Annotated in this window: 100 protein-coding genes (2 of these 100 cut by a window edge); 55 read left to right on the forward strand and 45 right to left on the reverse strand. The window is 69.7% G+C overall.

The genetic code is table 11. The annotated features are described in order from the left end of the window. From E3U25_RS20685 to E3U25_RS20745, 13 genes are all read right to left on the reverse strand, one after another. Positions 1-1035, reverse strand: partial view of a substrate-binding domain-containing protein gene (locus tag E3U25_RS20685; RefSeq protein ID WP_116223181.1) — the 5' portion only. It extends 15 nt beyond the left edge of the window; only the first 1035 of its 1050 coding nucleotides appear in the window; it begins with the start codon at positions 1033-1035; its stop codon lies beyond the left edge, outside the window. Between the two features lie 327 nt (positions 1036-1362). After that, positions 1363-1650: an I78 family peptidase inhibitor gene (locus tag E3U25_RS20690; protein WP_083539021.1), complete on the reverse strand. Its 288-nt coding sequence runs from the start codon at positions 1648-1650 to the stop codon at positions 1363-1365. 2 nt (positions 1651-1652) lie between these two features. Continuing rightward, positions 1653-1991 carry a hypothetical protein gene (locus E3U25_RS20695; RefSeq protein ID WP_024842717.1) on the reverse strand — a complete coding sequence of 113 codons (339 nt, stop codon included), beginning with the start codon at positions 1989-1991 and terminating at the stop codon, positions 1653-1655. 120 nt (positions 1992-2111) lie between these two features. Then, positions 2112-2756 (reverse strand): TetR/AcrR family transcriptional regulator, encoded by a 645-nt coding sequence (locus tag E3U25_RS20700; protein WP_036751594.1) that lies wholly within the window; start codon positions 2754-2756, stop codon positions 2112-2114. A gap of 550 nt (positions 2757-3306) precedes the next feature. Then, positions 3307-3693, reverse strand: a complete 387-nt coding sequence (locus E3U25_RS20705; RefSeq protein WP_116223180.1) for a hypothetical protein — start codon at positions 3691-3693, stop codon at positions 3307-3309. Beyond that, positions 3690-4796 carry a flagellar type III secretion system protein FlhB gene (flhB, locus tag E3U25_RS20710; RefSeq protein ID WP_116223179.1) on the reverse strand — a complete coding sequence of 369 codons (1107 nt, stop codon included), beginning with the start codon at positions 4794-4796 and terminating at the stop codon, positions 3690-3692. The genes E3U25_RS20705 and flhB overlap by 4 nt, the downstream gene beginning before the upstream one ends. Further along, a complete protein-coding gene (locus E3U25_RS20715; RefSeq protein ID WP_116223178.1) occupies positions 4793-5551 on the reverse strand; it encodes a flagellar biosynthetic protein FliR in 759 nt (252 codons plus the stop codon). Before E3U25_RS20715 ends, flhB begins: the two co-directional genes overlap by 4 nt. Next, positions 5548-7629, reverse strand: a complete 2082-nt coding sequence (locus tag E3U25_RS20720) for a flagellar biosynthesis protein FlhA (RefSeq protein WP_116223177.1) — start codon at positions 7627-7629, stop codon at positions 5548-5550. Before E3U25_RS20720 ends, E3U25_RS20715 begins: the two co-directional genes overlap by 4 nt. After that, complete coding sequence (locus E3U25_RS20725) at positions 7626-7907, reverse strand: hypothetical protein (RefSeq protein ID WP_116223176.1); 282 nt, start codon at positions 7905-7907, stop codon at positions 7626-7628. The genes E3U25_RS20720 and E3U25_RS20725 overlap by 4 nt, the downstream gene beginning before the upstream one ends. After that, positions 7904-8770: a flagellar motor stator protein MotA gene (gene motA / locus E3U25_RS20730; protein ID WP_116223175.1), complete on the reverse strand. Its 867-nt coding sequence runs from the start codon at positions 8768-8770 to the stop codon at positions 7904-7906. Before motA ends, E3U25_RS20725 begins: the two co-directional genes overlap by 4 nt. 8 nt (positions 8771-8778) lie before the next feature. Further along, entirely contained in the window at positions 8779-9321 is a 543-nt protein-coding gene (locus tag E3U25_RS20735; RefSeq protein WP_116223174.1) for a MotE family protein, read from the reverse strand. Then, positions 9314-9661, reverse strand: a complete 348-nt coding sequence (locus E3U25_RS20740; RefSeq protein ID WP_036751577.1) for a hypothetical protein — start codon at positions 9659-9661, stop codon at positions 9314-9316. Before E3U25_RS20740 ends, E3U25_RS20735 begins: the two co-directional genes overlap by 8 nt. Next, positions 9658-10140: a flagellar basal body-associated FliL family protein gene (locus E3U25_RS20745; protein ID WP_036751574.1), complete on the reverse strand. Its 483-nt coding sequence runs from the start codon at positions 10138-10140 to the stop codon at positions 9658-9660. Before E3U25_RS20745 ends, E3U25_RS20740 begins: the two co-directional genes overlap by 4 nt. Positions 10141-10254: 114 nt before the next feature. On the opposite strand from E3U25_RS20745, the gene fliF reads away from it, so the two are divergent. The 7 genes from fliF to E3U25_RS20780 all read left to right on the forward strand — a co-directional run bounded on the left by fliF (position 10255) and on the right by E3U25_RS20780 (position 18745). Next, on the forward strand, positions 10255-11823 hold the full coding sequence (fliF, locus tag E3U25_RS20750) for a flagellar basal-body MS-ring/collar protein FliF (protein ID WP_116223173.1): 1569 nt from the start codon (positions 10255-10257) through the stop codon (positions 11821-11823). Further along, positions 11820-12380, forward strand: a complete 561-nt coding sequence (locus E3U25_RS20755; protein ID WP_116223172.1) for a hypothetical protein — start codon at positions 11820-11822, stop codon at positions 12378-12380. The genes fliF and E3U25_RS20755 overlap by 4 nt, the downstream gene beginning before the upstream one ends. A gap of 2 nt (positions 12381-12382) precedes the next feature. Next, positions 12383-12640 (forward strand): FliM/FliN family flagellar motor switch protein, encoded by a 258-nt coding sequence (locus E3U25_RS20760; RefSeq protein WP_072461405.1) that lies wholly within the window; start codon positions 12383-12385, stop codon positions 12638-12640. Then, complete coding sequence (fliP, locus tag E3U25_RS20765; protein ID WP_116223171.1) at positions 12637-13365, forward strand: flagellar type III secretion system pore protein FliP; 729 nt, start codon at positions 12637-12639, stop codon at positions 13363-13365. Before E3U25_RS20760 ends, fliP begins: the two co-directional genes overlap by 4 nt. Before the next feature lie 135 nt (positions 13366-13500). After that, positions 13501-14556, forward strand: a complete 1056-nt coding sequence (locus E3U25_RS20770; protein WP_116223170.1) for an efflux RND transporter periplasmic adaptor subunit — start codon at positions 13501-13503, stop codon at positions 14554-14556. After that, positions 14556-15653, forward strand: coding sequence for an efflux RND transporter periplasmic adaptor subunit (locus E3U25_RS20775; RefSeq protein WP_244295376.1), 1098 nt, complete (start codon positions 14556-14558; stop codon positions 15651-15653). Before E3U25_RS20770 ends, E3U25_RS20775 begins: the two co-directional genes overlap by 1 nt. Further along, positions 15650-18745, forward strand: coding sequence for an efflux RND transporter permease subunit (locus E3U25_RS20780; protein WP_116223168.1), 3096 nt, complete (start codon positions 15650-15652; stop codon positions 18743-18745). Before E3U25_RS20775 ends, E3U25_RS20780 begins: the two co-directional genes overlap by 4 nt. A gap of 487 nt (positions 18746-19232) precedes the next feature. On the opposite strand, the gene recQ is transcribed toward E3U25_RS20780, so the two are convergent. Then, the gene (recQ, locus tag E3U25_RS20785) at positions 19233-21266 is read right to left on the reverse strand and encodes a DNA helicase RecQ (protein ID WP_116223167.1); all 2034 of its coding nucleotides are present in this window, start codon (positions 21264-21266) and stop codon (positions 19233-19235) included. Next, complete coding sequence (locus E3U25_RS20790; RefSeq protein WP_036751557.1) at positions 21266-21559, reverse strand: YggT family protein; 294 nt, start codon at positions 21557-21559, stop codon at positions 21266-21268. Before E3U25_RS20790 ends, recQ begins: the two co-directional genes overlap by 1 nt. Before the next feature lie 142 nt (positions 21560-21701). On the opposite strand from E3U25_RS20790, the gene E3U25_RS20795 reads away from it, so the two are divergent. The 6 genes from E3U25_RS20795 (at position 21702) to E3U25_RS20820 (ending at position 27354) form a co-directional block, all read left to right on the forward strand. Then, positions 21702-22274, forward strand: coding sequence for an acyl-CoA thioesterase (locus E3U25_RS20795; RefSeq protein WP_116223166.1), 573 nt, complete (start codon positions 21702-21704; stop codon positions 22272-22274). A 69-nt stretch (positions 22275-22343) separates the two neighbouring features. Next, positions 22344-23702 carry an MFS transporter gene (locus tag E3U25_RS20800; RefSeq protein ID WP_072461398.1) on the forward strand — a complete coding sequence of 453 codons (1359 nt, stop codon included), beginning with the start codon at positions 22344-22346 and terminating at the stop codon, positions 23700-23702. Next, positions 23699-24571: a penicillin-insensitive murein endopeptidase gene (gene mepA, locus E3U25_RS20805; protein WP_116223165.1), complete on the forward strand. Its 873-nt coding sequence runs from the start codon at positions 23699-23701 to the stop codon at positions 24569-24571. The genes E3U25_RS20800 and mepA overlap by 4 nt, the downstream gene beginning before the upstream one ends. Beyond that, positions 24544-25512 (forward strand): esterase-like activity of phytase family protein, encoded by a 969-nt coding sequence (locus tag E3U25_RS20810; RefSeq protein WP_036751549.1) that lies wholly within the window; start codon positions 24544-24546, stop codon positions 25510-25512. The genes mepA and E3U25_RS20810 overlap by 28 nt, the downstream gene beginning before the upstream one ends. Next, positions 25509-26642: a serine hydrolase domain-containing protein gene (locus tag E3U25_RS20815; protein ID WP_116223164.1), complete on the forward strand. Its 1134-nt coding sequence runs from the start codon at positions 25509-25511 to the stop codon at positions 26640-26642. Before E3U25_RS20810 ends, E3U25_RS20815 begins: the two co-directional genes overlap by 4 nt. A gap of 97 nt (positions 26643-26739) precedes the next feature. Continuing rightward, the gene (locus E3U25_RS20820; protein ID WP_036751545.1) at positions 26740-27354 is read left to right on the forward strand and encodes a queuosine precursor transporter; all 615 of its coding nucleotides are present in this window, start codon (positions 26740-26742) and stop codon (positions 27352-27354) included. 401 nt (positions 27355-27755) lie between these two features. Here E3U25_RS20820 and E3U25_RS20825 read toward each other — a convergent pair whose 3' ends face one another. After that, complete coding sequence (locus E3U25_RS20825) at positions 27756-28937, reverse strand: acetyl-CoA C-acyltransferase family protein (RefSeq protein WP_116223163.1); 1182 nt, start codon at positions 28935-28937, stop codon at positions 27756-27758. A 106-nt stretch (positions 28938-29043) separates the two neighbouring features. On the opposite strand from E3U25_RS20825, the gene E3U25_RS20830 reads away from it, so the two are divergent. From E3U25_RS20830 to E3U25_RS20850, 5 genes are all read left to right on the forward strand, one after another. Beyond that, entirely contained in the window at positions 29044-29400 is a 357-nt protein-coding gene (locus tag E3U25_RS20830) for a winged helix-turn-helix domain-containing protein (protein ID WP_036751642.1), read from the forward strand. Positions 29401-29466: 66 nt separating this feature from the next. Further along, positions 29467-30207 (forward strand): molybdate ABC transporter substrate-binding protein, encoded by a 741-nt coding sequence (modA, locus tag E3U25_RS20835; RefSeq protein ID WP_116223162.1) that lies wholly within the window; start codon positions 29467-29469, stop codon positions 30205-30207. After that, positions 30204-30920 (forward strand): molybdate ABC transporter permease subunit, encoded by a 717-nt coding sequence (gene modB, locus E3U25_RS20840; protein WP_036751541.1) that lies wholly within the window; start codon positions 30204-30206, stop codon positions 30918-30920. The genes modA and modB overlap by 4 nt, the downstream gene beginning before the upstream one ends. After that, positions 30920-31975 (forward strand): molybdenum ABC transporter ATP-binding protein, encoded by a 1056-nt coding sequence (gene modC, locus E3U25_RS20845; protein ID WP_116223295.1) that lies wholly within the window; start codon positions 30920-30922, stop codon positions 31973-31975. The genes modB and modC overlap by 1 nt, the downstream gene beginning before the upstream one ends. Positions 31976-32049: 74 nt before the next feature. Further along, the gene (locus E3U25_RS20850; RefSeq protein ID WP_116223161.1) at positions 32050-32628 is read left to right on the forward strand and encodes a transglycosylase SLT domain-containing protein; all 579 of its coding nucleotides are present in this window, start codon (positions 32050-32052) and stop codon (positions 32626-32628) included. A 14-nt stretch (positions 32629-32642) separates the two neighbouring features. On the opposite strand, the gene E3U25_RS20855 is transcribed toward E3U25_RS20850, so the two are convergent. Together E3U25_RS20855 and E3U25_RS20860 are read right to left on the reverse strand one after the other, a co-directional pair. Further along, on the reverse strand, positions 32643-33239 hold the full coding sequence (locus E3U25_RS20855; protein ID WP_036751537.1) for a LolA family protein: 597 nt from the start codon (positions 33237-33239) through the stop codon (positions 32643-32645). Between the two features lie 89 nt (positions 33240-33328). Next, complete coding sequence (locus tag E3U25_RS20860; protein ID WP_370362657.1) at positions 33329-34552, reverse strand: UbiH/UbiF/VisC/COQ6 family ubiquinone biosynthesis hydroxylase; 1224 nt, start codon at positions 34550-34552, stop codon at positions 33329-33331. Between the two features lie 132 nt (positions 34553-34684). On the opposite strand from E3U25_RS20860, the gene E3U25_RS20865 reads away from it, so the two are divergent. The 3 genes from E3U25_RS20865 (at position 34685) to E3U25_RS20875 (ending at position 40038) form a co-directional block, all read left to right on the forward strand. Further along, complete coding sequence (locus E3U25_RS20865) at positions 34685-36010, forward strand: amidase (RefSeq protein WP_116223159.1); 1326 nt, start codon at positions 34685-34687, stop codon at positions 36008-36010. Between the two features lie 128 nt (positions 36011-36138). Continuing rightward, positions 36139-37332, forward strand: coding sequence for an aminotransferase class I/II-fold pyridoxal phosphate-dependent enzyme (locus E3U25_RS20870; protein ID WP_116223158.1), 1194 nt, complete (start codon positions 36139-36141; stop codon positions 37330-37332). Positions 37333-37335: 3 nt separating this feature from the next. Beyond that, positions 37336-40038, forward strand: coding sequence for a DNA translocase FtsK (locus tag E3U25_RS20875; RefSeq protein WP_116223157.1), 2703 nt, complete (start codon positions 37336-37338; stop codon positions 40036-40038). 66 nt (positions 40039-40104) lie between these two features. Here E3U25_RS20875 and E3U25_RS20880 read toward each other — a convergent pair whose 3' ends face one another. The 7 genes from E3U25_RS20880 to E3U25_RS20910 form a co-directional block, all read right to left on the reverse strand. After that, a complete protein-coding gene (locus tag E3U25_RS20880) occupies positions 40105-40983 on the reverse strand; it encodes an alpha/beta hydrolase (protein ID WP_116223156.1) in 879 nt (292 codons plus the stop codon). A gap of 106 nt (positions 40984-41089) precedes the next feature. After that, complete coding sequence (locus E3U25_RS20885) at positions 41090-42172, reverse strand: HlyD family secretion protein (RefSeq protein ID WP_036751524.1); 1083 nt, start codon at positions 42170-42172, stop codon at positions 41090-41092. Continuing rightward, positions 42169-43842: an efflux MFS transporter permease gene (locus E3U25_RS20890; RefSeq protein WP_036751522.1), complete on the reverse strand. Its 1674-nt coding sequence runs from the start codon at positions 43840-43842 to the stop codon at positions 42169-42171. The genes E3U25_RS20885 and E3U25_RS20890 overlap by 4 nt, the downstream gene beginning before the upstream one ends. Beyond that, on the reverse strand, positions 43839-44270 hold the full coding sequence (locus E3U25_RS20895) for a MarR family winged helix-turn-helix transcriptional regulator (protein ID WP_036751520.1): 432 nt from the start codon (positions 44268-44270) through the stop codon (positions 43839-43841). The genes E3U25_RS20890 and E3U25_RS20895 overlap by 4 nt, the downstream gene beginning before the upstream one ends. A gap of 118 nt (positions 44271-44388) precedes the next feature. Beyond that, positions 44389-48894, reverse strand: coding sequence for a translocation/assembly module TamB domain-containing protein (locus E3U25_RS20900; protein WP_116223155.1), 4506 nt, complete (start codon positions 48892-48894; stop codon positions 44389-44391). After that, the gene (locus E3U25_RS20905; protein ID WP_036751640.1) at positions 48894-50795 is read right to left on the reverse strand and encodes an autotransporter assembly complex protein TamA; all 1902 of its coding nucleotides are present in this window, start codon (positions 50793-50795) and stop codon (positions 48894-48896) included. The genes E3U25_RS20900 and E3U25_RS20905 overlap by 1 nt, the downstream gene beginning before the upstream one ends. 91 nt (positions 50796-50886) lie before the next feature. Continuing rightward, positions 50887-51810, reverse strand: a complete 924-nt coding sequence (locus tag E3U25_RS20910; protein WP_116223154.1) for a glucokinase — start codon at positions 51808-51810, stop codon at positions 50887-50889. Between the two features lie 187 nt (positions 51811-51997). Here E3U25_RS20910 and ahcY point away from each other — a divergent pair, with 187 nt between their 5' ends. The 3 genes from ahcY (at position 51998) to E3U25_RS20925 (ending at position 54303) form a co-directional block, all read left to right on the forward strand. Continuing rightward, positions 51998-53389, forward strand: a complete 1392-nt coding sequence (gene ahcY, locus E3U25_RS20915; RefSeq protein WP_036751514.1) for an adenosylhomocysteinase — start codon at positions 51998-52000, stop codon at positions 53387-53389. A 58-nt stretch (positions 53390-53447) separates the two neighbouring features. Continuing rightward, positions 53448-53882, forward strand: a complete 435-nt coding sequence (locus tag E3U25_RS20920) for an HIT family protein (RefSeq protein WP_114536250.1) — start codon at positions 53448-53450, stop codon at positions 53880-53882. A gap of 79 nt (positions 53883-53961) precedes the next feature. After that, on the forward strand, positions 53962-54303 hold the full coding sequence (locus E3U25_RS20925; RefSeq protein ID WP_116223153.1) for a DUF2853 family protein: 342 nt from the start codon (positions 53962-53964) through the stop codon (positions 54301-54303). Positions 54304-54363: 60 nt separating this feature from the next. Here E3U25_RS20925 and E3U25_RS20930 read toward each other — a convergent pair whose 3' ends face one another. After that, entirely contained in the window at positions 54364-54981 is a 618-nt protein-coding gene (locus tag E3U25_RS20930) for an enoyl-CoA hydratase/isomerase family protein (protein WP_166435618.1), read from the reverse strand. Positions 54982-55067: 86 nt separating this feature from the next. Between E3U25_RS20930 and E3U25_RS20935 the strand changes: the two genes are divergently transcribed. The 4 genes from E3U25_RS20935 (at position 55068) to ferA (ending at position 59500) form a co-directional block, all read left to right on the forward strand. Further along, positions 55068-56636, forward strand: coding sequence for a DUF2125 domain-containing protein (locus E3U25_RS20935; RefSeq protein WP_116223151.1), 1569 nt, complete (start codon positions 55068-55070; stop codon positions 56634-56636). 97 nt (positions 56637-56733) lie between these two features. Continuing rightward, positions 56734-58086, forward strand: coding sequence for a TldD/PmbA family protein (locus tag E3U25_RS20940; RefSeq protein ID WP_116223150.1), 1353 nt, complete (start codon positions 56734-56736; stop codon positions 58084-58086). Then, the gene (locus E3U25_RS20945) at positions 58073-58894 is read left to right on the forward strand and encodes a 3'(2'),5'-bisphosphate nucleotidase CysQ (RefSeq protein WP_116223149.1); all 822 of its coding nucleotides are present in this window, start codon (positions 58073-58075) and stop codon (positions 58892-58894) included. The genes E3U25_RS20940 and E3U25_RS20945 overlap by 14 nt, the downstream gene beginning before the upstream one ends. Positions 58895-58951: 57 nt before the next feature. Next, positions 58952-59500, forward strand: coding sequence for a flavin reductase FerA (gene ferA, locus E3U25_RS20950; RefSeq protein WP_036751503.1), 549 nt, complete (start codon positions 58952-58954; stop codon positions 59498-59500). A gap of 89 nt (positions 59501-59589) precedes the next feature. Here the strand turns inward: ferA and E3U25_RS20955 are convergent, their stop codons facing one another. From E3U25_RS20955 to E3U25_RS20970, 4 genes are read right to left on the reverse strand one after another with little or no spacing between them, the layout of a single operon-like run. Then, positions 59590-60240, reverse strand: coding sequence for a PqiC family protein (locus E3U25_RS20955; RefSeq protein ID WP_036751501.1), 651 nt, complete (start codon positions 60238-60240; stop codon positions 59590-59592). A gap of 1 nt (position 60241) precedes the next feature. After that, the gene (locus tag E3U25_RS20960; RefSeq protein WP_116223148.1) at positions 60242-62308 is read right to left on the reverse strand and encodes a PqiB family protein; all 2067 of its coding nucleotides are present in this window, start codon (positions 62306-62308) and stop codon (positions 60242-60244) included. Continuing rightward, the gene (locus E3U25_RS20965; RefSeq protein WP_036751499.1) at positions 62305-62964 is read right to left on the reverse strand and encodes a paraquat-inducible protein A; all 660 of its coding nucleotides are present in this window, start codon (positions 62962-62964) and stop codon (positions 62305-62307) included. The genes E3U25_RS20960 and E3U25_RS20965 overlap by 4 nt, the downstream gene beginning before the upstream one ends. Further along, entirely contained in the window at positions 62961-63641 is a 681-nt protein-coding gene (locus tag E3U25_RS20970) for a paraquat-inducible protein A (RefSeq protein WP_036751497.1), read from the reverse strand. The genes E3U25_RS20965 and E3U25_RS20970 overlap by 4 nt, the downstream gene beginning before the upstream one ends. Before the next feature lie 211 nt (positions 63642-63852). On the opposite strand from E3U25_RS20970, the gene E3U25_RS20975 reads away from it, so the two are divergent. From E3U25_RS20975 to E3U25_RS20995, 5 genes are all read left to right on the forward strand, one after another. Beyond that, positions 63853-64653, forward strand: a complete 801-nt coding sequence (locus tag E3U25_RS20975; RefSeq protein WP_036751495.1) for a flagellar motor protein MotB — start codon at positions 63853-63855, stop codon at positions 64651-64653. Positions 64654-64739: 86 nt separating this feature from the next. Then, a complete protein-coding gene (locus tag E3U25_RS20980) occupies positions 64740-66080 on the forward strand; it encodes a flagellar hook protein FlgE (RefSeq protein WP_116223147.1) in 1341 nt (446 codons plus the stop codon). Between the two features lie 53 nt (positions 66081-66133). Further along, positions 66134-67591 (forward strand): flagellar hook-associated protein FlgK, encoded by a 1458-nt coding sequence (flgK, locus tag E3U25_RS20985; RefSeq protein ID WP_116223146.1) that lies wholly within the window; start codon positions 66134-66136, stop codon positions 67589-67591. After that, positions 67588-68607 carry a flagellin gene (locus tag E3U25_RS20990; protein ID WP_116223145.1) on the forward strand — a complete coding sequence of 340 codons (1020 nt, stop codon included), beginning with the start codon at positions 67588-67590 and terminating at the stop codon, positions 68605-68607. The genes flgK and E3U25_RS20990 overlap by 4 nt, the downstream gene beginning before the upstream one ends. After that, complete coding sequence (locus E3U25_RS20995) at positions 68604-69704, forward strand: flagellar basal body P-ring protein FlgI (RefSeq protein ID WP_114536260.1); 1101 nt, start codon at positions 68604-68606, stop codon at positions 69702-69704. Before E3U25_RS20990 ends, E3U25_RS20995 begins: the two co-directional genes overlap by 4 nt. A gap of 98 nt (positions 69705-69802) precedes the next feature. On the opposite strand, the gene E3U25_RS21000 is transcribed toward E3U25_RS20995, so the two are convergent. Then, positions 69803-70453 (reverse strand): carbonic anhydrase, encoded by a 651-nt coding sequence (locus E3U25_RS21000; protein ID WP_036751485.1) that lies wholly within the window; start codon positions 70451-70453, stop codon positions 69803-69805. A 145-nt stretch (positions 70454-70598) separates the two neighbouring features. Between E3U25_RS21000 and E3U25_RS21005 the strand changes: the two genes are divergently transcribed. The 5 genes from E3U25_RS21005 to E3U25_RS21025 all read left to right on the forward strand — a co-directional run bounded on the left by E3U25_RS21005 (position 70599) and on the right by E3U25_RS21025 (position 75628). Continuing rightward, the gene (locus tag E3U25_RS21005) at positions 70599-70976 is read left to right on the forward strand and encodes a hypothetical protein (RefSeq protein ID WP_166435617.1); all 378 of its coding nucleotides are present in this window, start codon (positions 70599-70601) and stop codon (positions 70974-70976) included. 72 nt (positions 70977-71048) lie between these two features. Beyond that, a complete protein-coding gene (locus E3U25_RS21010; RefSeq protein WP_114536262.1) occupies positions 71049-72446 on the forward strand; it encodes a leucyl aminopeptidase family protein in 1398 nt (465 codons plus the stop codon). Then, positions 72443-73294, forward strand: a complete 852-nt coding sequence (locus tag E3U25_RS21015) for a C40 family peptidase (RefSeq protein WP_116223143.1) — start codon at positions 72443-72445, stop codon at positions 73292-73294. Before E3U25_RS21010 ends, E3U25_RS21015 begins: the two co-directional genes overlap by 4 nt. Before the next feature lie 23 nt (positions 73295-73317). Continuing rightward, positions 73318-74373 (forward strand): saccharopine dehydrogenase, encoded by a 1056-nt coding sequence (locus E3U25_RS21020; protein ID WP_116223294.1) that lies wholly within the window; start codon positions 73318-73320, stop codon positions 74371-74373. A 67-nt stretch (positions 74374-74440) separates the two neighbouring features. Beyond that, positions 74441-75628 carry a PQQ-dependent sugar dehydrogenase gene (locus E3U25_RS21025; protein ID WP_116223142.1) on the forward strand — a complete coding sequence of 396 codons (1188 nt, stop codon included), beginning with the start codon at positions 74441-74443 and terminating at the stop codon, positions 75626-75628. Between the two features lie 200 nt (positions 75629-75828). On the opposite strand, the gene E3U25_RS21030 is transcribed toward E3U25_RS21025, so the two are convergent. The 9 genes from E3U25_RS21030 to E3U25_RS21070 form a co-directional block, all read right to left on the reverse strand. Beyond that, the gene (locus E3U25_RS21030; protein WP_116223141.1) at positions 75829-76200 is read right to left on the reverse strand and encodes a DUF3775 domain-containing protein; all 372 of its coding nucleotides are present in this window, start codon (positions 76198-76200) and stop codon (positions 75829-75831) included. Between the two features lie 234 nt (positions 76201-76434). Next, the gene (gene mutL / locus E3U25_RS21035; protein WP_116223140.1) at positions 76435-78252 is read right to left on the reverse strand and encodes a DNA mismatch repair endonuclease MutL; all 1818 of its coding nucleotides are present in this window, start codon (positions 78250-78252) and stop codon (positions 76435-76437) included. Between the two features lie 43 nt (positions 78253-78295). Beyond that, a complete protein-coding gene (locus E3U25_RS21040) occupies positions 78296-79609 on the reverse strand; it encodes a M16 family metallopeptidase (RefSeq protein ID WP_116223139.1) in 1314 nt (437 codons plus the stop codon). After that, positions 79606-80988 (reverse strand): M16 family metallopeptidase, encoded by a 1383-nt coding sequence (locus E3U25_RS21045; protein ID WP_116223138.1) that lies wholly within the window; start codon positions 80986-80988, stop codon positions 79606-79608. Before E3U25_RS21045 ends, E3U25_RS21040 begins: the two co-directional genes overlap by 4 nt. A 95-nt stretch (positions 80989-81083) precedes the next feature. After that, positions 81084-81656, reverse strand: a complete 573-nt coding sequence (locus E3U25_RS21050) for a DUF3035 domain-containing protein (protein WP_036751466.1) — start codon at positions 81654-81656, stop codon at positions 81084-81086. A gap of 31 nt (positions 81657-81687) precedes the next feature. After that, the gene (lspA, locus tag E3U25_RS21055) at positions 81688-82380 is read right to left on the reverse strand and encodes a signal peptidase II (RefSeq protein ID WP_072461359.1); all 693 of its coding nucleotides are present in this window, start codon (positions 82378-82380) and stop codon (positions 81688-81690) included. Next, positions 82380-83969, reverse strand: coding sequence for a bifunctional phosphoribosylaminoimidazolecarboxamide formyltransferase/IMP cyclohydrolase (purH, locus tag E3U25_RS21060; protein WP_116223137.1), 1590 nt, complete (start codon positions 83967-83969; stop codon positions 82380-82382). Before purH ends, lspA begins: the two co-directional genes overlap by 1 nt. A gap of 40 nt (positions 83970-84009) precedes the next feature. After that, the gene (locus E3U25_RS21065; protein WP_072461356.1) at positions 84010-85659 is read right to left on the reverse strand and encodes a heparinase II/III family protein; all 1650 of its coding nucleotides are present in this window, start codon (positions 85657-85659) and stop codon (positions 84010-84012) included. 30 nt (positions 85660-85689) lie between these two features. Next, positions 85690-86961, reverse strand: a complete 1272-nt coding sequence (locus tag E3U25_RS21070) for an RsmB/NOP family class I SAM-dependent RNA methyltransferase (RefSeq protein ID WP_116223136.1) — start codon at positions 86959-86961, stop codon at positions 85690-85692. Between the two features lie 54 nt (positions 86962-87015). Between E3U25_RS21070 and E3U25_RS21075 the strand changes: the two genes are divergently transcribed. From E3U25_RS21075 to E3U25_RS21100, 6 genes are all read left to right on the forward strand, one after another. Then, a complete protein-coding gene (locus E3U25_RS21075; protein ID WP_036751458.1) occupies positions 87016-87189 on the forward strand; it encodes a DUF1674 domain-containing protein in 174 nt (57 codons plus the stop codon). Between the two features lie 158 nt (positions 87190-87347). Beyond that, entirely contained in the window at positions 87348-88517 is a 1170-nt protein-coding gene (locus E3U25_RS21080; RefSeq protein WP_036751456.1) for an efflux RND transporter periplasmic adaptor subunit, read from the forward strand. A gap of 3 nt (positions 88518-88520) precedes the next feature. After that, positions 88521-91619 carry an efflux RND transporter permease subunit gene (locus tag E3U25_RS21085; RefSeq protein WP_072461353.1) on the forward strand — a complete coding sequence of 1033 codons (3099 nt, stop codon included), beginning with the start codon at positions 88521-88523 and terminating at the stop codon, positions 91617-91619. Next, positions 91616-92659: a selenide, water dikinase SelD gene (gene selD, locus E3U25_RS21090; protein ID WP_116223135.1), complete on the forward strand. Its 1044-nt coding sequence runs from the start codon at positions 91616-91618 to the stop codon at positions 92657-92659. Before E3U25_RS21085 ends, selD begins: the two co-directional genes overlap by 4 nt. Positions 92660-92754: 95 nt before the next feature. After that, positions 92755-93114, forward strand: coding sequence for a hypothetical protein (locus tag E3U25_RS21095; RefSeq protein WP_116223134.1), 360 nt, complete (start codon positions 92755-92757; stop codon positions 93112-93114). A 63-nt stretch (positions 93115-93177) separates the two neighbouring features. Further along, positions 93178-93597, forward strand: a complete 420-nt coding sequence (locus E3U25_RS21100; protein WP_036761026.1) for a PaaI family thioesterase — start codon at positions 93178-93180, stop codon at positions 93595-93597. A 1-nt stretch (position 93598) separates the two neighbouring features. On the opposite strand, the gene E3U25_RS21105 is transcribed toward E3U25_RS21100, so the two are convergent. Continuing rightward, complete coding sequence (locus E3U25_RS21105) at positions 93599-94294, reverse strand: fumarylacetoacetate hydrolase family protein (RefSeq protein WP_116223133.1); 696 nt, start codon at positions 94292-94294, stop codon at positions 93599-93601. A gap of 113 nt (positions 94295-94407) precedes the next feature. Here E3U25_RS21105 and E3U25_RS21110 point away from each other — a divergent pair, with 113 nt between their 5' ends. From E3U25_RS21110 to E3U25_RS21120, 3 genes are read left to right on the forward strand one after another with little or no spacing between them, the layout of a single operon-like run. Next, a complete protein-coding gene (locus tag E3U25_RS21110) occupies positions 94408-95061 on the forward strand; it encodes a protein-L-isoaspartate O-methyltransferase family protein (protein WP_072461349.1) in 654 nt (217 codons plus the stop codon). A gap of 22 nt (positions 95062-95083) precedes the next feature. After that, complete coding sequence (locus E3U25_RS21115; RefSeq protein ID WP_116223132.1) at positions 95084-96481, forward strand: TolC family outer membrane protein; 1398 nt, start codon at positions 95084-95086, stop codon at positions 96479-96481. A 30-nt stretch (positions 96482-96511) separates the two neighbouring features. Continuing rightward, positions 96512-97252 carry a hypothetical protein gene (locus E3U25_RS21120; RefSeq protein ID WP_116223131.1) on the forward strand — a complete coding sequence of 247 codons (741 nt, stop codon included), beginning with the start codon at positions 96512-96514 and terminating at the stop codon, positions 97250-97252. A 282-nt stretch (positions 97253-97534) separates the two neighbouring features. On the opposite strand, the gene E3U25_RS21125 is transcribed toward E3U25_RS21120, so the two are convergent. After that, positions 97535-98320 (reverse strand): DeoR/GlpR family DNA-binding transcription regulator, encoded by a 786-nt coding sequence (locus tag E3U25_RS21125; RefSeq protein WP_072461456.1) that lies wholly within the window; start codon positions 98318-98320, stop codon positions 97535-97537. Between the two features lie 186 nt (positions 98321-98506). On the opposite strand from E3U25_RS21125, the gene glpK reads away from it, so the two are divergent. The 5 genes from glpK (at position 98507) to purU (ending at position 106265) form a co-directional block, all read left to right on the forward strand. Next, positions 98507-99991 carry a glycerol kinase GlpK gene (gene glpK / locus E3U25_RS21130; RefSeq protein WP_116223130.1) on the forward strand — a complete coding sequence of 495 codons (1485 nt, stop codon included), beginning with the start codon at positions 98507-98509 and terminating at the stop codon, positions 99989-99991. Beyond that, positions 99988-101142 (forward strand): iron-containing alcohol dehydrogenase, encoded by a 1155-nt coding sequence (locus E3U25_RS21135; protein WP_116223129.1) that lies wholly within the window; start codon positions 99988-99990, stop codon positions 101140-101142. Before glpK ends, E3U25_RS21135 begins: the two co-directional genes overlap by 4 nt. A 188-nt stretch (positions 101143-101330) precedes the next feature. Further along, positions 101331-104111 carry a patatin-like protein gene (locus E3U25_RS21140; RefSeq protein WP_116223128.1) on the forward strand — a complete coding sequence of 927 codons (2781 nt, stop codon included), beginning with the start codon at positions 101331-101333 and terminating at the stop codon, positions 104109-104111. Between the two features lie 231 nt (positions 104112-104342). Beyond that, entirely contained in the window at positions 104343-105248 is a 906-nt protein-coding gene (gene folD / locus E3U25_RS21145) for a bifunctional methylenetetrahydrofolate dehydrogenase/methenyltetrahydrofolate cyclohydrolase FolD (protein ID WP_116223127.1), read from the forward strand. A 132-nt stretch (positions 105249-105380) separates the two neighbouring features. Further along, complete coding sequence (purU, locus tag E3U25_RS21150; protein WP_116220436.1) at positions 105381-106265, forward strand: formyltetrahydrofolate deformylase; 885 nt, start codon at positions 105381-105383, stop codon at positions 106263-106265. A gap of 101 nt (positions 106266-106366) precedes the next feature. Here purU and E3U25_RS21155 read toward each other — a convergent pair whose 3' ends face one another. From E3U25_RS21155 to E3U25_RS21165, 3 genes are all read right to left on the reverse strand, one after another. Next, positions 106367-108034 (reverse strand): SulP family inorganic anion transporter, encoded by a 1668-nt coding sequence (locus E3U25_RS21155; protein ID WP_114535928.1) that lies wholly within the window; start codon positions 108032-108034, stop codon positions 106367-106369. A 66-nt stretch (positions 108035-108100) separates the two neighbouring features. Then, complete coding sequence (locus E3U25_RS21160) at positions 108101-108358, reverse strand: helix-turn-helix domain-containing protein (protein WP_116223125.1); 258 nt, start codon at positions 108356-108358, stop codon at positions 108101-108103. A 141-nt stretch (positions 108359-108499) separates the two neighbouring features. Next, complete coding sequence (locus tag E3U25_RS21165; protein WP_244295374.1) at positions 108500-110515, reverse strand: TonB-dependent receptor domain-containing protein; 2016 nt, start codon at positions 110513-110515, stop codon at positions 108500-108502. A 239-nt stretch (positions 110516-110754) separates the two neighbouring features. Here E3U25_RS21165 and E3U25_RS21170 point away from each other — a divergent pair, with 239 nt between their 5' ends. The 3 genes in view from E3U25_RS21170 to E3U25_RS21180 are tightly spaced (at most 10 nt apart) and all read left to right on the forward strand, a layout consistent with a single transcriptional unit that may run on beyond the window. Further along, positions 110755-111369: a ribonuclease D gene (locus E3U25_RS21170; protein WP_116223124.1), complete on the forward strand. Its 615-nt coding sequence runs from the start codon at positions 110755-110757 to the stop codon at positions 111367-111369. Positions 111370-111379: 10 nt separating this feature from the next. Next, positions 111380-112327, forward strand: a complete 948-nt coding sequence (locus E3U25_RS21175; protein WP_072463854.1) for a KpsF/GutQ family sugar-phosphate isomerase — start codon at positions 111380-111382, stop codon at positions 112325-112327. Between the two features lie 2 nt (positions 112328-112329). Continuing rightward, positions 112330-112357 carry the beginning of a hypothetical protein gene (locus tag E3U25_RS21180; protein ID WP_036758211.1) on the forward strand. The gene runs 554 nt beyond the window's last position, so 28 of the gene's 582 nt are visible here — the first part of the coding sequence; the start codon lies at positions 112330-112332; its stop codon lies off the right edge, out of view.

Genomic DNA, 112357 nt, shown 5'->3' on the forward strand with positions numbered 1-112357 from the left:
GTCGAATGGCTCCGGCGCCGGGCCGGTCGAGTTGCGGATGATCAGCTCATGCGGGCCCACGCGCTGCAATTCCTTCAGCGGCCGGCCCTCGAGCAGGCCGGCCAGGCAATCGGCCAGCGGCTCCCAGCTGTCGCGCAGCGGTGCCTTGGTCACGCTGAGCGCCGGGAAGAAGGCCGAGGCCCGCAGCGCCGGCAGGTGGTCGTCATGCGCCATGACCGAGACATCGCCGGGTATCCCCAGCCCCAGCGCCTCGAGCGCCTTGTAGACGCCCTTGGCGATATGGACATGGCTGCAGATGATCGCGGTCGGGGGCCGGTCGCCCTGGCGGAACATCTCGACGGTCGAGACCAGCCCCAGCGCCTCGGTCATCTCGCCGTGCCGGGTCAGCGCCGGGTCGAAGGCGATGCCGGCCTGCTCCAGCGCCCGGCGATAGCCGCGCAGCCGGGCCGAGGCGAAGCTCAGCCCCGGCCGGCCGTTGATCAGCGCGATGCGGCGATGGCCAAGCCCGGTCAGGTGGCTGGCCATCTGGTGCAGGATGCCTTCGTTCTCGATGTCGAAATAGGCGTGGTCGGGCGCCGGGCCGATGCGGCCATGCACCACGAAGGGGATGTCGTTGTCGCGCAGGAAGGCCGCGCGCGGGTCGTCGTCCGAGGGGCTGAACAGCACGAAACCGTCCAGAACCCCGTTGCCGATCAGGCGCTTGTAGACCTCGATGACCGGCTCTTGCGGGCGGGTGACATGCAGCACGAATTGCATGCCGCGCCCCGAGAATTGCGCCGAAAGCCCGGCGACGCCCTCCATGAACAGCCCGTCCTCGGCCAGGTTGGTCGATTGCGGCACCACCAGCGCCACCATGCCCGAACGCCCGGTCACCAGCTTGCGCGCCGAGATATTGGCCTGATAGTTCAGCGACCGCGCCACGGCCTTGACCCGTTTGCGCGTCGTCTCGTTCACATCGGAATGGTCGTTCAGCGCCCGGCTGGTCTGCGTGATCGACAGCCCGGCGGCCCGCGCGACATCCTTCAGCGTGGCCAATTCTCAGCTCCTCCTTGGGCCGCCTGCTTGCCCCGGAAATGTCTAGAGCATCCGCCCCGACCGGTCCATAGCCGCGATCCTGGCATGGCGCGCGGCAAGGCAAGGCCCTCGCCGGATCGGCCGCGCCTTGGGTCCAGCCCGGCGCGGCGCAGCCGGGCTGGCCGGCCCCATATCGTAGCGCATATCGCGAAAGGCGCGGCCCGGCGGAACCGGCCGCCAGGAATGCGGCGTTCTTCCGACCCAAAGGCCCCTGGGGCCTAGGACTTCGTCATGCCGCAAGCGCGTCGCATGGGGGCGCGGCGGTTCCGCCCGCCGCAGCCATGCGTGTCAATAACAGCCGATCTTGGCGATCCGGCCGTTCTCGCCGATCTCGAAATTCATCCGGTCGGCGCGGTAATCCATCGTCACCGCATCGCGCGGGCCGATGATGCGGGTGCCGGCGGGCAGGATCATCCTGTCCAGCACCGCGCGCGGCTGGCCGACCAGGCCCCGGAACGGCGCCGCGTTGCAGCTGTCGGCCTGCGGCGCCGGCGGCTGCGCCGGGGGCGGGGCCTCGGCACAGGCTGCCAGCGCGCAAAGCGGCACCAGCAGCAGGAAACGCCCGATCCTCCGCATCGTCAGCCGCAATCGATATTGTAGATATTGCCTGCCGCATCCAGCCGGAAGACGATGCGCAGCGGATCGTATTCCTGCGGCTCGATGCCGCGATATTCGACGACGCGATAATCGCGGGTCACGCCCAGGGTCGGGATGATGCTGCCGGGCTGGCCCAGGGCCGAGACATAGTTCTTGGCATGGCAGGCGTCGGGTTCGCGCGATTCCAGCCCGCTGACACCGGCCACCGGCACGGGCGGCAGCGGCGCGACGGCCGGAACCGGCTCGGGCGCCGGCGCATAGGCCGGGGCGCAGGCGGCCAGGGGGGCAAGGGCAAGAAGCGCGATCAGGGCTCGGGTCATCGGGCAATCATCCAGTAAGGGAATTTCTGGCGCGGCAGCATAAGGGCGCGGCGTCGGAATGAGAAGCGGCGCCTTGACGATTGCGGCGCGGCGTTGCCGCGAAACCGCGGGTGCGGCGGCCTATTCGGCCGCCTCGGCCAGTGCGTTCCGGCCGTTGCCGTAGCAGGACAGGAACATGGCCACCGCGCTGCGGTTCACCTTGCGCAGAAGCTCCTTGTCCACCGATTGCGGTCCCAGGAACAGGGCGCGGTCGTGGATCGTGACCCCGGCCAGCTCGATAAGCTGGTCGGCGGCCAGTTCCAGGTCGGGAATGCGCAATTCGCCGCGTTCGATGCAGCGCTCCAGATAGCCGATCAGCTGCTGGCGCAGCAGCGCCGGCCCCGACTCGTAATATTCCTGCGCGAGCGAGGGGAAGCGCTCGGCCTCGCCCACGCTGACCCGGAAGATCCGCAGCCCGAATTCCGAGATCATATGCGCCGAGATGATCTGGACGATGAAGGGCAGCACCTGCTCGACCGGCAGCTCGACCTCGATCAGGGCGCTGGCATCGGCCGCCTCGCGGGCAAGCTCGTTGCGGAAAACCTCCATGAACATGACGCGCTTGTCGGGAAAATAGCTGTAGAGCGTCGCCTTGGACACTGCTGCCTCGCGGGCGATGTCATCGACACTCGCCCCCTCGAAGCCGTCGCGCAGAAAAATGGTCCGGGCGCCCTCCAGCACCTGCAAGAATTTGCGACCACGCGTTACCGGAAGAGCCTTAGGCATCCGCTAGAACCCCCTCATTACTCCTTAACCTGCCCTGCGTGTCCCGCAGAACGGAACTCAGACACCGTAACGCCGACGCAAATCGAGCCTTCCCGTTCCATAAGGGCAAACCGGATTCGTTGCAAAGGTTCTGCGCGGTGAAGTACAATATGTCTAAAAGTTGTTTCCTGATTGGCCCAGCATCTCCGTTGGATCAATAGCGAATCGTCTTTGCCGGGGCGGCCTTGTGACGCGGATGGCAAAAACCTGAAGAAGCGGCGCATTTTGCCGACCCGCATCGCCCCGCGCCGGCCGGATGGGAAGGCCGCGGGCGCGAAAAAAATTCGCAGGCGCCACGCCCGCTTGGCATGATTCGCCTGCGCGGGGCTCCTGGATCGGCCACGGTCGCCGCCCCGGCCAGGCCGGCCGTCGGGCAGGGCAGGACGCCTGACCGGCCGGGAATGGGCCGACCGGCGCGCGCTTGCCTGCGGCGGTGCCGGCCTGTCGGTCCGGGCAGGCATCTGCCCTCCAGCTTGCCGGGCTAGCGGCGTTTTGTCGCAGGCCCGCGCCGTCATCCGCCGCCCCGCCGCGCCCTGTCGCGCCGCGCCTGCGCAACCAGATCCTTACGCAGCGCCTGCACGGCCTCGCCGCGGCCGAATTCGCGCGCGGCCGCCTGCCGGGCCAGCTCATAGCCGGGCAGGATCCGGGCCAGTTCTTCCTCGGCGGCCAGCAGCGCCCGGCTGCGTTCCCCGGCCAGCGCGTTGGTCAGCCGCGCCTCGGCCACGGAAAACGGCTGGTCCGCGCGATAGATCGCCTGAAGCTCGGTCTCCAGCTGGCCGATCCGATGGCGCGTCGCCTCGACATGGGCGCGAAAGGCGGCCAGGCGGCGCATCTCCATATCCGCCTTGAGCCGGGCGATCCGTTCCAGCCCGGCCAGCGCGTCGCGGTCCTGTCTCATGCTTCCTCCCTGCGGCGGGGGGCGCCGCCCCAGCCCTCGCGTGCCTTCTTGCGCATGGCCTCGGCAAAGCGGATCGCGGCGGCGACCGGGGCGAAATGCTCGGGCCTGATCTCGTGCCCGATCTCGACCGTGGCATGCAGCGCGCGGGCGCAGGGCGGATCCGACCAGATCGGCACCTGGTGTTCCTGCGCGCGCTCGCGGATGCGGCGGGCGACCTCGTCCACCCCTTTCGCCAGGCAGACCGGCGCCCGGCCGCTGCCGCGCTTCCATTCCAGCGCCACGGCGAAATGCGTCGGGTTGACGATGATCACATCGGCCTTTTCGACATCGGCCAGCATGGTGCTGAGCACGATGTCCACGCCCTTTTGCCGCCGCGCGGCCTTCAGGTGGGGGTCGCCCTCGTTCTCCTTGTGCTCGTCCTGCATCTCCTGGCGGGACATGCGGTGCCGCTTGAGGTATTCCCGGCGCTTCCAGATCAGGTCGATGACGGCGAAGACCGCGCCGATCCCCAGCGCCAGCAGCACCGCCCGGCGCAGGATCAGGCCCAGCCCCTCGACCCATTGCAGATCCTGCATGGCGCCCGAGGCCATCAGCCAGGACAGGAGCGAGGCGTAAAGGAACCAGCCGCCCACCCCGACCAGCAGCGCCTTTCCCAGCGAGATGGCAAAGGCGACCAGCCCGCTCTTGCCGAATTTCTGCGCGGCGTTCTTGACCGGGTTGATGCGCTTGAAATCGGGCAGCAGCTTCTTGGGCGTCAGCACGACCGAGTGCTGCGCCACCATGCCCAGCAGGATCGGCAAGGCGATGATCGCCACGCCGGCCAGGGTCGCCAGCCCCGCCTGTCCCGCAAGGGCGCGGGCCAGGTCGGTGACGGCGCGGCCCTCGCCGTCGGGCCAGGGCTCGCCGCCAAGCGCGCGCGCGGCCATGCCGATCCATGCCGGCGCGGCCCAGGCGCTGGCAAACAGCGCCGCGAACCAGAAGCCCAGATACATCAGCGCCGATTGCAGTTCGGCCGAGCGGGGGACGTCGCCTTCCTGCCGCGCCTTGCGCAGCTTGCTTTCCGAGGCGTCGAATTGCTTGTCGTCGCTGCTTTCCTGGCTCATCGCAGCAGCGTTCCCATCTTGCCGAGGACCGCATCGGCCCAGACCGACAGGATCGAGGGCGCCAGCACGACCAGCGCCAGCAAGGCCAGCAGGATCGCGCCGGGGGCGACGATGAAGACGACCGGCAGCGTGGGCATGACCTTGCTGATCATGCCCGACAGCACCTGGAACAGGAACCCGCCCAGGATGAAGGGCGCCGCCAGCAGCATGGCCAGGACGAAGCCCTGCCCGACAAGCGCGACGGCGCTGGACAGCACCTCGGAGACCTGCGGCCAGTCGCCCAAGGGCCGCAGCACCAGGCTTTCGCGCAACAGGTCGAAGGCGAGGATCGGAAAGCCCAGGGCCATCAGCAGGGCGAGGCCCGCCAGGTGCATCAGGTTGCCGATCGGATGCGGGGAATATTCGTTGGCGGCGCCGATCAGCTGCGACAGCGATGCGGTCGCGGCCATGGCCGTCGCCGCGATGTCCAGCGCCACCGCGAAGAGCCGCACCAGCCCGCCCAGCACCAGCCCGGTCAGGATCTCGGCCCCGGCCAGGGCGGCCAGGTGCAGCAGGCTGCCGATGTCCCCAAGGGACTGCGCGCCTTCCGCCAGCAGGGGCGTGACCGCCATGGCCAGCGCGGCGCGCACCCGCACCGGCAGGGCGCGTTCGGAAAAGACCGGCAGCATCGCGAAACAGGCCTGCACCCGGCAATAGGTCAGCATCAGCGTGGCCAGCATGGCCGCCAGGCGCGGATCGGCCAGGAATTGCGTCATGGCGCCACCGTGCCGCGCAGCCGGATCTGCGCGGCGGGGTCGATCTCGTCCAGCCCCAGCACCGGCGTCGCGATCCCGGCCGAGGACAGCATCATCCGCACCAGGCGCCTGCGGTGATCGGGCACCGCAAGCACCACCTCCAGTCCGGGGGACAGGCCGGCCAGGGTGGCCTGGACGGCCTCGGCCAGGCGTTTCTGGATCTGCGGGACGGCACTGGCCCCGGCCCTGGCGCCTTCGGCCTCGCCGCGGGCGATCTCGGCCTCCCATTGCGGATGCAGCTGCAGCAACCCCAGATAGCCGTCCTGATCCAGGAACTGTTCGGTGATCTGGCCGCGCAGGCGCTTGCGCACCTGTTCATAGACGGCCTCGGGCGAGGCGGCATTGCGCGATTCGTGAACCGCGTCGGTGATGAGAACCAGGTTGCGGATCGAGATGCGTTCCTCCAGCAGGCCGCGCAGCACGGCCAGCAGCATCTCGGGCGACACCTTGTCGGGCACCATGCTGTCGAAGAAGCGCTGGTTGACCTGGGCGCGATGCTCGTCCGAAATGCCGCACAGCTCGCGGATCATGCGCTGCATCGAGGACAGGGTCAGAAGCGCGGGCAGGTTGGTCTTGACCACCTCCATCAGATGCGTGGACAGAACCTCCATCGGGGTGACGACGGTGGCGCCGGCGATCGCCGCCTCGTCCTGCCATTCCGGGGCGATCCAGCGCGCGGCGCTGTCGTAGACGGGCTCGCGCACGCTTTCGCCCGCAAGCCCCTCGAGCGTGGATTCCGCACCCAAGGCCAGCACGCCCTGCGGCCGCAGGACGCCCTTGCCCCGCACCACGCCGTGCAGCCGGATGACATATTCGCCGTCCTGGAAGCCGGTGCCGTCGGTGATGCGGACATCGGGCAGGATCAGCCCGTAGGCGCGGGCGATATGCAGCCGCAGGTTGGTGATGCGCTGGCCCAGCCCGCGCGCCGGGTCCAGCGCGCTGACGATCAGCCCCGCACCGATCTCGACGCAGATCTCGTCGGTGTCCAGCACGTCGCCGATGCGGGTCGGTGCGGGCGCTGCGTTCCGGGGCTCGTCCGGCGCGGCCCTGGGGGCCGCCCTGTCCTGGCGGGCGCGGATGAACCAGGCCGTCGTGCCCAGCACCGCCGCCAGGCCGAAGAACACCAGCGTCGGCATGCCGGGCACCATGCCGATGACCAGCATCCCGACCGCGCTGATGAAGGGCACCTGCCAGTTGCTGAGGAATTGCTGCGACAGAAGGTCCGCCGTCGTCTCGGTCGCGCCGCCGCGCGACAGCAGCAGCGCCGCCGCCATCGAGGTGATCAGCGCCGGGATCTGGCTGACCAGCCCGTCGCCGATGGTCAGCTTGGAATAGGTGCTCATCGCCTCGCCCAGGGGCATGCCGTGCAAAAGCACGCCCGCGGCCAAGCCGACGAACAGGTTGATCAGCGTGATGACCAGGCCGGCGATGGCGTCGCCCTTGACGAATTTCGACGCGCCGTCGAGCGAGCCGAAGAAGCTGATCTCGCGCTGTTCGCGGGCGCGGCGGCGCTTGGCCTCGTCATGGTCGATGGCGCCCGAGTTCAGGTCGCCGTCGATGGCCAGCTGCTTGCCGGGCAGCGAATCCAGCGCGAAGCGGGCCGAGACCTCGGCCATGCGCCCCGACCCCTTGGTGATGACCATGAAGTTCACCACCGTGATCACGGCAAACACCGTCAGCCCGACCAGGAGCGAGCCGCCGGCGACGAATTCCGCAAAGGCCTGGATGACATGGCCCGCCGCGGCGGTGCCGTTCTGGCCATCGGTCAGGATCAGCCGCGTCGACGAGATGTTCAGCGACAGCCGGATCAGCAGCGAGACCAGCAGCAGGACCGGGAAAGCCTGGAAATCGGTGGGCTTTTCCACCAGCGAGGCCATCACCAGGATCAGCGTCGCGCTGGCGATGGACAGTGCGATCCCCAGGTCCAGCAGCCGCGCCGGCATGGGGATGACCATGGACAGCACGATCAGCAGCAGAACCCCGGTGATGATCAGCGGCCGCGCCGCCCAGCCGGTTGCGGATGTCTCGGCAAGGCTCATTCCTGGGCTCCCTGGGGGCTGGGGGGTCTGGCGGGTTCAAGCAGGCGCTCGATGCTCCAGGCCGGGCCGGCCAGCATGCCCGAGCGCCTGAGAAAGATCAGGACTTCGATCCGGTCCGCGGGCGAAAGCCGCATCAGCCTGTCGCCCATGTCGGCCGGCAGCGGCTCGCCGTAAAGCAGCCGGTCGGTCGCCTCGCGGATCAGGCCGTCGCGGGTCGGCGCCCCGTCCGGGCCGGGTCCGGCGGCAAGCGCCGCGGACAGGATCAGCACCGTGATCACGATGCCCTCTTCAGCTCGCGCAGCGCGTTCTCGACATCGCCGAACGAGGGGCGGACATGTTCGGGCGCGGATTGCCGGCCCACCTCGACGCAAAGGTTGGTCGCATGCTGGTGCAGCCCGGCGATCAGCACCGACTTGATCACGTCGTAGAAGGCCTGGTCCTGCCTAGTCACCGCCCCAAGCCGCTGGGCGAAGGGCGCGACGAGCCCATAGGCCAGGAACACGCCCAAGAAGGTGCCGACCAGGGCGCCGCCGATCATCTTGCCCAGCACCTCGGGCGGCTGGTCGATCGAGCTCATGGTCTTGATCACGCCCAGCACGGCGGCGACGATTCCCAGCGCCGGCAGGGCGTCGGCCATGTTCTGCAGCGCATGCGGCGCATGCATGGCTTCCTCGTTCATCAGCCCGATGCGCTGCGAAAGCATCTCCTCGACCTGATAGGGGTCGTCGTAGTTCAGGCTGGCCGAGCGCAGGGTGTCGGCGATCAGCGTCACCACATGCTCGTCGGCCAGGATCCGCGGATAGGCCTGGAAGATCGGCGAGGAGCCGGGGTTCTCGATATGCTCTTCCAGCTCGACCGGGCTGGCGCGGGCGATCCGCAGCAGCTGGAACAGCAGGCACAGCACGTCCTGCACGTCGGATTCGTGCCAGCGCGGCCCCTTGAGCGAGCGGCCGATGCCGCCCAGCGCCTGCTTGATCACCACCGTCTCGTTGGACAGCAGGAACGAGCCGATCGCCGCCCCGCCGATCATCATCATCTCGAAGGGCAGCGAATGCAGGATGACCCCCAGCTTTCCGCCGGCCAGGAGGTAGCCGCCGAAGACCATCGCGAAGGTCACGACAATGCCGATCATGCCGAACATCTGTTCACCTACTTCCCGGGGGCCCGAAGGGCGCCCATGTATGAGGTCAGGACCGCAGCATGGCCCGGCTCGACCGAGGCCATGATCCGTGCGCCGGTTTCCGGCTGGACGCGGGCAAGGATCTGCGCGGCGAAATCCGGCGGCAGGTTCGACAGGACCATGGCCGCCTGTTCCGGCTTCATCTGGTCGTAGACCGCGATCAGCCGTGCGATGTCCTCGGTCTGCGCCTGGCTTTGGCCCCGGTTGTTCTGGGCGATATGCTGCTTGAGCTTGCGCAGTTCGATAAGCCGCTCGGTCAGCCGCCTTTCGGCCGAGGCGATCTCGGCCTTGCGACGCTCGATGTCCTGCATGTAGCGGTCGATGCGCAAGGCGCGTTCGCGCAGCGTCTCGGCCAGGGCCACCGCTTCGGGGACATCGGTGCAGCCGGCCATCAGCTCGGACGGCACGGCATGGGCCGACAGGCGCGACAGCCCGTCCATCAGCATCGCCGCCTGGCCGGCCGCGGCCAGGATCATCACGCCGCCCAGGATCGACAGGACCGGCTTACGCATCGGCCACCGCCCCCTCGCGCCGCCGGCGGCGTTGCAGCCGGTTCGGCCGCTGCGGGCCGGGCTCGGCGAATTTCTGCTGGAGCATCCAGAAGGCGCGTTCCTGCTTGGCGCGCTCGATCTCGTCGGCAAGGGCCTGGGTGGCGGCGGTGGCCTCGGCCTTGGCCAGCAGGATGGATTTCTCCAGCCGGCCGATCTCGCTGGTCATGACGGCGATGGCGCCGCCCAGGCCGGTCTCCAGGTCGTTCAGCTTGCGCAGCCGGCGGGCCAGCATGAAGCAGAATCCCGACAGCCCGATGGTGAAGGTGATCAGAACGACCTGTAAAAGCTGCGCAATCGTCATTGGATCCTGAACTCCGTGATGAGGACATCGGTGAACGCCTCCTTGCCCAGGACGAAGACGGCACGCGTCGCCAGCTCGTCGCGGACGATGTCCAATATTCCGCGCTTTTCGAAAGCCGCGGGGTCTATGTCGGTGAGAAAGCCGTTGAAGCTGTCCAGCAGGCGCGGGATCAGGTGCTCGACCTCGGCGCGGCGGTTCTGGTCGGTCTCGATCTTGACCGTCATCACCAGGGTCCGCGCCCGCGGCCCGGCCAGCGTCAGCACGATCTGGGGAATGTCGACGAAAGCCACGGCCGGCGCGGCCACGGGCTGCACCTTTTCCTGCCTGGGCGCCAGAAGCGACATGGGCGACCAGAAGCCAAGCCAGGTCGAGGCGAAGCCCGCCCCGCCCAGGACAAGGGCCAGCCCCAGCGGCAGCAGGATGCGCTTAATCCCCCCGCCGGTTTTTTCTTCCGCGTTGATGTCGGCGACATCGGTCATGGTGATTCTCCGTCCGTCCGGGGACTGGATATCACCAGCGGGCTAACCAATTCTTAATCGCCCCCGTGCCATGAAGGTCGCGACAAGGATCACGGCGATTCGAAGGGGACGGTTTTGCTGAAGCTGCAGGACTACTGGCGCGAAAGAAGCGCAAGACAAAGGGCCGTGCTGGCGGCTGCCTTCCTGTTCACCTTTGCCGCCATTGCCGGGCTTTCCTGGCTGGCCAGCCGGCCCGGCATGGCGCTGCTGTATTCGGGGCTGGATTCGCAGCAATCCGGCGCCGTCATGACCGCGGTCGAGAAATCCGGCGTTCCCTATCAGATCCGGGGCGATTCGATCTGGGTCGCGGAAAGCCGGCGCGACGAATTGCGCATGATGCTGGCCGGCGAGGGGCTGCCCTCGGCCGGGGGCAAGGGCTATGAAATCCTGGACGGCATGTCGGGCTTCGGCACCACCTCGCAGATGTTCGACGCCGCCTATTGGCGCGCCAAGGAGGGCGAGCTGGCCCGCACCATCCTGGCCCTGCCGAACGTCAAGGCGGCGCGCGTGCACCTGGCGGTCCCGCAGGGCCGCGGCTATCGGCGCGAAGCCGAGGCGACCGCCTCGGTCACGCTGACGACCGACGGCACGCCGATCAACCGCAGCCAGGCCAAGGCGCTGAAGTTCCTGGTTTCCTCGGGCGTGCCGGGCATGTCGGCGGACCGGGTGGCGGTGATCGACGGCGAACGCGGCGTCATTTCCTCGGGCGAGGATTTCGCCGGCGAGGATCGCGAGGCCGAGATGAAGCGCAATGTCGAGCGCATCCTGGCCGCGCATGTCGGCCATGGCAACGCCATCGTCGAGCTGCACCTGGACGTGGTCAACGAATCCGAACTGCTGACCGAGCAGCGCTTCGACCCGCAGGAACGCGCCCTGATCTCGCAGGAAAGCGAGGAAAGCGCCGACGAAAGCAGCAATGCGCAGCAGGGCGCGGTCACGGCTGCCTCGAACCTGCCCGAGGGCCAGGAGAATGCCGGCGACCAAAGCCGCTCGTCGCGGTCGGAAACCCGCCAGCGCTCGAATTTCGAGGTCAGCAAGGTCACGCGCGAGGTGACGCGCCAGCCCGGCGCCACGCGGCGCCTGACCGTCGCCGTGCTGGTGAACGGCGTCGCCCGGACCGAGGCCAATGGCGAAACCGCATTGGTGCCGCGCGAAGAGGCCGAGCTTCAGGCGATTCGCGAACTCGTCGCCTCGGCCGTGGGCTTCGACGAGGGGCGGGGCGACGCGATCACCGTGAAATCGCTGGCCTTCGCCTCGCTGTCCGAGGCGGGCACCCTGGCCAGCACCGGCGGTTTCCTGTCCAGGCTGGACCTGAACGGGCTGATCCGCCTCGCGCTGGTCGGCTTTTTCGCGCTGGCGCTGGCGGCCTTCCTGCTGCGCCCGCTGCTTCGCTCGAGGCCCGCGGGCAATCCGGCGCCGGCCCTGCTGGACCGCTCGGAGCCGCCGGCGGCGCTGGCGGCCGCCAGGGCCGAGGGCGACCCCCTGCCGGCCCAGGCCAGCATCGTCCCCGAGATCGACTTCACGCCCATGGGGGCAGAGGATGGCGATCCGGTCGGGCGGCTCAAGGAACTGATGAAATCGCGCAAGGACGAAAGCCTGCAGATCCTGTCGGGCTGGATCGAGAAACGTGAGGATGCGCTATGAGACCTGCCGCGCTTCGGCTTGATTCGTTTTCCTCGGGCGCTGCGGATGCCGGGCAGCTGGCCGCCGCGATCGAGCGCGAGGAAGCCTTTCAATGCGGCTATGAAAAGGGCCTGGCCGAGGGACGAGAGGCCAGCCTGGATGCGCTGACCCAGGCGCTGGCCGAGTTTCGCCGCGACATGCAGATCGGCCAGGAAAAAGAGGCCGCGTTGCGCGCCGATCTCCGCAAGGCGCTGGCGCCGGTGCTGCACGCGCTGGTGGACCTGCTTGGCCCGCGCTCGCAAAGGGAGCGTCTGCGGCTTGCCCTGGCCGAGGAGGTGGCGCGCATCGTCGAGCATGCGCCGGACCGCGCGCTGGTGGTCCGTTGCCCGCAAGACCTGCACCCGGACCTGGCCGATTGCCTGGCCCGCGCGCAATTTCCCCAGGTTCGGATCGAGAACCTGCCGCCGGGCCGGGAGATGGTCGAGCTGGTTGCCGGTCAGGGCACGATCCTCTTTGACCCTGCCGCGGCCGGGGCCGAGCTGAAGGCCATCATCGACGACATCAAGACCGAGGACTGATCATGGACGATCTTGCCAGCCTTATCGCCACCGACCAGATCCAGGTGGAAATCACCATCCGGCTGGGCGGCACGCAACTGACCGTCGCCGAGCTATCGCGCCTGCGGCCGGACGACGTGCTGACCCTGGACCAGGACATGTCGGACGGCGTCGAGATCTGCGTCGGCGACAAGGTCATCGCGCGGGGGGAACTGGTCTCGGGCGATGAAACCGGCAACCGGCTTTGCGTCCGCATCCTTGGCCCGGCCAGCGCATCGTGATCCGGCTTGCCCTTGTCCTTGTTGCTGCGTTGCTGCCGCCGCAAGTTGCGGCGGCGCAGGATCTGCCGCTGATCGACGCGGCGGGCCTCGATGCGGTGGTCGGCGGCATCGGCCGGCATTCGATCACCCTTCTGGCGGTGATGACGGCGCTGTCGCTGGCGCCGGGGATCGCCATCATGGTGACCTGCTTTCCCTTTATCGTGACCGTGCTGTCGATCCTGCGCCAGTCGCTGGGATTGCAGCAATCGCCGCCGAACATGCTGATCGTCAGCCTGGCCATGTTCCTGACCTGGTTCGTGATGAGCCCGGTGCTGACCGAGGCCTGGGAGGTTGCGGGCGCCCCCCTGCGCGATGGCGCGATCAGCGTCGAACAGGCGTTCCAGCGCGGCATCGTGCCCTTCCGCGGCTTCATGGAGCATCGCACCGACCCCGAGATGCTGGCCACCCTGGCCGAGATCGCCCCCGATCCCCAGGCATCGCCCGACCGGCTGTCGGTGCTGATCCCCGCCTTCATGCTGAGCGAGATCCAGCGGGCGTTCGAGATCGGCTTCCTGGTCGCGCTGCCCTTTCTCATCATCGACCTTGTGGTTTCGGCCGTGCTGATGTCGATGGGCATGATGATGGTGCCGCCCGTCGTGGTGGCCCTGCCCTTCAAGCTGGCCTTCTTTGTCGTCGTGGACGGCTGGGGCATGATTGCGGCCGCGCTGGTGCGCAGCTATCAATAACAAACCGTTCGCCGGACGTTCCGGGCCAGCCTGGGGCCGGCGCATCCGCAAGGTCATGTCGTTCCGATATTTTCAGGAGCAGCGAATTTGAACATCCGACCGGAAACGGACAGCAGGCCAGGTGGGGGCAGGGCGATGCCCCGCCTGCTTGCGCTGATCCTGGCGCTTTTCGCGGCGGCGCCGGCCATGGCCCAGGCCCCCCTGCGGGTCGAGTTCGTGCAGGTCGAGAAGGCCGAACTGACCTTTGACGCCGCCCTGACCGGAACCGTCCATGCCAAGGACAGCGTCGATGTCGGCTTCCGGCTGGGCGGCCGCGTGATCGAGGTGCTGGTGCGCGAAGGCGATCGCGTCACCCAAGGCCAGCCGCTGGCCCGGACCGATCCGGTGCAGCAGGAACAGGCGTTGCGCGTGGCGCAGGCGGCGGTCGCCTCGGCCGAGGCGGCTGAGGCCCAGGCCCGCCAGGCGCTGCAGCGCGCCGATGCGATGCTGAAGCGCGGCGTCGGCACGCGCGCCGCGCTTGACGCGGCAAGCCAGGCCCTGTCGGCGGCCAGCGGCGGGCTCGCGCAGGCGCGCTCCGCCCTGGGCCAGGCGCAGCGCGCGCTGGAGGATACGGTGATCCGCGCCCCCGGCGACGCCATCGTCACCGCGCGCCGGGCCGAGCCGGGACAGATCGTCGGGGCGGCGCAGGCGGTGATCTCGCTGGCTTCGGCCACCGGGCGCGAGGCGGTGTTCCAAAGCCCGGACACGCCGCTGCTGCGCGGTGCGATCGGCGCGCCGGTGACGCTGACTGGGATCGATTTTCCCGACCTGCACATGACCGCGCAGGTGACGGAGATCGCGCCGCTGGTCGATCCCGCCACCGGCTCGGTCACGGTGCGGGCCGAGATCGAGAACGCCCCGCCGACCGCCAGCCTGCTGGGCGCGGCGGTGCGGGGCGCGGTGCATTTCCCCGCAGGCAGCGGCATCGCCGTGCCCTGGACGGCGCTGACCTCGGTGGAGGGCGAGCCGGCGGTCTGGCTGGTGGGGGATGACAATCGCGTCTCTCTGGCGCCGGCTCGGATCGAGCGTTTCGCCAACGGCACGGTGATCCTGGGCGCCGGGGTGGAACCGGGGCAGACCGTGGTCGGGGCCGGGTCGCAGATGCTGTATCCCGGCCGCGTGGTCGCGGATGCAGCGGTAGAGGGGGAATGATGCGCAAGGCCCTTATGTCCGCGCTGTTGGTCCTGGTCGCGCTTGCCGGCGTCGCGGCCGCTTTCTCGTGGCCCTGGCAGAAATCCGGCGAGGTGACCGCCCCGGCCCCGCGCCCGGTGGCCAGCATCCTGGTCAGCGACGCCCAGGCGGCCGGCCATTCCATCCCCGGCGTGATCGCCGCGCGGATCGAGGTCGCCCTGGGCTTCCAGACCCTTGGCCGCGTGACCGCGCGCAATGTCGATGTCGGCGATGTCGTCCGCCAGGGCGACGTACTGGCCACGCTCAATCCCGACGACCTGCAGGGCGATGTCCGCGCCGCCCAGGCCGCGGTCGAGGCGGCGCAGGTGGAACTGCGCACCGCCCAGGCCACGGCCGAACGCACGCGGTCGCTGGCCAGCCGCAACGTCGCCTCGACCGCGCAGCTGGAACAGGCCGAACGCGCGCTGGCCGCGGCGCAGGCCGCCGAGCAGCAGGCGCAATCCGAACTGATCCAGGCCCGCGACGCCGAGGGCTTCGCCGAGATGCGCGCCCCTTTCGCCGGGGTGATCAGCGCGGTTTTCGTGAATGCCGGAGCCGTGGTCAGCGCCGGCGAGCCGGTGCTGCGGCTGTCCACCCAGGACGGCATCGAAGCGGTGATCGACCTGCCGGACATCGTGCTGTCGCGCGTGGGACAGGGCGATCCCTATGAGGTCTGGACGGAAAACGACCCCGGACGCATCGTGCCGGCGACGGTCTCGCAGATCGAGCCGGTGGCGGATGCCGCGACCCGGACCCGACGCATCCACCTGGCGCTTGGCGAGGATGCCGATTTCCGCCTGGGCGCGCTGGTGCGGGCCCGTCCCGCCGGCGCCGCCGCCGCGCGGCTGGTCCTGCCCCAGGCCGCCATCCTTGAACGCGACGGCGCCCAGCATGTCTGGGTGGTCAGCCGCGACGGCGACCAGGGCACCGTCGCTCTGCGCCGGATCGAGACCCTGGGGCCGCCGATCGGCGGGCGCGTCACCGTCGCCTCGGGCCTGGCCCAAGGCGAGGAGGTGGTGATCCGCGGCATCCATTCCCTGGCCGAGGGCCAATCCGTGGGACAAGGCGTGACACCATGACCAGAGGCGGCTTCAACCTGTCCGACTGGGCGCTGCATCACCGTTCGCTGGTGTGGTTCCTGCTGATCGTCTCGATGGTGGCGGGCACGCTCGGTTATCTGCGCCTGGGCCGCGAGGAGGATCCGAACTTCACCATCAAGATCATGGTGATCAGCGCCTCGCTGCCCGGCGCGACCATCGAGGACACGCTGGAACAGGTCACCACCCGGATCGAGACCAAGCTCGAGGAACTCGACGAGCTGAAGTTCACCCGCTCGGTCACCATGCCGGGGCAGTCGGTGGTCTACCTGGAGCTGGACCCGACGATCCGCGGCCCGCAGGTGCCCGAGGTCTGGAAGCGCGTGCGCAGCATGATGTCGGACATCCGCCCGGAATTTCCGCAGGAGTTCCAGGGATTCCAGTTCAACGACGATTTCGGCGACGTCTTCGGCAATATCTATGCCTTCACCTCGGACGGCTTTACCCAGCGCGAGCTGCGCGACCGGGTCGAGGACATCCGCAAGCAGGTCCAGGCCCTGCCCATGGCGGGTAAGACCCTGCTGCTGGGCGTGCGCAAGGAACGGATCTTCCTGGAGTTTTCCTCGGCCCGGCTGGCGGCGATGGGGCTGAACCACAACCAGGTGGTGCAGACGCTGGCGCTGCAAAACGCCATCTCGCCCTCGGGCATCGTGCAGGCCGGCCCCGAGCAGGTGCTGGTGCGCGTCGGCGGCCAGTTCGACGACGCGGCCGCGATCGCGGCGGTGAACCTGCGGGTCGGCGACCGCTTCTTCAACATCGGCGACGTGGCCACTGTGCAGCGCGGCTACGAAGACCCGCCGAGCGCGCTGTTTCGCTATAACGGCAAGGAGGCGGTCGGCCTTCAGATCGGCATGCGCGAGGGCGGCAATATCCTGGAATTCGGCGAGCAGGTCGATGCGCTGATGGCCGAGGTGGCCCGCGGCCTGCCCATCGGCATCGAGATGGCCAAGTTCGCCGACCAGCCGCATGTGGTGAACGAGGCCGTGGGCCATTTCGTCCAGGCCCTGGCCGAGGCGGTGGCCATCGTGCTGCTGGTCAGCTTCGTCAGCCTGGGCCTGCGCGCCGGGCTGGTGGTGACGCTGACCATTCCCCTGGTGCTGGCGATCACCTTCATCGTGCTGGACATCTATGGCATCACGCTGCAGCGCATCTCGCTTGGCGCGCTGATCATCGCGCTGGGGCTTCTGGTCGACGACGCGATGATCGCCATCGAGACGATGATCTCGCGGCTCGAGGTGGGCGACAGCCTGGAACGCGCCGCCAGCCATGCCTGGAGCTCCATCGCCTTCCCGATGCTGACCGGCACGCTGGTCACGGTGGCGGGCTTCATCCCCATCGGGCTGAACAGCTCGGCGGCGGGCGAGTTCACCTTTTCGCTGTTCGTGGTGATCGCCGTCTCGCTGATCGTCAGCTGGATCGTCGCGGTGCTGTTCGCGCCGCTGCTGGGCGTCACCATGCTGCCCGCGACCATGGCGCATAAGTCCGAGCGGCCGACCTGGCTGCGCCGGCAGTTCCACGGCCTGCTCCTGTGGGGCATGCGCCACCAATGGCTGACCATCGCCATCACGCTGGCCGTGTTCGCGGTTTCGGTCGTGGGCATGCGCTTCGTCGAGCAGCAGTTCTTTCCGACCTCGGACCGGACCGAGATCATCGTGGACGTGACCGAGCGCGCCAATGCCTCGATCGCCAAGACCGACGCCGATATGGCCCGGATCGAGGCGATGCTGGCCGAGGAACCGGACGCGCAGTTCTGGACCACCTATGTCGGCCGGGGCGCGCCGCGCTTCATCCTGTCGATGGACGTGCCCACGCCCGGTCCCTACATGGGCCAGATCGTGATCCAGACCCCGGACCTGGCGGCGCGCGACCGGCTCAAGGCGCGGCTGGCCGAATTCGCCGGGCGCGAACTGGTCGGCACCGACATCTATGTCAAGAACCTCGAGATCGGGCCGCCGGTGGGCAAGCCGGTGCAATACCGCGTCTCGTCGCCCGACCCGGAACAGGCGCGCGACGCGGCGCGCGAACTGGCCGCGGTGCTGGCGACCGAGCCGCGGCTGCGCGACATCGCGCTGGACTGGAACGAACCCGCCCGCGTGGTGCGGCTGCAGGTGAACCAGGACCAGGCCCGCCGGCTGGGCCTGACCAACGAGGACATCTCGGGCGCGCTTTCGGGCACCTTCAACGGCCGGACGATCACCCAGCTGCGCGACGGCATCTTCCTGATCGACGTCGTGGCCCGCGGCTCGCAGGCGGATCGCGAATCGCTGGAATCGATCCAGAACCTGCAACTGGCGACGCCGACCGGGATGCCGATCCCGCTCGCCTCGCTGGCCAAGCTGGAATACGATACCGAGCAGCCGCTGATCATGCAGCGCGACGGATTGCCGACGGTGACGGTCAAGGCCGCCATCGCCAGCAAGGACCAGCCCGCCACGCTGGTCGAGGCGCTGGCCGAAAAGGTCGCACGCTTCCAGGCCGGCCTGCCGCCCGGCGTCAAGGTCGTCGTCGGCGGCACGGTCGAGACCTCGGCCGAAAGCCAGCAGCCCATCGCCGCGGTGGTGCCGATCATGCTGCTGATCATGGCGACGCTGGTCATGGTGCAGATGCAGGGCTTCCGGCTGTCGCTGATCGTCTTTGCCGCGGCTCCGCTGGGGCTGATCGGCGTGGTCGCGGCACTGTTGCCCTTTGGCGTGCCGATGGGCTTCGTCGCCATCCTGGGCATCCTGGCGCTGATCGGCATCCTGATCCGCAACTCGGTCATCCTGGTGCATGAGATCCAGGAGCTGATCGCCAAGGGGCACGCGAAATGGGACGCGGTCTTCGAGGCATCGGACAGCCGCGCCCGCCCGATCCTGCTGACGGCGGCGGCGGCCAGCCTGGCGCTGATCCCGATCTCGCGGCAGGTGTTCTGGGGGCCGATGGCCTTCGCGATGATGGGCGGCATCATCGCCGGCACGCTGGTCACGCTGATCTTCGTCCCGGCGCTTTACTGTGCCGTCTTCCGGGTCCGACCGCCCGAGGGCGACCCGATGCCCGACCCCGAGGACCGCGCCCGCGCCGCCGCGCAAGAATAAGGCGCGGTGCGGGCGGGAAGGGTTCCGCTGGCGCGATGCGGATTGTCGTCCCCGGCGGTGCCTGGACGTGAGGCCGGCGACAGCAGCCCATCTTCGCCCTGTGGTGTAGGGCGGGCGGATGCGCGGATGCCGCGCCGGGGCCGGATTGCGGAGGCCGGGTCAGAACCCGGCCGCGACGTGTGCCGCCGGGAAGGACGGTCGCCCATCGCCCGGATGTCGCGACAATGTCCCTGCCGGAATCCACCGGGCCAAGAGAAGCGGGAAGAGGTTCCCGCAGCCATGGCGGGATCCTGGCTTTGACCCTGCGACAACGGAACGTGGCTGCCGCTGCCCGCCTTGCTGTGCCGCCACGAAGGCCATCCGGCCGACGGGCCGAAGATCACGACCGCGGCGAAACCGCCTGGGCATTCGCGCCAACGGGAACGACTCCGCCCGGTCCTCGCCTTCGGCAGGCGGCGCCTAGTGGCTGACAAGACATCGGCCCCGCTCAGCCCTCGGGGTCGGCGGCGATCTCGGCGGCGAAGGCGGTGCCGAACCGCTCGAGCCGCGCCTCGTCCAGATAGCGCGACAGCTCGCGCGGCCGGTCCTCGGCGATGCGGCGCAGGGCGGAGTTGCTGACGGAGAGCGGCTTTTCGGTGCCGTCCTCGCCGCGCGCCAGCCGGGACTGCGCCTCGGCCAGCCGGTCGAACAGGTCGCCCGAGGCACGGCCAGCCAGCGCCCGGCGCGCGGGATGCATCGGCGCGACCTCGCCGGCGATGACGCGCAGGAATTCCTCGCCATAGCTTTCCAGCTTTTTCGCGCCGACGCCGTTCACCCGCGCCATCTCGTCCAGCGTCCGGGGCCGGGTCTGCGCCATCTCGATCAGCGTGCGGTCGGGGAAGATGACATAGGCCGGCACCCGCGCCGCCTCGGCCAGCGCGCGGCGCTTGGCCTTGAGCGCGGACAGCAGCGGCGCGTCCTCTTCGTCGACCGAGGCGCGGACCACCACGGCGGGGCGCGCGCGGGCCATGGCGTCGCGGCGCAGGGTGATGCGCGTCTCGCCGCGCAGCACGGGATGGGCGGCGGCGGTGATGGCAAGGCCGCCATGGCGCTCCGGGTCGGGGCGGATCAGGTCGTGGCCCAGCATCTGCCGGATCACCGCCTGCCATTGCGGCTTGGCCATGTCGCGCCCGACGCCAAAGGTCGGCAGCCGGTCATGGCCCCGGCTGCGGATGCGGTCGGTTATGGTGCCGGTCAGCACGTCGATGACATGGCCCGCGCCATAGGTCTGGCCGGTGCGCAGGATGGCCGACAGCACCTTCTGCGCCGCCTCGGTGGCGTCGAAGCATTCGGGCGGGTTGTCGCATATGTCGCAATTGCCGCAGGGCCCGGCCTCTTCGCCGAAATAGCGCAGCAGGGCGACGCGGCGGCAGCCCGTCGCCTCGGCCAGGCCCAAGAGCGCGTTCAGCCGGGCGTGGTCGGCGGCCTTGCGTTCGGGCGGGGCCAGCCCCTCGTCGATCTGGCCGCGGCGCAGGCGGATGTCGTCGGGACCGTAAAGCGTCAGCGTCTCGGCCGGGGCGCCGTCGCGGCCGCCGCGGCCGATTTCCTGGTAATAGGCCTCGATCGACTTCGGCAGGTCGGCATGGGCGACCCAGCGGATGTCGGGCTTGTCGATGCCCATGCCGAAGGCCACGGTCGCCACCACGATCAGCCCGTCCTCGCGCTGGAAGCGCATCTCGACCTCGCGGCGCTGGTCGGGCTCCATGCCGCCGTGATAGGCGACGGCGGCAAGGCCGGCCTCGTTCAGCGCGCCGGCCAGCGTCTCGGTCTTGGCGCGGGTGCCGCAATAGACGATGCCCGACTGGCCGCGGCGGGCGGCGGCGAAATCCAGGATCTGCCGGCGCGGCCCGTCCTTGGGCTGGAAGGCCAGGTGGATGTTCGGCCGGTCGAAGCCGCGCAGGAAGATCTGCGGCTGCGCGCCGTCGAACAGGCGCTTGACGATCTCGTCGCGCGTTTCCGCATCTGCGGTGGCGGTGAAGGCGGCCAGCGGCACGGACAGCGCCCGGCGCAACTCGCCCACGCGCAGGTAGTCGGGGCGGAAGTCATGGCCCCACTGGCTGACGCAATGCGCCTCGTCCACGGCGATGGCCTGCACGCCCGCGCGGCGCAGCATCGGGATGGTCGCGCCCGAGGCCAGCCGCTCGGGCGCCATGTAGAGCAGCCGCAGCTCGCGCGCGTTCAGCGCGCGCAGAACCTCGCTGTTTTCCTCGTCCGAATTGCCGCTGGTCAGGGCGGCGGCGGCGACGCCCGCCTCGGTCAGCGCCCGCACCTGGTCGCGCATCAGGGCGATCAGCGGCGAGATCACCACCGTCAGCCCGTCCCGCATCAGCGCCGGCAGCTGGTAGCACAGCGACTTGCCCCCGCCGGTCGGCATGATCGCCAGCACGTCGCGGCCCGCGGCCACGGCATCGACGATCTCTTCCTGCCCCGGCCGGAAGGCATCGAAGCCGAAGACCTGCCGCAGAAGGGGCGCGGCCGACATCAGAAGCCGTAGAACCAGGCCGCGTTATTGGCAAGCGCGCGCTGCAGGATGATGATGCCGATGAAGACCACCAGCGGCGCCAGGTCCAGCCCGCCGGTATTGGGCAGGATCGAGCGGACGGGGCCGTAGATCGGCTCCAGCAGGCGGTTGAGCCCGCTCCAGATCTGCCAGATCAGCGGCTGGCGCAGGTTCAGCACCTGGAAGTTGATCAGCCATGACATGATGATATGGGCGATCATCACGAACCAGACCACGTCGAGTATCAGCATCAAGGCTTCGTAGAGCGTGCCCATTCCATCCCCTTCCGGCTGTTCCCCGGACAGGTAAGGCAGGCATCCGCATTGCGCAAGCAGCAAGCATCGCCGCCGCAGCGTTCCGATTGACGCGCCGCCGGTCCAAGGCTAGCCCCGCAGCCGTCCCAAAGGGAGGCCGCCCATGTATCCCATGCTCCGCTTTGCCAAGGAGATGCTCAAGTTCCGCAGCAGTCCCCGGATCGGGGTGTTGGAGGCGCATGTCTCGACCCATCGCTGCTGGCCCTGGGATCTGGACCCCTGGATCGAGCTGAACAACGGCCGCACCCTGACGCTTTACGACCTGGGGCGCCTGCCGATGGCGGTCAGGACCGGGATCATCGACACCCTGCGGCAGAACCGCTGGGGCATCACCGTCGCCGGCAATACCGTGCGCTATCGCCGCCGGATCAGGGCCTTCGACCGCTTCACCATGGTCTCGCGCACGCTGGGCTGGGACGCGCGCTTCCTTTACATGGAGCAAAGCATGTGGCGGCGGGGCGAGTGCTGCAACCACATGCTGCTGCGCGGGGCGATCACCTCGGACCAGGGCATCGTCGCCCCGGCGCGGCTGATGCAGGCGGCCGGGCGCGACCCGGAAAGCCCGGAACTGCCGGGCTGGGTGCAGGCCTGGATCGCGGCGGATGCCGGGCGGCCCTGGCCGCCGGTGCTGCCGCCCATCCTGCCGGACGAGCGCAATCCAGACTTGCCAGCCTGAACCGGCTGGGGCCTTATGCGCGCGGGCTGCGGGACGGGCGGCAGCACCGGCGGGCAAGAGGGGCGCGGCATGGAACGCAAACGCATCTGGGGCTGGTGGTTCTTCGACTGGGCCAGCCAGCCCTTTGCGACGCTGCTGCTGACCTTCATCTTCCCGGTCTATTACGCCGAGGTCGCCCGCCAGCACTATGCCGCGCAGGGCATGACCCCCGAGGCGGCGGGGGCGGCGGCGCAGTCGCTCTGGGGCTACGGGCTGAGCATTTGCGGCGTCATCATCGCGCTCCTGGCGCCGGTGCTGGGCGCCATCGCCGACACCAGCGGGCGCCGGCTGGTCTGGGTCTGGATCTTTTCCGCCTTCTACATGGCGGGCTCCTGGGGGTTGTGGTTCCTGATGCCGGACCAGCCGAACCTGCACCTGGCCATCGTCTGCTTCGGCATCGGGCTGATCGGCATGGAGTTCGCCACCATCTTCACCAATGCCCTGCTGCCGGGGCTGGCGCCGCATGGCGAGATCGGCCGCATCTCGGGCTCGGGCTTCGCCTTCGGCTACCTGGGGGGCGTGATCGCGCTGGCGATGGTGCTGCTGCTTTTGGCCGAGAATGCGCAGACCGGGCGCACCATGCTGGGCATCGCGCCGGTCCTGGGGCTTGATCCGGCGCTGCGCGAGGGCACGCGGGCTGTGGGGCCCTTTACCGCGCTGTGGTATCTGGTCTTCATGATCCCCTTTGCGCTTTGGGTGCCCGAGACGCGGGGGCCGCGCCGCCCGCTGCGGCTGGGCGCGTCCATGGCAGAGTTGGGCCGGCTGCTGGCCAGCCTGCGGCACCGGCATTCGCTGGCGGCCTGGCTGGTGTCGTCCATGTTCTCGCGCGATGCGCTGAACGCGCTTTACGCCTTCGGCGGGGTCTATGCCGGCACGGTGCTGGGCTGGCCGGTGTTCCTGGCCGGGGTCTTCGGCGTGGTCAGCGCCATCTCGGCCGCCGTCATCAGCTGGATCGGCGGCCGCGCCGACCGGCGCTGGGGGCCCAAGCCGGTGATCGTCGCCTGCACGCTGGTCCTGATCGCGGTCTGCATCCTGATCACCGGCATGAGCCGCCAGCAGATCCTGGGCCTGCCGCTGGCCGAGGGCTCGCGCCTGCCCGATGTGCTGTTCTTCCTTTGCGGTGCGCTGATCGGCGGCGCGGGTGGCGCGCTGCAATCGGCCAGCCGCACCATGATGGTGCGCCACACCACGCCCCAGCGCGCCACCGAGGCCTTCGGCCTTTACGCGCTGTCGGGCAAGGCGACGGCTTTCCTGGCACCCTTGCTGATCGCCACGATGACGGATGTGACCGGAAGCCAACGGCTCGGCATCTCTCCGCTCATCGTGATGTTCCTTCTGGCGCTGGTTCTGCTAGGTTGGGTCAAAGCAAAAGGAGAGGCCGCGCAGTGATCCGCAAATTCCTGACCGCCGCCGTGCTGGCGCTGACCGGGCTTGGCCTGGTCCAGCCCGCCGGGGCCGACCCGCTGGCCCGCAACGTCTTCGGCGCCGTCCCCGGCCCGACCGGGGGCGCCCCGGTCTCGATCGGGTTCTATTCCAAGGGCTGCGTCTCGGGCGCCATGCAATTGCCGGAATCCGGCCCGACCTGGCAGGCCATGCGCCTGTCCCGGAACCGCAACTGGGGCCATCCCGAACTGGTCAGCTTCCTGATCGGCCTGTCGCAGGCCGCGCGTCAGGTCGGCTGGCAGGGGCTTTACATCGGCGACATGGGCCAGCCGCGCGGCGGGCCGATGACCTCGGGCCATGCCAGCCACCAGTCGGGGCTTGATGCCGACATCTGGATGCTGCCGCCGCAAAGCCTGCGCCTCAGCGCCGCGCAGCGCGAGAAGATCTCGTCGCAATCGGTGGTGAACAAGGCCGGCACCGCGCCCTCGGGCCTGTGGAGCGGCGGTCACATGGCGATCATGCGCGCCGCCGCCCGCGACCCGCGGGTCGAGCGCATCTTCGTCGATCCGGTCGCCAAGCTGGCGATGTGCCAGTCCGAGACCGGCGACCGCAGCTATCTGCGCAAGATCCGGCCGCTGGGTGGCCACGACTATCATTTCCACGTCCGCCTGGCCTGCCCGGCGGGCTCGGTCTGCCAGCAGCAGGACGTGCCGCCGCCCGGCGACGGCTGCGCCGAGGCCGCGGAATGGATCAAGAACCGCATCGACCCCAGCCGGATCAAGCCGGTGCCGCCCGATCCGAACTATCGCCATCCCCGCAGCTTCCGGCTAAGCGAGATGCCCCGTCAATGCCAGGTCGTCGCCACCGCCCGCTAAGGCGCGGCGGCACGGCCGGCGGCGCGGCAGGGCGGCCCCGCCGCCTGCCGGGCCTTGCGCTGGCGCTGCTGCTTGTCTCGGCCTCATCGGCCTGCGCGGCCGATCCCTCGCCTCCGCCCATGCCGAAGGTGGAATATGTCGCGACCTATGTCTGGCGGATGGAGGACGAGACATTCGGCGGCTTCTCGGGCATCGAGATCAGCGCCGACGGCAGCCGCTTCACCGCGTTGTCCGACCGCGCCACCATCCGCTGGGGCAGCGTCCAGCGCGATGCGCAGGGCCGCATCCGCGGGCTGGAGCTGGCCGGCCGCGCCCATCTGCGCGACAGCGCCGGCAAGCCGCTGAAACCCGGCTGGCAGGGCGACAGCGAGGGGCTGGCCATCGCCCCCGACGGCACGATCTGGATCAGCTTCGAGGGGCTGACCCGCGTCGCCCGCCACGACACGCCCGACAGCCCGGCCAAGCCCCTGCCCCGGCCGCCCGAGTTCAAGGCGATGCAGCGCAACTCCTCGCTGGAGGCGCTGGCGATCCTGCCCGACGGCACGCTGCTGACCCTGCCCGAGCGGTCGGGGGCGCTGACCCGGCCCTTTCCGGTCTGGCGCTGGCGGGAGGGCAAGTGGGACCAGCCCTTCGCGATCCCGCGCTCGGGCGACTGGCTGGCGGTCGGCGCCGACATCGGCCCGGACGGACGCTTCTACCTGCTGGAGCGCGACTTCAAGGGCCTCCTGGGCTTCCGCACCCGCGTCAGGCGCTTCGACCTGTCGGAAAGCGGCGTCTCGAACGAACGGGTGCTGCTGGAATCGCGGCCGCTGCAATATGACAACCTCGAGGGGATCTCGGTCTGGCATGACGGGCAGGGCATCCGCATCACCATGATCTCGGACGATAATTTCGGCTGGCTGCAACGCACCGAACTGGTCGAGTACCGGGTGGCGGAATGAGCCTTTCCGCCAGCATCGCCGCGCTGGACCGCGCCGTCGACAGCGCGCTGGCCGAGCGGCGAATCGTCGGCTGCGTGGTCCTGTTGGCCCAGGGCGGCCGGCTGGTCCATGCCCGCGCCGCCGGCCTGGCCGACCGCGAGGCCGGCCGGCCCATGCGGCAGGCGACCTGGCTGCGCTATGCCTCGGTCTCGAAGCCCTTCACCACCGTCGCGGCGCTGCGGCTGATGCAGGCGGGCCGGCTGTCGCCCGAGGACCGGGTGACGCGCTGGCTGCCGGATTTCGCCCCCGCCCTGCCCGACGGAACCCGCCCCGCGATTACCGTGGACCAGCTGATGTCGCATCTGGCGGGGCTGGACTACGGCTTCAACCAGCCGCCGGACGGCCCCTATGCCTGCGCCGGGGTCTCGGACGGGATCGGCGACAGCGGCATCTCGCTGGCCGAGAACCTGCGCCGCATCGCCTCGGTGCCGCTGGACCGGCCGCCGGGCACGCGCTGGCGCTATTCGCTGGCGACCGATGTGTTGGGCGCGGTGATCGAGGCCGCGGTCGACATGCCGCTGCCCGAGGCCATGGCCCGGCTGGTGACGGACCCCCTGGGCATCGAGGCCGGCTTCCAGGCCCCGGACGCCGTGGACTTGGCCGCGAACTACGCCGATGCCCGCCCCGAGCCGCAACGGATGTGCGGCCCGACCCGTGTCCGCAATCCGCTGCAACCCGAGCAAAGCTATGCCTACCTGCCCGAGCGCATCCGCGACCCCTCGGCCTATCCCTCGGGCGGCGGCGGCATGGCAGGGACGGCCGAGGCGGCGCTGGCGCTGCTGGAAACCCTGTGCGACGGCCCTTTCCTGGCCGAGAACCTGCGCGCCGAGGCCCGGCGCAACCGCATCCGCCAGCGCCATCCGCTGCGCGGTGCCGGATGGGGCCATGCCTGGGCGGGCGCGGTCGTCACCGACGCGGATGCGGCCGGCATCGGCTTGCCGCAGGGCAGCCTCGGCTGGGGCGGCATCTACGGCCACAGCTGGATCGTCGATCCCGCGCGCGGCCGCAGCCTGGTCGCGCTGACCAATACCGCGGTCGAGGGGATGAACGGCGCCTTTGCGGTGGAAATCGCCGCCGCGGCCGCGCTATAGACCAGCAAGCCCGTTGACAGAAGGGCCCGGCGGGCTTATGCGGCCTTGCCCCGACGGGGCCGAGTCTCCGCGACCTTGCCAAAACGGAAAACCAGACATGTCCCGTATCCTTCCCGGCGTCATCGCCATGGCCGCCGTCGTGGTGGCCTCGAACATCCTGGTCCAGCATCTGCTGGGCTCCTGGCTGACCTGGGGGGCGTTGACCTATCCGGTCGCCTTCCTCGTGACCGACATCATGAACCGGGTCTATGGCCCGGCCGCCGCGCGCAAGGTGGTCTATGCCGGCTTCGTGACCGGCGTGCTGTGCTCGGTCGTGGCCGCGGGGCTGGACAAGACCACGCTGCGCATCGCCATAGCCTCGGGCGCGGCCTTCCTTTCGGCGCAGCTGATGGACATCTCGGTCTTCAACCAGTTGCGAAAATACAACTGGTGGCTACCACCCCTGGCGGCCAGCGTCGCCGGTTCGATCCTCGACACTGCCGTTTTCTTCAGCATCGCCTTTGCCTCGCAGCTGACGCCGATCTTCCCGGCGGACGATGTTTCCTGGGCAAATGAACTGGTTCCGCTGCTGGGCCAGGGGCCCGTCCAGCCGCTGTGGGTTTCGCTGGCAGTGGCCGATTGCGGGGTGAAGCTTGCGCAGGCAGTCCTGGCGCTCGTGCCCTTCCGCATCGTCGTCGGAAATTTGATCCAGCGCCGCGCGCAAATTCATTGACTGTTAAAGGTTCTGTGGCAGGCTGGACCCCATAAGGCAACTTATTGAAAGGAGGTGGTCCAGTGTCGAGAGTGATATTGGAGAGAGGTGTCGGGACAGTCAGGGGGGCCGTGGCCTGAGGGCAGCCCCAAGGGTCGTAAACCCTGGCTGGGACGGTGGGCACCAACCCTAACCGGACCATCTCCGTGGATCTCGCGGGCCGTTCTCCAGGGGGGCGGCCCGTTCCATTTTCCGCTGCTTCGGCATTCGCGCATGCAGGGCATGCTTGGCGAAGCGTGAAAGGCAGTTCGGGTATTTATGGAACGAAGAAGCCGGGCCTGCGCTTCTTCGTTCCCCAAATACTCATGCGACAGTGCAGCCGAAGACCCGGCCCAGCTGAGGGCCGGGTCGTCAACGCAGGCTCAGAGACGTTCGATGGCCAGCGCGATGCCCTGGCCGCCGCCGATGCACATGGTGATCAGCCCCTTGCTGCCGCCGGTGCGCATCAGTTCATACATCGCCTTCACGGTGATGATGGCGCCGGTCGCGCCGACCGGGTGGCCCAGGGCGATGGCGCCGCCGTTCGGGTTCACCCTGGCGGGGTCGAGGCCGAGGCCCTTGTTCACCGCCAGCGCCTGGGCGGCAAAGGCCTCGTTCGATTCGATCACGTCGAAATCGCCGGCCTTCAGGCCGGTGCGCTTCAGCAGCGCCTCGACGGCCGGGACCGGGCCGATGCCCATGACCTCGGGGCGCACGCCGGCCACGGCATGGCCGAGGATGCGGAACAGCGGCTTGGCGCCCACCGCTTGCGCCGCTTCGGCCCGCGCCAGCACCAGCGCCCCCGCGCCGTCGTTGATGCCCGAGGCATTGCCGGCCGTTACCGTGCCGTCCTTCTGGAACACCGCCTTCAGCCCGGCCAGTTTCTCCAGGTCGGTCGCCTTCGGATGCTCGTCGGTGTCGAAGGCGACCACGCCCTTGCGGGTCTTGATCTCGATGGGGACGATCTGCTCCCTGAAGCGGCCCTCGGCGATGGCGGCGGCGGCGCGTTTCTGGCTTTCCAGCGCGAATTCGTCCTGCGCCTGGCGCGAGATGTCATGTTCGCGCGCGACGTTTTCCGCCGTCACCCCCATATGGCCGGTGCCCATCGGGCAGGTCAGCGCGCCGACCATCATGTCCAGCATCTGCACGTCGCCCATCTTGGCGCCGAAGCGCGCGGCGGGCACGGCATAGGGCGCGCGGCTCATCGATTCCGCGCCGCCCGCCACGGCGAAATCGGCGTCGCCCAGCATCAGCGCCTGCGTGGCCGAGACGATGGCCTGCGCCCCCGAGCCGCAGAGCCGGTTCACGTTCATCGCCGGCGTGCTGTCGGGCACCCCGGCCTCCAGCATCGCCACGCGCGACAGGTACATGTCGCGCGGCTCGGTGTTCAGCACATGGCCGAAGACCACGGTGCCGATGCGCTCGGGGCCGATGCCGGCGCGCTCGATCGCGGCGCGGGTCGCGGTCGCGGCCAGCTGGATCGGCGGCACGCCGGCCAGGCTGCCGCCGAAGGTGCCGATGGCGGTGCGCGCCCCGGACAGGATGACGATTTCATTGTCGGACATGATTCCCCCCGATTGCCGTTGGCATGATGTTACTGCTAGAGCCGCGATAGCACATCGAAAAGACCCGCCCCCTTGCGACCTTGCGGAAAGACGGCAGAATATGGCCATGACCCAGGATCCCCGCATCAGCCTGCGCCTGCATTTCGAATCCGGCCTGACCTTTGGCCGCGGCAAGGCCGACCTGCTGCAGGCCATCGACGACGAGGGCTCGATCTCGGCCGCCGGGCGGCGCATGGGGATGAGCTATCGCCGCGCCTGGTCGCTGGTCGAAGAGATGAATGCGCATTTTGCCGCACCCCTGGTGGACAGCAGCCGGGGCGGCGCCCATGGCGGCGGCGCCCAGCTGACCGAGCGCGGCCGGCAGGTGCTGGCCGACTACCGCGCGCTGGAGGTGCTGCTGCGTGACCAGGGCGCCGCAGAACTGGGGCGGCTGCGTGCGGGGCAGCGATCTGCTTCGGCGTAAATAACGGTTGCCAGCACGGGCAATGGCTGGTTATGTCCATCCAGACACAACGAATGGACCCGCCCGATGCGCCTGTCTTTCCTTGCCGCCGCCCTGATCGCGCTTGCGCCTGCCGCCCAGGCCGACGAGATCACCATCTTCGCTGCCGCCAGCCTCAAGGACGCGCTGGACGAGATCGCCGCCACCTGGCAGGAAAGCCATGGCGATACGGTGGTGATCTCCTATGCCGGCAGCTCGCAGCTTGCCAAGCAGATCCAGGAGGGCGCGCCGGCGGACCTGTTCATCTCGGCCTCGAGTTCGTGGATGGATGCGGTGCAGGAGTCGGGCGACATCGACCCGGCGACGCGCCGCGACCTGCTGGGCAATACGCTGGTGCTGGTCGGCACCGGCAAGCCGGCCGAGGCGCCCGTGACCGAACTGCCCAGCCTGCTGGGCGACGGCAAGCTGGCCATGGCGATGGTCGATTCCGTCCCCGCCGGGCAATATGGCAAGGAGGCGCTGACCTCGCTGGGCCTGTGGGATCAGGTCGAGGGCCAGGTGGCCCAAGCCGACAATGTCCGCGCCGCGCTGAAGCTGGTCGCCACCGGCGAGGCGCCGCTGGGCATCGTCTATGGCAGCGATGCCGTGGCCGAGCCGGGCGTGGGCGTGGTCGCGACCTTCCCGGTCGACAGCCATGAAAAGATCACCTATCCCGCCGCGGTGACGACGGGGGCCGATACGCCGCAGGCGGCGGCCTTTCTTGACAGCCTGTCGCAGGAACCGGCAAGGTCGGTCTTTGAATCGCAAGGCTTTACCGTCACGCAATGATCCCGACCGATTGGCTTGGCCCCCAGGAGTGGCAGGCCGTGCGGCTGTCCCTGCGGGTCGCCGCCGTCGCCACGCTGGCCGGCCTGCCGCCGGCCGTCGCCGTCGCCTGGCTACTGGCCCGGCGGCGCTTTCCGGGGCATGGGCTGCTGAGCGGCATCGTCCACCTGCCGCTGATCCTGCCGCCGGTCGTCACCGGCTACCTGCTGCTGGTCACGTTCGGCACGCAGGGGCCGGTGGGCAGCCTGCTGAAACCGCTGGGCATCGTCTTTGCCTTTCGCTGGACCGGCGCGGCGCTGGCCTGCGGCATCATGAGCTTTCCGCTGATGGTGCGCGCCATTCGCCTGGGATTCGAGGCGGTGGACCCCAAGCTTGAACAGGCGGCCGCCACGCTGGGCGCGCCGCGGGCCTGGATCTTCGTGACCGTGACGCTGCCGCTGATCCTGCCCGCGATCCTGGCCGGCGCCACGCTGGGCTTTGCCAAGGCGATGGGCGAGTTCGGCGCCACCATCACCTTCGTCTCGAACATTCCCGGCCAGACGCAGACGCTGCCCTCGGCCATCTATGCGCTGTTGCAGGTGCCCTCGGGCGATGCAGCGGCGCTGCGGCTGGTGCTGGTCTCGGTGGTGATCGCCATGGGGGCGGTGCTGGTGTCGGAATGGCTGGCCTGGCGCATGACCGCGCGCATGAATGGGCGCGCCGAGGGGCGGGCCTGATGCTGGAGGTCGCCTTTCGCCACGATTTTCCTGGGCTTGCGCTTGATGTCGCCTTCCAGGCACCGGGCGGGGTGACGGCGCTGTTCGGCCCCTCGGGCTGCGGCAAGAGCACGGCGATCAACGCCATCGCGGGACTGTTGCGCCCCGATCAGGGCCGCATCGCACTGGACGGGCGGGTGCTGTTCGACGGCAAGACCAACCTTTCGCCGCAGGCCCGGCGCATCGGCTGCGTGTTCCAGGACGCGCGGCTGTTCCCGCATATGACGGTGGCGGCGAACCTGCGCTACCCCTCGCGCTGGCGGCGCGGGGCGGCGCGGGACTTCGACCGCATCACCGGGATGCTGGCGCTGGAGCCCCTGCTGCATCGCCGCCCCGGCACGCTGTCGGGCGGCGAGCGCCAGCGCGTGGCCATCGGCCGCGCGCTGTTGTCGGACCCGGCGCTGCTGGTCATGGACGAGCCGCTGGCGGCGCTGGACGAGGCGCGCAAGGCCGAGATCATGCCCTGGCTGGAACGCCTGCGCGACGAGATCCGGCTGCCGATCCTCTATGTCAGCCATTCGGTGCCCGAGGTGCTGCGATTGGCGACGACGGTGGTGCTGATGCGGCAGGGGCGGGTGGTCCATTCCGGCCCGCTGGCCGCGATCCTGGCCGATCCCGAACTGGCCCCGCAGCTGGGCGCGCGCGAGGCGGGGGCGCTGATCCGCGCCACGGTCGAGGCGCGCGAACCCGACGGCATGGTCCGGGTCGCCACCGCCGGCGGGCCGATGCTGCTGCCCGGACTGGACCTGGCGCCGGGGCAGGCGCTGCGGCTGCGCATCCTGGCGCATGAGGTGATCCTGGCGCGCGAGGCGCCGCGGGGCCTGTCGGCGCTCAATCTGCTGCCGGTCACTGTGACCTGCGTCGAGGGCGGGCTGGTGCAACTGGCGCTGGGGCAGGGCGCGCAGCATGAGCGGATGCTTGCGCAGGTCACGCCGCGCTCGGTCAAGGCGCTGGAATTGCAGCCGGGAACCGCCTGCCACGCCATCGTGAAATCGGTTTCGGTCCTGCCCAGCTAGGACGGTCGAGCCTTTGTCATTTGCGCCTCGCCCCGGATTGCGCTTATCCTGCCCGCAAAAAACATGAGGGCAGTATGAACAGGTTTCTCAAGCTCGCCATCGTCGGGCTGGTGGCCTCTTGCGGAGGGGGCGGGAACTACAAGGCGCCGCGCAATCTGGAAAGCGCCTGCGCCATCGCGGCCGAACGGCCCGCCTACATGCGTGCGATGAAGGCGACCGAGCGGCGCTGGGGGGTGCCGGTGCATGTGCAGATGGCGACGATCCACCAGGAATCGAAATTCATCGGCAATGCCCGCACGCCGCATCAATATGCGCTGGGCATCATTCCGATCGGCCGGCAAAGCTCGGCCTATGGCTACAGCCAGGCGCTGGACAGCACCTGGGACGATTACCGCAAGCAGACCGGCAACCGCCGCGCCCGGCGCGACAATATCCGCGACGCCACCGATTTCATGGGCTGGTACATGAACGATTCGGCGCGGGTGCTGGGCATTTCCAAATGGGACGCCGCCTCGCAATACCTGGCCTATCACGAGGGCCGCTCGGGCTTTGCCAGGGGCTCGCACCACTCGAAGCCCTGGCTGATGGGCGTCGCCGGCAAGGTCCAGGCCCGGTCCGAGGCCTATCGCAGCCAGCTTGCCTCCTGCCGCTGACCCGGTTCGCCCGCCTATTGGCGGCGGGCGATCTCGTTCTGGATGGCGAAGGTCGAGGCGGGAAAGCTCATCCCGGTCTGCATGTCGCCCAGGATCACCGTGGTCCGCTTGCCGGTGTCGTCGGTCACCACCCATTGCCGCAGCTGGGTCGGATTGGCGGTAAAGACCATCTGGATATTGCCGTATTCGGGATGCTGCGGATCCTGCGCGGTGACGACGGTGGTGTTCTTCTTCTCGGCATAGCCGGTGACCATGCGCGCCCGGCTCAGGTCGATGTTGGGCGCCAGGATCAGCGACAGCGGCGTCTTGGACAGCGGGTATTGCTGCGGCGCACCGCGCGTCTTGCCGTCGAACACGGCGACGTTGCCGGCCGAGGCCATGACCAGCGTGCGGTCGCCCTTGTATTCGAAGCGCACCCGCTGCGGGCGCTGGATATAGACCACCCCGGTCGAGATCGAGCCGTCGGCATTCACCTGGGTGAAATCCGCCTTGGCGGTCTTGAGGCTGTTGAGATAGCGCGAGATCTCGTTCAGCGGGATCTTCTCGGCCAGGGCGGGAAAGGCCAGGGCCAGGCACAGGACGGGCGCAAGGGCGAGCGACTTCAGTTTCATGAGCGGAATGATACCGATTCTCCAATGACTTGCACATCACGTTCGCTGGATGCGCGGCGCCTCAACGCTGACGAAGGCGTGAGCGTTCCCTAAAGCCGCCGCCCGGTCAGCAGGCGCGGCATCGGCTCGAGGCTCAGCCCCGCCGCCTGGCGCATGAAGCCGCGCCGCAGGGGCGGGATGGCATCGACCAGGCCCATGCCGATCTCGCGTGCGGTGCGCAGCAGCGGATTGGCATTGGAAAACAGCGCGTTCACCCCGTCCATGCCAAGCGCCAGCGCCGTCGCATCGGGCCGGCGCCAGTCCTGATAGCGCGCCAGCACCAGATCGGCGCCGATGTCCTCGCCGCGGCGGCGGGCGGCGACCAGCACTTCGGCCAGCACCGCCACGTCGCGCAGGCCCAGGTTCAGCCCCTGCCCGGCGATGGGATGCACGCCATGCGCCGCATCGCCGACCAGCGCCCCCCGCGGGGCGATGTAGCGCTCGGCCAGGGTCAGGTTCAGCGGATAGGAAAAGCGCGGCCCGGCCAGCCGGATCTCGCCCAGGAAATCGCCGAAGCGCGGGCGCAGCACCGCCAGGAATTCGTCATCCGGCAGTTCCATGATCGCGCGGGCACTGGCCTCGGCCTCGGACCAGACGATCGAGCTGCGATTGCCCGGCAGCGGCAGGATCGCCAGCGGCCCGGTGGGCATGAAATACTGGTGCGCGGTGCCTTCGTGCGGCAGTTCGTGATCGACCGCCGCGACCAGTGCGATCTGGCCATAGTCATGGCCGATGCGCCGGATGCCGGCCCGCGCCGCCACGCCCGATTGCCGCCCGTCGGCGCCGACCAGCAGCCGGGCGCTGATGCTGCGGCCGTCCGACAGGGTGGCGCGGATCGCCGCGCCCTCGGCCTCTTGCCCGGTGACGGACAGGCCGGGCAGATGCGTGACCCGCCCCTGCATCGCGGCCAGAAGCGCGCGGTAAAGGAAGCGGTCCTCGAGCATGTAGCCCAGCCGGCCTTCCTCGAGCTCGGCGCCGTCGAAATGCAGGCCGAAGGGGCCAGCGCCTTCGCCCGGCGCGCCCTGTGTCGCCTCGACCTTGCGGATTTCCTGCGCGTTCGGCGCCAGCTCGGGCCACAGCCCCAGCGCGGCCAGCAGCCGCTGCGAGGCCAGCGCCAGCGCATAGGCGCGGCCGTCGAAGGCGGCGCCGGCGCGGGCATCGGCGGGGCGGGCGTCGGCCACCGCCACCGACAGGCCGGCATCGGCCAGGGCCAGGGCAAGGGCCGGGCCGTTCAGCCCGCCGCCCGCGATCAGGATGTCGAAATCGGTCCTCATGGGACGCAATATGACCGTCGGCCGGGCAATGTCCATGCGTCATGGCGGCCGCCAAGCGCATTGCGGGCCAGCCCGCGCCGGGATAGCCTGTGCATTATTTGGTATCTGGATTTGATCGGTCGGGGGAAGGGCATGGATTGGCTCAGGGCATCTGCGGCGGAACAGGGAAGGGCGATCCTGGCCGGGCTCATCAGCCCGGTCGAGCAGGCCGAGGCCTATCTGGACGCCGCGGCCCGCCATCCCTATGGCGACCGCATCTATGCCCGGCCGACCCCCGAGCGCGCGCGGGCCGAGGCCATTGCCGCCCATGACCGCGCCCGCGCCGGGCTGCGCCGCGGCTTGCTGGACGGGGTGGCGATCAGCTGGAAGGACAATATCGACAGCGCCGGCATCGCGACCGAGGCCGGCTCGCGCCTGCTGGAGGGCCGCGTGCCCCGGCAGGATGCCGCGATCCTGGCCGGGGCGACGCTGGACGGGCTGGTCTGCCTGGGCAAGACGCATATGACCGAGCTGGCCTTTTCCGGCCTGGGCGTGAACCCGCGCACGGCGACGCCGCCCAACAGCATCGACCAGGAACTGGCGCCGGGCGGCTCCAGCTCGGGCGCGGCGGTTTCGGTGGCGCTGGGGCTGGCGGCGGCTGCGGTGGGGTCGGACACCGGCGGCTCGATCCGGGTGCCGGCGGCCTGGAACGGGCTGGTGGGCTTCAAGCCGACCACGGGCGCAGTCAGCGGCGCCGGCATCGTGCCGCTGTGCCGCCGCTTCGACGTGGCCGGCCCCATCGCCCGCACGGTCGAGGATTGCGCCGAGCTTTTCGCCGTGCTGCGTGGCGAGCCCGCCCCCGACCTGGCCGATGCCAGCCCGCGCGGGCTGCGGCTGATGGTGCTGGACGGCGTGCCCTTCGACGAGGCGCGGCATGAGCCGGTCGCCGGCTTCGAGGATGCGGTGAACCGCCTGGCCCGCGCCGGCGCCCGCATTACCCATGCCGCGCCGCCCTGCGTGGCCGAGGCGATGGTGCTGGCGCCGCTGCTGTTCGCGCCCGAGGCCTATGGCATCTGGCGCGAGCAGATCGAGGCCGCGCCCGAGCTGATGCACCCGCCGATCCTGGAGCGCTTTCGCGGCGGCCAGTTCGTGCTGGCGGCCGATTACGTCGCCGCCTGGGAGGAGTTGGGCCGGCTGCGCGCCGATTGGGCGCGGCTGGTCGCCGGTTTCGACGCGGTGATCCTGCCCACGGCGCCGATCCTGCCGCCGCCGGTGGACCGGCTGCTGGCCGAGGAAGAGTTCTTTGCCCGCGAAAACCTGCTGACGCTGCGCAATACCCGCATCGCCAACCTGCTGGACCTGCCGGCGGTCAGCCTGCCGACCGGCCATCCGGCCTGCGGCATCACGCTGATGGGCCGCGCCGGCCAGGACCGCGCGCTGCTGGTGGCGGCCGCCGCGGCCGAGGCGGCGCTGCGCTGAGGCGTGGATTTTCCGGGAAAATCCGGCACGGACGGGCGCAATCTGGCGGTGAAACTCTGGACGCATGGGGGGATTGCCGGTAGTCTTGCGGCAAAACGGGGCGCAACGACCCCGACTGAGAGGCAGTCATGGCAATTCCCGAGCGGTTCTCGAACCTGCCGGATTACGCGTTTCCGCGCCTGCGGACGCTGCTTGCGGGCATCGACCCCGGCGGCGATCCCCTGATCCTGACCATTGGCGAGCCGCGCCATGCGCTGCCGGATTTCGTCGGCCCGGTCATGGCCGAAAGCATCGCCGATTTCGGCAAATACCCCTCGAACGAGGGCACGGCCGAGCTGCTGGCCGCGATCTCGGGCTGGCTTGCCCGCCGGCACGGGCTGGATGTCGCGCCCGAGCGGATCATGGCGCTGAACGGCACGCGCGAGGGGCTGTTCAATGCCGCCCTGGCGCTGGCGCCGGAACGCAAGAACGGCCAGCGGCCGGCGATCCTGGTGCCGAACCCGTTCTACCAGGTCTATGCCGTGGCCGCCGCCGCCGTGGGCGCCGAGCCGGTCTTCGTCCCCGCCACGGCAGAAACCGGCCACCTGCCGCGCTTTGCCGGCCTGCCGGCCGCGGTGCTGGACCGCGCCACCGTGGCATATCTGTGTTCGCCCGCCAATCCGCAGGGCAGCATTGCGTCCGAGGATTATCTCGAGGAACTGATCGCGCTGGCCGACCGGCACGATTTCCTGGTTTTTGCCGACGAGTGCTATTCCGAGATCTGGCGCGACGCGCCGCCGCCCGGCGCGCTGGCGGTGGCCACGCGCATGGGGCTGGCCGACCGGGTGGTGATGTTCAACTCGCTGTCGAAACGCTCGAACCTGCCGGGGCTGCGCTCGGGCTTTGCCGCCGGCGGACCCCAGCAGATCGCGCAGATGCGGCGGCTGCGCAGCTATGCCGGCGCGCCGCTGCCCCTGCCGGTGCAGCGCGTCAGCGCCATGGCCTGGGGCGAGGAGGACCATGTCGAGGCCAGCCGCGCGCTTTACCAGCAGAAATACCGCATCGCCGACCGGGTGCTGGGCAATGTGCCGGGCTACCAGCCGGTGCAGGGCGGCTTTTTCCTGTGGCTGCCGGTGCCCGAAAGCGTCGGCGACGGCGAGGATGCGGCGAAAAAGCTGTGGGCCGAGGCGGGCATCCAGGTGCTGCCCGGCGCCTATCTGGCCCGCGACACCGAGGCCGGCAATCCGGGCCGGAATTTCATCCGCGTAGCGCTGGTCGCGCCGGCGGAGCAGACCGAGGCGGCGCTGAACCGCCTGAAGAATTGTTTGTATCAAGGGGGTTGACGCATGGCGAGCTGGCAGGCGAAACACCGCGATCCGCTGTTTGACCAAAGCACGCAGGCGGCGCTGGAGCGGCGCGGCAAGGAACTGCTGGGCGCGGGGCTGGTCATCCTGGGCGTGCTGATCGCGATGATGCTGGTCAGCTATTCCCCCGACGATCCCAGCTTCATGTCGGCGACCGACCAGCCGGCGCAGAACTACCTGGGCCGCTTCGGCGCCTATGTCGCCTCGGCGCTGTTCATGATCACCGGCTACGGCACCTGGATCCTGGTGGTCGGCGCCGTGGTCTGGGGCCTGCGGCTGATGCTGCACCGGGGCGAGGAACGGCTGATGCGCGGCATCTTCCTGCCCATCGCCATGGTGCTGGTCTCGATCTATGCCACCTCGATGGCGCCGCCGCCGGACTGGACGCAAAGCTTCGGCCTGGGCGGGCATCTGGGCGACATGCTGATGGGCGGCATGCTGTCGGCCATGCCGATGAAGGCTTCGGTCGCGATCAAGCTGCTGGCGCTGCTGACCGCCGTCGGCACCGTCGCCTTCCTGGCCTTCGTGCTGGGCTTCGACCGCAAGGAGTTGACGACCATCGGCACCTTCCTGCGCGAGGGGCTGGCCACCGCCCGCGTCCTGGCGCTGCAGGCGATGGATCGCGGGGCGCGTCTGTCCTCGGGCGCGGCGCGCGGGCTCAAGACCCGCGCCGATGCCCGGCGCGAGCGCGCGGGCCACGCCGGTTCCGCCGCCCTGCCGCAAGCGCCCCGCGGCGGCCTGCCGGGCCTGCGTCCCGCGCCGGCCCCCCTGGCCGATGATCGCGACTTCGCGCCCGAGCCCGAGCTGATCGACCCCGAGACGCATTATGCCGAGGATGACGAGCCGCCCTCGAACGCCGCGGTCAGCGCCCGCATCACCGATGCGATCCGCAGCCGTTCCGAAGGCGCCCGTTCGGAAGGCGCCCGTTCGGAAGGCAAGGGGCTGCTGTCGGCGGTGACGGCGCGGCTGACCGGCGCCCGCGCCGCGCCCGCCCGGCACGAGCTGCCGCTGCGCGCCGGCGAGGACGAGGACGACGAGGATTTCGCCGAACCCGTCACCGCCGCGCCCTTCGGCGCCGAGACGCCCCGCGTGGTGGTGCCGCCCAAGAAGCCCGCCCCCTCGCGCCAGGCGCAATCCGAGGCGCAGCCGGCGCTGCGCTTCGACGATGCCGCCAGCCATTACGAGCATCCGCCGCTGTCGCTTCTGACCGCGCCGACCACAGTCGAGCGCCACCAGCTGTCGCAAGAGGCGCTGATGGAGAACGCCCGCATGCTGGAGGCGGTGCTGGACGATTACGGCGTCAAGGGCCAGATCACCGAGGTCCGCCCCGGCCCCGTGGTCACGCTTTACGAGCTGGAGCCCGCGCCGGGGCTGAAGGCCAGCCGGGTGATCGGGCTGGCCGACGACATCGCGCGGTCGATGTCGGCGCTGTCGGCGCGGGTCTCGACCGTGCCCGGCCGCTCGGTCATCGGCATCGAGCTGCCCAATGCCCGGCGCGAAAAGGTGGTCCTGCGCGAGATCCTGGCCTCCAAGGCTTACGGCGACGGCACCCAGCCGCTGCCCTTGGCGCTGGGCAAGGACATCGGCGGCGGGCCGGTGGTGGCCAACCTGGCCAAGATGCCACACCTGCTGATCGCCGGGACCACCGGCTCGGGCAAGTCGGTGGCGATCAACACCATGATCCTGTCGCTGCTCTACAAGCTCACGCCCGAGGAATGCCGGCTCATCATGATCGACCCCAAGATGCTGGAACTGTCGGTCTATGACGGCATCCCGCACCTGCTGTCCCCGGTCGTCACCGACCCCAAGAAGGCGGTCGTGGCGCTGAAATGGGTCGTGGGCGAGATGGAGGAACGCTATCGCCGCATGTCCAAGATGGGCGTGCGCAACATCGAGGGCTATAACGGCCGCGTCCGCGAGGCGCTGGACAAGGGCGAGATGTTCAAGCGCACCGTCCAGACCGGCTTCGACGAGGATACCGGCGAGCCGGTCTTCGAGACCGAGGAATTCCAGCCCGAGACCTTCCCCTATATCGTCGTCATCGTCGACGAGATGGCCGACCTGATGATGGTGGCCGGGAAAGAGATCGAGGCCTGCATCCAGCGCCTGGCGCAGATGGCGCGGGCATCCGGCATCCACCTGATCATGGCGACGCAGCGCCCCTCGGTCGATGTCATCACCGGCACGATCAAGGCGAACTTCCCGACCCGGATCAGCTTCCAGGTCACGTCCAAGATCGACAGCCGCACCATCCTGGGCGAGCAGGGCGCCGAGCAATTGCTGGGCCAGGGCGACATGCTCTACATGGCCGGCGGCTCGCGCATCACCCGCGTCCACGGGCCTTTCGTTTCCGACGAGGAGGTCGAGGAGGTGGTGAACCACCTGAAATCCTTTGGCCCGCCCAGCTACATGTCCGGCGTGGTCGAGGGCCCGGACGAGGAGCGCGCCGACAGCATCGACCAGGTGCTGGGCCTGTCCTCGGGCGAGGGCGGCGATGCCGAGCTTTACGACATGGCCGTCGCCATCGTGGCCAAGGACCGCAAATGCTCGACCTCCTACATCCAGCGCAAGCTGGCCATCGGCTACAACAAGGCCGCGCGGCTGGTCGAGCAGATGGAGGAACAGGGCGTCGTCACCCCGGCGAACCATGTCGGCAAGCGCGAGGTTCTGGTGCCCGAGGTATAGCCGGGCCGCGCATCGGGATCGGGATCGGGGCCGGGCCGTCGCGCCCGGCCTTTTTCATGCGCCGGCCTAGCCCGCCAGCCGGCCCAGGTGCAGCGCCAGCGCGTCGCGTGCGGCGGGGCGGATGACCGAGCCGTGGTTTTCATCGGGATGCGGGCGGTGGACCAGGTCGAGCCCTGGAAGGCCCGACAGCGGGGCCAGGATCGGCGGCACCGCCGCCCCCGAATTGGCGACCAGCAGCGGCACTGCCGGGTCCAGCCGCCCGCCCGCCGCCAGGATGCCGCCGCGAAAGGCGCGGGCCTCGCGCAGCGGCTCGCCGGCGTTCCACCAGGTCGAGGGGTCGGCGGCGGCATAGCGGGCGAACAGGCGCGGCCGGGTGAACAGCGCGTTCAGCACGAAGAGCCCGCCCAGCGAATGGCCGAACAGCGTCAGGTTGTCCGTATCCAGCGGCAGGCGCCGGCCGAGTTCGGGCAGAAGCTGCGCCGCGATCATCTCGAGCAGGGCGTCCTGCCCGCCGGTCGGGCGGTCGCCGGGACCGCGCTGCCCCTGCCTCGCCGGGACCGCCTGCTTGCCGGGCGAGGTCAGGTCGAACCAGCGGCGGGTGGGGTCGAAGCGGGTCTCGACCGGATAGCCGATGCCGACCAGCGCCACCGGCGCCTCGGGCGCCAGTTCCTCGCGCAGATGCCACAGGATCGGGAAGGTCGCATTGCCGTCCAGCGCCAGGATGGCGGAATAGCCGCCCGGCGGCGCCGCGACCGAGGGCAGGCCCAGGAAGATGCGCCAGGGCGTTTCGGCCGGGCCAAGGTCGAAATGGCTGGCGCGCGGATCGGCGATCTTCTCGGCCGGTTCCAGGCCGCGCTGCCGGCGTTCCTGCGCCCACGCCATGCTGCCGGCCATTGCGACCAGCGATGCCGCAAGGATGCTGCGCCGGGAAAGGGGGATCTGCATCGTCGCCTCCGGTCGGTCGGGGGGCTGGCGGGAAGCGGCTTGCCCTTGCCCGCACGGCCTAGCCGCCGCAGGCCGGACGTGCAAGCCCGGCGGCGCAGGCCCTGGATCAGCCCTCGTGCCCCATGATCGGCCGGGCCTGGGCCGCGCGGTCGGCGCCCGAGCCTTCGTCCACCGTCACCACCACCGACAGGCCCGGCTCCAGGTATTCCGCCATCTCTTGCCCAGGGTCGATCGCGATGCGCACCGGCAGGCGCTGCGCGACCTTGGTGAAGTTGCCGGTGGCGTTCGAGGCGGACAGCAGGCTGAACTCGGAGGCGGTGGCGGGCGAGAACGCCTCGACCCGGCCGGTGAAGGCGCGGTGGCGCATGGCGTCCACGGTGAACGTGGCGCGGTCGCCGATGCGGATGCCGTGCAGCTCGGTCTCGCGGAAATTGGCGATGACCCAGACTTCGGGGCCGACATGGCTGACCAGCGCCGTGCCCGCCGTGACATATTGGCCCAGCCGCACCCCGACCTGGCCCAGCCGCCCGTCCGAGGGCGCGCGGATCACCGTATTGTCCAGGTCGATCCGCGCCAGCTCCACCGCCGCGCGGGCCGAGGCGATCTCGGCGCGCTTGGCGGCCAGCCCGACCTCGGCGCCGGCGACGTTCTCGCGCGCCACCGCGATGGCGCTTTCGGCCTGGGTGACGGCCGCCTCGGCCTGGCGCAGCGACAGTTCGGACTGGTCGGCCGAGCTTTGTGCCGTCACGCCGCGCGATTGCAAGGCCTGCGCGCGGTCCCAGGTCGAGGCCGCCGTGTCCCGCGCCGCCTGCGCCGCGGAAAGCGCCGCCTGGGCCGATTGCAGGCTGGCCTGGGCGGAATGGACGCTTTGTTCCTGGATCTTCAGCGCCGCCTCGGCGCCTTCCAGCATGGCCTGGGCCTGGGCCAGCCTTTGGCGGTATTGCCGGTCGTCGATGCGGGCGATGACCTGGCCGCGGGCCACGGGCTGGAAGTCCTGCACCTCGACCGCCGCGACATAGCCCGACAGCTGCGGCGCGACGGTGGTCAGCTGGCCGCGGATATAGGCGTTCTCGGTCTGCGGATGCGCCGGGCGAAACGGCGGCAGGTGCCAGGCGTAAAGCACGATCAGCAGGCCGGCCAGGCCGGCGGCAAGCGCGATCAGGGTCGGGATCAGGTGGTTTCTGGTCATGTCTCGGGCTCGGGCTCGGGATGGGTCTGGGCATCGGCGGCAGGCGGCTTGCCCCGCGCCACCAGCCAGTCGCGGAACAGGTGCAGCAGCAGCGCGCAAAGCGCCGCCGCCGCCAGCAGGAAGGTCAGGAAATAGGCGTCGTTATAGGCCATGACATAGGCCTGGGCGCTGGCGTCCTGCGCGATCTGCGCCACCGCCTGCGCCTGGCGTTGCGCGGCATCGGCGATCTGCGGCGCCAGGGCCATGCTGCGCTGCGCGATCTCGGCCGCGGTCTGCGGATCGGTGGCGGTCAGCTCTTCGCGCAGCACTTGCAGGTGCAGGGCCTGGCGGTGGTTGATCAGGGTCGAGAACAGGCCCGAGCCCATGGCGCCGCCCAGCGATTGCGTGGACAGAAAGACGATGACGAAGGACAGGATGTAGTTCGGCCCGCGCGCCAAGGCCGAAAGCAGCCCGCGCATCATCGCCGGCGCCAGGAAGAACGAGCCGGCAAAGGCGATCATCGCCTGGCTCAGCATCATCTGCGCCGGCCGGGTGTCCATGGTGGCATGGCTGTCCATGAAGGCGCCGGCGGCGATCAGCACCAGCGCGATGATGTGGAACAGCGGCACACGCTCGGGCTTCATGAAGGGGATCAGCGCCAGCCCGCCCAGCACCGAGGCCACCGAGATCATCGCGAACAGCGGCACCAGCTGGTCCTGCGTCACGCCCAGCACCTGGAACATGCGCGGCGCGCCCGCGCTTTGCTCGGACAGCACCAGCCGAAAGATCAGCAGCGTCGCCGTCAGGTGCAGCATGGCGGGGCTGGCCAGCCAGCGGATGTCCAGCAGCGGCGCCTTGCGGTGCAGCTCGATCACCACGGCCAGGGTCAGCGCCACGATGGACAGCGCCAGCACCCAGCCCAGCCAGGCCACGTCGGTCCACCAATGGATCGAGCCCATGATGAAGCCGACCGTCAGCCCGCCGAAGCCGGTGGCGATCAGCAGCCAGCTGACCAGGTCCATGGCGGCGATCACCTTGACCCGCGGCGCCGAGGTCAGCGGCAGGGCATAGACCAGCCCCAGCGACACCGCCGCCAGCCCCAGGGCCATGTAATGCAGCCCGTCCCAGCCGTGGTCCCCCATCAGCGCGGGCGAGATCACCCGCGCCAGCATCGGCCCGGTCGCGACCATGGCCAGCACCATGGGCAGGCCCAGCCGCATCTTCCACTGGGGCGGCAGCGGCTCCAGCATATACATGAAGGCCAAGGTGGACAGCGGCGCCGAGGCCATGCCGGCCACGAATTGCACCGCCACCGCCGAGCGCAGGTCCGAGATGGCAAGGGCCGCCAGCGAAACCGCCAGATAGACCAGGATCGCCACCTCGGCAAAGCGGCGCAGGCCGAACTGGGTGCGGATCTTGATCAGCAACAGCGGCATCGAGGCCCGCGGGATCATGAAGGCCGCCATCAGCCAGGTCGCCTGGGTGGTGGTCGCGCCCAGGTCTCCGGCGATCTGCGGGATGTTGGTGCTGACGAAGCCCTGCGCCAGGCCCTGGGTCAGGCCGATGACGACCGAGGCGCCGATATAGCCCAGCGTGGCCGGCCAGGACATCGGCACGAAGGGGGGCGGCGCGCCCGCCGCGGCCGGGGCTGCGGGCGCAGGCGCCGCGGGGGCGGCCTGGGATCGGCTCATGCCTGCCGCAGCCTTTCGGCATTCCGCGCCATTTGCGCCAGCGTCCGGCGCGTCACCGCCAGATCCTCGGGCGCGATGCCCTGGGCCAGCGTGGCATCGACCTCGGCGCGAAAGCCCAGCACCGGCTCGATCCGCGCCGCCTCGGTCAGGTAGACGGCGTATTTGCGGCCGTCCTCGGGGATCGGGCGGCGCTCGGCCAGGCCCTGGTCCTCCAGCGCGTCCAGCAGGCGCTTCAGCGTGGGCGTCTCGATGCCCAGCATTGCGGCCAGCTGGGCCTGGCTTGCGCCCTCGTTGCGGCCGATGGTGGTCAGCAGCCGGGCGCGGGCAAAGGTCAGCCCGTATTGCTCGACGCGCTGCTCAAAGGCGGCGCGCAGGGTCCGGGTCAGTTCGATGAGCGATTCCACAAGCGTGAAGGGACGGTCTGGCATGGGTTTTCCCGCTGCTCCGCAAATTTCATTAGCAAGCTAATGAATCCGTCGCGGTTATGCAAGGGGGCGGCCCCGCCGCCGCCCCGCGCCGCCATGGTGGCGGGCGGGGCGGAGGGGGTCAGTAATCGCGTTCATAGAACAGGCCGACGGTGCTTTCGCCCTCGCTGTCCACGGACCCGCGCGCGGTCAGGGTCGGGGAGATGTCGAGGTTCAGGTTCAGCTTGGTCTTGCCGTCGCCGCCGACCTGCACGTCGGTATAGAGGTTCTCGGACAGGTATTTCCCCGCCCGGACCGAGACGTTGCCGTCGTCGTCCGTCGCCAGGTCCAGGTCATCGAGCCCGGTCGAGGCGCGCAGCCGCCCGACGATCCCCTCGCCGCCGCGCCCGGCCAGCGTCGCCACCGCGCTGGCCAGCTGCGCGGCCTGAAGCGCGCTGATATTGTCCAGCCCGCGGCCGAACAGCAGGTGCGACAGCACCTCTTCCTGCGGCATCTCGGGCGAGGATTCAAAGGTGATCTCGGGATCCTGCGCCTCGCCGTCGATGATGATGCGGGCGGTGATGTCGTCCTGCACCGTCTCGGCCACCAGCCGGATCACCGGGATCATGCTGCCCTGCAATTCGATCAGCCCCTCGGTCATGTCGAACCGCTTGCCCAGCAGGTCGACCCGGCCGCGGATCAGCTCCAGCTGGCCGATGGGGATGGGCTGGCGGGCATTGCCGGTCAGGCGCAGCTCGCCGCCCAGTTCCGCATCGACGCCGCGGCCGCGGATGAAGACCTGGGACGGGGCCGAGACCAGCAGGTCGAAGCGCGCCGGGTTGGCCGGCGGCGTCGCCGGCGGCGCGGCCATGCCGGCCTGGCGCGAGGCCTCGCTGGGATATTCCAGCAGCCCGGCCTTGGCGCGGGTCTGGCGCTGCGGCGGGCGTTCCGAACGGTGGATGATGTCCGGGATCGCCTTGGCGCCGCCCAGCCCGGTCGAGGGGATGCGCAGTTCCGTATGGCCCACGTCGATGCGGCCCGAGACCAGCGGCCCCTGTCCCACCGTGCCCGCGACATTGATCGCGCCGTTCACCAGCGTCTCGTAAAGGTTCGGGTCGCGCAGCACCACGTTGGACAGCTGCACGTCCAGGTTCATCTGCCGGTCGCCGACCAGGTTGACCGGGCCGCTGACGGTGATGAGGCCGCCGGCCTCGACCGCGCCGCGCAGGTCGACCGCGATGCGGCCGGCGTTGAAATCGGCATTGGCGTTCAGGCTGCCCACGGCCAGGCCGAAGCGTGGCTCGGCCAGCCGGCCGTTGGTCAGCGCCACCCGGCCGGACAGCGATTCCAGCCCCGGCCGCCCGTTCAGGCGCAAATCGAAGCTCAGCGGCCCCTCGACCGAGCGGGTGCGCAGGAAGGGGTTGGCGGCGGCGGCATTGCTGCTGCCGCTGACCGCGATGTCGGCGGTGGACAGGTCCGTCGCCGCCGAGCCCGTCACCCGCGCCTGGGTATTGCCCGGCCCCGAGGCGGTCAGGTTCACGTCATAGGCGCTGCCGGTGTTGCGGATGGTGCCGGCGACCGTCGCCGGGCCGGGAAAGCCCGGCACCACCAGGGCCAGGTCGTTCAGCCGGGCGTCGAGGTTCAGCCCCTCGGTCGGGCTGCCGTCGCCGGTGATGCTGAACTGGCCGTTGCCGGCGCGCAGCCGGCTGACGGTCAGGCTGCCGTCCGGGCGCTGCGCGGCGGCCAGGTCGAAGCTGGTCTCGCCCGCCAGCACCGCATCGGCCTGCGGGTTGCCGACGCCCAGCCCGCGGGCCGAGCCGTTGGCGGTGATCTGACGCCCGCCGCCCTGCTGGTCCACGACATGGCCCGAGGCGCTGACCGCGCCGCGGAAGCCGCGGCCCAGGAAGCGCAGGTCGTCGGCGCGCAAGCTCGCGGTCAAGTCGGTGGCGCCCTGGCCCACCCGGCCCTCGGCGCCCAGGTTCAGGCGCGGGTTCTCGACGGTCGCGGTCTCGATGGTGAACACGCCGTCGCGCTCGATCCCGTGCAGCGCCAGCCGGGTCTCGCCCACCAGCGCGCCGTCGACCTGCGCCTGGCCAAAGGACAGGTCGGTGCCGGTGCCGGTCACGTCCAGCCGCCGCGCGCCCGAGCCGTCGTCCTTGAAGCTGCCCTGCGCATTCAGCGCGCCGCGCCAGCCGCGGCCGAAGCTGGCCAGCGAGCGGATCTCGGCCCGGCCCTCCATGTCGGTGCCGCTGGGGGCGATGCGGCCTTGCGCCGTGGCCAGCATCTGCTGGTTGGTCAGCTCGAAATCATGCACGGTGATCTCGTCGCCGCGCTGCTCGGCCGAAAGCCGCAGGTCGGTCACGCCGGTCAGCGCCCCGTCCACGTCCTGCTGGCCCAGGCGCAGGTCGGTGCCGCGCCCGGTCAGCTCGATCCGGCGGGTGCCGTCCTGCTCCACCGCCGTCGCCTCGGCGGTCAGCCCGCCCGAGAGGCCGCGCCCCAGAACCGCCAGGTCGGGCATGGACAGGTTCAGCCGGGCATCCATCGCGCCTTCGGCGAAGCTGCCCCGGCCTTCGGCATCGATCTGCGGGTTGGTCAGGCGGAGGGTCTGCACCTCGAAGCCGCCCTGCGCCTCGGCGGCCTCGACCAGCAGGTCGGTTTCGCCCTTTAGCGCGCCGTCCAGCTCGGCGATGCCGGTGACAAGATCCTGCGCCTTGCCGGTCAGGGTCACGCGGCGCGCCCCCGCCGCGCCGGTGGCGCGAAGCTCGCTGCGGACCGAGCCCGACATGCCGGGGTCGGCGACCGACAGGTCCGGCATCTCGATGGTCGCGGTCAGGGTGCTGGAATAGCTGTCCAGCCGCCCCTGCGCCTCGGCCGTCAGGTTCCGCGCGTTCACCACCAGCTTGCGCAGGTTGATGCCCGAGGTGTCGCGCCGGGCGCTGAGTTCGATGCGCGACTGGCCCGCCAGCATGCGGTCGGCATGGTCCTGGCCGATGCGGATGTCGTTGCCCAGAACCTCTGCCTCGACGTCGAAGCCCTTTCCCAGCAGCGCGTAGCGGCCCTTGATATGGGCATCGGCGGTGCCGCCCAGCTCGCGCCCGGCCAGCGTCGAGAAGCGCGCGACATTGCGGTGCTGCGCGGTGATGTCGCCCGACAGCGTGATCCCGGTCCGCAGGCCGGAGACGGTGGTCTCGCCCTTGAAGCCGAAATCCTCGCCGTTGATGTTCATGCCCCAGAGCCGCAGCGCATTGCCGGGGGTGAAGGCAAAGTTCAGCCCGCCGTTCAGCACCCGGCCCAGGGCCTGCGCCAGGCCCGGATCGGTCGGCGCCAGGTCGTCCATGCCAAAGGCGATCCAGCCGCGCACCTCTTCCAGCGCCTGCTCGGCGGTCAGGGTGATGCGGCCGCGCCCGTCCAGCCGCAGCTCGGACAGGGCGATGTCGTCGCGGACGATGTCGCCCACCACGCCCTTCAGCACCCAGCCCGAGCCCTGCGCGGCGTCATAGTCCAGCCGCAAGCTGCCCGAGCGCACCGTGGTCGGCCGGTCGGCCCAGGGCAGCAGCACCGGCAGCTGCGCAGCCCCCGCATCCTGCCCCAGCAGCAGCGTCAGATGCGCGCTTTCCGGCGCGCCGCGGCTGGTGGTGGCCAGGTTGCCGTCCAGCCGCAGCGCCTCGGTCGCCAGCCGCAGCGAGGGGACGACCAGCCGGCCGTCCTGCCCGCGCCAGCCCTCGGCCAGAAGCTGCGACTGCGTGCCGAAGAAGGCGCGGTGCTGCGGCGGCACCAGCGCGGCCACGTCGCCGCCCAGCTCGGCGCGGAAGGCGGTGCCGGGGGCGCCGTCGCGCTCGGCCGCATCGACCGAGACGGTGCCGGTCACGCGCGGCTGGCCGTCGGTCGCCAGCTGGATATTGGCGGCGAAGTCCGACATGGGCCCCTCGCCGGTGATCTCGGCCCGCACGGCGGGGCGGTCGTGCAGCTTGACCGCATTCGCAAACAGCCCGTTGCGGTCCTCGTCCAGCCGCAGGTCCAGGCGCAGCACGCGGGTTTCGTTGGAAAAGCCCGTATCCAGCACGAATTCGCCGCGCGGCCCGTCCACGCGGTTGATGGTCAGCCTGGTCTCGCCCTCGCCGCCCGACAGGTTCATCGAGCCGTCGATCGAGATCACCGCCTCCTGTCCGATCACCGGCTGGCCCAGTTCCACCCGGTCGACGGCGATGCGGGCGATGTTCACCCCCACCGGCAGCTGCGGCAGGGAAAACTCCCGCGCCTCGGCCTGCGGCGCACTCTCGCCGGTGCCGGGCAGGCGCGGCAGGATGATGCGCTCGGCCGAAAGCTCGTTGATCTCGACCCGCCGCGCCAGCAGGGCCGAGCGGGTCCATTGCATGGCGCCGTTCTCCAGCGTGATCCAGACGCCGTCGTCGTCGGCGATGGTCATGCGGTCGAAGGTCGCGCGCGAGGACAGCGCGCCGCGGAAGCCCTCGATCACCACCTGCCGACCGGCGCCGGACAGCTTTTCCTCCAGGAAGCGGGTGATGAAGCCGCGGTCGTCCTCGACCTCCTGCGAGATCTCGGCGGCGCTGTCCTGCGCCAGCGCGGCCAGCGGGACGGCCAGCGCAAGGCCGAGGGCGACAACAAGACGATAAGCCAGATCACGCATCAGAACGCCTGCCCCAGACCGATATAGACCTGCACCCCGCCGTCGTCGCCATCGCCGCCGCCGACCGGAGCGGCGATGTCGAAGCGCAGCGGCCCGACCGGGGTGCGATAGCGGATGCCCGCGCCGGCCCCGGCCTGCCAGCCGCTGGCGCCGGACCAGCCGCTGTCCTCCCAGACCCGGCCGGCATCGGCGAACAGCGCCAGCCCGATGCGCTCGCGGACCTGGATGCGGGTCTCGGCGGTCAGGGTGACGATGGACATGCCGCCGGTGCGCACCGTGCCGCCGCTGTCGTCGGGGATCACCTCGACGCCCAGCGATTCATAGGAATGGCCGCGCACCGTGCCGCCGCCGCCGGACCAGAACAGGTAGTCGCGCGGGGTTTCCTGGATCTCGGGGCCGACCACGGTGCCCAGCCGCGCCCGGCCGGCCAGGGTGAAGCGGTCGTCGGTGCCGAAGCTGTAATAGACCCGTCCCTCGGCCAGCACCTGCGCGCCCGAGCCGGTTTCGTCCTGCAGGCCGACGAAGGGGGTGACGCCGCCCGACAGCCAATAGCCGCGCTTGGCGTCGGTCGGCTCGTCGCGCTTGTCCCAGATCACGCTGGTGGGCAGGGCGAACAGGCGGAAGTCGGTGCGGCCGCTGTCGTCGTCCACGCGCAGCGCCCGGTATTGCAGGGCGATGTCGGCCGTCAACTCGTCGCTGGGGATCCAGGTGAAGCCCAGGCCGAAGGTGCCAGACTTGAGGTCGTAATCCTCTTCCTGCAGGCTTTCGACCTTGGCCAGCACATAGCCGGTGGTGTCGGCGGTGATGGTGGCGGGCCGGTCGATGCGCAGCCCCAGGCTGTAGTCGCGCCCGGTATCGCCGCCGATGTCCGAGACGCTGGCGTCGACGCGCAGCCGCTCGCCGCCGCGGAACAGGTTGCGGTTGATCCAGTAGCCGGTCAGCGACAGCCCGTCGGTGTTGGAATATTCGAAGCCCGCACCCAGCCGGCGCAGCTTTTGTTCCGTGACCAGCAGGTCCACGTCCAGCGTGTTGCCGGGGCCGATCCCGTCCGCCTCGGTCAGGGTGATGGCCGAAAACACGCCCGAGCGGCGCAGGCGCTTCCTGACATCCTCGAGCTTCTCGGGGTCGAAGCGCTCGCCCTCGGGGAAGCCGGCGATCTTGCGCAGGCGGCGCGGGTCCATGCGCTGGTGGCCGCGGATGGTCAACTGGCCAAAGCGCAGCTCGGGGCCGGGCGCCAGGCGGATGCGGCTGTCCACCAGGTTGCTGGCGTGGTCGGCGACGATCTCGGTCTCGGCCACCTCGGCCTTGGCGTGGCCCACGTCGCGCCAGCCCGCCACGCCGGCGGTGGCGGCGTTCTTCATGTCGCCGGTTCGGGCGATCTCGCCGCGGCGATAGTCGCGCGGCAGCTCGGTCCCCGGCGCCACCGGCGCGATCTCGGCCCGGCTGTAGCGAAAGCGCGGGCCGGGCTGGACCGAGACCACCACCCGGCGCACCACCTGGGGCGCGTCCAGCGGGGCGATGCCGGCGGCCTCGACCCCGTCCAGGGTGATGTCGATGATGCCCGAGTAATAGCCCTGGTCGTAAAGCACCCCCAGGATGCGGGCGTAATCGCCGCGCGCGGCGGCCAGCATGTCCTGCCCCGTCACCCGCCCCTCGTCCTGGGCGCTGACCAGAAGCGAGGTCTGCCGGATCGCCGGCAGCAGGGCGTCGTCGCCGCCAGTCACCTGGAAATCCAGGTCGACGGGGGAATTGCCGTTGCCGTCCCCCCGGCCGAACCAGCCCGAAAACGGCGAGGACGACGGCGAAGACGAGGGCGAGCCCGAGGACTGCGCCCAGACCATGCCCGCGCCGGTTGCAAGCACGATTGCGGCAGCCGTTCCTGCCTTGATCCAGCTTTTCATTGCCTGTTTGCCCTGCTTCTGGCGGTTTTCCCGCAAGCATTGCAGGGCGCGTCAACAAAATCCAGCGCAGCTGCCCCTTTTGGGGCGATTTTCAGCGGATTGCGGCCAGACAGCCATGCAGCGCGGCCATGTCGTCGCGGATCACGCCGACCGGAACCGCCTGCGGAATCCGCGCCATCAGCGGGTCGGACAGGAAGGCGCGCTCGAATATTTCGAACCGATCGGTGCAGGAACGCGCGACGCTGCCGGCCAGGAACATCCCGTCCATCGGCATGAAACGAAAGGCAAGTTCGCGGCAGAGCAGTCCGAACAGGCGGGCATAAAGCGCCAGCGTCTTCTCGGCCTCGCCATCGCCCTGGGCCGCGGCGGCGACCACGGCCTCGGCCCGGCCCTGCGGCGCGCCCGTGCGCAGGGCGTGCAGCCGGGCAAGGCCGCGGCCGGCGAACAGTTCCTCGACCGAATCAATCGCCCTTGCGGCCGCACCCAGCGCCTCGGCCAGCGGTTCGGCCACGGAAAGCGGCAGGCGGGTGTGGCCCTCTTCGGCCTCGAGGCAGGCGATGCCGCCGCCCGGCAGCACCTTGACCGCGCAGACGTTGAAGCCGGTGCCGGCATTCACCACCAGCCGCTGCCCGTTCGACAGCGTGCCCTGCGGCGCAGCGCGCAGGAAGCCCGCGGCCTCGCCGTCCAGCGCCGGCGTGGCATAGCCCAGGGCGATCAGGTCGTTGATCAGCCGGGCGCGCGGCGCGCCGGACAGTGCGCAGAGCCGCGCCGTGGAAAAGCTCCAGTCGCGATTGGTCAGCCGCGCCTCGTCGCCCCAGACCGGGCCGGCGACGGCGACGCAGACTGCCTCGATCTGCGGGCTGCCCTGCTGGCCCAGGAAGGCCGTCACCACCTCGTCGAAGCTGGCATGCTCGTCGCCGCGAAACCGGGTGATGGTGTCGGCCGCAAGCGCGCCACCGCGTGCCAGCGCCATCCGCGCATTGGTCCCGCCCACATCCGCCAACAGGATCGCCATGCCTTCCCCCTTCTGCCGCGCAGCCCCTTGTCCGGGCCCTTCTAAGCCATCCCGCGCAGGGCTGCTAGCGCCAACATTCCGGCCGGGGCCGGCTTTGCCGCAAAGCCGCGGCGCGGGGCGCCTTGGGTTTGCAGCCAGGCGCGGGGAATGCTAAGGCCGCGCCAACCGAAAAAGGCGCGAGGGCCCCATGACCGATTACATCATCCGCGACATCGCCCTGGCCGAATATGGCCGCAAGGAACTGGACATCGCCGAGACCGAGATGCCCGGCCTGATGGCCCTGCGCGCCGAATATGGCGAGGCGAAGCCCCTGAAGGGCGCCCGCATCGCCGGCAGCCTGCACATGACCGTCCAGACTGCCGTGCTGATCGAGACGCTGGTGGCGCTGGGGGCCGAGGTGCGCTGGGCGTCGTGCAACATCTTCTCGACCCAGGACCACGCGGCGGCGGCCATCGCCAAGGCCGGCATCCCGGTCTTTGCCGTCAAGGGCGAGACGCTGCCGGAATACTGGTCCTATACCGACCAGATCTTCCAGTTCGCCGAAGGCACGGCGAACATGATCCTGGACGATGGCGGCGACGCGACCATGTATGTGCTGCTGGGCGCGCGGGTCGAGGCGGGCGAGACCGGGCTGATCGACGTGCCGGCCAGCGAAGAGGAAGAGGCGCTGTTCGCCCAGATCCGCAAGCGGCTGGCCGCCAGCCCCGGCTGGTTCACCCGCCAGCGCGACGCGATCCGCGGCGTCAGCGAGGAAACCACAACCGGCGTGCATCGGCTTTACGACCTGCACCGCAAGGGGCTCTTGCCCTTCCCGGCGATCAACGTGAACGACAGCGTCACCAAGTCGAAATTCGACAACAAGTATGGCTGCAAGGAATCGCTGGTCGACGGCATCCGCCGCGCCACCGACGTGATGATGGCCGGCAAGGTCGCCGTGGTCTGCGGCTATGGCGACGTGGGCAAGGGCTCGGCCGCCAGCCTGCGCGGCGCCGGCGCCCGCGTGAAAGTGACCGAGGTCGATCCGATCTGCGCGCTGCAGGCCGCGATGGACGGGTTCGAGGTGGTGCTGCTGGAGGACGTTGTCGCCAGCGCCGACATCTTCATCACCACCACCGGCAACAAGGACGTGATCCGCATCGAGCACATGCGCGAGATGAAGGACATGGCCATCGTCGGCAACATCGGCCATTTCGACAACGAGATCCAGGTCGCCGCGCTGAAAAACCACAAATGGACCAATATCAAGGACCAGGTAGACATGATCGAGATGCCCTCGGGCAATCGCATCATCCTGCTGTCCGAGGGGCGGCTCTTGAACCTGGGCAACGCCACCGGCCATCCCAGCTTCGTCATGTCGGCCAGCTTCACCAACCAGGTGCTGGCGCAGATCGAGCTGTGGGCCAAGGAGGGGGAATACCGGCCGGGCGTCTATATCCTGCCCAAGGCGCTGGACGAAAAGGTCGCCCGGCTGCATCTGGACAAGATCGGCGTCAAGCTGACCACCCTGTCGCAAGAGCAGGCCGCCTATATCGGCGTGACCCCCGAGGGTCCGTTCAAGTCCGAACATTACCGCTATTGAACGCGCGGGCGCGGTCCCGCCGGGGCCGCGCCGCATATCGTGGAGGAGGGGGCGCCAGATGTCCGACGATTGCCTGTTCTGCCGCATCGCGCGCGGCGAATTGCCCGCGCACCGGGTCCATGAGGACGAGCATATCCTGGCTTTCCTGGACCTGCATCCCATCCGTCCCGGCCATTGCCTGGTCATCCCCAAGCGGCATTATCCCTGGTTCGAGGATCTGCCCGAGGATCTAGCCACCCGCATCACCGGCTGCGCGCAGCGCCTGGCCCGGCAGATGAAGGCGCTTTACGCGGTCGAGCGGGTGGCGCTGTTCTATACCGGCATCCATGTCGCCCACGCCCATGCGCATGTCGTGCCGATGCACCATGTGCATGACGTGTCCTCGCAGGCCTATCTGAAGGACGGCATCGGCAGCTTCGCGGCCCCGCCGCAGCTGCCGGCCGACGAGGGCGCCCGCATCGCCCAGGCGCTGGCCCCGGCCTTCGACGGCTGAACGCGCGGTTTTGGTTGATATTTATTAGGCCGGCGCTAGGCTTTCCCCTGGGATGGACCAATCCGAAGGGGGACAGCGCATGAGCAAGCGCGACGATCTGATCGCCAAATACGCCGCCGACATGCAGGACAAGCTGGGCGTCGCGCCCGACATGGACCTGCTGGCCAAGGTGGTCATCGGCTGCGGGCCTTCGATCTACAACGCCGACGGGGAAACCGTGGCCGGATCGGACAAGGCCGAGCTGGAGCGCATCAGGACCAACTACCTGGTGAAAAAGCTGGGCCTGCCCGACGGCCCCGAGCTTTCCGCCGCCATCGACGAGGTGATCGCGAAATACGGCAGCTCCAACCGCAACAAGTATCGCGCGGTGGTCTATTACATGCTCTGCACGCATTTCGGCAAACAGGCGGCCTATGCCTGACGGCGGTGACGCAACGTCACGAAAGGTCGCGGCCGGGCGCTGAACCCCGGCCGGGCGCGGTCAATCCAGCATCCGCTTGATCGCTGCGACATGGGCGGCGTCGGCGGCGCAGGCATCGGCGGCCAGCGCCGCGGCCTCGTCCAGCAGCGCCTCGGGCGCGACCAGCCGGTCGACCAAGCCCCAGGCCAGCGCCTCGGCGGCCGGGATCTTCTGGCCGGCCATCAGGATCATCTTGGCCCGCGACGGCCCGACCAGCGCGCGCAGGCGCAAGGGGTCGCTGGGCTGGGGCAGGAAGCCCAGGCGCATGACCGGATAGAAGATCTTCGCCCCCGGCACCGCCAGCCGCAGGTCGCAGGCCAGCACCATGCCCAGGGCGCCGCCCGCCGCGGTGCCGTTCAGCGCGGCGATGGTCAGGCAGGGCATCGAGGCGACGCGGGACGACAGCCGCTCCCATTGCGGGGACAGGGCCAGCCCGGCGCGGGCCTCGTCCAGGTCGGCCCCGGCGGAAAACACCGGGCCCTCGCCGGTCAGGATCACGGCGCGCAGCGCGGGCTCGGCGGCCAGGGCGTCGAAAGCGGCGGTCAGCTCGGCCAGCATGGCGCCGGTCAGCGAATTGGCCTTGGCCGGGCGCGCGATGGTGATGCGGCCGATCCCGCCGACGATTTCCCTGGTGATCATCATTCCCTCCTTGGACCCGCGCGCTGGCTGTGGCAAAAGCCGGATCGGTGTTTCTTATGCAATTCTCGCCGAAAAGGTGTTATGAAATGAACCTGCGACTGACAAGCTCGGCCCTGGCGCTGGCCGCGATGGCTGCCCCGGCGCTTGCCGATGTGACTTCGGAACAGGTGTGGCAGTCCTGGGTCGATTATTACCAATCGCTCGGCTACAGCGTGACCGAGGGCAATCGCGACAAGGCCGACGACACGCTGACGCTCAGCGATGTCGTCATCAACGGGGGCATGCCCGAAAGCCAGGTCGACTTCAGCGTTGCCCGGATCACGCTGAGCGAAAGCGGCGACGGCACGGTCAGGACCGTCTTTGCCGACCAGATGACCGGCGAGGCGCATGGCACCGATCCCGACGGGCAAAGCTATAGCGTGCCCTTTACCCTGGATATTCCCGGCAACGTCATCGTCACCTCGGGCGCGCCCGAGGACATGACGCATGAATTCGATTATCCGACGATGGATTTCGCCCTGACCACGATCAAGAGCGGCGACAAGGAAACCCCGCTGCCGATCAAGGTGGGCGTGGCGGATTCGACCGGCACCTTCCATATCGTCGCCGGATCGCCGGCGAAATACGACTATGCGATGAAGTCGGGCCGGATCACCTTCAGCGGCGACGTGACCTCGGAAGAGGACGACAAGGTCAAGTTCGAGGGCAGCATCGACGGCGCCGAGACCTCGGGCGAGATGGCGGTGCCCGACGGCACGAAGATCGAAGAGGACATGAACGCCGCGCTGAAGGCCGGGCTTGCCATGGACGGCGTGCTGAAGGCCGGCGCCATGGCCGTCAGCTTCGACTTTGCCGGCACCGACGAGGACGGCCAGGAGACCAGCGGCGCAGGCAAATACGACGGCAAGGGCTTCGAGCTGAGCTTCGGCCTGTCGCAGGACGGCATGACCTACCAGGCGGGCTCGGATGCCGGCAGCTTCGAGCTGACCAGCAGCGACATGCCCTTCCCGATCAACTACGCCATCGAAAGCGGCAGCTTCGACATGCAGATGCCGGTGATGCAGTCGGAGCAGGCGCAGCCCTTCAAGTTCGCCTATTCGCTGGCCGGGCTGACGCTGGGCGATGCGATCTGGAACCTGTTCGACGCACAGGGCCAGCTGCCGCGCGACCCGGCCTCGCTGGACATCGACGTGACCGGGCAGATGAAGGTGACAAAGGACATCTTCGACCCGGCCAGCATGGCGCCCGCCTCGGACGAGGCCGAAGCCGAGGCCGACGGGACCGCGGACGGTGCCGAGGGCATGGAGGCGGCGGAGGCCGACCCGCAGCCCTTCGAGCCGGTCGAGGTCGCGATCAACCAGTTCGCGCTGAACGCGCTTGGCGCCAAGGTGAATGCCGAGGGCGCGCTGAAAGCCCCGGAAAGCGGCGACATGACCACCCCGGTGGGCGAGGTCCATGCCCGCTACGAGGGCGTGAACGGGCTGATCGACAAGCTGGGCGCCATGGGCCTGATCCCCGAGGACCAGATCATGGGCGTGCGGATGATGATGGCCATGTTCGCCAAGCCGGTCGCCGAGGGCGAGGACAAGCTGGAAACCAGGCTCGAGTTCAAGGAAGACGGCTCGATCTTTGCCAACGGCCAGCAGATCAAGTAACCCCTCCGGGGCGCGGCGCCCGGCGCCCTGACGGATCGCATCGCGGGGGCCGGGCGTTGGTGCCACGGCCCCCGTGTCCCATTCCAAGGTGAACCGCATGTCCGAATACCATCGACTCGAGGCTTTGGCGCAGCAGCTTCTGGCGGCGGCACGCAAGGCGGGTGCCGACCAGGCCGATGCCGTGGCGCTGGAGGCGGCCGCCGTCTCGGTCGATGTGCGCGCCGGGCACCTGGAACATGCCGAGCGCGCCGAGGGGGTCGAGATCGGGCTGCGCGTGCTGGTCGGCGGGCGGCAGGCCTGCGTCTCGGCCTCGGACCGCTCGGCCCGGACCATCGAGGAAATGGCCGCCCGCGCCGTCGCCATGGCGCGCGAGGCGCCGGTCGACGACACGCTCGGCCTGGCCGAGCCCGAGCAGCTGGCCCGCGACACCGACAGCGCCCGGCTGGATCTTTACGACCACGATGCCGAGCCCACGCCCGAGCATTTGCAGGATCTGGCCCTGCGCGCCGAGGCGGCGGCGCTGGCGGTCGAGGGCGTCTCGACGATCGAATCCGCCGGCGCCAGCCATTCGCAGCGCCACATGTGGCTGGCGGCGAGCAACGGTTTCTCGGCCGGCTACGGGCGCAGCGGCCACAGCCTGTCCGCCGTCGCCATCACCGGCGAGGGGCTGGGGATGGAGCGCGACTGGGCCGGCGAAAGCCGCGTCCACGCCACCGACCTGCCCGCGCCCGAAGAGATCGGCCGGCTTGCCGGAGAGCGCACCGTCGCCCGGCGCGGCGCGCGCAAGCCGCCCACCGGCGCCTTCCCGATCCTCTATGACGAGCGCGTCGCCTCGGGGCTGATCGGCCATCTGGTCGCGGCGGTGAACGGCGCCTCGGTGGCGCGCGGCGCCAGCTGGCTGCGCGATGCGCTGGGGGAACGGGTGCTGCCCAGGGGGTTCGACCTGCGCGAGGATCCGCACCGGCCGCGCTATGGCTCCTCGCGCCTGTTCGACGGCGAGGGGCTGGCGACCGCGCCGCGGCTGATCGTGGCCGACGGCGTCTTGCAGGGCTGGACGCTGGACCTGGCCACGGCGCGCAAGCTGGGCATGGACTCGACCGCCAATGCCATGCGCGGCGCGGGCAGCCCGCCCTCGCCCGGCGTGACCAACCTGGAGCTGACCGCGGGCGACAAAACGCGGGACGAGCTGATCCGCGAGATGGGGCGCGGGCTGGTCGTGACCTCGATGCTGGGCGCCTCGATCAACAGCACCACCGGGGATTATTCGCGCGGCGCCGGCGGCTTCTGGGTCGAGAACGGCGAGATCGCCTATGCCGTCAACGAATGCACCATCGCCGGCAACCTGCGCGACATGCTGCTGCGCCTGACCGCCGCCTGCGACCTGCCCGACTGGCGGGCGATGCGCGTGCCCAGCCTGTTGGTCGAAGGGATGACCGTTGCCGGCGAGTGACCTTGCGCTTCTGGAACAGGCCGCGCATGAGGCGGGCGAGATCGCGCTGCGCTATTGGCGGCGCGAGCCGCGGGTCTGGGACAAGGCCGGCGGCGCCGGCCCGGTGACCGAGGCCGACCTGGCCGTCAACGCGCATCTGGAGCGCCTGCTGCGCACGGCCCGTCCCGATTACGGCTGGCTGAGCGAGGAAAGCGCCGACGATCCGGCGCGGCTTGAGGCCGAGCATTGCTTCATCATCGACCCGATCGATGGCACCCGCGCCTTCATCGACGGGCAGGTGGGCTTTTCCCATGCGCTGGCGATCACCCGCGGCGACCGGGTGGTGGCGGGCGTGGTGCATCTGCCGGCGCAGCGCACGACCTATGCCGCCGCGGCCGACGGGCCGGCGCTGCGCGACGGCAAGCCCATCGCGCCTTCGGCGCAGGGGTTCGAGGGCGCGCGGGTGCTGACCGGCAAGCCGAGCCTCGACCCGGTGCATTGGCGCGGCGTGGCGCCGCCGGTCAAGCGCAGCTTCCGCCCCTCGCTGGCCTGGCGGCTGTGCCTGGTGGCGGACGGGCAGTTCGACGCCACGCTGTCCACCCGCCCGGCCTGGGAATGGGACGTGGCCGCCGGCAGCCTGATCGCTGCCCGCGCCGGCTGCGTGGCCAGCGACCTGTCCGGCGCGCCGATGCGCTTCAACGCGGCGCGGCCGCTGACCGACGGGCTGGTGGTGGCGCCGCCCGCCCTGCACGGCCAGATGATCGCGGCGATGACCCCGCGGATGGTCCTGCCGGGCGGTCCGCTTGATGCCTCGCCGCCTGCCGACTAAGAAGGGGAAAAGGCCGGAGCTGTTCTGGCCATGTCCCGCAGATGACAGGGCGCGAACATGAGCCGACTTCCCCCCGCGACCCGCGACCGGCTGGCCGACGAGATCACCTTTCACCCCGCCACGGCCGAGGCGCGGCTGCTGCGCGAGGCGCTGGGGCGTTTCGCCACCGGCGTGACCGTGGTGACGACCGCCGGGCCGCAGGGGCCGCTGGGCATGACGGTGAACAGCTTCTCCAGCGTCTCGCTGGAGCCGCCGCTGGTGCTGTGGTGCCCGGCCCGCGCCTCGGCCCGGCATGCGGCCTTTGCCGGGGCGGCGGCCTGGTCGGTGCATGTGCTGGGCTCGGAGCAGCTGGAGACCTGCCTGCGCTTTACCCGCGGCGGCCGCCAGTTCGAGGGGCTGGACACGGTGCCGACCCCCGAGGGCGTGCCGGTCATCCCCGGCGTCGCGGCGCGGTTCGACTGCGCCGCCCATGCCGTGCATGAGGCGGGGGACCATTCGGTGCTGATCGGGCGGGTGCTGCGCGTGACCGTGGCGGGGCCGGGCGATCATCCGCTGGTCTTCGCCGCCGGCCGCTTCGGCCAGTTCGAGCCCGACGATGGAGCCTAGCGGGGGGCTCTGCCCCCACGCCTTGCGCGCCCCTTGATGGGGCACGCAAGGCGTTCCCCCGGAGTATTTGGAAAACGGAGAAAGCCGGCTCAGCTGCCTTCCAGCGGCGGCAGCGGCTGCGAGAAGATGTCGTCCATGCGCGGCATCGGCGCGGTGCTGGTGCGGATCGACCGGCCCGGCCCGGAAAGCGTGGCGATCTGGCGGGCAAGCCGGGCGATGGCCTGGGATTGCGCGTGGGCGATGGCGGCGGGGCCTTGGTCGGCGAGCGGCACGGAGATGTCGAAGCCGCGCGCCTGGTTGGCGCCGCCCGCGCCCTCGTCGGCGACGAAATAGCGCCCGGACAGGCGATAGCTGCCGTCGGCCTGCGCCAGCGCCTTTTCGACTCGCACCTCCAGCCGGCGCCGGGGCGGTTCGGCCAGCGGCCAGGGCTCGGCGATCACCGTGGCGCCCGAGAGGTCCGAGATGCTGCGCGCCAGCGCCAGAGTGAAGGCGCGCTGCGGGTTGTCCGCCCAGAGCTGCCTGGTGTTCGAGCGCACGGCGCCGTCGCCGCTCTGCCAGCTGACCTCGTCGCCCGCGGCATATTCGGGCAGCGACACGTCCTTCAGCTCGGCCGTGCCCAGCCGGTCGGGCACCCGCTCGCCCGTCGTGGGCGGGTCGATCAGGTAGCGCGCGGTCTTTTCGCCGTTCGAGCAGGCGCCGAGCAGGGCGAGGCAGGCGGCGGAGGCAAGGATCAGGCGCATCTTATCGTCCCAGGATGAAGGCTTGCGGGTTGCGTTCGATTGTCCGCGCCAGGCTGCCGAAGGCGTTGGCGGCGCGGCGCATCTCGCGCATCAGGTTGATGGTCTCGTTGTTGAAGCTCGAGCGGTCGCCATAGGCGGCGATCACCGCATCGGCCCGCGCCGCCAGCGCCTCGAGCCGCGCCGAAAGCTGCGGCAGGCGTTTCGCCGCGTCCGAGACATCCTGCGCCGCCGTGCTGGCCGAGGCCAGCGCATCGTTCAGGCTGCCCGCGGCATTGCCGTCGCGCAGGTCGTTGAGCAGGCCCGATGCGGCCTTCAGCGTCTCGGACAGATCCCTGGGCAGCCGCTCGGCATCCTCGGTGCCCAGAAGCGCGCGCACGTCCCTGAGGATGCCCTCGGCCTCGGTGCCGATGGCGGCATAGTCCACCGCCTCGATCTTGACCGCGGCGGCGTCGATCTGGTCGACCATGGCCGGCACGTCGGCGGCGGCGAGCTTGACCGCCTCGGCCGCGGCCGCCGCCTCGTCCACCATGCGGCGCAGCTGGCCCACGGCGCCGGATTCGCGCAGCTCGGTGGTGACTTGCCGGATCTCGCCCGCGGCGGCCTGGGCATCCTCCAGCGTGCCGCGCAGGGCGCCGGGGATGGCGCGGGTGTCCTCGCTGCTGGCGATGGCGGTGACGCTGTTCATCATGTCGGTGACGGATTTCAGCGCCTCCTCGATCGGCAGGTTGCCGACGCGGGTCAGGAAGCCCTGCGCCGTCTCGGTGAAATCGGAGATTTCGCCGGGGACCGAGGGGATGAGCGGATAGGGATCGCCGGCGCGGTCCAGTTCGGCCGGCGCGGCATCGGGCAGCTCGACCAGCTCGACCTGCAGCGAGGTGCCGAAGAAGCCGGCGCTGGCCACCCGCGCCCGCAGGCCGGCCCGGACCTGGCCGGCCAGGAAATCCAGCGCCTGGTCGGGCGTAGTGTCGCCGCGCAGGCCCAGGCGGGCGGGGGTCAGGGCCAGCGTCACCTCTTGCTCGATATGCTCGCGCCCCTCGTCATCGGCGATCACGCGGGCGGCCAGGTCGGTGACGCGGCCGACGGTCAGGCCCATGAACTGCACATTGGCGCCGGTCTCCAGCCCCTTGACCGATTCGCCGATGCGCATGGTCAGCCGCAGCGCCTGCGCCTCGTCCGAGAACAGGTTGGTGCGCGCCGTCGCCTCGTCGGTCTGCAGGGTGAAGACATGGCCGTCCTCGACCGGCCGCCCGCCCGAGGTCAGGGTGGCGAATTCTGCACCCCCCTGCAGCACCGAGGCCAGCGAGTTCACGTTCAGCGACAGGCCCTGCGCCCCCAGCGACACCGAAAAGCCCGAGGTGTCCCAGAACACCGTGCTGGTGGTCAGCCGCGCGTCATGCGGCGCGGCGATGAAGACGTCGGCCAGCACGCTTTCGTCGTCCTCGGCCAGGCGCAGGTTCTGCATCTGCCCGACCGGCAGCCCGCGGAACATCACCGGCGCGCCCTCGGTCATGCCGCGCGAGCGTTCGGTCGCAAGCACGATCCAGGTGCCCTTTTCGCCGAAGCTGGTCAGCGGCGGCCGGTCGAGCCCCTGGAAGTGGGTCTGCGGCTCGTCCGGCTTGTCGTCCCAGAAACCCTCGACGAAGGCGCCGGTCAGCACCGTGTCCAGCCGCGAGATGCCCTGGGCCGAAACCTGGGGCCGCACGATCCAGAACTGCGATTCGCTGTCGATATAGGGGGCCAGATCCTTGTCCACGCGCATGTTCACCAGAACCTGTTGCAGATCCTCGGTGAAGCGCACCGATTCGACCTTGCCCACGGTGATCTCGCGGAATTTCAGCGCCGTCTCGCCCGGCGTGATCCCGGTCGCGTCCTTGAAGGCGACCGAGACCAGCGTGCCGCGCCCGGCGATCATGTTCCAGCCCACGCCCAGCGTCACGATCAGCGCCGCGATCGGCACCAGCCAGATCAGCGGCAGCCCGGCCCGCACGGCACGGGCGGCGGGCTTGCGGACGGGTTCGGCGGGTTTCAGGGGGGCGTCGCTGCGCTCGGGCGAGGGCCTGTCGGTCATTCATGGTCCTTGCGGCTGCGCAGCGGAAGGCCGCGCCAGATCAATCTCGGGTCGAAGCTTTGCGCGGAAAGCATGGTGAAGGCAACCGACAGCGCAAAGGACACCGCGGCAGGGCCGGGATGGATCGAGGCGACGAAGCCCAGCTGCACCAGCGCCGACAGGATCGCCACGACGAAGACGTCGATCATCGACCAGCGGCCGATGAACTCGACCACCTCGTAAAGCACCAGCCGCTTGTGCGCGGCCTCGACCGTCGCCGGCCGCCCCGCGACCGTCGCCAGCCAGGCGATGGCGACGAACTTGCCCACCGGCACCATGACCGAGGCGGCAAAGATCACCGCCGCGATGCCGTAGTTGCCGTAATGCATCAGCTCGACCACGCCGCCGAGAATGGTGGATTCGCTGTTGCCGCGCAGCCCGCCGAAGGTCGAGGTCTTGAGCATCGGGAACAGGTTCGCCGGGATGTAGAAGATGAGCCCCGCCGCCAGCCAGGCCCAGACTGCGTTCAGGCAGCGCCGGTCCGGCGGCACCAGCGCGCTGCCGCAGCGGCGGCAGATGGTCTCGGCCTCCGGCCAGGCCCGGCCGCAGCTGCGGCAGCCGACCAGCCCGGCGCGATGCGCGGTCAGCACCGGCGCGTCATGGGCGGGCGCGCTCATGCCCGCGGCTCCGGCACGATCTCGCGCCCGTCGGTGGCCATGCCGGCATCCTCGATGGCGTCCCAGATCGTCGCGGCGCTGGTAAAGGCGTTACTGGCGGCGTTGACCAGGATCAGCCCGCAAAAGGCCCAGAAGGCCGGGCCGAAGCTGATGTTGGCCAAGCCCCCCACCTTGACCAGCGCGATGGCGGTGCCGATGACGAAGATCTCGGCCATCGACCAGGGCCGCAGCGTCTCGGACAGGCGAAAGGCCGGCACGGCATGGGCAAAGGGCCGGCGTTTCCGCGCCAGCGGCAGCAGCGTATAGACCAGAAGCAGCGCCCGCAGCACCGGCAGCCCGACGATCATGCCCAGCACCGCCACGGTCAGGGGCATCAGGGCGCCGTGCGAAAAGGCCAGCGCCACGCCGAACAGCGAGGTTTCGTTGCCGAATCCCATGCGCGAGATTTCCAGGAACGGAAAGAACACCGCCCCCACCATCAGCACCAGCGAGGCAAAGGACAGCGCGATGATCCGGGTGAAGGCGCCGGCGCGCGGGCTGGCCAGCAGCGTGTTGCAGCGCAGGCAGCGCGCGGTCTCGCCCGGCTCCAGCTCGCGCTCGACATGCAGCGCGTCGCAGCGCGGACAGGCGGTCAGCCCGGCGCCGGTGGACAGGTCATATTCGCCTTCGGTCTGCATCGGCACAGAATATCCGCGCGCGGGGCCGGCGCAAGATGCCGCGGCTGGTCCGGTTAACCGGCCGTGCTGGCCGGCAGGGGCGCCGATATGCCCCGGCAACGCGGCGCCGCGGCAGGCGTCGCCCAAGGGAAATAGGCGGCATTTGAGCGGTTAACTGGTATTTGGTCGCGCGACGCTAGACCTTCCGGGCAGGCAACGAAAGGAATGGTTCATGGCCGGGAACGGTGGCGGCGCCCCGATCATCATCAAGAAGGTTCAGGGCGCGTGCGAAGCCGGGCATCACGGCGGCGCCTGGAAGGTCGCCTATGCCGATTTCGTCACGGCGATGATGGCCTTTTTCCTGCTCATGTGGCTGCTGAACGCCACCACCGAAAAGCAGCGGCAGGGCTTGGCGGAGTATTTCAACCCGACGCTGATCCATTCGACCCGCAGCGGCCAAGACGGCCCCTTCGGGGGCGAGGTGCAGGATGCCGAAACCGATTCGGGCAAGGGCGCCGGCGCCTCGCGCGACACGCTGGCCGCGCAGGCGCGCGAAGGCCGGGAATCGGGTTTCGAGGAGATGGCCCGCCATGTCCAGGACCAGCTGACCGGCAGCGGCGCGGAATCCATGCAAAAGGTCAACCTGTTGCGCCATGTCGTGACCCGCATGACGGACGAGGGGCTGGTGATCGAACTGACCGACCTGATGGACGAGCCGCTTTTCGTCGGCGACAGCGCCCAGCCCACCCCGGCGATGAAGGAACTGGCCGGCATTCTCGCGGGCGTCCTGGGGCGCATCAGGAACGAGGTGGCGCTGACCGGCCATGTCCGCGCCTATCCCGAGATGCTGATCCAGTCGCCGGTCTGGGCGCTCTCGGACGCCCGCGCCCATGCCCTGCGCAACCTGCTGGAGGGCTCGGGCTTCGACAGCGCGCGCATCCAGCGCGTCACCGCCTTCGCCGACCGGCGCAATCGGTCGGTGAACCCGATGGACCCCGACAACAACCGGATCGAAGTGATTTTACTGAGATGACCGGCCTGGGCAGGGCGCCGTTAGCGGCATGTTAACCCCCGGCCGGCAAACTTCACGCAGAACGACTCACACAGGGTAATATCAGAATGTCGATTTCATCTGCCTTCAGTGCCGGGGTGTCCGGGCTTGCCGCCAATTCCACGCGCCTGGCCAATATTTCCGACAATATCGCGAATTCCGGCACCTATGGCTACAAGCGGGTGGACACCAGTTTCGAAAGCATGGTGATCAACCAGGGACGCGGCGGGGGGCTTTATACGGCCGGCGGCGTCCGCGCCTCGACCAGCCGGCTGGTCGATCAGCGCGGCAACCTGGTTCCCACATCGCATCCGATGGACATCGCGATTTCGGGCCGGGGGATGTTGCCCGTGATCCACTCGGCATCCCTGGCCTCGGGACCGGGCACGCAGCGCGAACTGGTGATGACGACGACAGGGTCCTTCCGCACCGACGACGAAGGGTATCTTCGCACCAGCTCGGGCCTGGTGCTGATGGGCTGGCCGGCGAATGCCGACGGCACGATTTCCAGCCAGCCGCGCGATTCCGCGACCGGCCTGCAACCGATCCTGATCAATCCCAGCCAGACCGCGGCCGACCCGACGACGCGGATCAACCTGCGCGTGAACCTGCCCGCCGACGACGCGGTCGCCGGCGCGGCCGGCGACGCCTGGGACATGGAGGTCGAATATTTCGGCAACCTCGGCAATTCCGAAAGGATGACGGTCAGCTTCACGCCCGAGGTGACGGGCGCGGCCGGGACGCGCACGAACCGCTGGACGATGGAGATCCGCGATTCGGCCATCATCAACGATCCGGCCACCCCCGCCGACGAATCGCTGATCGGCGTCTACACGCTGGAATTCCAGGACGGCCAGCCCGGCGGCGGCACGCTTGCGGCAGTCACCACGGTGGCCGGCGGCGCCTATAGCGCGGCGACCGGGCTTCTTACCGTCCCCGGCGCGAACGGGCCGATGACCATCAACCTGGGGCGATATGGCGACAGCCAGGGCATCACCCAGCTCAGCACCAGCTTCTCGCCGGCCAATGTGACCAAGAACGGCTCGCCCGTCGGCAACCTGACGGCGCTCGAGATCGATGAAAGCGGCTATCTTCGCGCAACCTATGACACCGGCTTCACGCGGACCCTGTATCAGGTGCCGCTGGTGGATGTTCCCAATCCGAACGGTCTGATCGCAATGGACAACCAGACCTACAAGATTTCGCCTGAATCCGGCGCGTTCTACCTGTGGGACGCCGGTGACGGTCCGACCGGCGCAATCGCCGGCTATGCGCGCGAGGCATCGACGACCGATGTCGCGGCCGAGTTGACCGACCTGATCCAGACCCAGCGCGCCTATACCTCGAACGCCAAGGTCATCCAGACCGTCGATGAGATGCTGCAGGAAACCGCCAATCTCAAACGCTGACATTGACCGGGACGGCTTCCTGCCGTCCCGCGCTCGGAAACCGGAGCCTGCAAATGAGCCTTTCGTCCGCCATCTCCAATGCCGTTTCGGGCCTGACCGCGGCCTCGCGGGGCACGGAAATCGTGTCCTCCAACATCGCGAATGCGCTGACGCCGGGCTATGCGCGCAGGGAACTCGACCTGTCCTCGCGCCTGGCCGAGCTGGGCGGCGGCGTCAGCATCAACGGCGTTACCCGAATGGTCACGGCGGGGCTGATCGCCGACAATCGCCTGGCCCAGGCGGATGTCGGTTCGTCCCGGACCGTGACGACCTATCACGCCGCGATGGAGAAAGCCTTCGGCACGGGGACCGAGGCGTCCTCGCTGGTGCAAACCCTGACAGATTTCGAATCCGCCCTGGCCAGCGCGGCCGCAAGGCCCGACAGCGAGACGCGCCTGGCAGTAGTGCTGGATACGGCCACGGCCCTGGCAAAAAAGGTCAACGACATCTCCGCGACCATCCAGGCCGAGCGCAGCAAGGCGGAAAAGGCCATCGGAAATGACGTTGCGCGGCTGAATACGGCGCTTGAGCAAGTGGCGAAATTGAATGCGCAGATCGTCACCCTGTCGGCACAAGGCAAAGACGCTTCGTCGCAGTTGGATGCGCGCCAGACGCTCATAGACAGCGTATCGGATATCGTGCCTATCAAGGAAGTGCCGCGCGAAAATGGCCGGGTCGCCTTGTTCACCTCCGGTGGCGCCATTCTCTTGGACGGGACCGAGCCGGCCCGGATCGGTTTCAGCGCTGTCTCCAGCATCACCGCCGATATGTCCACGGCCAGCGGCGCGCTTTCCGGGCTGACACTGAACGGAAAGCCGCTCGGCGATATGCAGCACACCATGTTTAACGGCGGCAGCCTGGAGGCGAACTTTGCCATTCGCGACCAGATCGCCCCGGCCTATCAGCAGCAGATCGACGCTTTCGCACGCGATTTATACGACAGGCTGTCCGATCCTGCGATCGACCCCTCTCTGGCCCCAGGCGACCCAGGGCTGTTCACCGATTCCCAGGGCGCTTTCAGTTCGGCCGATGAAACCGGCTTCGCCGGCCGCATTGCCGTTGCCTGGGCGGTGAACCCCGAGACGGGCGGGCAACTGTGGCGGATTCGCGCCGGAATCAATGCGACCGGCCCCGGCAGTTCTGGCGAAAGCACGCTGCTTGACCGGCTCGGATCGGCCCTCTCGGCCTCGCGTTCGCCGGATTCGACCAGCTTGTCCGCCGTGCCGCGCAGTCTGCAGGGCCTTTCGGCGGACCTGACCTCGGCTGCGGCGACGAATCGCATCCGAACCGAAGCTGGCGCCATGCAAAGCAGCGCGCGCCAGTCCGGCCTCCAGGCGGCCCTTCTGGCTGAAGGGGTCGACAGCGACAAGGAAATGGAAGGCCTGCTCGCGCTGGAGCGTGCCTATGCCGCAAATGCCAAGGTCTTTCAGACCGCAAATGACATGCTGGATGCTATCCTGAGGCTGACATGACCCCTTTTCATTCCATCGGCGACCTTTCCCGTTCCTATCAACTCCGGCTTGGGCAGCAGGGGCTGAAAGCCAGGCTGGACCGGCTGACCCAAGAAATGATGATCGGAGTCAAATCGGATATTCCCAAAGCGCTGGCAGGCGATTTGTCAGGGATTTCGCATATCGAATCCCGGCTGAAGCTGCTGACCACGTTCCAGCAAAACACATCCGAGGCGCAAAACAGGCTAGCGGGCATGCAGGCCGCGCTTGGGCAGATCCAAGCCGTCGTAGACGACCTGGGGCCCAGCGTGCTGACCGAACGTAATATTCTGGAAGAGCAATACCTTAGGGCGCGCGCCGACAGCATCAAGCGGGATTTCCAGTCGATGTTCGAAACCCTGAACACCACCACCGCCGGGCAATATTTGTTTGGGGGCAACCGAACCGACAGTCCAGCGCTGGGCAGTTTTGAAACGATGCTCGCGGAACTGAATACCGCGGTTGCCGGTGCCACCACCGCGGCAACTATCGCAAGCCGCATCGACGCATGGTTTGACGCACCCCAGGGAACCGGGGGCTTTTCCGACACGGTCTATCAGGGGGACGATGACGGCAGCACCCGGTTTTCGATCTCGCCCGAACATCGGATCGACAGCAATCTGTCGGCCAATTCCGCGGAGCTGCGCGATACGCTCAAGGGAATGGCCGTGATGGCCTATGCGTCCGAAGCCGGGTCGGCAATCGACGATGCGACCTTGCGGGATCTCTTCTCCGAAGCGGGGGGCCGGCTGGCCAAGGCAACGCTCGGGTTGACCACCGCCCGCGCCGATCTGGGCCGACAGCAGGCGGCCGTTACCCAGGCGCAGGCCAGAAACTCGGCTGAAACGACGACGCTTTCCATTGCGCGTACGAACATGATCGGCGCCGACCCCGCCGAAGCCGTCACCGCCCTGGAAGAGACCGAAGCGAAGATTCAAAGCCTCTATGCCATCACGGTCCGGCTTTCCCGGCTCAGCCTCACGGATTACCTGTCATGAGGTTCTTATATCTTCTGCTGATTCTGTTCGGCCTTGCAGCTCCGGGCCTTGCTGCGCCGGTTCGGATCAAGGATCTGGCCAATATCGACGGCGTCCGCGGCAACGACCTGGTCGGTTATGGCCTTGTCGTCGGCCTGAACGGTTCGGGCGACAGCCTGCGAAACTCGCCTTTTACCGAAGAGATCATGGCCGGCTTGCTTGAGCGGCTGGGCGTCAATGTCACTGACGAAGCATTCCGTCCCAAGAACGTGGCGGCGGTGATCGTTACCGCCACCCTGCCGCCGTTCGCGCGCGCCGGTTCGCAGATCGATGTCAGCGTGGCCGCGATAGGCGATGCGAAAAGCCTGCTTGGCGGCACATTGGTCATGACGCCGCTGAACGCGGCAGACGGCGAGATATATGCCGTCGCGCAAGGCTCGGTCCTGGCAGGGGGGGCCGAGGCTTCCGGCGCGGCTGCCTCGGTCGTCCAGGGCGTGCCTACGACGGGCACTCTCCCCTCGGGCGCCAGGGTGGAGCGGGAAGTGGCCTTCGACTTCTCGCAAATGACGAACCTGCGCCTGGCGCTGAGAAACCCCGATTTCACCACCGCCGCCCGTGTCGAGGCCGCGATCAATCGCACGCTGGGACGTGGGCTGGCCGAACTGGTGGATTCGGGAACCATCGTGATCGACTCGACCGTTTTGGGTCGGGTCAACCCGGCGCGGCTGATGGGGCAGATCGAGAATATCACCGTCGAGCCCGAGACAGCGGCTCGCGTCGTCATTGACCACAAGTCCGGCACTATCGTCATGGGCGAGGATGTGCGCATCTCGCGGGTGGCGGTTTCCCAGGGCAACCTGACCCTGCGGGTGCGGGAAACCCCTGTCGTGTCGCAGCCGAACCCCTTCTCTCCGGGAGAAACCGTGGTTCTGCCCCGAACGCAGGCCGAAATCACCCAGGAGCCGGGGATCGGCTTTGCTGAAGTATCCGGCGAATCATCCTTGTCCGAGGTGGTTGCGGGGCTCAACGCATTGGGGATCAGGCCCCGCGACATGATCGACATACTGAAGGCGGTCCATGCCGCCGGGGCGCTGCACGCCGAATTCATCGTGAACTAAAACGGAACAGCCGCCCGTTGCGGGCGACTGCGCTACGGGCACTTGGCGATCCCTGTCCGCACCTGCAACTGGCCCAGTCAGCGGCGGCGGGCGGCGGTTCAGATGACCGGCGTGAAGCCCCCGGCCTGATGATCGTATTGCTCCAGCGTTCCCTCGGCGATGTCGTGCAAGACCCCGTGCAAGGACAGGTTCCCCGATTCCACAGCGGTTTTCACGAAGGGAAAGGTCATCAGGTTTTCAAGCGAAACGAGAACGGCTTGCCGCTCGAGTCCGCGGATCTGCTGTTCGGGCGGCAGCGTCGCCACGCGCTCGTATCCCGGACGCAGGATGTCCATCCAGCGGCCGACGAAGCTGGATTTCTCTTCAAGCTCGGGCGCATGGCCGGAACACATGGCATGGCATCCCTGAACGCCGCCGCAATTGGTATGCCCCACCACCACCACATGGGCGACCTTGAGCGTATTCACCGCATATTCGACCGCAGCCGAGGTGCCGTGCTGCTCGCCATCGGGGGCATAGGGCGGGACCAGGTTGGCGATGTTGCGGTGAATGAAGAATTCACCAGTATCCGCCCCGAAGATCGAGGTCACATGGACGCGCGAATCGCAACAGGCGATGACCATGGCGCGGGGATGCTGGCCGTCCTCGGCCAGACGGCGAAACCAGACGCGATTTTCGACAAAGGCTGTGGCGCGCCAGCCGTGGTAGCGCTGGACCAGATACAGCGGCAGTGGACGTGCTTCTTTCATTCCTATCCTCATCTACCGATCGCACGAGTGATAGCGGCTGGACCGATAAAGTTCGAGTGGTTTAGCGCGCGCCTCATAACCTTTTCTTGATGGATTGATGCCAGCTTGCGCCTCAGCGCGACAGGAAGCCCATATGGGAGCGGGAATGACGAAGATTGCAGTTCTCAGCATGGACGAGACGGTTCGGATCGACGTGCAAAGGCTTGAACAGATCGTTCGTGAACTGGGCGAGCCCGCGGCTGGCCAGATCATCGGCGCGGCACTGGAACAGCTTGCGCTGGCGCTGGGCCGCACGGTGGCCGCTTCGCGGCGGGGCGACCTGGGGGCCGTCGTTGCCAATGCCGACCAGCTTTCGCGGCTGGCCTGGCAGGTCGGGCTCGTCACTCTGGCGGGGGTCGCCATCGATGTCGGCGCTTGCGCGGAACGCCAGGACGAACCGGCGCTGGCCGCCACGACCTGCAGGCTTGAACGGATCGGCAACCGGTCGCTGACCGAGCTGTGGGATCCGCCGGAAATCTCTTGAACGAACGCGCCCTTGCAGCCCTTGGCCTGGGCGCTAGGGTGCCGCAAAGGACAGAAGGTCACGACCATGCCGATGATACCCCAGTTTGCCGATTCCGATGCCCCTTCGCTTCCGCTTTGGCTGGTCCGGCCGGGCGAGGCAGGGCCCGACCTGCCCTCCGACATCGACCCCCTGGCTGCGAATTGGGCCCGGGCGCAGGGCTTTGCGGCCAAGGCGGGGCAGGTCTGCCTGCTTCCCCTGCCGGATGGCGGGCTTGGCGGCGCACTGTTCGGCCTCGGTCCCCAGCCCACGGATCGCCCGGCACGGGACCGCTTTGCGCTGGCACGGGCGGCCGAGGCGCTGCCGGCCGGCAACTGGCGCCTGGCGAATCGGCCGCAGGGGTTCGATCTGGCCCTGGGCGCCCTGGGCTGGCTTTTCGCGCAGTATCGCTTTGACCGCTACAAGCGGGTCGAGGCGCCGGGCGCCCGGCTTGTCTGCCCCGAGGGGCTGGACCGCGACCGGCTGATCGCCATGGCCGCGGGCGAATACCTGGCGCGCGACCTGATCAACACCCCCGCCTCGGACATGGGTCCGGGCGAGCTGGAGCAGGCCGCGCGCGACCTGGCCGGGCGGCATGGCGCCGGGATCGAGGTGGTCTGCGGCGACGACCTCATCGCCCGCAACTTCCCGATGATCCACGCCGTCGGCCGGGCCGGGGCACAAGCGCCCCGGCTGATCGACATCCGCTTTCCGGGCGAAGGGCCGCGGCTGACGCTGGTCGGCAAGGGGGTCTGTTTCGACACCGGCGGGCTGGACATCAAGCCGGCCGCCTCAATGGCGCTGATGAAGAAGGACATGGGGGGCGCGGCCAATGTGCTGGGCCTGGCCGAGACCCTGGCCCGACTGGGCCTGCATCGCGACATGCGGCTGCGCATCCTGATCCCGGCGGTGGAAAACGCCATTTCCGCCAATGCCTTCCGCCCCGGCGACATCCTGACCAGCCGCAAGGGCCTGACGGTCGAGGTCAACAACACCGATGCCGAGGGCCGGCTGGTGCTGGCCGATGCGCTGGCCCTGGCGGCGGAGGAGGCGCCGGAGCTGCTGGTGTCGATGGCGACGCTGACCGGCGCCGCCCGCGTCGCGCTTGGCCCCGAACTGCCGCCCTTCTTCTGCGACGACGACGCGCTGGCGGCCGCGATCCAGGGCGCCGGCCGGGCCCATGGCGACCCGGTCTGGCGCCTGCCCTTCTGGGAACCCTATGAGGCGATGATCGAGCCGGCCATCGCCGATCTGGACAATGCGCCCTCGGGCGGGTTTGCCGGGGCGATCACCGCGGCGCTGTTCCTGCGCCGCTTTGCCGGCCAGGCGCGGGCCTATGCGCATTTCGACATCTATGGCTGGCAGCCCAGTGCCGCGCCCGGCCGGCCCAAGGGCGGCGCGGGCCAGGCCATGCGCGCCATCCTGCACGCCCTGCCGGAAATCCTGCGATGACCGCGCCCGCCGACCGCCGGCTGATCCCGGCGACCGAGCGGGTGGCGCTGGAATCCCTGCGCGGCATCCTGGAGCGTCCGGCCTATACGCCCGGCCAGCCGATGCGGCTGGCCGCGCCGCTGGCCGATCTGTGCCGCGCGCCCGGCGGCGTCCGCGACCGCCAGCTGAACTTCGGCGCCGACCTGGTGCAGCTGGAGCAGGCCGGGGGCTGGGCCTTCGTGCAGGCGGCGGCGGACGGCTATTGCGGCTGGGTCCGGGCCGAGGGGCTGAGCCGGCAGATGCCGGCCGTCACCCATCGCGTCACTGCCCCGGCCACCCATGTCTATGCCGAGCCGGACATGAAGACCCCCGAATCCATGCGGCTGTCGCTGGGCGCACGGCTGTCGGTCATCGCCATGCGGGACGGTTTCGCCCGGCTGGCGCAGGGCGGCTGGGTGCCGGCGCAGCATATCGCGGACCGGGCCGAGCGCGATCCTGCCGCGGTGGCCGAGCGTTTCCTGGGCACGCCCTATCTGTGGGGCGGCAACAGCCGCTGCGGCATCGACTGCTCGGGCCTGGCGCAGGCTGCGCTGGCGGCCTGCGCCGTGCCCTGTCCCGGCGACAGCGACCTGCAAGAGGCGGCCTTTCCCCCGGCCGACGGCCCGATCCGCCGCAACGACCTGCTGTTCTGGCCCGGCCATGTCGCCCTGGCGCTGGACGGCGAGCGGATGATCCATGCCACCGCCTTCGCCATGGCGGTAATCGTCGAGCCCATCGCCCAGGCCATCGCGCGCATCGACGCGGCCGGGCAGGGACCGTTCCGCGGCGCAAGGCGGCCCTCGCTTGCCGTGCAGGCGCCGTTCCCCTAGCCTTGGCCGCAAAGGAGGCGCGCATGGTTCATCTCTGGGTCCGCGCGGAAAGCCGCGCCAATGAACAGCGGGTCGGCATCACCCCCGCCGGCGTGGGCGAGTTGATTGCGCAGGGCTTCCGCGTCACGATCGAGGAAAGCCCGCATCGCATCCTGCCCATCGCCGGTTACGCCGCGGCCGGGGCCGAAATCGCGCCCGCGGCTTCCTGGCCCGGCGCCCCGGCCGAGGCCATCGTCTTTGGCCTCAAGGAACTGCCCGAGGATGGCACGCCCCTGGCGCATCGCCACATCATGTTCGGCCATGCCTACAAGGGCCAGCCGGCCGGGCTGGCGCTGCTGCGCCGGTTTCGCGACGGCGGCGGCGTGCTGTATGACCTGGAATACCTGACCGACGAGAGCGGCCGGCGGCTGGCGGCCTTCGGCTATTGGGCCGGTTTTGCCGGGGCCGCGGTCTCGCTGAAGGCCTGGGCGGCGCAGCGGCGCGGCAGCCTCTGCGGGCCGGTCGCCGCCTGGCCCTCGCAAGACACGATGCAGGACGAGCTGCGGGCCGAGCTGGACGCGACCGGCGCGCCGCGGCCGCATGCCATCGTCGTCGGCGCGCTGGGGCGGGTGGGCAGCGGCGCGTCGGACCTGCTGGCCCGCATGGGGGTGCGGGTCACGAAATGGGACATGGCCGAGACGGCCGGCGGCGGCCCCTTCCCCGAGATCCTGGCGCATGAGCTGTTCGTGAACTGCATCCTGGCCGGGCCGCAGACCCCGGTTCTGGTGCCGCCCGAGGCGGTCGGGCCCGGCCGGGCGCTGACGGTGATCGGCGATGTTGCCTGCGATCCCTCCAGCGATTTCAACCCGGTCAAGGTCTATGACCGCGCGACCGACTGGGACCGGCCGGCGATCCGCCTGGCCGAGCGCCCGCCGTTGGACGTGATGGCGATCGACAACCTGCCCTCGCTCTTGCCGCGCGAAAGCGCGCTGGATTATGCCGCGCAGCTGCTGCCGGTGCTGAAGCGCCTGGACCGCATCGACGAGGGGGCCTGGGGCAGGGCGGGGGCGCTGTTCCGGGACCATCTGGCCGCGCCTTGACCTCGGCCGGGAACGCAAGCGGCGGCCGGGACGTTGGGCCGCGAACCCCAGTCAGACGGATGCGACCATGATGACGCGACCCGCTGCCATTGCCGCCAGCCTTGTCCTGTGCCTTGCCGCCCCACCGGCGCTGGCCGAGTTGAACGACCGTCCCCCGAACGCCAGCGGGCAGAGCCCGGCCTTTCCCGGCCAGACCCGCGCCCCCGAGATCCGCGAGCAGATCCCGATCAGCCGGGTTCCGCTGATCCGGGGGCTCAGCGATCCCTGGGGCATGGCGCTTTTGCCCGATGGCGGCTTGCTGATCACCGAACGCACCGGCACGCTGCGGCTTTACCGCGACGGCCAGCTGTCCCAGCCCATCCAGGGCATGCCCGAGGTCGATGCCCGCGGCCAGGGCGGGCTTCTGGACGTGGCGGTGGCGCCGGATTTCGCCAGCACGCGGCAGGTCTGGTTCAGCTTTTCCGAGCCGCGCGGCAATGGCCGCAACGCCACCGCGGTCGGCACCGGGCGGCTGTCGGCCGACGGCACCGCGCTGGAAGAGATGCGGGTGATCTTCCGGCAGGAGCCGGCCTGGGCCTCGACCCTGCATTTCGGCTCGCGCCTGGTCTTCGACCGGCAGGGGCAGCTGTTCGTCACCACCGGCGAGCGCTCGCGCCCCGAGCCGCGGCAGCTGGCGCAGGATCTGGGCACGCATCTGGGCAAGGTGCTGCGCATCGACCCCGCCACCGGCGCCGCCGCGCCCGGCAATCCCTTCACCGAGGGGCAGGCCCGGCCCGAGATCTGGTCCTGGGGCCATCGCAACATCCAGGCGGCGGCGCTGGACGCGCAGGGCCGGCTCTGGACGGTCGAGCACGGCCCGCAGGGCGGCGACGAACTCAACCTGCCGCAGGCCGGGCGCAACTATGGCTGGCCGGTCATCACCTATGGCCAGGACTACAGCGGCGGCCCCATCGGCCAGGGCATCACCCAGCGCGAGGGGATGGAGCAGCCGGTCTATTACTGGGATCCGGTGATCGCGCCCAGCGGGATGGTGTTCTATCGCGGCGCCATGTTCCCGGAACTGGAAGGCGATGCGCTGATCGGCGGCCTGCAGGCCGGGGCGGTGGTGCGGCTGCGCATCGAGGGCGACCGCGTGAGCGGAGAGCAGCGCCTGCTGGAGGGCATCGGCCGCGTGCGCGACATCGAACTGGCGCCGGACGGGGCGCTGCTGATCCTGACCGATGGGGGCGAGCTGATCCGGCTGGCGCGCGGCTGAGGGCCGGGTGCGCCTTCGCGGGAGAAGGCCCGGTCGCCGCACTGTAGGGCAAGGTGCCGATTGCCGGTCCCGATCACGACGCTGGACCAAAAGCCTGGGATCGCCACCAAGACGGCAGCCACAATCGGCTGAGAACCGGGAACCTGCACTTGCCTCCGCAGGCTCTCGACTTCCGAACAGGATTGTCGACGATCTGGACCCTAGACCGGGCGCTGCAACGCGTCCTCGGCATCCTCGGGCGAGACGCCAAGCGCCTCCATCCCCGCTTCCAGGTAATCGGCCAGCTGCGGCTCGCCCATCAGGTAATCCTGGGTGGGGGTGCTGCGCTCGGTCTTGGCGGTCTCGATCGCCTCGTCCAGATCCTCTGGGCCGAAGGTGTCGCGGCCGATCCACATCACCGCGACTAGGCTGGCCTGCTCGTCCTCGTTCAGGCTGGCGATGAACTCGGCCAGTTCGGTCTGGGTGCCATGGCCCTTGCGATGCCCGCTATGCGCCCAGGGGTTCACGCCGCTTTCGTATTCGCGGGCGCGGATGATGACATGGGCGATCTTTTCGGGACTGATTTCCAGCATGGCGGCACCTCCGGGATCTGTCCATTTGTCGCCCCGACCGGCGCCGGGGTCAATCGGGATCGAAGCGGGCGCGATGATGGACCGCGCGCCGGCCATGGCCCCCCGAGCGGTCCGCGCGGGACGGCAGGCGCGGGCAAAAGCCCGGCGCGGCTGCAAGCGGGGGGCAGGGGGGCGGGCCAAGGTGCCGGGCATCGGCCGCGCCTGCGTCATCGGGTCGCGGCCGGGCGGGATCGCTCAGCGGCCGAAAAGCCGCTCGATGTCCGACAGCTTCAGCTCGATCCAGGTCGGGCGGCCGTGGTTGCACTGGCCGGATTTCGGCACCCGCTCCATCTCGCGCAAAAGCGCGTTCATCTCGTCCGCCGACATGCGCCGGCCCGAGCGGACCGAGCCGTGGCAGGCCATCGAGGACAGCACCGCATCGACCCACGCCCGCAGCCGTTCGGACGTGCCCTGGTCGGCCAGGTCGTCCAGGATGTCGCGGATCAGCCGCCGGGCGTCCAGGCGCTGGATCAGCGCCGGCACCTCGCGCACCGCGATGGCGCCGCCGCCGAAGGGCTCGATCACCAGTCCCAGCGCGGCCAGCTCATCGGCGATGGCAAGGATGCTTTGGGCGTCGGCTTCGGACAGCTCGACGATCTCGGGGATCAGCAGGGCCTGGCTGGCGATGCCGCTGGCATCAAGCTGCGCCTTCAGCCGCTCATAGACCAGGCGTTCATGCGCGGCATGCTGGTCGACGATGACGATGCCGTCGGCGGTCTGGGCGACGATCCAGTTCTCGTGCAGCTGCGCGCGGGCGGCGCCCAGCGGCGCCTCGGCCGCAGGCTCGGGCTGGGCTTCGGGTTCGGGCTCGACCCGCGCGGTCGGCGCCTCGGCAAAGCCCGGTGCCTGAAAGGCCAGGCTGGCGGCGATGGCCGGGCCCGAGGGGCGGGCGGGCGCGTAGCTGGCCTGATAGCGGCGCGGCTGCTCCGACTCGGGCCGCGCCACCCCCAGCGCCGCCGCGGCTACGGTGGACGAGGCGCGATGCCCCGCCCCCGCCAGCACATGGCGCAGCGCGCTGACCACCAGCCCGCGGGCGATGCCCGGTTCGCGAAAGCGGACCTCGGCCTTGGCGGGATGCACGTTCACGTCGACCTGGTGCGGATCGCAGGTCAGAAACAGCACCGCCGCCGGATACCGGCCCGAGGCCAGCACGTCCATATAGCCCGCCCGCAGCGCCCCGGTCAGCAGCTTGTCGCGCACCGGGCGGCCGTTGACGTAAAGATGCTGCGCCACCGCCGCGCCGCGCGAATAGGTCGGCAGGGCGGCAAAGCCGGTCAGGGTGATGCCGTCCCGCGTCGCGTCGATGGCAAGCGCATTGTCGATGAAGTCGCGGCCCATGACGCGGGCCAGCCGGGTCTGCAGGGCGCCGAACAGCTCGCCCTGCTCGGCATCGGCGCGAAACAGCACCCGGCCCTCTTCCTCGTCGGTCAGCGTGAAGCCGACATAGGGCTCGGCCATGGCCAGGCGGCGGATCGCCTCGGCCACGGCCTGGGTCTCGGCCCGGTCCGTGCGCAGGAATTTCAGCCGCGCCGGCGTGGCAAAGAACAGGTCGCGCAGCTCGACCACCGTGCCGCGATTGCCCGCCGCCGGCTTGACCGGACCGATGCGCCCGCCGGTGACGGCGATCTGTGCGCCGTCATGGCCGACGGCGCGGCTGGTGATCGACAGCCGGCCCACGGCGCCGAGGCTGGGCAGCGCCTCGCCGCGAAAGCCGAAGCTGCGGATGTCCAGAAGGTCGCTGCCGTCGATCTTGCTGGTCGCGTGCCGGGCCAGCGCCAGCGGCAGATCCTCGGCCGTCATGCCGCAGCCGTCGTCGCTGACGCGGATCAGCACCTTGCCGCCCTTGGCGATGGCCACGTCCACCCGCGTCGCGCCGGCATCGAGCGCGTTCTCGACCAGTTCCTTGACGGCCGAGGCCGGGCGCTCGACCACCTCGCCGGCGGCGATGCGGTTGGCCGCGGCCTCGTCCAATTGCCGGATGACGGGACGCATCTTGGGGGCATGGGTGTTCATGCCCCCAGATCTAGCATTTCCCGGCGCGGCGGGAAAGGATTCGTCAGTTGGTCGCGTCGATGCCTTCCGGCCGGCCGACCAGCACGAAGCGGATCTGGTCGGAATGCAGCAGGCGCTGCGCCACGCGCTGCACGTCCGCGGCCGTCACCGCCTCGATCTTGCCGTTGCGGGTGTTGACGTAATCCGCCGGCAGGCCGATCAGCTGCATCCCGGCCAGGATGCCGGCGATCTTGCCGTTGCCGTCGAAGCGCAGCGCATATTCGCCGGTCAGGTAGGTCTTGGCATCGGCCAGTTCCTTTTCCGTGACGCCGCCCTTGGCGAAACGGTCCCATTCCTGGCGGATCAGGCCGACCGCCTCGGCCACCTTGCCGTTCGCGCTGGCCATGCCGCCCTGCCAGGTCTCGCCATAGACGCCGTTGGCAAGGCCGGTGCTGACGCCATAGGTCAGCCCGCGCTTTTCGCGGATCTCGTCCATCAGGCGCGAGGAAAAGCCGCCGCCGCCCAGGATGTGATCGGCGACGAAGGCGGCAAAGTAATCCGGGTCGGACATGGGCAGGCCGGGCTGGGCAAAGCTGACCACGGTCTGCGGGCTGTCCCAGTCGATCACCGTCACCCCGCCGGTCAGTTGCAGCCGGGCCCTGTCCGGCAGCGGGGCCGAGCCCTGTTCGGGCAGCCCGCCCAGCACGGCGTCGATCAGCTTGCCCAGTTCCTCGGCGGTGATGTCGCCGGCCGCGGCCACCACCACGCGGTCGCGGGCCAGGATGCGGTCCTTGGCCGCGACCAGGTCGTCGCGGGTCAGCGCGGCGACGGATTCGCGCGTGCCGTTGATCGAGGTGGCATAGGGATGCTCGCCCCAGGCCAGCCGCGCCAGTTCCTTGCTGGCGATGGCGTTCGGGCTGGTCGCCTCGGACCGGATGACCGCCTGCAACTGCGCCCGCACCCGCTCGACCGCATCGGGGTCGAAGCGCGGCTCGGCCAGCGCCTGGCGCAGCAATTCGGCCGCCTTGTCGCGGTTCTCGGTCAGCATGCGGGCGTTGACGGTCAGCGCATCGTCGCCGACATCGAAGCGGTTCTGCGCGCCCAGCCCCTCGACCGCCTCGGCATATTGCACCGAGTCCATCTCGCCCGCGCCCTCCTCCAGCAGGGCGGTCATCAGGCTCATCTGGCCGCGCTTGCCCGGCGCGTCCAGGCTGGCGCCGCCCCGAAACATCAGCGACAGCGCGGTGAAGGGGATCGAGTGATCCTCGACCAGCCAGGCCTTGATGCCGCCGGGCGAGGTGATCTCCTGGATCTCGATGGCGCGCGCAGGCAGGCTGGCCAGGGCGACGAAGACAAGGGTGGCAAGGGCGCGGATCATTCGGCTTCTCCCGGATTGGCGGCTTCGGCAGCGACGGGTTTCGGCTCCTCGGGCGGCGGCAGCAGCCAGCCGGTGACGCTGGCCTTGCTTTCCAGCACCAGCCTGGCGGCGGCGCGGATGTCCTCGGTGGTGACGGCGGCCAGGAGGTCGGGCCAGTCGTTCACGTCCTCGATGGTCAGGCCGGTGGCCAGGCCCTGGCCATAGTCATAGGCCCGGCCATGCGCCGAATCCTGGGAATAGATGCGGGCGGCGCGGATCCGGGTCTTGACCCGTTCCAGCTGCGCGGGGTCGGGGCCCTCGGCCAGGAATTTCGCCAGCGCCGCGTCCAGCGCCGCCTCGGCCTCGGCATTCTCAACCCCCGGCGCCGGCACCATCGAGATGCCGAAGGTGGTCGGATCGACCGCGAACCCGTCGTAGGAGGCATTCACGTAAAGCGCCTTGCCGGTCAGTACCAGGTCGCGGGCCAGGACCGAGGTCTGGCTGGAACCCGCCAGCAGGTTGGCCAGCACGGTCAGCGCGGCCGCCTGCTGCTGCTCGCCCCGGTTGCGTTCGGGCGCGATCACGGTGCGGATCATCACCGGCTGGGCGACGCGGGGGTCGACCCGCTCCATCCGCCGGGGCGAGCGCTGGATCGGCTCTTGCGGGCGCGGCTGGCGGGCGGCGTCGGGCTTGGGCGGGACGGGGCCGTAATATTTCTCGGCCAGTTCGCGCACCTCTTCGGGGGTCACGTCGCCGGCGATGACCAGCACCGCGGCGTTCGGGGCGTAATGCGCATCATACCAGGCGATGGCATCCTCGCGCGTCAGCCCCTCCATCTCCTGCCGCCAGCCGATCACCGGGCGGCCATAGGGGTGGTTGTAGAACTGCACCGCGCTGCGCTCTTCCGAGAATTGCGCGCCGGGGTCGCTGTCGGTGCGCTGCGAGCGTTCCTCCAGCACCACCTGGCGCTCGGCCTGCCAGTCGTCCTCGCCGATCTTGAGATTGGCCATGCGGTCGGCCTCCATCTCCATGATCAGCGGCAGGCGGTCGCTGGCGATGCGCTGGAAATAGGTGGTGAAGTCGTAGCTGGTGAAGGCGTTGTCCATGCCGCCATTGGCGGTCACGGTCTTGCTGAGATCCCCCGGTCCCAGCTTGTCGGTGCCCTTGAACATCAGGTGTTCCAGGTAATGCGCGATGCCGGACTTGCCGGGCTGCTCGTCGGCCGAGCCGATGCGATACCACAGCATCTGCACCACGACCGGGGCGCGGTGATCCTCGATCACCACGGCTTCCAGGCCGTTTTCCAGGGTGAAATGGCTGATTCCCTTGGGCATTTCGGCCAGCGCGGGGGATGCGGCCAGCAGCAGCGCAAGGGGCGCAAGTCGGGTCAGGATGGTCATGGCAGGCTCCGGTTCGGGGTCGCGCCACGAACCTGCCCTTGCGCGGGGTCGCGCGCAAGCCTGCCGCCCCTCATCTCGGCGTGATCGGGGCGCGATCAGTCCTCGCGCAGGATCGGCACCCGGTCCACCACGCTGGGCCGGGCGGCGACGTCGCCGTTGCTCATGCCGCGGGGCGGCGCGGCGGGCAGCTGCACGCCGGTCGGGCGCCAGCGTTCCAGTTCCGACCAGCTGTCCAGCGTCATCGATTCATAGGCGCGGTAATAGACATTGGTCCGCGCCAGCACCTCGAGCGCGCGGCGGGAATGGCGGCTGCGCCAGGCCAGATCCTCTTGCGCGGTGGTCTGGCGGATCGCCGGGTCGCGGCCCAGGCGCGAGGCATGGGCGATCAGCGCGGCATCCGCGACGCCGACGCCCTGCGCGGCAAGCTGGCCCGGATTGCCGCCCAGCGCCGCCACGGCATCGGCATGGGGCGTCGGATCGGTGATGTTGCCACCCCCCGGCGTCGGCGGCGGCAGCACGTTCAGGTCGGCCGGCATCTGCAAGGGCTTGGTCGGCAGGATCGAGAATTCGTCCGGGCTGGTGCGGCCGGCGTTGGTGTTCATCAGACGCGGATCGCTGCTGCAAGCGGCCAGCAGCAGCGTGGTCATGGTCAGCGCGATCGCCCGCATCTTGCGTCCCTCTTGTTCGTCCGGCCCGTTCTTAGCGTGTATTCCCGGCCTCGTCACGGGTCTTGTCGTCCAGCGCCAGTTCCGCCTGCGCCTCGTCGCCGGCCAAGGGCCGTTCGCCGTTCGCGGGGCGGGGCTTGGGTGCCCGCGGCTTGGCCGGGGCGCGGCGCTTCTTCGGCTCGGGTTTGCGCTCGGGCGGCAGCAGCACCAGCCCCATCGCGCCCAGGAAGATGGCGATGTCGGCCACGTTGAAGCTGTAGGGGTTGCGCCAGCCCGGCAGCGACATGTTCAGGAAATCCGCGACCGCGCCATAGGTCAGCCGGTCCACGACATTGCCCAGCGCCCCGCCGATCAGCAGCCCGGCCGAGGCTTGCGCAAAGCGCGACGGCTTGGCCCGCCCGACCCAGATCCCGACCCACAGGCAGACGGCCAGCGCGATGGCGATCAGCACCCAGCGCATCACCTCGACATCGCTGGCGAACAGGCCGAAGTTCATGCCCTGGTTCCAGGCCATGCGCAGGTTCAGCCAGGGGTCGATCACGTCGATCTCGCGCAGCTGGTCCAGCCGCAGCACATGCACGACCAGGTATTTCAGCGCCTGGTCCAGCACAAAGACCAGCCCCGCCACCAGCGCCACGTTGCGCCCGACGCGCGGCGGCGGCTTCTTGCCGCGCCGCTTGCGGGCCGCCGGGCTTTTCCGCGGCTTGGGGGTCGCGGTCTCGGCCATCAGTGACGGAAATGCCGCTGGCCGGTAAAGACCATGGCCAGGCCCAGCCGGTCGGCGGCCTCGATCACCTCGGCGTCGCGCATCGAGCCGCCGGGCTGGATCACCGCCCGCGCGCCCGCCGCCGCCAGTGCCTCGACCCCGTCGGCGAAGGGGAAGAAGGCGTCCGAGGCGACCGAGGAGCCGATGGTCAGCGCCTGCGCCAGGCCCAGCGCCTCGGCCATGTCCTCGGACTTGCGCTTGCCGATGCGGGTCGAATCGACGCGGCTCATCTGGCCGGCGCCGATGCCGACGGTGGCCAGGTCGCGGGCATAGACGATGGCGTTCGATTTCACATGCTTGGCCACGGTCCAGGCGAACAGCAGGTCGGCCAGTTCCTGGTCGGTCGGCTGGCGCTTCGTCACCACCTTCAGGTCGGCGCGCAGGATGCGGCCGTTGTCGCGGCCCTGCACCAGGAAGCCGCCGGCGACCTGGCGGAAGGCCAGCCCAGGCGCCGCGGGGTCGGGCAGCCCGCCGGTGGTCAAGAGCCGCAGGTTCTTCTTGGCGGCGAAGATCTCTTTCGCCTCGTCGGTGGCGTCGGGGGCGATGACCACCTCGGTAAAGATCTCGGTGATCGCCTGCGCGGTTTCGCCGTCGAGCGTGGTGTTCAGCGCGATGATGCCGCCGAAGGCCGAGGTGCGGTCGCAGTCGAAGGCGCGCCGGTAGGCATCGACGGCGCTGTCGCCGCGGGCCACGCCGCAGGGGTTGGCGTGCTTGATGATCGCCACCGCCGGGCCCTGGGCCGGGTCGAACTCGGCCACCAGCTCGAAGGCGGCGTCGGTGTCGTTGATGTTGTTGTAGCTGAGTTCCTTGCCCTGCCATTGCCGCGCGGTGGCGACGCCCGGACGGTCCGAGCCGTCCTTGTAGAAGGCGGCGGACTGGTGCGGGTTCTCGCCATAGCGCAGGGTCTGCGCCAGCTGGCCCGAAAAGCTGCGCCGGCGCGGGGTTTCCTCGCCGATGGCCCCGGCCATCCAGGTCGAGACCGCGGCGTCATAGGCGGCCGTCCTGGCATAGGCGATCTGCGCCTGCCGCTGGCGAAAGGCCAGGCTGGTGCGGTCGTCGTTGGCGTCAAGCTCGGCCAGCACGGCGGCATAGTCCTCGACATCGACCACCACCGTCACGAAGGCGTGGTTCTTGGCGGCGGCGCGGATCATCGCCGGGCCGCCGATGTCGATGTTCTCGATGCAATCGTCATGGGCGGCGCCCTTGGCCACCGTCGCCTCGAACGGATAGAGGTTGACGACCAGCAGGTCGATCATGCCGATCCGGTGCGACCGGGCGGCGGCCATGTGTTCCTCGTTGTCGCGCAGCGCCAGCAGGCCGCCGTGGACCACCGGGTGCAGCGTCTTGACGCGGCCGTCCATCATCTCGGGAAAGCCGGTCACTTCGGCCACGTCCACCACGCTCAGCCCCGCCTCGCGCAGCGCCTTGGCGGTGCCGCCGGTGGACAGGATCTCGACGCCCCGCGCCGAAAGCGCCCGCGCGAAATCGACCAGCCCGGTCTTGTCGGAAACGGAAATCAGCGCGCGCTTCAGCGGAATGCGGTCGGTCATCGGTCGGAGGCCCCGTGCGGTGGATGGCGGATTTGGCCCGTCACCTACCCCCGGAACGCGCCAAGGTCCAGCCGATCTGGATCGCCCGGCCCAGCAGATGCGCGGAAATCACCATCTGCCGCGAGGGGCGCGGCTCGGCCATGGCGCGGTCGAGCAGGCAGGACGCCTCCAGCCGCAGCTGGCCCACGCCGTCATGGCTGAACAGCCATTCCTCGCCGCCCGGCAGGGTCAGGTGGATTTCCTGCCCCTGCTGGCGGGCCTGGACTTCGGGATGCAGGTGGAAGCGGATGTCGAAGGCCAGACCTTCCTCGGGGCGGACCTGGTCCAGCCGGGCCTGGGCGCTGGCGTCCAGCGCCGCCAGCGAATCCTCGCCGCGCAGGCCCATGCCGTCGGGATCGAGCCAAAGCTCGCGCAGATGCGTCAGCCCGTGGCTGGCCAGCCAGCCGTCATGGCCGGCCAGCAGATGCGCGGGTTCCGGCGAATGCGCCGGGCCGCAATCCGGGGCGGTCAGGTTGCCCAGCGCGTCGCAATCGCCGGCCCAGACAAGGTCGGGACGCTCGGTCAGGATGTCGGGCTCGCCCTCTTGCCGGTTCGGGTTCAGCCGCGACGAGGACAGGCCGGCCAGGCACAGCGCCGAATGGCAGGGCGTGGCGCGGCTGGCCCTGGCCCACAGCGGGCCGAAGCCGTCGCCGGGGCCGCAATTCACGATCAGCGGCTGGCGCGCCACGGTCAACTCGAAAGCCAGGGTCGAGGCATGGGCGCGGATCGCCGCCGGACCGCCGGGCGGCGGCGCGGCATCCAGGATCAGCGTGGTGCGGGCCCGCGCCATGCGGGCAAAGCCCATGGCGAGCCCGCTGACCGGCAGGGCCGGGCCTTCGGCCGCGCGCAGGCAGCGGTCGAGCCGTCCGGCCGCGCCGCGCCCGCCGCCGTGAAAGCTGGGCAGCGCGCCGTCGGCATGGCGCAGCGCCCGCAGGATCGGCGCGATCTCGGCGATGATGGCGCGCAGCTCGGGCGGGCATTCCAGCCCCACCTCTTCGGCGACCTCCTGCGCCCAGACCAGAAGCGCCATCGCCTCCAGCAGCGATTCGGGCGCGCGCGCCTCGGACAGGGTGGCGACGCCCATGGCGTCCGCCTCTTCGGCCAGGGCGATCAGCGCCGGCTGCGCCAGGGCCTGGCGGTCGCGCAGCGACATGGCGCCGATGGCGAGCCCCGCCAGCGCCTCGATCCGGCACAGCCCGTCGGTGCTGTCGAACCATTTGTCCCGCAGGTGGAGCAGGTGCTGGTCGAGGGCGCGGAAATAGGGCTCGGCCCCGTCGCGGTCCAGCCCCGGCAGGATCATCCCGGCATGGAAGATCCAGCGCAGCACCCGCCGCCCGGCGACCTGCGGCGCCCATTCCGGTGCCTCGGGCTGCGGCTGGCGATGCCGGCGCAGCCAGCGCAGCACATGGTCCTGGGCGATGGCGCGGGCGCGGGGCGTGCCCACGGCGGCAAGATCGTCGAGCCAGCCGAAGCCGGCCAGTTCGGCCGCGACGCTGGCGGGCAGGTCGGCGGCGAAGAAATCGCCCGACAGCGTGATGCCGCCCAGATGCAGGGTGCCCGCGGCGATCTGTTCGCCGCGGCCGGGATGGCCGATGGCCTTGGGTTCGGGGCGGCGCAGGAATCCCCTGGGCGCGACGGTGCTATCGGTCATGGGCAACGCATTCACTAGGACGGCGCAACCTTAGGTCCGCTCGGCGGATTTCCGCAAGCGCGCGATGAAGAACCCGTCCATGCCGCCGCGTTCCGGCCACAGGTCCGGGCGCAGCCGCAAGCCGCCCTGGGGCGTGATCCAGCCCGGCTCGATGCCGGGGGCGCGGGGCGGCTCGACCGCCAGGCCGGGATGGCGGGCCAGGGCGGCGGCCAGCTGCGCCTCGCCCTCGGCGGGCAGGAGCGAGCAGGTGGCATAGACCAGCCGTCCGCCGGGCTTGAGCAGCTCCAGCGCATGGTCGATCAGCCGCGCCTGCAAGCCGGTCAGTTCGGCCAGCCCCTCGCCGTCGCGGATGCGCGGCAGTTCGGGATGGCGGCGGATGGTGCCGGTGGCCGAGCAGGGCGCATCCAGCAGCACCGCGTCCAGGGCCGCGTCCGGCCGCCAGTCCAGCGCATCCGCCGCGACCAGCCGGGCGGAAAGCCGGCAGCGCGCCAGGTTCTCGGCCACGCGGGCCAGGCGCGGCTCGGAAATGTCCACCGCCGTCACCTCGGCCCCGGCGGCGGCGAGCTGCAGCGTCTTGCCGCCCGGCGCGGCGCAAAGATCGGCGATCGCCTCGCCCGGCTGGGGGTCGAGCACCCGCACCGCCAGCGCGGCGGCCGCGTCCTGCACCCACCAGTCGCCCTCGGCATAGCCGGGCAGGGCCGAGATCTGCGCGGCGGCAGGCAGCCGGTGCGAGCCGGTGGGCAGCGCCTCGCCGGGGCAATCCGCGCCCTTGGGGGTCAGGTCCAGGGCCGCGCCGGCCTCATGCGCGGCCTCGATGGCGCGGGCGGTATCCTCGCCCCAGGCGGCGACGATGGGCGCGCGCAGCCAGGGCGGCATCTTCTGCGGCGAAAGCCCGGCCCAGGCCGGGGCGGCGCCGGCGATCTTGCGCAGCACCGCGTTCACCATGCCGGCCGCCGCCTGTCCCTTTGGCCCCGAGGACCGTGCCAGCGCCACGGCGGCATTGACCGCGCCATGCGGCGCCTCGTCCAGGGCCAGCATCTCGACGGTGGCCAGCCGCAGGATGCGCATGATCTCGGGGCGCGGGCGGCGGGCCAGCAGCGGCGCCAGCAGCAGGTCGGCGCGGTCGGCGCGGCGCAGCACCTCGAGCGCGAGGCGGCGGGCGCGGGCGCGGTCGGGCGGCGACAGGCGCTCGGTCAGCGCCGCCGCCTCGTCCAGCGTCGCGCCCTCGTCCACCGCGGCCAGCAGGCGCAGCGCGCCCTTGCGTGCCCCGTCCCTGACCGTCTTGCCCTGTGACTTGTCCAAAGCCTGCCCCTTGCCTAGATTGATCCCGTCTAGCGTGAAGCAGGGGAAACCGCCATGACCGACCGCAAGGATCTGCCGCCCGCCGCGCAGCGCGCGCTGGCCGAGGCCGAGGAGCGCCGCCGCAAGGCGAAGCCGCTGGACCTGCCGGTCGAGCTGGGCGGGCGCGACGGGCCCGAGCCGGTGCGCTATGGCGATTACGAAAAGAAGGGCATCTGCGTCGATTTCTGAGGCGCCGTGCCCGGCTGCCCGGTCGCATGGGTATTTGGAGAACGGAGAAATCCGCCCTGCTGGCGAATCCGTGAACGGCGTTGAGCTGGCCGTTTACTTGCCATTGGGGTTCGGCGTCTAAACAATGCGCCAACCACCAAAACCGCAAGGAACGGCAGATGGCCTCTGGGCAGGGGATGATGAGATGGGCGGCGCTGGCGATCATGCTGGCGGGGCAGGCTTTCGCGCAGCAGGGTCCGGGTGGGGGCGGGGCGCAGGGCCCGACCGAGGTCGGCGTGGTGGCCACCGCCGAGGAGGACGTGCCCTATACCGTCACCCTGCCCGGCCGCGCCATCGCCTATCAGCAGACCGGCATCCGGCCGCAGGTTGGCGGGGAAGTGCTTGAAATCTCTTATGATCCCGGCAGGCCGGTCAAGGCCGGCGACGTGCTGTTCCGCCTGGACCCCGAGACGCTGGCCGCGGCGCTGGCCGCCGCCGAGGCCGCCGTGGCGGGGGCCGAGGCCAGCCTGACCCAGGCGCAGAATACCGTCACCCGCTATCGCCGGCTGGAGGGTTCGGGCGTTTCGGCCGTGGACCGCGCCAATGCCGAGGTGTCGTTGAAACAGGCCGAGGCAGACCTGAAATCGGCCGAGGCCGCGCGGGATGCGGCGCGGCTGGCCCTGCAGCGCACCGAGATCAAGAGCCCGCTGGACGGCGTGGCGGATGTGGCGGCGGTCTCGGTCGGCGACCTGGTGACGGCGAGCCAGTCCGAATCGCTGACCACCATCACCCAGCTCGACCCGATCTATGTCGACGTCTCGGAATCCAGCGCCCGCATGCTGCGCAACCGGGCGCGCATCAGCGCCGGCCAGCTGGTCGTCAACAGCGGGGTGACGACCCAGCTGATCCTGGAGACCGGCGAGGAATACCAGGGCGAGGGGCGGATCGTCAGCCCCGGCATCGCGGTTTCGCCCACCACCGGCACGGTGCCGATCCGGCTGCAATTCGACAATCCCGACCGGATGATCCTGCCCGGCCAGTTCCTGCGGGTGAAGCTGACGCTGGGCACCACCCGCGCGGTGCTGGTCCCGCAGCGCGCGACCAGCCGCGCCTCGGACGGCACGCTGACCGCCTTCGTCGCCCGCGACGGCAAGGCCCAGCAGGTCACGCTGAGCGAGCAGGGCAGCTATCGCAACAGCTGGATCGTCACCCAGGGCATCAATCCGGGCGAGCAGCTGATCGTGGACGGGCTGGAAAACCTGCGCGCCGGCGCCGAGATCGCCACCGTCCCCGTCACCATCGACGCCCAGGGCGTCGTGCGCGAGATGGACGAGCGCGGGGAAGGCTAGGGCATGGCACGTTTCTTCATTCACCGCCCGGTCTTTGCCTGGGTGCTGGCCATCGTGACCATGCTGATCGGCACCTGGTCGCTGATCAACCTGCCGGTCTCGCAATATCCCGACATCGCGCCGACCACGATCCGCATCACCGCCAACTATTCCGGGGCGACGGCGCGGGCGGTGCAGAACTCGGTCACGACGCCGATCGAGGACGCGCTGACCGGGCTCGACGGGCTGCTCTATACCATCTCCTCGGCCTCGACCGGGCGCAGCGTGATCGAGATGGTCTTCGACGACAGCGTGGACCCGGTCGATGCGCTGAACGAGGTGCAGTCCAAGGTCCGCTCGGTCGAAAGCCGGCTGCCGACGCCGGTGCAGAACGACGGCGTCTCGGTCACGCGCTCGTCCTCGTCGATCCTGATGGTCGGCTCGCTGGTCTCGACCACCGGGCAGCATTCCACCATCGAGCTGGGCAACCTGCTGGAGCAGGTGGTCGAGGGGCCGGTCAAGCGCACCGAGGGGGTGGGCGGGGTCAATGTCTTCGGCTCGGGCTATGCCATGCGGATCTGGATGGACCCGCTGCGGCTGGCGCAGTTCCAGCTGACGCCCACGGACCTGACTACCGCCGTCGCGCAGCAGAACAGCACCGTCTCGGTCGGCGCGCTGGGGGAGCAGCCGGTGGTGGCGGGCCAGCAGTTCACCGCCAACATCACCGCGCAGAGCCAGCTGACCTCGGTCGAGGATTTCCGCAACATCCTGCTGAAGACCGGCGAGGACGGCGCCACCGTGCGGCTGGGCGACGTGGCCGAGGTCGAGATCGGCCAGACCCGCTATGGGCGCGATTCGCGCTTCAACGGCATGAACGCCTCGGGCTTTGCGGTGAACCTGGCCACCGGCGCCAATGCGGTCGAGACGGCGAGCGGGGTGCGTGCCACGCTGGAGGGGCTGAAGAACGCCCTGCCCGAAGGGGTCGAGGTGCATATCGCCTATGACACCGCGCCCTTCGTCGAGCTGTCGATCGAGAAGGTCTATCACACGCTGATCGAGGCCATCGGGCTGGTGTTCCTGGTCATCCTGGTCTTCCTGCAGAACTGGCGGGCGACGCTGATCCCGATCATCGCCATCCCCGTCGTGCTGCTGGGCACCTTCGGCATGCTGGGGGCGCTGGGATATTCGGTGAACACGCTGACCATGTTCGCCATGGTGCTGGCCATCGGCCTTCTGGTCGACGACGCCATCGTCGTGGTCGAGAACGTCGAGCGGGTGATGGAGGAGGAGGGGCTGGGCCCCGTCGAGGCCACGGAAAAGAGCATGGGCCAGATCAGCGGCGCGCTGATCGGCATCGCGCTGGTGCTGTCGGCGGTGTTCCTGCCCATGGGGTTCATGCCCGGTTCGACCGGGGTGATCTATCGCCAGTTCTCGGTCACGATCATCACCGCCATGGTGCTGTCGCTGCTGGTGGCGCTGATCCTGACGCCGGCGATGTGCGCCAGCCTTCTGCGGCAAAGCCACGGCCCGGCGCGCTTTGCGCCCGCGCGCTGGTTCAACGCCGGCTTCGACCGGGTGACGCGCGGCTATTCCGCCAGCGTGCGCCGCACCCTGCGCCGGCCGATGCTGGTCATGCTGGTGCTGGGTGCGATCAGCTATGGCGCCATCGACCTGTTCGGCCGCCTGGACACGACCTTCATCCCCGGCGAGGACCAGGGCGTGCTGCAATCGCGCATCACCCTGACCCAGGGCTCGACCGCGCAGCAGACCGCCGCCGTGGTGCAGGAGATCGAGGAATACATGCGGACCGAGGAAAAGGACGCAGTGGAATCGGTCTTTGTCGCCATGGGCTTCGGCTTCGGCGGCACCTCGCAGAACCGGGCGATGATCTTCGTCAAGCTGCGCGACTTCGACCTGCGGCAGAAAGCCGAGCTGTCCGCCTCGGCGGTGGCGCGGCGCGCGAACGCGCATTTCTCGGGGCACCGGGCCGGGCGCATCTTCTTCATGCAGCCGCCGGCGATCCCGCGGCTGGGCAACTCGGCCGGCTTCACCATGTATCTGACCGACCAGGCGGGCGGCGGCATCGAGGCGCGGACCGAGGCGGCCGAGCTGCTTGAGCAGCGGGCGAACGAAGACCCGCGGCTGACCAATGTCGAAAGCTCGGGCACCGAGGACGAGGCGGCGTTGCGCATCGACATCGACCAGCAGAAGGCGGAAAGCCTGGGCGTCAGCCTGTCGGGCGTGAACGCCATGCTTTCGACCATCTTCGCCGGGACCGAGGTCAACGACTTTGCCCTGGGGGCGCAATTGCGCCCGGTCATCGTGCAGGGCGCGGCGGCGAACCGGATGCAGCCCGAGGACGTGGACAGCTGGTATGCCCGCAACGCGGGCGGCGAGATGGTGCCCTTCACCGCCTTCATGTCGACCCGCTGGGAGCCGGTCGAGCCCTCGCTGGCGCGGATCGACGGCATCGACGCCATCGAGATGGAGGGCGAGCCGGCGCCGGGCGCCAGTTCCGGCCAGGCCATGGCGGCGATGGAGGAGCTGATCGCCGGCCTGCCCGGCAACTATGCCGCCGCATGGACGGGCCTGTCCTATCAGGAGCGGCAATCGGGCAACCAGGCGCCTTGGCTCTTCGCGCTGTCGGCGCTGGTGGTGTTCCTGTCGCTGGCGGCGCTTTACGAAAGCTGGTCGGTGCCGTTCTCGGTCATGCTGGCGGTGCCGGTGGGGGTTCTGGGCGCGGTGGTGGCGGCGCTGACCTTCGGCCAGGCCAACGACGTCTATTTCAAGGTCGGCATCCTGACCACCATCGGCCTGGCGGCCAAGAACGCCATCCTGATCGTCGAATTCGCCCGCGACCTGGAACAATCCGGCCGCGCCACCGTCGCGGCCGCCATCGAGGCCGCGCGGCTGCGGCTGCGGCCGATCCTGATGACCTCGCTGGCCTTCATCCTGGGCGTGCTGCCCCTGGCCATCGCCACCGGCGCGGGCGCGGCGGCGCAGAACTCGATCGGCATCGGGGTGATGGGCGGGATGATCGCGGCGACCTTCCTTGGCATCTTCATGGTGCCGGCGTTCTACGTTACCGTGCGCCGGCTGACCGACAGGAGAGCCCGGACATGAACGACCTTCCCCGACTGACCTCGCTGGCGCATGGCGGCGGCTGCGGCTGCAAGCTGGCGCCCTCGGTCCTGCGCGAATTGCTGGCCGATCAGCCCCTGGCGCAGGCGTTCCCGCAGCTGCTGGTCGGGACCGAGACCTCGGACGACGCCGCGGTCTGGCAGGTCGACGACGATACCTGCGTCATCGCCACCACCGATTTCTTCATGCCCATGGTGGACGATCCGCGCGCCTTTGGCCGCATCGCCGCGACCAACGCGATTTCCGACATCTATGCCATGGGCGGGCGGCCGATCATGGCCTTGGCCATCCTGGGCATGCCCATCGACAAGCTGGCGCCGTCGCAGATCCGCGAGATCCTGGAAGGCGGGCGCGAGATATGCCACCAGGCCGGGATTCCGGTGGCGGGCGGTCATTCCATCGACGCGCCCGAGCCGATTTATGGCCTGGCGGTGGTCGGGCTCTGCCATCCCTCCGAGCTGCGGCGCAATGCCGATGCGCGGCCGGGCGACGCGCTGATCCTGACCAAGGGGCTGGGCGTCGGCATCTATTCCGCCGCGATCAAGAAGGGCGCGCTGGACGAGGCCGGCGTGGCCGAGATGGTCGCCTCGGCCACCACGCTGAACCGCATCGGCGCCGACCTGGCCAAGCGCGGCGATGTCCATGCCATCACCGACGTGACCGGCTTCGGCATCCTCGGCCACGGGCTGGAGATCGCGCGGGGCGCCGGGCTGCGGCTGCGGCTGAGGCTGGCGGAATTGCCGCTGTTGTCGCGGGCGGCGGAACTGGCCGAGGCGGGTTTCGTCACCGGCGCCTCGACCCGGAACTGGGCTGCCTATGGCGCCGAGGTCGAATTGCCCGAGGGCCTTGCCCCCTGGCAGCGGGCGCTGCTGACCGATCCGCAGACCTCGGGCGGGCTCTTGGTCGCCTGCGCGCCTGGGGCCGCTGGCCAGGTGCTGGATTTCATCCGCGGCGCGGGCTTCCCGCTGGCGGCCGTGGTCGGGCATGCCGAGCAGGGGGTCGCCGGCATCTCGGTCGAATAGCGCCGGGATTCTTGGGTATTTGGACAACGAAGAAGCGGCGGGCGGCGGGGAACCCGGTGCCGTGGCCGGCGTTGGGGCGCAGGAGGATGCAGCCCATGTCGCAGATTTCCCTGTCCCGTATCGCCGTGCTGAGCGTGGCGCTGGCCTGCCTGGCCGCGCCGCTTTCGGCCCAGGACGCCCCTGCCGAGGCGCAAAAGCCGGCACAGACCGCCGCCGCCGGCGCCGGCGAATGCCCGCCCGCCGCGGCCCAGGCCGAGCCGGCGACGCCCGAGACCGCCTCGGCCGACGGCACCGCGCCCGAGAACTCGGGCTCGACCGGCTGGACGGGCGGCACCGGCGGGTCGATGATCGGCACCAATCCTTCGGGTGCGGATGCCGCCACCCGGACCTGGCAGCCGCCCACCGCCCGCGGCCTCGACCTTGCCGGCCGGCCCGAGCCGGTGCCGGCCTGCTGATACCGCGGGCGATTGACGCTGCCCCCCTTGCCGCGGAAGATGCGGGCAAAAAGGGGGACCGCGATGACCGACGACCGGAGTTCTGCCACCATCGAGGCGCATTCGCCCTATTCCGAATCGCTGGAGATGGAGGTCGTGGCCGCCACGCTCGACGAGGTCGTGCTGCGCATGCCGGTGACGCGGACCCTGACCAATCGCAACGGCGTGCTGCATGGCGGCGCGATCATGAGCTTGGCCGATCACGCCGCCGGCACCGCCACCCAGCTGCGCCTGGCCGAGGGCGCCGCCACCACCACGCTGGAAAGCAAGACGAATTTCCTGCGCCCGATTCGCCTGGGCGACGTGGCCGAGGCCCGGCCCCGGCCGCTGCACCTGGGCCGGACCACGATGATCTGGCAGACCGACATCCGGCGCGGCGACGGCAAGCTGGCCGCCGTGGTGATCCAGACCCAGCTGGTGCTGGAATGGAAGGAGCCCGGCTGAGCTATTCCGCCGCGCCGATGGTCAGCTCGACCTCGGCCAGCCCCTCGACCCTGCCGGCCAGCCGGTCGCCTTCCGCGACGGCGCCGACCCCGGCCGGGGTGCCGGTCATGATCAGGTCGCCCGGCGCGAGGTGATAGTATTGCGACAGGTCCGCGACCAGTTCCGGGATGGACCAGACCATGTCGCAGATCGGCGCATCTTGCCGCAGCGTGCCGTTCACCTCCAGCCGGATGCGCTGCGCCGCCGGGGCGAAGTCCCGCGCCGGGGTCAGGGCCGAGAATACGGCCGCGCCCTCGAAATTCTTGCCCAGATCCCAGGGATGGCGCTTGTCCTTGGCCCGGCCCTGCAAGTCCCGCCGCGTCATGTCGAGGCCGGTGCCATAGCCCCAGACCGCCGCCATCGCCTGCGCCGGCGCGATGCGGAAGGCGGGGGCGCCGATGGCCACGACCAGCTCGACTTCGTGATGCAGGTCGCGCGTGCCGGGCGGATAGGGCAGGGTCGCGCCACTTTGTCGCACCGCATGGGCGGATTTCAGGAAATAGAACGGCGCCTCGCGGTCCACCTCGGCCCCCATCTCGGCGGCATGGGCGGCATAGTTGCGCCCGACGCAGAAAATGCGGTTCACGGGGAATCGCACGTCCTGCCCCAGGACCGGCAGCGCGGCGGGCGGCGGCGGGGGAAACAGATATTCGCTCATGCCCGCGACCCTGCCACGGCGGCGGCGTCGCGGCAAGAACGCCGGCGCCGTTGCCCGCACCGGATTTTCGTGGCAAGAGAGCGTAAAGCCAACCGAATGCAGGGTTCGCATACATGACCGATTTCGCGCAGCGCCGCACCATGATGGTCGACACTCAGGTGCGTCCGAACGAAGTGACCAGCTATCCCGTGATCGAGGCGATGCTGAACGTCCCGCGCGAGCAGTTCGTTCCCGAATCGCGCCGAGACGTGGCCTATGTCGGCAACAATATCGACCTTGCCCCCGGCCGCGTGCTGCTGGAGCCGCGGACGCTGGGCAAGATGATGGATGTGCTGGACCTGCAGAACGGCGACCTGGTGCTGGATGTCGGCTGCGGCTACGGCTATTCCGCCGCCGTCATGGCCCGCATCGCCGAGGCCGTCGTCGCGCTCGAGGAGGACGCCGCCATGGCCGCCGAGGCGGAAAGCCGGCTTGCCGCGCAGGACGTGTTCAACGTCGCCGTGGTCCAGGGCGCGCTGGCCGAGGGCTGCGCCAGCCAGGCCCCCTATGACGCCATCCTGATCGAGGGCGCGGTCGAGCAGGTGCCCGAGGCGCTGGCCGATCAATTGCGCGAGGGCGGCCGCATCGTCGCCATGTTCCGCGAGGGCAACCTGGGCACCGTCCGCATCGGCCACAAGCTGGATGGGCGGTTGAACTGGCGCTTCGGCTTCCATGCCACCGCTCCGCTGCTGCCGGGCTTTGCGCGTCCGCGGGGTTTCGTCTTGTGATGCCGACAGGAAAGGCCATGGCATGTTTCGCAAAACGCTGAAAAACCTGCGGCGTCCGCTGATCGCAGCCCTGCTTGCGGGCGCGACGGCCGCCCCCGCCGGGGCCGAATCGCTGGCCGATGCCATGGTCGCGGCCTATCGCCACTCGGCGCTTCTGGAACAGAACCGCGCCGTGCTGCGCGCCGCCGATGAGGACGCGGCCACCGCCCTGGCCCAGCTGCGCCCGGTCGTGCAATGGATCGCCGAGCATAGTTTCCAGAAGATCAACGGCCTGGCCATCGGCCGCTCGACCGGCATCGGGCTGCAGGCCCAGATCACGCTTTACGATTGGGGCCGCAACGCCATCGCCATCGACGCCGCCAAGGAAACCGTGCTGGCCACCCGCGCCGCGCTGGTCGGCGTCGAACAGGACGTTCTGCTGGGCGCGGTCCAGGCCTATCTGGATGTGCGCAGCGCCACCGAACAGGTTGATCTGCAAGCCAATTCCGTGCGCGTGATCGGGCAGGAACAGCAGGCCGCCTCGGACCGTTTCGAAGTGGGCGAGATCACCCAGACCGACGTCTCGCAGGCCGATGCCGCCCTGGCCGCGGCGCGCGCCAGCCTTGCGGCCGCCCGCGGCAACCTGGAGGTCGCGCGCGAGGTCTATCGCGCCGCGACCGGCCGGGCGCCGGGCCAGCTTGCGCCGCCGCCGCCCACCCCGGCGCTGCCCGCCTCGCTCGAGGCGGCGCGGCAGATCGGCCAGCGCAGCCACCCGGCGATCCTGCAGGCGCAGCGCCTGGCCGCCGCCGCCGAGCTGGGCGTCGCCGCCGCCGCGGCCGAGCGCAACCCGACGCTGACCGGCCAGGCCAGCATCGGCCGGTCGCGCGAACTGTCGCTTCAAAGCCAGCAGGAATCGACCCGCAACACGCTGGGCGCCTCGCTCAGCCTGTCGCAGACGATCTATTCCGGCGGGCGGCTGCCCTCGGCCCATCGCAAGGCGATGGCGCGGCGGGACGAGGCGCGGGCCGGGCTGCTTCAGGTTTCGCGCCAGGTCGACGAGGCGGTCGGCCGGTCCTGGGCGGGAATCGACGTGGCACGGGCGCAGATCGGTGCCATCGACGAGCAGATCGTCGCCGCGCAGCAGGCCTACGAAGGCGTGCGCGAAGAGGCGACGCTGGGCGCGCGCACGACGCTGGACGTGCTGGACGCCGAACAATTGCTGCTCGAGGCGCGGGCGAACAAAATCTCGGCCGAGGCCAATCTGCAATTAGCACATTATCAACTTCTGGCTGCTATGGGTCTGTTGACGGTGGAAAACCTGAAACTGGGGATACCGACCTATGACCCATCGGCCTATTACAATGCGGTGCAGGACGCACCCTTTACCAGCAGGCAGGGCGAAAGCCTCGACCGCGTCTTGCGCGCGCTCGGCAGGGACTGACGCCGCCGCCCTCGATCCGGGGGGCGCATCATGCAGCATGAGGTGATGCGCCAACCGGCGCCGGGCCCCGGCTCGGACAATGTCGGCGACGTGCTGGCCTCGATCCGCCGGCTCATCGCCCAGGATGGGGCGGGCTGCCGCATCCCGGACCAGGCGCTGAACGCGCCGCCGGCCCAGGACGAGGCGCCGCCGGCGCAGACTGCGCCGCTGCCCCGACCGGCATCCTCGGCGCGAATCACCCCCTTGGTGCTGGACAGCAGTATCCTGGTCGCGGCCGAGCCCGTGAATGACCCGCAAGCCGGCGTTCCGCCGGAGCCGCGGATATTCGGCGACTGGCTGCGCATGCCGCCGGCCGAGGAACCTGCCGCGCCCGAGGCACGGGCAGGGCGGGTGGATGCCGCCGAAGCCGCGGCGGATCATGCCGACATCGAAGCCACCATCCAACCCCCCGGCCCTTCGCCCGAGGCGCCGACCACCACCATCCTGCAAATGGAGGAAACCATGCTGCATGCGAATGCTTCCGTGACCCCTATCAACCCGGCTGCCGAGGCGCAGGCGGCCGAAGCCTTGGCCCGCGACACCGGCGAGCCGCATCTTTTCGCGCCCCAGGACAAGGATGCGCAAAAGGGCACCCACCTGCGCGGCATGATCCGCGAGGCGATCCGGCAGGAGCTTCAGGGCGAGATCGGCAACCGTCTCAGCCGCAACCTGCAACAGATGATCCGCCACGAGATCGAACTGGCGCTGCGGCAGATGTGCGAAGAGGATTGAGCCGGCCGTCCCGCCGCCGGGTTCCCGCCGCCGGGCCGTAGTGCAGAAAGGGGCCTGTCCCGACCTGCGCCTGGGCCTTGCGCTTCGATCCGGCCGGTTTCGAAGGATGCCGGTCCCGGCCCTTTCGCCCGAACCCGGCGCAAGGGGCGGCCGCTAGGGCATCGTCCGGGCTGCGAGGCCGGTTCATCGCCACGCGCAACCGCCGGAGGGTCAGGTTTGAACTGGCGAATCCGGTCATCCACGGCGCTGGTCGGCCATTCGTGCCGGGCTGGCCCAAGGGGGTCAGGTGTCCGCGATCTGGCCGGCCGGGGGGCAGAGCCGCACTTCGGTGTGCCATTCCGTGCAGCGCCGGTGCAGGTCCTGGGGCAGGGGCTGGTCGGTGAAGATCGCATCCAATTCGGACAGGCTGGCGATGCGGGCCGGCGCGGGGCGGCCGATCTTGGAATGGTCGGTGACCAGGAAGGCGCGGCGCGCCTGGCGCAGGATGGCGCGGCTGACCCGCACCTCGGCCAGGTCGAAGTCCAGCAGGTCGCCGTCATGGTCCAGCGCCGAGGTGCCGATGACCGCGTAATCCACCTTGAACTGCTCGAAGAACTGGGTGGTGAGCTCCCCCACCAGCCCGCCGTCCGAGCGCCGCAGCGTGCCGCCCGTCACCATGATCTCGCAGCCCGGATTGGCCAGCAGGATATTGGCGACATTCATGTTGTTGGTGATGACGGTGATGTTGGAATGATGGATCAGGGCGCGGGCCACCGCCTCGGTCGTGGTGCCCAGGTTCAGGATCAGGCTGCAATTGTCGGGAATTTCCGCCGCGCAGGCCGCGCCGATGGCGGCCTTGGCCTCGGCATTCATGCGCCGCCGGGCCTCATAGCCCAGGTTGACCGCGCCGGCGCGCGGCACCGCCCCGCCATGCACGCGGTCCAGAAGGCCCGCCCCCGCCATCTCGCCCAGGTCGCGGCGGATGGTCTGCAAGGTCACGTCGAAGCGTTGCGCCAGGTCCTCGACCAGCACCCGCCCCTCGGCGCGGGCAAGTTCGAGGATCTCGTTCTGGCGTATGCTGAGCGCCACCGGGCTCTCCATCGGCTGGATGGCGATCACTCTATGCGATCCGGCTTCGCGCGCAAGCGTTCCTTGCAGGGCGGGGAACCGGCGTCGATGTTCGGATCGCGGTGATCCGCCCGGAAACGAAAGCCGCTTGACCGGCCGGGTGCCGCGGTGCAGCCTGTGCATCACCCCGACGACAGCAGGCCGCCGATGCCCCATCTTCTTTCGATCGACCAGGGGACGACGTCGTCTCGGGCGATGGTCTTCGACGCTGGTTTGCGTCCGATCGCCTCGGCGCAGCACGAATTCCCGCAGCACTACCCGGCCTCGGGCTGGGTCGAGCACGACCCCTCGGACCTGTGGGTCAGCGTGGCCGGCGTGGCGCGGGCGGCGGTCGAGAAGGCCGGGATCCCTGCCCGCGACATCGCCGGCATCGGCATCACCAACCAGCGCGAGACCACGCTGCTCTGGGACCGCAGGACCGGCCAGCCGCTGCACCGCGCCATCGTCTGGCAGGACCGCCGCACCGCCGACCTCTGCGCCCGGCTCAGGGCCGAGGGGCACGAGCCGATGGTCGCCGCCCGCACCGGGCTGCTGCTCGACCCGTATTTCTCGGGCTCCAAGCTGCAATGGCTGCTCGACCATGTCGACGGCGCCCGCGCCCGCGCCCGGCGCGGCGAGCTGGCCTTCGGCACCGTCGACAGCTGGCTGATCTGGAACCTGACCGGCGGCCGGGTGCATGCCACCGACGCCACCAACGCCGCGCGCACGCTGCTTTTCAACATCGCCGAGAACCGCTGGGACGAGGAGATCTGCGCGCTTTTCGACATCCCGATGCAGCTTCTGCCCGAGGTCAGGGACTGCGCCGCCGATTACGGCGCCACGCGGGCCGACCTGTTCGGGCGCGAGATCCCGATCCTGGGCGTGGCCGGCGACCAGCAGGCGGCGACGGTGGGCCAGGCCTGCTTTTCGCCCGGCATGATGAAATCGACCTATGGCACCGGCTGCTTTGCGCTGCTGAACACCGGCGCGGACCGGGTGGCCTCGAGCAACCGCCTGCTGACGACCATCGCCTATCGGCTGGGGGGCCGGACGACCTATGCGCTGGAGGGCTCGATCTTCATCGCCGGGGCGGTGGTGCAATGGCTGCGCGACGGCCTGGGGCTGATCCGGCACGCGTCCGAGACGCAGGCGCTGGCCGAGGCGGCCGATCCCGGCCAGGACCTGGTGCTGGTGCCGGCCTTCACCGGGCTCGGGGCGCCCTATTGGCGGCCGGAGTGCCGGGGGGCGGTCTTCGGGCTGACGCGGAATTCGGGCCCGGCGGAGCTGGCGCGTGCGGCGCTGGAGAGCGTGGGTTTCCAGACCCGCGACCTTCTGGAGGCGATGCGGGCGGACTGGCCGGATGCGGGCGGGGTGTTGCGGGTGGACGGCGGCATGGCGTCGAGCGGCTGGACGATGCAGTTTCTCTCGGACATCCTGGGGGCGCCGGTGGACCGTCCGGCGGTGACCGAGACGACGGCGCTTGGGGCGGGCTACCTGGCGGGGTTGCAGGCGGGGCTGTGCCCGCCGCCCGAGGAATTCGCCCGCGCCTGGTCGCTGGAGCGCCGCTTCGCGCCCGCCATGCCCGCGCCCGAGCGCGAGGCCCGATACGCAAGGTGGAAAACCGCCGTCAGGGCGACGATGGAGGTGGCATGAGCGCGTTTTCCTTTGCCCTGCCGGGCCGGGTGGTCTTTGGCCGCGGCGAGGCGCGGAAGGCCCCGGCGCTGATCCGCGCGCATGGGCCGCGCGGCGTGCTGGTGCATGGCGCGAACCCCGCCCGTGCCGCCTGGCTGCTCGACGCGCTGCGTGCCGAGGGCGCCGAGGTTATGGCCGTCGCCTGCGGTGCCGAGCCGACCCTGCCGATGCTGGAGGCGGCGCTGGCCGGGGCCAAGGGCCACCAAGCCGATTGGAAGGGCCACCAAGCCGATTGGGTCGCGGCACTGGGCGGCGGCGCGGCGCTGGACCTGGGCAAGGCGCTGGCGGCGCTGATCCCGGCGCCGGGCGGGATCATGGATCACCTGGAGGTCGTGGGCCGCGGCTTGCCGCTGGCCGCGCCGCCCTTGCCCTTTGTCGCGCTGCCGACCACCGCCGGCACCGGGGCCGAGGCGACGCGGAACGCGGTGATCGGCCTGCCGGAACATGGCCGCAAGGTCTCGATCCGGGACGAGCGCATGTTGCCGCGCCTGGCCATCGTCGATCCGGCGCTGACCGACCATTGCCCGCGTGCGGTGACGCTGGCTTCGGGCCTCGACGCGCTGGCGCAGGTGATCGAGCCCTACCTGTCCTGCAAGGCCACGCCCTTCACCGATGCGCTGGTGCGCCCCGCGATCCCGCCGGGCCTGCGCGCGCTGAAGCGGCTGATGGAGGCCGAGGATGCGGCGGCGCGCGACATCATGGCCTGGGTCAGCCTTTGCGGCGGGATGGCGCTGGCGAATGGCGGGCTGGGCGCGGTCCACGGCCTTGCCGGCGTGATCGGCGGCGTGACGCCCGCCGCGCATGGCGCGATCTGCGGCGCGCTGCTGGGGCCGGTGCTGGCGATGAACCGCGCCCACAGCCCCGATCCCGCCCGCATCCACGAGGTCTGCACCGAGATTGCCGGCGCATTCGGCGGCGATGCGGCCGAGGCGCCGCAGGGGCTGGCCCGCTGGGCGCGCGATGCCGGCCTGCCGGGACTGGGCGCGCAGGGGCTGGATGCGGCCCGGCATCGGGCGGTGGCCGAAGCCTCGCTCAGCAGCTCCTCGATGAAGGGCAATCCCTTCGCCCCCTCGGTGCCGCAGCTGTGCGAGGTCTTGCGCGAGGCTGGCTGAGGGGCGGGCCATGGGCCGGTTCCGGCGCGCCTGGCATGGACCCGCGCATGATGCCGCCCGCGACGCCTTGCGATCCGCCGCTCGACTGACGGTTGCAATTCCCGCGAGACAATTCGGGCGATTGCGCTTACCGTTCTGAAACGGAACGGTTCTTGTCACCTGCCAGCCGGGCGGTATTGGGGGGCGGAATGGTCGAACGGGCTACGGGTGAGGTGCGCTTCGCGGTCGTCCTTTACGGCGGCGTCTCGCTGGCGATCTACATGAACGGCATCGCGCAGGAACTGCTGCGCATGGTGCGCGGCAGCTCGGACCTGCCGGACGAGGCGCTGTCGCCGGGCGAGCTGATCTATCGCCGGCTGTCGCGCGAACTGGCCGGCCCGCGCGGCGGACGCAAGCGCTTCGTGATCGACATCATCTCGGGCACCTCGGCGGGCGGGATCAACGGCGTGGCGCTGGCCAAGGCGCTGGTCGCGGGCGCGCGCGACATCGACATCCTGCGCGAGGCATGGACGGAAAAGGCCGACATCGGCCAGCTGCTCAACGACCGCCAAGGCATCGCCGGCCGCCTGCGCCCGACCGAATCGCTGCTGGACGGCGGCCATATGTTCCGGGTGCTGCACGACACGCTGGCCCGGCTGACCGGCGACGGCAGGCCGCTGGCCGAGACGGTGGACCTGTTCGTCACCGCCACCGACCTGCACGGCCGGCAGGCGCCGATCCACCTGACCGGCGCGCGGCTGGACGAAAGGGTCCACCGCAAGGTGTTCCACTTTGCCTATGACGGGGCGGGGCGCAACGATTTCGGCCCCGGAAACGAGGCCATGCTGGCCTTTGCCGCGCGCTGCACCTCGTCCTTTCCTGTGGCCTTTCCGCCGATGCGCTTTGCCGACATGCCGGCCGCGGCGCAGGATGCGGGCTTTGCCCGGTTCTTCGACCACGACCCGGATTATGCCGGCCGGCTGTTCGCCGATGGCGGCTATCTGGACAACCGGCCCTTCAGCTATGCGACCGGGCTGATCCCCTCGCGCCCGACCACCCTGCCGGGCGAGCGCAAGCTTCTGTTCATCGACCCCTTCCCCGAGGCGCCGCCCCCGCCCGGCCAGCCGCCCCGGCCGGTGGATTTCCTGCAAAACGCCCAGCTGGCGCTGACCGGCCTGCCGCGCTACGAGGTGATCCGCGACGACATCCGCGCCATCGCCCGCATGAACCGGCGGCTGGAACGGCTGGGCGCCTTGCAGGTCCGCTGGCGCGAGGACCAGAACCGGGTCGAGGCCGCCGGGCGCGAGATGCGCCAAAGGCGCAAGCCGGCCGATCTGGATCGCATGGACCTGGCCGACCTGATGACCGGCGCCTATCAATACCCGCAGAACTACCCGCTTTATCACCACCTGCGGGTCTATGGCACCACCGACGGGCTGTCGGGGATCGTGGCGGGGCTGGCGGGACACCCGCCGGATTCGGACGTGGCGCTGTATCTGCGCCAGATCCTGCGTGCCTGGCGCGACGACAATTTCAGCGCCTATCACGCCGAGGGGCGCGAGACCGAGAACGCCTTCCTGTCCCGCCATGACCTGGATTTCCGGCTGCGGCGGCTGATCCACCTGCGCGCCCATCTCGACGAGGCGCTGGACCGGCGCGAACGCATCCAGGGCGAGGAGGTGGCGCTGCACCTGCCGCCCGACCTTCTGGCGTCCCTGCGCGACCGGATCGAGCAGGAGCTGGCCGAATTGCGCCGCCTGGCCCGCCCCGCCAGCAGCCAGGCCCAGGCCCTGCTGGCCGGCGCCGAGATCGGCCGGCTGGATGGGCTGATCTCGGCCGAATACAGCGCGGTGATGAAGCTTGCCACGCTCGACCAGCGCTATCGCAAGGCGCGCGAGATCTATCGCAGCACGGAGATCAAGGCGCTGGTGGACAAGGCGCTGGCGCGGCTGGGGCAGGACATGCGCGCCGCCTTCGACGCCAGCAGCGCCCGCATCCGCGCGGAGCTGGCCGCGCCCGAATTGCAGCCGCTGCTGGATGTCTATGACGATTTTCACTGGCATGACGTGATGACCTATCCCTTCCTCGAAGGGTCCGAGCTTCAGGAGCATTCGCAGGTCGAGGTGTTCCGCGTCAGCCCCGCCGACAGCGGGCTGAACCCGCGGCCCGGCAAGCTGGCGGGCATCGCCGTCGGTGCCTTTGGCGGTTTCCTGAACCGCGACTGGCGCGAGCATGACATCCTCTGGGGCCGGCTGGACGGGGCCGAGCGCATCGTCGCCGCGCTGATGTCCGACCGCCCCGAGGCCGAGCGCAGCGTCTGGGTGCAAGAGATGCAGAACCAGATCCTGCGCGAGGAATATGGCGAAGAGGCGGGCCAGGCCCGGCGGCTGGCGCTGCTCAAGGCCAAGCTGCGCGATGCCCGCATCGACGAGGACGCCTTCGAGGAGACGGCCGCCCAGGCGCTGGGGGTCAAGGACGCGGCCGAGCTGGACCTGCGGCGTTTTGGCGCACATTACAAGGATCTCAAGCCCATCGGCCCGCGCCCGCCCGAGATCGCGGGCTGGAGCAGCCGCAGCATGGCGATCCTGTCGCGCATGATCGACGACCTGCCCGACGACGGCATCCTGCGTCTTTTCGGCAGCCGGGCGGCCACGGCGCTGCGGGCCGGGGGCGGGCTGATCTCTGGCTTTGCGCGTTTCGCCATGCCCGGCAGCTACTGGCGGATGCTGGCGGACAAGATGCTGTTCCTGGCCATGCTGGCGGGGGGTCTGGTGGTGCTGCTTTCGCCCTGGCTGGGGCCGGCGGCGGCCCGGATCGGCTGGCTGCTGCTGGCGGTCGCGGTCGCGGCCTGGCTTCTGCTCTACGGCTTCGGCCGCTGGCTGCGCGGCCGCGACAGCCTGCCGCGGGCGCTGCGCTGGCCGGCGATCCTCGTCGCGCTGGCGCTGATGGGGGTGGGGCTGGCGACTGTCGCAGATCGCCTGTTCGGCTGACGCAGCCCGCGACGGCCCCCGTCGCAAACCGACCTCGCCTTGTCGCAATAACGCCCGGGCTTTGCGTCGCGCGGTTGGAAAAAGGCGTCAAGGGGGATAGAGGCGAAACCGGGACGGGCAGGTCCGCCATGAACCGGGCTTGCGCATGTCGGCGCCTGCGCTATCCGCGCGCGTGTGGGCGCCGGGCTTTTGCTTTGGGGCGGGCTGCGGACATTGCAAGGAGAATGGCTTATGGGTGCAAGGATCATCGACGGGCGGGGCTTTGCGGCCGGGGTGCGGGCGCGTGTTGCCGAGGCTGTGGGCCGGCTGCGGTCTGGGCACGGTGTGGTGCCCGGGCTTGCGGTTGTTCTGGTGGGCGAGGATCCTGCGAGCCAGGTCTATGTCAGGAACAAGGCGGTCCAGACGCGCGAGGCGGGGATGGCGAGCTTCGAGCACCGGCTTGCGGCCGAGACGCCGCAGGCGGCGCTGCTGGCGCTGGTCGCGCGGCTCAATGCCGACCCGGCCGTGCACGGCATCCTGGTGCAGCTGCCGCTGCCCGCGCATATGGACGCCGGGGCGGTGATCGCCGCCATCGACCCGCGAAAGGACGTGGACGGGTTCCATGCGCTGAACGTGGGGCTGCTGGGGACCGGGCAGAAGGCGCTGGTGCCCTGCACGCCCTCGGGCTGCCTGATGCTCTTGCGCGAGACGCTCGGGGATCTGTCGGGGCTGGAGGCGGTGGTGGTGGGGCGCAGCAACATCGTGGGCAAGCCGATGGCGCAGCTCTTGCTGGCCGAGAACTGCACGGTGACCATCGCCCACAGCCGCACCCGCGAGCTGGCGGCGGTCTGCCGGCGGGCCGACATCCTGGTGGCGGCGGTGGGCCGGGCGCGGATGATCCGGGGCGAGTGGATCAAGCCCGGCGCCACGGTGATCGACGTGGGCATCAACCGCATCGAGGAGGAGGGCCGGTCGCGGCTGGTCGGCGACGTGGACTTCGCGGGCGCGGCGCAGGTGGCGGGCGCGATCACCCCGGTGCCGGGGGGCGTGGGGCCGATGACCATCGCCTGCCTGCTGGCCAATACGCTGGTGGCCTGCTGCCGGGCGCATGGCCTGCCCGAGCCGGACCCGGGCCGGGCCGAAGGCGCGGCGGCCTGAGGGATGGCGCGGGACGGCGGGGGGCGCTGCCCCCCCGCTCCTGCGGCCCCTCGAGGGGGCCGCAGGAGCGTCCCCCCGGGATATTTGCACACGGAAGAAACCAGGGCGCTTGCCCTTTCAGTGGAGAGCCAGATGAAGAAATACACGCTGACGGTCGCCTGCCCCTCGACGCGCGGCATCGTCGCCACCGTGGCCGGCTTTCTGGCCGAGCATGGCTGCAACATCACCGACAGTTCGCAGTTCGACGATACCGAGACCGGGCGCTTCTTCATGCGGGTGAGCTTCGTCTCGGAGGAGGGCGTGGGGCTGGAGGCGCTGCGTGCGGGCCTGGCCGGCCCGGCCGAGCCCTTCGCCATGGACTACGCCATCCATGACGAGGCCGAGAAGATGAAGGTGGTGATCATGGTCAGCCGCTTCGGCCATTGCCTGAACGACCTTCTCTATCGCTGGCGCATCGGCGCGCTGCCGATCGAGATCGTGGCGGTGATCTCGAACCACATGGACTACCAGAAGGTGGTGGTGAACCACGACATCCCCTTCCACTGCATCAAGGTCACGCGCGAGAACAAGCCGCAGGCCGAGGCGCAGCTGATGGCGGTGGTCGAGGATTCGGGGGCCGAGCTGGTGGTGCTGGCGCGCTACATGCAGGTGCTGTCGGATGCATTGTGCAAGAAGATGTCGGGGCGGATCATCAACATCCACCATTCCTTCCTGCCGAGCTTCAAGGGCGCCAACCCCTACAAGCAGGCCTTCGAGCGCGGGGTGAAGCTGATCGGGGCGACCAGCCATTACGTGACCGCCGACCTCGACGAGGGCCCGATCATCGAGCAGGACACCGTCCGGGTCACCCATGCGCAATCGCCCGAGGACTACGTCAGCCTCGGCCGCGACGTCGAAAGCCAGGTCCTGGCCCGCGCCATCCACGCCCATATCCACCGCCGGGTGTTCCTCAACGGCAACAAGACCGTGGTCTTTCCCGCCTCGCCAGGAAGCTACGCATCCGAAAGAATGGGGTGAAACAGCGCCCCCCACCCCCACCCCTAGCCCCGGTCTTCCGTGGACAAATATCCCCGCCGGAGGCAAGCAGCGGGGAAACCGGCGCCCCGCGTGCAGGACCGCTATGACCCGTGACGCCGGCGCAGCGCCTCGTCGACCGTAGGTGCGTAATGCACCAGCGGGCGGCGCAGCCCATGCGTCAGCAGCACCCGGCGGATGTCGCGGCTGGTGCCGGTCAGCCACAGCGCGATGCCGCGGCGCTGTGCCTTGTGCGCCAGCCCCTCGATCATGTTGGCGCCGGTGGAATCCAGGAAGGGCACGGCGCTGAAATCCACCACCAGCACCCGGAACCCGTCCTGGATGCGGTCCAGCACCGAGCCGATCGAGGCCGTGGCGCCGAAGAACAGCGCCCCCGAGATGCGATAGACCACCACGTCGCGCGGCTGCGGCTGGTCCGGGCGCGGCCGGCTGCTGTCGGCCATGTCGGCGCCGACCAGCGCCTCGACCCCTACCGCCTGGCTCATGCGCTGGATGAACAGCACCGAGCCGAGCGCCAGGCCCGTGACGATGGCCTCGGTCAGGTCGCGGAAGATCGTCAGCCCGAAGGTGACCAGCAGCACCGCCGCCTCGCCCCAGCCCGAGCGCAGCAGGATGGCGATGGCGGGTTTCTCGATCATGTTCCAGGCGACGACCGCCAGCACGCCGGCCAGTGCTGCCAGGGGGATATAGGATGCCAATGGCGCCGCCAGCAGCATGAAGCCCAGCAGGAACAGCGCATGCAGCATCCCCGCCACCGGCCCATGCGCGCCCGAGCGCACGTTGGTCGCGGTCCGCGCGATGGTGCCGGTGACGCAGATGCCGCCGAACAGCGCCGAACCCATGTTCGCCACTCCCTGCGCCACCAGTTCGCAATTCGAGCGGTGCCGGCGGCCGGTCATGCCGTCGGCGACCACCGCCGAGAGCAGCGATTCGATGGCGCCCAGCAGCGTCAGCGATACCGCCGCGGGCAGAAGCGCCAGGGCCTTCTCCAGCGAAAACTCCGGCAGCGCCGGGGCGGGCAGGGTCGAGGGGATGCCGCCGAAGCGGCTGCCGATGGTCGCGACATCCGCCCCCGTTGCCGCGGTGATGCCCGCGGCCAGCGTCACGGCGATCAGCATGCCGGGCCAGTGTGGGCGGGCGCGCTTCAGCCCCAGGATCACCGCGACGGTTCCCAGCGCGATCCCCAGCGCGGCAGGCGTCAGGCTGGCGCGGGCCTGCCACAGCGCCGGGATCTTCTCGACCAGCTCGCCCGGTTCATGGGTCAGCGCCAGGCCGAAGATTTCCTTCAGCTGGCTGGTGAAGATGATGACGGCGATGCCGGCGGTGAAGCCGACCGTCACCGGGAAGGGGATGAACTTGATGAAGGTGCCCAGCCGCAAGAACCCGATCGCGACCAGCATCAGCCCCGACATGAAGGTCGCAAGGATCAGCCCCGACATGCCGTGCTGCGCCACGATCCCGGCGACCAGCACGATGAAGGCCCCCGCCGGCCCGCCGATCTGGTAGCGCGAGCCGCCCAGCGCCGAGACCAGGAAGCCGCCGATGATGGCGGTATAGAGCCCCTGCGCCGGCGAGGCGCCGGAGGCGATGGCGATGGCCATCGACAGGGGCAGCGCCACGATGGCGACGGTCAGCCCGGCCAGGGCATCGGCGCGCAGCTCGGCCGCGCCATAGCCCTCGCGCAGGACGGTGATCAGTTTCGGGGTGAACAGCGGCGCAAATCCGGGCGCTGCGATTGCCTGCTGGTTCATCTGGGGCCGCACCTTGGTCAAGGAGGCGGCGGGATCGTCGGCTTTCGTCGGCGGTCGCCGTCGCGATTACGTCTGCGGACCGGATTTCAGCCGCACGCCGCGCCCGCCCGAGGTGCTGGCGGCGCCGTCGCCGATCAGCTCGATCCCGGCGGCCTCCAGCGCCTCGACCACGCGGGTCAGGCTTTCGACCACGCCGCGCACATTGCCGTCGCTGGCCTCCATGCGCTGGATCGTGGGGACCGACAGGCCCGAGAGTTCGGCCAGCCGCTTCTGGTCGATGCCAAGAAGGGCACGCGCCGCACGCATCTGGGCCGAGGTCATCATGCGCTGATTTCCAATCCTTGATGATGGATGTCTAGCATAGCTATCATGATATTTCAAACATCATCTTTGCCGGTTCAGGCATAAGAAAAAGGCCCCCGCGAAGGGGGCCTTTCCGGTCCATCTGCCCGAGTAGGCGATAGGTCAGAACTTCATTGTCGTGCCCAGCGTGATCGTGCGACCGGGCGCCCAGACCGGCTCGATCCCACCGCGGCTGTCATTTGCGGCAAAGCCCGAACGCTCGTAATAGTTCTTGTCGAACAGGTTATCGACGCTGAGCCGGACCGCCACGTTCTCATATGCCTGGGGCGTCCACTCGGCATAGGCGTTGACCACAGTATAGGACGGCTGCTTGTAGTAGGTCGTCGTGGAGGTCGGGCCTACGACGACCCGCTCGTCGATCGAGCCTGCCCATTCCACCGAGGCGCCCAGGACCGTGTTCCATGCCGGCAGTTCGTGATCGACCCAGAGCGTGGCGGTTTCGCCCACCGGCATGAAATAGACGCCGTTGTTGGGCAGGACATCGTCACCATCGCCGGTCACGTCCGCCTTGGTGAAGGAGGCGCCGATCCGGGTATTGCCGAAATCATAGGTGCCATGCAGGGTGACGCCCTTGCTGCGGTATTCCTCGGCGCGGTTGGTCAGCAGGGTCGAGGATTCGTAGTTCAGCAGTCCGTCGATCTTCGTGTCGAAGACCGTGATGCCGGCCTGCCAGGCGTCGCCGTTAAAGTTCGCTCCGACCTTGAGGTTCTTGGCTGTGCCCGTGTCCAGGCCCGGGTCGGTGACAAAGGCGTTGCTGCGGGCATGGACATAGCCGTAATCGCCAATGACGTAGCCCAGCCAGGTGCGCGAAGCGCCGGCGAAGACTTCGATATTGTCGTTGACGCGATAGGCGAGGGTGCCGTTCACGCTGGCACCGGAATCGCTGAACCGCTCGCCGTTCCAATCGGTAAAGCGATGCGCGTCGTAGCGGGCGCCGGTCGAAAGGCTGAAGCCGTTCTGGAACTCGAACCGGCCCTGAGCGAAGACACCGATCTGACTGGTCGAGAAGTTGCGATATTGCCGATCAGCAGCCCGGCCGTCACCATAGTTGTCGGTGGCGTAGTCGTGTTCGTTGAAATCGACCCCCGCGGTGATCTTGCCGCCGCTAACCGTGAAGGTATTCTGCACCTTGCCGCCGAACTGGTCCTCATTGAAGATCGCGTCACCGTTGTTGCCGCGCGCGCCGGAGGCGTAGTTCGGCCGCCAGTATTCATATTGGCTGAAGTAAAGCGAAACCTCGGGATCCCACATGTCGGTCGGCTCGGTCGAGGTATAGGTCAGCTTGACCGTGTCACGGCTGACCTTCAGCGGATGGACCTCGTCGCCGGCCAAGCCCATGTTCGCCTTGATCAGGCGATCGGCCTCGTCACGGCTGCGCTCCAGGCCAAGCTCGATCCGGTGGCCTTCGAACTCATAGCCCAGTTTGGCCAAGACATTGCGCGCCGCAGGCTCGGTGCCCAGAATCTCCCTGCCGTCGCCGTTGTCGTAATTGTCGCCGTTCGAGCCGTGGGCCATGATGAACCAGTCGAACCCGCCGCTCCGGCCATAGCCGGCCAGGCTGCCCGAGAAGCCGCGACCATTCGAGCCATAGGAAAGTGCTGCACGGCCGCCGACGTTCTGCCCCGCTTCCAGCAGATCCAGCGCGCCCACCGTCTCGTAGCGCAGCGCACCCGCTGCGGCGGCAAAGCCGGAATCAGCTGCCGCCGCCCCGGCCTCGACCTCGACCGATTTCAGGAAGGCCGGGTCGATCACGTTCGAGCCGGTGTGGTGCCAACTGGTCTGCGCTTGCGGCACGCCGTCCACGGTAACGGCAAGCAGCGATTGCTCGATACCGAAGACGCTGACCTTCTTGGCCGGTCCGCCGCCACCGGAAACGGTGATGGAGGATTCACGCGAGAACAGCTCCGAGATGTCGGCGGGCTGCATCGCCTGGATGTCCTCGGCGGTGACGGAGACGCCGCCGGTTGCCTCGACATTCTCCTGGCCGTCGGCGACCAGGGTGATCGGATTGAGGACCACGGTCTCGGCGTTCTGGTTGTCCTGTGCGTAAAGGGCTGTCGCCAGGGCAAGCGAGGACACGCCCGCCAGCGGGATAATACGGCGAAATTTCATGGTCATTGCCTTGATTCGTTCGAAACTGGCGCGAGTTATATGGCCGGTCCCAGGATGCACAAGTATTTTACTCGGATATTTGATCTGATTTTGACTGAAATAGTCGGGATTGTTGCGCATCTGCGCCACCTTCCCGGGCGGGCCGCGACGATGGGCCGCAGGATGCCGACAGCCGACGCCGGGGCTGGCGCAGGCGGGGGCAATGGGGTTACAGCAACCCAAAGCCGCAGCCCGAGAAGCCACAGATGACCATTACCCTTTACCGCAACGACCTGCCGGACGACCTGGACCTGGGTCCGGTCGTGGCCATCGACACCGAGACGATGGGACTGGACCCGCGCCGCGACCGGCTGTGCCTGGTGCAGCTGTCCTCGGGCGACGGCAATGCGCATCTGGTGCAGATCGCCCAGGGCCAGCGCGCGGCGCCGAACCTGGTGCGGATGCTGGCCGATCCGCAGGTGCTGAAGCTTTTCCACTTCGGCCGCTTCGACATCGCCGCGCTGGAGGCGGCCTTCGGCGTGGCGACGAAGCCGGTCTGGTGCACCAAGATCGCCAGTAAGATGGTGCGCACCTATACCGACCGGCACGGGCTGAAATACCTGCTTTCGGACCTGGTCGGCGTCGACATCTCCAAGCAGCAGCAGACCAGCGACTGGGGCGCGGCGGAACTGTCCGAGGCGCAGCGGGAATATGCCGCCTCGGACGTGCTGCACCTGCACGCGCTCAAGGCCGAGCTGGAAAAGCGTCTGACGCGCGAGGGGCGGCTGGGCCTGGCGCAGGCCTGTTTCGACTTTCTTCCCACCCGTGCCCATCTGGACCTGCTGGGCTGGGGGGATGAAAACGACATCTTCCATCACTAGGTAGCGGGCCATGAGCGCATATCTTGATACCGCCCGCAGGGTGATCCGCACCGAGGCCGAGGGGCTGGCCCTGCTGGCCGACGGCCTTGGCGACAGCTTCGACCGCGCGGTCGAGACCGTCCTGGCCGCGCGCGGCCGGGTGGTCGTGTCCGGCATGGGCAAGTCCGGCCATGTCGGGCGCAAGATCGCCGCGACGCTGGCCTCGACCGGGACGCCGGCGCAGTTCGTCCATCCGGCCGAGGCGAGCCATGGCGACCTGGGCATGGTGACGCAGGGCGACGTGGCGCTGGTGCTGTCCAATTCCGGCGAGACGCCGGAGCTGGCCGACCTGATCGCCCATACCCGCCGCTTCCAGATCCCGCTGATCGGCGTTGCCGGCCGGCCGCAATCGACGCTGCTGCGCCAGGCCGACGTGGCGCTGGTCCTGCCCGCGGCGCCCGAGGCCTGCGGCACCGGCATCGTGCCCACCACCTCGACCACCATGACCATCGCGCTGGGCGATGCGCTGGCCGTGGCGCTGATGGAGCATCGCCAGTTCACGCCCGAGCATTTCCGCACCTTCCACCCCGGCGGCAAGCTGGGCGCGAAACTGTCCAAGGTGGCCGACCTGATGCACCGGGACATGCCGCTGGTGGCCGAGACCGCGCCCATGGCCGAGGCGCTGCTGACCATCAGCCAGAAAAGCTTCGGCGTGACCGGGGTGACGGATGCCGCGGGGCGGCTGACCGGCATCATCACCGACGGCGACCTGCGGCGGCACATGCAGGGCCTTCTGGACCATAGCGCCGCCGAGGTGATGACCCGCAACCCGCGCACCATCGGCCCCGACGCGCTGGCCGAGGCGGCCTTGGCCGAGATGCAGGCGCGCCGCATCACCTGCCTGTTCGTGGTCACGCCCGAGGGGATGCCGGCGGGGCTGATCCATATCCACGACTTCCTGCGCACGGGGCTTGTCTGACGGTGGGCACCCGCTCGCGCATCGTGGCCT

Origin of the sequence: Paracoccus versutus (genome assembly GCF_029909795.1) — a bacterium.
GTDB lineage: Bacteria > Pseudomonadota > Alphaproteobacteria > Rhodobacterales > Rhodobacteraceae > Paracoccus > Paracoccus versutus.

Bases quoted from the DNA above. Each gene is read 5' to 3' on its own strand.
- E3U25_RS20810 (WP_036751549.1), top strand. From the start codon at position 24,544: ATGCCAGGTCGTCGCCACCGCCCGCTAAGGCGCGGCGGCACGGCCGGC.
- E3U25_RS21005 (WP_166435617.1), top strand. From the start codon at position 70,599: ATGACGAAGATTGCAGTTCTCAGCATGGACGAGACGGTTCGGATCGAC.
- E3U25_RS20715 (WP_116223178.1), bottom strand. From the start codon at position 5,551: ATGACGCAATTCCTGGCCGATCCGCGCCTGGCGGCCATGCTGGCCACG.
- E3U25_RS20995 (WP_114536260.1), top strand. From the start codon at position 68,604: ATGAGGTTCTTATATCTTCTGCTGATTCTGTTCGGCCTTGCAGCTCCG.
- E3U25_RS20790 (WP_036751557.1), bottom strand. From the start codon at position 21,559: ATGGGCACGCTCTACGAAGCCTTGATGCTGATACTCGACGTGGTCTGG.
- E3U25_RS20935 (WP_116223151.1), top strand. From the start codon at position 55,068: ATGAACCTGCGACTGACAAGCTCGGCCCTGGCGCTGGCCGCGATGGCT.
- E3U25_RS20760 (WP_072461405.1), top strand. From the start codon at position 12,383: ATGGACGATCTTGCCAGCCTTATCGCCACCGACCAGATCCAGGTGGAA.
- E3U25_RS21160 (WP_116223125.1), bottom strand. From the start codon at position 108,358: ATGATGACCTCGGCCCAGATGCGTGCGGCGCGTGCCCTTCTTGGCATC.
- E3U25_RS20770 (WP_116223170.1), top strand. From the start codon at position 13,501: ATGCCCCGCCTGCTTGCGCTGATCCTGGCGCTTTTCGCGGCGGCGCCG.
- E3U25_RS21115 (WP_116223132.1), top strand. From the start codon at position 95,084: ATGTTTCGCAAAACGCTGAAAAACCTGCGGCGTCCGCTGATCGCAGCC.
- motA (WP_116223175.1), bottom strand. From the start codon at position 8,770: ATGTTCGGCATGATCGGCATTGTCGTGACCTTCGCGATGGTCTTCGGC.
- E3U25_RS21140 (WP_116223128.1), top strand. From the start codon at position 101,331: ATGGTCGAACGGGCTACGGGTGAGGTGCGCTTCGCGGTCGTCCTTTAC.
- E3U25_RS21040 (WP_116223139.1), bottom strand. From the start codon at position 79,609: ATGATCCGCGCCCTTGCCACCCTTGTCTTCGTCGCCCTGGCCAGCCTG.
- E3U25_RS20965 (WP_036751499.1), bottom strand. From the start codon at position 62,964: ATGAGCGCGCCCGCCCATGACGCGCCGGTGCTGACCGCGCATCGCGCC.
- E3U25_RS21075 (WP_036751458.1), top strand. From the start codon at position 87,016: ATGACCGACCGCAAGGATCTGCCGCCCGCCGCGCAGCGCGCGCTGGCC.
- recQ (WP_116223167.1), bottom strand. From the start codon at position 21,266: ATGTCGGCCGCGCCCCTTCTGCGGCAGGTCTTCGGCTTCGATGCCTTC.
- E3U25_RS21100 (WP_036761026.1), top strand. From the start codon at position 93,178: ATGACCGACGACCGGAGTTCTGCCACCATCGAGGCGCATTCGCCCTAT.
- E3U25_RS20780 (WP_116223168.1), top strand. From the start codon at position 15,650: ATGACCAGAGGCGGCTTCAACCTGTCCGACTGGGCGCTGCATCACCGT.
- E3U25_RS20795 (WP_116223166.1), top strand. From the start codon at position 21,702: ATGTATCCCATGCTCCGCTTTGCCAAGGAGATGCTCAAGTTCCGCAGC.
- purH (WP_116223137.1), bottom strand. From the start codon at position 83,969: ATGACCGACCGCATTCCGCTGAAGCGCGCGCTGATTTCCGTTTCCGAC.
- modB (WP_036751541.1), top strand. From the start codon at position 30,204: ATGATCCCGACCGATTGGCTTGGCCCCCAGGAGTGGCAGGCCGTGCGG.
- E3U25_RS21045 (WP_116223138.1), bottom strand. From the start codon at position 80,988: ATGACCATCCTGACCCGACTTGCGCCCCTTGCGCTGCTGCTGGCCGCA.
- E3U25_RS20970 (WP_036751497.1), bottom strand. From the start codon at position 63,641: ATGCAGACCGAAGGCGAATATGACCTGTCCACCGGCGCCGGGCTGACC.
- purU (WP_116220436.1), top strand. From the start codon at position 105,381: ATGAAGAAATACACGCTGACGGTCGCCTGCCCCTCGACGCGCGGCATC.
- E3U25_RS20865 (WP_116223159.1), top strand. From the start codon at position 34,685: ATGGATTGGCTCAGGGCATCTGCGGCGGAACAGGGAAGGGCGATCCTG.
- E3U25_RS20700 (WP_036751594.1), bottom strand. From the start codon at position 2,756: ATGCCTAAGGCTCTTCCGGTAACGCGTGGTCGCAAATTCTTGCAGGTG.
- E3U25_RS20740 (WP_036751577.1), bottom strand. From the start codon at position 9,661: ATGACGATTGCGCAGCTTTTACAGGTCGTTCTGATCACCTTCACCATC.
- E3U25_RS21085 (WP_072461353.1), top strand. From the start codon at position 88,521: ATGGCACGTTTCTTCATTCACCGCCCGGTCTTTGCCTGGGTGCTGGCC.
- E3U25_RS20885 (WP_036751524.1), bottom strand. From the start codon at position 42,172: ATGACCAGAAACCACCTGATCCCGACCCTGATCGCGCTTGCCGCCGGC.
- modC (WP_116223295.1), top strand. From the start codon at position 30,920: ATGCTGGAGGTCGCCTTTCGCCACGATTTTCCTGGGCTTGCGCTTGAT.
- E3U25_RS20925 (WP_116223153.1), top strand. From the start codon at position 53,962: ATGAGCAAGCGCGACGATCTGATCGCCAAATACGCCGCCGACATGCAG.
- E3U25_RS21155 (WP_114535928.1), bottom strand. From the start codon at position 108,034: ATGAACCAGCAGGCAATCGCAGCGCCCGGATTTGCGCCGCTGTTCACC.
- mutL (WP_116223140.1), bottom strand. From the start codon at position 78,252: ATGAACACCCATGCCCCCAAGATGCGTCCCGTCATCCGGCAATTGGAC.
- E3U25_RS20800 (WP_072461398.1), top strand. From the start codon at position 22,344: ATGGAACGCAAACGCATCTGGGGCTGGTGGTTCTTCGACTGGGCCAGC.
- E3U25_RS21135 (WP_116223129.1), top strand. From the start codon at position 99,988: ATGAGCGCGTTTTCCTTTGCCCTGCCGGGCCGGGTGGTCTTTGGCCGC.
- E3U25_RS20980 (WP_116223147.1), top strand. From the start codon at position 64,740: ATGTCGATTTCATCTGCCTTCAGTGCCGGGGTGTCCGGGCTTGCCGCC.
- E3U25_RS21000 (WP_036751485.1), bottom strand. From the start codon at position 70,453: ATGAAAGAAGCACGTCCACTGCCGCTGTATCTGGTCCAGCGCTACCAC.
- E3U25_RS21015 (WP_116223143.1), top strand. From the start codon at position 72,443: ATGACCGCGCCCGCCGACCGCCGGCTGATCCCGGCGACCGAGCGGGTG.
- E3U25_RS20910 (WP_116223154.1), bottom strand. From the start codon at position 51,810: ATGGCGATCCTGTTGGCGGATGTGGGCGGGACCAATGCGCGGATGGCG.
- E3U25_RS20755 (WP_116223172.1), top strand. From the start codon at position 11,820: ATGAGACCTGCCGCGCTTCGGCTTGATTCGTTTTCCTCGGGCGCTGCG.
- E3U25_RS20900 (WP_116223155.1), bottom strand. From the start codon at position 48,894: ATGCGTGATCTGGCTTATCGTCTTGTTGTCGCCCTCGGCCTTGCGCTG.
- E3U25_RS20960 (WP_116223148.1), bottom strand. From the start codon at position 62,308: ATGACCGACAGGCCCTCGCCCGAGCGCAGCGACGCCCCCCTGAAACCC.
- modA (WP_116223162.1), top strand. From the start codon at position 29,467: ATGCGCCTGTCTTTCCTTGCCGCCGCCCTGATCGCGCTTGCGCCTGCC.
- E3U25_RS20775 (WP_244295376.1), top strand. From the start codon at position 14,556: ATGCGCAAGGCCCTTATGTCCGCGCTGTTGGTCCTGGTCGCGCTTGCC.
- E3U25_RS20990 (WP_116223145.1), top strand. From the start codon at position 67,588: ATGACCCCTTTTCATTCCATCGGCGACCTTTCCCGTTCCTATCAACTC.
- ahcY (WP_036751514.1), top strand. From the start codon at position 51,998: ATGACCGATTACATCATCCGCGACATCGCCCTGGCCGAATATGGCCGC.
- E3U25_RS21010 (WP_114536262.1), top strand. From the start codon at position 71,049: ATGATACCCCAGTTTGCCGATTCCGATGCCCCTTCGCTTCCGCTTTGG.
- flhB (WP_116223179.1), bottom strand. From the start codon at position 4,796: ATGAGCCAGGAAAGCAGCGACGACAAGCAATTCGACGCCTCGGAAAGC.
- E3U25_RS20905 (WP_036751640.1), bottom strand. From the start codon at position 50,795: ATGAAAAGCTGGATCAAGGCAGGAACGGCTGCCGCAATCGTGCTTGCA.
- ferA (WP_036751503.1), top strand. From the start codon at position 58,952: ATGAGCCGACTTCCCCCCGCGACCCGCGACCGGCTGGCCGACGAGATC.
- E3U25_RS21020 (WP_116223294.1), top strand. From the start codon at position 73,318: ATGGTTCATCTCTGGGTCCGCGCGGAAAGCCGCGCCAATGAACAGCGG.
- E3U25_RS20695 (WP_024842717.1), bottom strand. From the start codon at position 1,991: ATGACCCGAGCCCTGATCGCGCTTCTTGCCCTTGCCCCCCTGGCCGCC.
- E3U25_RS21165 (WP_244295374.1), bottom strand. From the start codon at position 110,515: ATGACCATGAAATTTCGCCGTATTATCCCGCTGGCGGGCGTGTCCTCG.
- E3U25_RS20690 (WP_083539021.1), bottom strand. From the start codon at position 1,650: ATGCGGAGGATCGGGCGTTTCCTGCTGCTGGTGCCGCTTTGCGCGCTG.
- E3U25_RS21120 (WP_116223131.1), top strand. From the start codon at position 96,512: ATGCAGCATGAGGTGATGCGCCAACCGGCGCCGGGCCCCGGCTCGGAC.
- E3U25_RS20855 (WP_036751537.1), bottom strand. From the start codon at position 33,239: ATGAAACTGAAGTCGCTCGCCCTTGCGCCCGTCCTGTGCCTGGCCCTG.
- E3U25_RS20870 (WP_116223158.1), top strand. From the start codon at position 36,139: ATGGCAATTCCCGAGCGGTTCTCGAACCTGCCGGATTACGCGTTTCCG.
- E3U25_RS20920 (WP_114536250.1), top strand. From the start codon at position 53,448: ATGTCCGACGATTGCCTGTTCTGCCGCATCGCGCGCGGCGAATTGCCC.
- E3U25_RS21025 (WP_116223142.1), top strand. From the start codon at position 74,441: ATGATGACGCGACCCGCTGCCATTGCCGCCAGCCTTGTCCTGTGCCTT.
- E3U25_RS20955 (WP_036751501.1), bottom strand. From the start codon at position 60,240: ATGCGCCTGATCCTTGCCTCCGCCGCCTGCCTCGCCCTGCTCGGCGCC.
- E3U25_RS20875 (WP_116223157.1), top strand. From the start codon at position 37,336: ATGGCGAGCTGGCAGGCGAAACACCGCGATCCGCTGTTTGACCAAAGC.
- E3U25_RS20815 (WP_116223164.1), top strand. From the start codon at position 25,509: ATGAGCCTTTCCGCCAGCATCGCCGCGCTGGACCGCGCCGTCGACAGC.
- E3U25_RS20880 (WP_116223156.1), bottom strand. From the start codon at position 40,983: ATGCAGATCCCCCTTTCCCGGCGCAGCATCCTTGCGGCATCGCTGGTC.
- E3U25_RS21080 (WP_036751456.1), top strand. From the start codon at position 87,348: ATGGCCTCTGGGCAGGGGATGATGAGATGGGCGGCGCTGGCGATCATG.
- folD (WP_116223127.1), top strand. From the start codon at position 104,343: ATGGGTGCAAGGATCATCGACGGGCGGGGCTTTGCGGCCGGGGTGCGG.
- E3U25_RS21175 (WP_072463854.1), top strand. From the start codon at position 111,380: ATGAGCGCATATCTTGATACCGCCCGCAGGGTGATCCGCACCGAGGCC.
- lspA (WP_072461359.1), bottom strand. From the start codon at position 82,380: ATGGCCGAGACCGCGACCCCCAAGCCGCGGAAAAGCCCGGCGGCCCGC.
- E3U25_RS20890 (WP_036751522.1), bottom strand. From the start codon at position 43,842: ATGAGCCGATCCCAGGCCGCCCCCGCGGCGCCTGCGCCCGCAGCCCCG.
- E3U25_RS20820 (WP_036751545.1), top strand. From the start codon at position 26,740: ATGTCCCGTATCCTTCCCGGCGTCATCGCCATGGCCGCCGTCGTGGTG.
- selD (WP_116223135.1), top strand. From the start codon at position 91,616: ATGAACGACCTTCCCCGACTGACCTCGCTGGCGCATGGCGGCGGCTGC.
- E3U25_RS20975 (WP_036751495.1), top strand. From the start codon at position 63,853: ATGGCCGGGAACGGTGGCGGCGCCCCGATCATCATCAAGAAGGTTCAG.
- E3U25_RS21030 (WP_116223141.1), bottom strand. From the start codon at position 76,200: ATGCTGGAAATCAGTCCCGAAAAGATCGCCCATGTCATCATCCGCGCC.
- E3U25_RS21105 (WP_116223133.1), bottom strand. From the start codon at position 94,294: ATGAGCGAATATCTGTTTCCCCCGCCGCCGCCCGCCGCGCTGCCGGTC.
- E3U25_RS21110 (WP_072461349.1), top strand. From the start codon at position 94,408: ATGACCGATTTCGCGCAGCGCCGCACCATGATGGTCGACACTCAGGTG.
- E3U25_RS20745 (WP_036751574.1), bottom strand. From the start codon at position 10,140: ATGACCGATGTCGCCGACATCAACGCGGAAGAAAAAACCGGCGGGGGG.
- E3U25_RS20705 (WP_116223180.1), bottom strand. From the start codon at position 3,693: ATGAGACAGGACCGCGACGCGCTGGCCGGGCTGGAACGGATCGCCCGG.
- E3U25_RS20860 (WP_370362657.1), bottom strand. From the start codon at position 34,552: ATGAGGACCGATTTCGACATCCTGATCGCGGGCGGCGGGCTGAACGGC.
- E3U25_RS21050 (WP_036751466.1), bottom strand. From the start codon at position 81,656: ATGCGGGCGATCGCGCTGACCATGACCACGCTGCTGCTGGCCGCTTGC.
- E3U25_RS20735 (WP_116223174.1), bottom strand. From the start codon at position 9,321: ATGCGTAAGCCGGTCCTGTCGATCCTGGGCGGCGTGATGATCCTGGCC.
- E3U25_RS20720 (WP_116223177.1), bottom strand. From the start codon at position 7,629: ATGAGCCTTGCCGAGACATCCGCAACCGGCTGGGCGGCGCGGCCGCTG.
- E3U25_RS20930 (WP_166435618.1), bottom strand. From the start codon at position 54,981: ATGATCACCAGGGAAATCGTCGGCGGGATCGGCCGCATCACCATCGCG.
- flgK (WP_116223146.1), top strand. From the start codon at position 66,134: ATGAGCCTTTCGTCCGCCATCTCCAATGCCGTTTCGGGCCTGACCGCG.
- E3U25_RS20830 (WP_036751642.1), top strand. From the start codon at position 29,044: ATGACCCAGGATCCCCGCATCAGCCTGCGCCTGCATTTCGAATCCGGC.
- E3U25_RS21170 (WP_116223124.1), top strand. From the start codon at position 110,755: ATGACCATTACCCTTTACCGCAACGACCTGCCGGACGACCTGGACCTG.
- E3U25_RS20940 (WP_116223150.1), top strand. From the start codon at position 56,734: ATGTCCGAATACCATCGACTCGAGGCTTTGGCGCAGCAGCTTCTGGCG.
- E3U25_RS20850 (WP_116223161.1), top strand. From the start codon at position 32,050: ATGAACAGGTTTCTCAAGCTCGCCATCGTCGGGCTGGTGGCCTCTTGC.
- E3U25_RS20895 (WP_036751520.1), bottom strand. From the start codon at position 44,270: ATGCCAGACCGTCCCTTCACGCTTGTGGAATCGCTCATCGAACTGACC.
- E3U25_RS20825 (WP_116223163.1), bottom strand. From the start codon at position 28,937: ATGTCCGACAATGAAATCGTCATCCTGTCCGGGGCGCGCACCGCCATC.
- E3U25_RS21095 (WP_116223134.1), top strand. From the start codon at position 92,755: ATGTCGCAGATTTCCCTGTCCCGTATCGCCGTGCTGAGCGTGGCGCTG.
- E3U25_RS21065 (WP_072461356.1), bottom strand. From the start codon at position 85,659: ATGACCGATAGCACCGTCGCGCCCAGGGGATTCCTGCGCCGCCCCGAA.
- glpK (WP_116223130.1), top strand. From the start codon at position 98,507: ATGCCCCATCTTCTTTCGATCGACCAGGGGACGACGTCGTCTCGGGCG.